Below are 111,220 nucleotides of genomic sequence, written 5' to 3' on the forward strand. Positions count from 1 at the left end.
CTGTCAATGGCCATTTATTTTGACCCACCTTTGGCCAATAAAATTGACCCACCTTTCATAGTCTATCTTGTGGCTTTTTGCTTCAGTCGATAGCTTTCTCCTCCCAACATAAAGATGTGCGAATGGTGGATGACCCGGTCAATGATCGGCACCGCCACGTTGTCGTCGTGGAAGAACTCGCCCCAACTGGTGAAGTCCTTGTTGGTGGTCAAGATGATCGACCGGTATTCGTACAGGCTGTTGATCAACTGGAACAGATTGTAGCGGGCCTGCCGGGTCATGGGCAGGTAACCCAGCTCATCAATGATCAGCAGGTCGTATTTGGCCAGGGCGCTGACCCGTTTTTTCAGCTCACCCTTCATCTCGGCCAGTTCCAGCTCTTCCACCAGATCCAGGGCATTGCGGAACAATACCCGGTAACCAGCTTCCACTGCCTTGTGGCCAATACCGATGGCCAGGTGGGTCTTGCCCACACCCGGCGGGCCAATGAACACCAGGTTGTTCCGTTCGTCGAGGAACTGGAAGTCCAGCAAGGCGTTCACCTGGCGTTTATTAATGGTGGTCTGGTGCCGGTAGTCGAAGCCCTCAAGGCGCTTCTCGGCGGGGAACGCGGCCATCTTCCGATTCCGGTGGATGCGCTTGTCCTGCCGTTGAACCAGTTCGTGTTCGGCAAGCCGATCCGCGAAGCTGAGATAGGACATCTCGTTGGCTTCTGCCTCGGCCAGCAGGTTGATTAGTTCATCGGCGGCTGCGCTCAGGCGCAGGCTGCGGTAACGGGCTACAGTCTGTTCAAGCTGGCTCATGGGTCACCCCCTGGCCACTGGAGCGGCCAAGACGCTGGTAGGCGCTCAGATCCAATGCCTGCTTGGGTTCCGGTAACGATTCCGGCTGTCGCTCCCGCAGAACGGCCGCCTGGGCTGCTTCCAGGTAGTTTTGCAGTCGTGTGGCCGTCATGCCGGGGCGTTCTGCCAGCGCTGTGATCAACTCTGGATCCACCGGCGCATGGCGCTTGAGCAGGTCACGGGCAGCCACCAACTGATCCTTGTAGATCTTGGGCTCGGAGCGCTTGAGCTGCTGACACAACCGGTGCCCGGTCTCGTCGCTGATCAGGGCGTTGATGCCAGCTTCCAGCTTGTTCACGCGCTGGGCATGATCCCGGTAGTGATGGGTGTTCTTGATCACCTTGCCCTTGTCGGCGCACAGCGCATGACTGGCAATGACTTCGCCCGTGTTCAGGTCGCTGATATGGAGTTGACTGCCGGACTCCAGAACGCCCACCCGGGCCTGCTGCCAGGCCATGGGCACGGAGTACTTGTTGGCCTTCCAGGCGATCAGGCCGGTCTTGTCCACCTGCCGTGTCTCGCGGGCCACAGGCTGTACGCAAGCCGGTGACAGGTAGGCCTCCAGATGTTCTCGCTCATCCCGTTCGAAGCGTTCCCGCGGTGGTTCGCCGGTGGTGCCGTGGATGCGGACATTGGCCACGCTCTCAACCCAGTCCTGCACGTGCTGACGCACGTGTTCCTGATCCCGGAAGACTTCACCGTAGAGGCAATCCTGCTTGACGTACTTAACACCGGCTTCCACCTTGCCCTTGCTCTCCGGGTCATAGCCTTCGCAGGCATGGATCCGGAATCCAGCCGTGGTGGCATACTCATGAAACCGTTGGTTGAGCGTCAGTTCGCGGTACTGTTCGTTGATCACCACCAGCTTGGTCTGATCGTAAACGCACTCATCCGGCAGGCCACCGAAGTACCGCAGGGCTTCGTCATGGAGCTGGATAAACGTCTGGGTATCCAGCGGGCGGAAGGCCAGGCCCACGTACATCAACCGCGAGTACGACAGCACGAACACCACAAAATGCAGCGTGCGTTCTTCGCCACCGATCAGCACGCCGCGCAACTCACCGGGGTCCACCTGACACTGAACACCGGGCACATCCTCCAGAATGGGCTCGTAATAGCGCATCTGGGCCGAGGCCACTTCCTCCTTGAGCACTCGCACATAACGGCGAATGGAACGGTCTGAGGCCGGTAAGTCGCCGACCTTTGCCTGAAGCTTACGGGCAATCTTGACGGCGCTGAGCTTGGGGAATTGCTTGAGCAAATGCACCAGATAATCCCGGTGATCATCGAGGCGCTTGGTGCGTGAGGGATCTTCAATCTGTTCTGAAATCGCGTTCTCATTCATCCGCAGATACTTGCGGACGGTATTGCGGGACAGCCCCAGTTCCTGACTGATGGCGCGGATCGACAACCCTTTGCCGTTATCGTGCAGTGCCTTGATTTTGTGTATCACAACCCACTCCTTCACTGACATGCCCCCGGCTATCGATAAAAGCGGGGGACAGTAGCTGGTTCTGTGGCCTGACGGCCACCCGGAGGTGGGTCAAAATAAATGGCCAGTAGTGGGTCATTTTAATTGGCCACTAACAATCCCGCTCAAAGCCTCGCTTCAGTTCGTCAACTTCTCGCTCATGAAGTTTTCTGTCGTTGTCCCTTGCCGACATCAGAAAATCGATGCGATCAGCGTTCTGCTGCGCCAGGTTAGATACCTCTAGCCGCTGTTGCCGGATCTCGTCGTTCTGAGCCTTTAACTGATCAACCTGCTCAATGCGTCCGTCAAGTTTGGTCTCCAGCTCTTTGGCATACCCTTGAAGATCCTCCATCCGACTGACGGCTTGGCGTGCTTCGGCAGCGGCCTTCTCAATCTCCTCGTTGGCTTTCTGGCGGTGTTCGGCCAGCTGGCGCTCAGCGATCGCCATGCAGGCGTTGAAGAAATCTTCAATAGGCGCAGCTAGTTCCTTCGGCATCTCCGCCGGCAGCACATCGAGATCCGAGTCGTTCAATGATTCGCGCCATGTCTTCAGGCCTTCGTGGATCGTAGACAGCGACCCTTTGTTTCCGAGCTCCACACGCACCTTCTGTGCGCTTGGGTGCTGACCTTTGCGTAACAAGCGTATGGCGGCGCGGGTGATGTCATTCTGTGTGATCGAGGCTTCCCGAGGCATTGGCGGTTTCTCCATAAAATACACGTTACATATTATGTATTGTTTATTATTTTATAGCTATACTTTGTCCGATAAATATCATTAGCAGACATTGTAGACGGAAGGTATACTTTGGGGAGTAGATGGCCGTGGAACATACGCCAAAAGCACTGCGATCAATGGATTAAGCCTATGAAATATCTAGAAAATAAAAGCCGTGAAACACAGGTAGATAAAACCGTGGAACATCTGCCGGCCGGCGAACTGATGACCGAGGATTTGCCCTGGGGATTACCTCAAGCCTTCGCTGATGGGATTCCTGTTTACCGGGGCAAACACCGGGGCAATTACACTACTTTGTCTGCCAATACCGATGGTGAAGCGATTGCTCAGTGGCTTGCCGAAAAAGCCGCAGATTCAGTGGCGACAGCCCGAGCGTATCGTCGGGAAGCTGAACGGTTTGTGCTGTGGGCAGCCAGGGTCAGGCAAAAATGCTTATCAGATCTCGATCGGTCTGATTTCGTTGCATATAGAGAGTTCTTGAAGAGTCCTGGCGCAGATTGGATTATGGCGCGGCAGCTGTCACGCAGGCATCCAGATTGGCGGCCATTCCTGGGGCCTCTGAACGATAAATCCGTGTATTACGCGCTAAGCGTAGTTTCCGGCCTCATTCAGTTCCTCGTTGATACAGGCTACCTGAGAGCTAACCCTATGCCCTCCCCTAAAAAGCCGCCTGGGCAATCGTTCTCGCCCATTGCCCGATCGTTGAGCAAGGCTCAGGTAGCGTTTCTGTTTTCGGCCGTAAACGAGCTTCCAGTGCAGGATGGTCGCTCCGAATTAATGAAGCTCCGGGCCCAGTGGATGCTGACTGTGTTTACCACCACCGCGATGCGGATCTCTGAGGCCTGCGGTCATGTGATGGGTGATATTCGCCGAGTGCCACTGAAAGCTGAATCTGTATGGGTTTTCATGGTTACCGGCAAAGGGGGCAAGCAAAGGGCGATTCCGTTGAATCAGCGATTCATTACAGGGATGGTTTCGTTCAGGCGAAGTCTTGGGCTGGGAATGTATCCGGATCCAGAAGAGACCACTCCCCTCTTCCCAAAGTTGAACCAGGTGTCGGATAGTGGTGATGTCGAAGGCCTGGTACTCGAAGGAATGGGATCTCGGCATGCCTATCGGATCGTTAAAGAGTTGATGTTGTCGGCTGCGGACATTGCATCAAAGGCTGGTGAGGAATACGAAGCCGGTAACCTGAGGGAAGCTGCCAGTACACATTGGCTCCGCCATACCGTACTGCGAGATATTGCTGATGAGACTGAAGATCTTCGATTAGTACAGCAGTTTGCGGGTCACTCTAATATCAATACCAGTGCGGCTTACTCTGCGAAGGATCTGGAGAGTTTGGTTGAAGGGTTAAGAGGTCTCTGAATACACCGCATAACCGGCTTTTGTATACCGAATGGTAAAGTTGGGGTCATCAGGTCTCGCATCAAGAGCTTGCTGGATCAGATCCAGTGTTTCTTCTAGCTCAAACCGGGCCTGGTATGAGCTGATGGGTAAGATCGACCAGCCTTGAGCAGTCACAGAGACGTATTTCTCCCGGTCTTTCTTGAAGTCTTCGAGGTGCTTCCCGTGAAACTCCCATCCGTCATGCTCAGCTCCAAGCTTTTTCTTAGGCCACGCAATGTCTAGCCGGAATTTACGTCCGGGAACGACTAGCACCTCCATCAGAACGTCACCACCGCTTTGGAAGCGACCCCATCGCTTAACACAGGCCCTGTAAAGTTTGATCGCAGGGTCTGTAGGCGGAAGCGCGGAATATGGCTGATCCTCTAGCTCAGGGCTTTTCCGGTGGCGGGATTCTAAGCGTTCCAGCTTTTTCTTTGACCGATCGATATCTTTGAGATGGGCTTCGAGCTGTGAGGCGACGGTTGAGCTCATGCCCTGCCCTTTCCAAGAAGCAAGTTCTTTCGCTGATGCAATGCGCAAAGACATCTGGGTGATCACTTATCCTGGTGGCTGTTTACGTTCGTGAACTCCATGTGTGAAGTTCCAGGAATTAAATTATCGCCCATGGTTGCTAGTGCCGGGATGGAAAACCCGTACGATTTTGAGCCGGTTTCTTGAGTTTGAGTTATCCACATGTTCGAGCCTTGTTAACAGTCTTTGAAATTCTTTAGTTAATTTTGTTTTTTTATACACTGAACACCGCTTCAGGCTCGACAAGCGAGCTGTGCTTCATACAGGTGAAAGCCTTTAGGAGCTGTCCATCGCTCTTCCCTCACGAGCTTTAAGGCTATGTTCAGGCCATGGTTGAAGCTCTTGTCTCTAAGCGTTCCAAGCGTCAAAGCAAAAGCAATCTCTTCAGCGATGCCAGGCCGGATGTCATGCATGCGTCCTTTGACGCTCCAATGCAGCTTCTTCTCGATCTCTTCAAAGAGCATAGCGCTATTGAGTCGCTCAACTGGATCAGGGGTTCTGAAGCCTTCTCTGGCTTTAGAGGCTGTTCCTCGTAGTGACGGATCGGGTGCTAGTTTCGTTGTTGAGGTGGCACCGTGTTTACGGTCGTAAATGGAAAGGATCTTATTGATAGAAGCTTCAGAATAAGCTTGTTTGGCTCTGAGCATTTGCTCGATGCTATACCGTCCACGCTTCAGGTCTATAGCAGCCCGAATGTCGGGCGGAAGGTCGGAGAGATTTGCAGTCTCAGGTGATGTTGCGACGGGAGTGCTTGCCGTCTTAACAGGTTCTGGTTTATGGGGCGCAAGCTCAGAAGAAGAATCGACGACTTGGTGCTGATGACCTTCTAAAGGTTGTGAAGCCTTACCTTTTTGTTGTTCATGAGCGTAAACATCTGTTGAGTTAGGGCTTGATCGCGTAGGTGCGTCTTTGAAAGATTGTTCCAGCTCAGGACTAAGCAGAATGGTAGTGGCGGCCGGGGCTTCACGATATTGATTGTATCGAACGCCTTTCTCTCTCTTGATGAGCCCGAGATCTGACAGCTTCCTGTGGGCCATGCTGACAGCACGCTCGGAGATTTTCAGACGGTCAGCAATCTTTCGGCAGGTTAGGGTGGAGATCCAGGTTTTCCAGCGATACCCCATATTGAAGTGGAGTACATAGACCATGGTTTCTGAGTAGGACAACTTGAGCCTGGCTGCAAGATCAAGAACAGGCTCAGGGATGACGAAGTAGAAAGCATTGTCGGTATACGACTGTAAATTATTTGTTGACATGGCTAATTCCATTTGACAAAGCCGCGCCATACCGACAAAATAACCATGTGACGTGGCTTTTGTCAGTGGACAGCTGATTAAAAGTACGGGAAGCAAAGGGTCAGCGCTAACTGGCCTGGTCTCATCGAGGCGGCAACCTACTGAGACACCCGCTTCCCAAGTATTCCGAAAAGACCTTCATTTGAAGGTCTTTTTTTTATCCGCTCATAAAGCTTCCTTTATTCGCATAAATTACCCGTGACTTTCCTTTTCCACCACTATGTTGTGGAATGTGGTTCGCCGAAACTTCCCGGCTTAAACGCTCTCCCAAAGCATCTCGCTATAGCTCGGCGAGGGCAGGGCTTAAACGATCTCCGCCCCACTTTGAACGTGATGCGCAAGAGAGTTAAGGCATCCTTGTTTACGGCGTAAACACCATATCATTCGTTTGCCCGATGTTTACGCCGTAAACACCGTGTAAACGGGGCGCTCCATGTTTACGCCGCAAACACCATATCATTCGTTTGCGCGATGTTTACGCCGTAAACACAGTGTAACCAGGGCACTTCATGTTTACGCCGTAAACACAAAATGCCAACTATGGCTTCAAAGAAATCTCCGAACAATGTTTACGCCGTAAACATCGCGATACCGATAATGAATGTGTTTACGCCGTAAACCCTTACAAAACAATAATATACGAGCAATTAGCTAGTGCTCACGCGAGAGGAAAGGAACTCCTCAAGCATTTTTACCGCCTCGGAACGCGTCTCTGCGTCGATTTTCGGGTCGAACTCTACAACTAACTGAGAGCGTTTTGTGGCGAAAAGGGGTACTCCTGAGCTCGTCTTAAATTCCTGCTTAGGTTTTGAGGGTTTTCTCGTAGACTTCTTTCCGGCGGAGAGCAGCCTTTCGACTCGGGCCATCGCTTCCGCTTTGTCGACCAAGGTAAAGCCATTGGCACCATCTGCAATCTCGGAAGCCAACTTCACGACCTCCTCGGGAGACTCAATGTAGGCGCTGTTAATTTTTCGCCACACTTCAAGAGATAGAAGGCGGGGATCGCCTACAGCTTGAGGAATCACTTCAGGCAGATCGAGAATGGTTGTACGCTGCGAAACAAAACCTTTCGATACACCCAGCTGTTCAGCCATTGCTGTATAGGTTGGCCAGATATGCTCTTCCGTCACCCAGCTCTTAAATCGAATGGCTTCTTCGTAGCAGCTGATCGGGAGATTTTTGTCATTCTCTCGAATCATCGATTCAATAGCCTGGGCATCATCCAGGTCGGATATGATGGCGTGGAAATCTAGCCCCAGCTGTTTGCACGCCTCCAGCCGGCGATGACCATAGATCACTTCAAAGCCCGGCTTTCCGTCGTCGAGAGTTATCCTTCGTACTTTGCCAGGGTGCTCGTTTCGACCTAATCGATAGATATCTTCTTTCAAGTCGAGGAAGTCTGGATCTTTGAATGCAAGCTCAAGTCGGTTGCGAAAGCGGCTGTGTCGTACGATTGCCGGATCAATTTTGCCTATGATCTCGTCGCCTTCAATGTAAACACCGACTTGAGACCCGATGCCCTGATCATCAAGTTGCGCTCGCAGCTTTTCCTGGCTCTTGGTTAGAGCTTCCAGGTCTTGCTGTAACCTTTGATTCTCCTCAATAAGTGCCTTCTCTCGCTCCTTTCGTTGCCGGGCTTTCGAAGACGCAGCAAGCGAAGTGGGAGAATTGGAGGAGGGCCTCGGCGCTGCTGCCTCGGCTTTCTTTGAGTTCTCCAGCGCCTTGTCGGCAAGGTTAAGCCTGTCGGTCAATTTAGACATCAGCGCTTACCCCCAGATCCTTTGCCAGCTTGGCTTTGTTGGCCTCAAGATCCTTGGCCCGTTTTGCCTGTGCCGCTTCTATGCTGTCAGAAATTTCTGCCATAACCGCATCAACGCCTTTTCGTGCTCGCTTGTATGTTCTGGGGTCGAGCCGGCGCGATTTGTCAGGGTTCCTCTGGTCAACTTCATAGAGCGTTGCTAGCTCGGTCGATGCGCCACGAATAGCTGTCGTTTCCGGGAACGGGTTGGTCAACACACGATTGCCGAACATACGATGTATCCATTCCCCGGCCACAACCTCGTTGTCGGTTCCGGAAAAACGAGTGATGACAAAACGGAACATCGCCCAGGACTGATCTTCACCGAATGTTTCGGCCGTTGAGCCAAGAAGTGATAGGAACTGCGCGACACTGGAAAAATCGAGCATCCCGGCTTGCAGCGGAACCAGCACACCGTCTGCGGCAAACAGCGCATTCGTGGTTAGATACGATAGGGCAGGGGGGGTATCGAGAATAATGATGTCGTACTGGTCTTTCAGTTCACTTAGCCCAATCTCCAGAATCTCAAAGAACTCATACTCTTCGTCGTCGTCCAGACGATTAGAGAGCGCGAACTCAGCGGCATACAACCCCAAGTTTGATGGTATAAGGTCAATGTTTGGCCAATACGTGCTTTTAACCGGCAGCGCATCTGAGTCGCCGGATAGCCAATCGCGAGCTGTTTCTGTGTCAGCAATGTCAGTATCTGGGGTGTACCCAAACTGGCTGGTAAGCGAGCCCTGGGGATCAAGGTCAACCACCAGAACCCTCTTGCCTTTCAGCGCTTCTCTTTGAGCGCAATGAATCGTGACGGTGCTCTTGGCGGAGCCACCTTTGAAATTGGTGACCGCCAGGATAAAGCACCCGTTTTTAGGCAGGCGGCCTTCAATATCCACAATCTGGATGATGTCGTCGAGAGTGAATTGGCGGTACCCGTTTGATGGATTAACGATGCCTGGGGGGTAACCTGTCGTCGCTGCGTCCTTACTCTTCTTCTTTATGGTGGGATGAGGAATCCCGGTGAATTCCGCGACTTCTGACGACGAAAAAGTTCGGAGCTCTCGTTCAATGCCGGTGTTAAAGGTGCTTTTAATCGTTTCGATCAGGCTATTGGCGTTATTGCGAAGCTCGTGAATCGATTCTGCGGTCGCTGAGAAGTTCGGTAATAGTGTCATGAGTAAGAGTTCCTCCTTTGGCTGTGTGAACTTTAGGCCAAAGGAAAGCGGCTCATCAAGTAAAAAAGCAAAAAATATCGAGATTCAGCGTTATAGAACTTCAATATCCGAAAAAAACCCGTAAACACGAAAAATCGGATATTAGATCAGGGGGGTGCGTATTTCGGTACACACGCCAAAAACTCGTGCATCTTCCCCGTTAATGCTTGGATATCGGTGGTTGTCCGGAACGAACAACGTCTCACCGAAACGGGGCTGTTCAAAGCGCCGTAAAAACAGCTGGTCGACACCCTTAATAGTAACGGCAACAACGCTCCCAACCTTTAAGGCGCTATCAGGATCACAACGCTGTATCAGGGCGTAGGCCCCCTTAGGTAATGCTGACCCCATAGATTCGTCAGTCACGTAGACGGAGAGAACTTCGTTGTCATTCGTTACCTGGAAGGCCTGGGGAATCAAGAATTCTGGATTAGGGGGCGAAACGAGACGGAGTGAACCATCATCACTAACCCTTATATCGCTCAAACGCATCGAGCTTAGTAAAACCAGGTTGCTATCAGCTCTCTCCAGCATTGATCCTTTGCCGGTCAGCATCCAGCGAAGGTCGATCCCATAGCTTTCACAGAACTCAACCAGATTTTCCCGGCCTACGCGGCCATCCCTAAGCCATTTCGTGACAGCAGGGGCACTGACTTCCAGTTCGCGAGCCATATCTGCGTTTGATAGATCAAGTCGCGCAGCCACCGCCTGGAATCGCGTGGCAAGCATTCCATCGCTTGTACCTAAGAAACTTTGTTCATTCACAGCTAAACCAAAGGTTAACGAAAGGGATTTATATGGTAGCCTTGGATTTGACGCGGATCAACATTGTGTCGCGTAGAAAACGGCTATAAACAAGGCCTGAACAGAGATTCAGGGCATTGAATTGTAAAAAGTTGAAAAATACATGTTAACCATACTTTCATATTTGGTAGGATTCGCGCTGCTCGTGGTAACCGCAGGTTTGCGAGCGGAAACAGGATTGACGGGCACGCTCTGGGATAAAGCTAACGTAAGCGGAGTGCCGCTGGAACTTCTCTATGCAGTAGCTCTCCAGGAGAGCCGAATGCTGGACAGTGGACTCGCTCGCCCGGATCCCTATGTGATCAGAGATGGCTCAACAATCTATAGGCCAGAAAGCTTTCTCGAAGCGTCAGAAATCCTTTCCGAACTGCTTGCAGATGGCAGGGATGACGACAAGCTGAAGCGGATTGATGTCGGTATGATGCAGGTAAATCTGTTTTGGCATGGACAGCGAGTAGAGGAACTAGATGAGCTACTCATTCCTGCGATCAACATTATGGTTGGATCCCAGATTCTTGCCAAAGCGCTGGCATCAAAAGCGAGAAGTTTGGAAGAGCGTGTAGGCAGGTACCATAGCTGGACGCCGAAATTGGCAAAGCCGTACGGCAGCAGCGTGATTCAGATCTCATGCGGAATAGGCTGGCAACACGAAGTTTGTGGAGGACAAGTGCAGTGAGCGAGATCGTAAGCCCGAATATCGAAAAATCTGAGAAAATTCTTCAGAATATCCAGACAATCAACTTTTTAACGCTGTCGCTGATGAGCGAAGTGGCCGAGTTCAACACGACGCAGGCGGAAGTACAGTTCGGAATCAGCACAGAAGTTGCAGAGCAGATTTCGGGAATGAATACCGCAGAGCTCGCGAAGCTTGCTCAGATGCCGGCCGCACTGTTTGTGCCGCGCTGCAATAATGAACTTTTGTCAGCCGCCATCGAGGCTGCAACATCAGCAGATGACAACAGCCCTCTGGATGCGTTGCACCAGCTGATGATTACGGTCTGAGGTGGCAAGTGGACACAGCAAAAAAGTACGAGCTCTGTGAGGAGTACATTCGGTACGGGGCCAGAGTAACAACGGCAAGACTGGTGAGCGCCATCACCAGCACCAAAGCAGTCATGATGTACCGAAACATTCATGGCACAGGATCAGAAACCGGCCGCGATCCGCAGAGATGGGCAAACTATCTCAATAAGGCCCAGATTAACGGGCCCATGCAAAAGTTCTTAATGTGTTACTGGAAAGTAGCGGGAGAATCACTTCTCGAAGAGCTAGATCATGAAGCGGTTTTGGAAGCTTACAAGGTCTACACCGGGGTATATCTACACGATACCCACAAGATCGGACTGACCGTGGCCTGGTCGGCAGCGCGAGCCATCGCGCAAAAAGAGCCGGGTGCGGAGGTCAAGTTTTGCCCTGATTGTGGCAGGGTGTTCATGCACGGAAAGCGTATACTAAAAGTGTGCCCGATATGTATTAGGGCGAAAGAAGTGCTGAAAGTGATAAAGCACTAATTACTGATCATCGTGGGGGCGTCGTGAATCAGGTAGAAGCAGTAAAGTTATATATTGAATATATCCGATACGGAGCGCGGCGCTCGACCGCTCAGAGAATATCCGGTATATCCAATATGCAATCCAAAGCAATCTACCTGGAAATTATCGGCGAGCCACCGAAAGGTGGCCGAAACACTACGTCCTGGAAGGCCATCGCGGATCCATTTAGCGAATACTCCATGCCTGCACAAAAATTTCTGAAGATTTATATGAAAGAGTGCGGCGAGCGAATCTACAACGCCAAACAGGCGTATGGTGTCCTTGAAGCCTATAAAGCATATCGCGCAATCCATGCTCGCGACCCTGTGATTCTATCCTTAGACAAGGCTTACTTTTTGGCGAGCTGCCTGTGGGATCAGGTTGAAGACGCCCATGTAAGTCAGTGCCTCCAGTGTGCTTCGCATTTCCCATCCCTGTACCCCATGGCTAATCAATGCCATATTTGTGCAAAATCTGAAGAAGTCGCCAATTTTGCTCTGAAGCGCCATCGCAGCAGAGCGGCGGTTGCACGCCTGACAGCTTGACACCCCTTCTCCGAATCACTCTCCCAGGAGCCGGAAACACCGCCATTTTTGATGGGGTTTCCGGCGCACATGCGCTTCTCGATCGGCAACAATATCTGTTGATTGGAGGAGTGTGTGGATGCGATACCTCGTAGTTTTATTGTCTGTTTTGGCAGCCTCGAAAGTTCATGCTGTCAGCCCGTTCTATGATCGAGCTGACGAAGGCTGGTTTTTCTATAACGAGCAGCGTTTGAAAGAGCGTTCGGCCGAGCCTGAGTTGCCGGCCGCACCGAAGCCCGAAGAAAGTTCCGTAGAAGTGACAGAGCTCCCGCCCGTGAGCTCAGGCCCAGCGCCGATGTCTGTTGAATGGTTCCGACAGAACTTTGATGAGATCCAAAACCGGGCAATAGATAACCCCACGCCTGAGAATGTCGCTGCATTCTACGCAGTGCATCAGCAGATGATCTCCAAATCAACGACTTTTGCCAGGGTGGCCGCTCAAGTTCTGGCGGACAACCCGGATCTTGATCCTCGCGTCAGATTTTCAAATTCCATCAGCGGTGAAAAAGAAAGGCAGCGTGTAGCTAAAGAAATGATGGCTACGGTGTTCGATCGACTGAAAGCAAACAACGGAGGCATTTGGTTCTGGTTTGATAACAGTAATGTCAGTCGGCAGATGGTTAACGGCATGATCAGTCTGGCCAAAGACTTCGATGTAGATATCTTGCCGATCGCGATTGATGGGGCGGAGCAGCAACTGATGGGCATGCGTGGCACGGATCTTCTACTCGATCCCATTGTAGATGATGGGCTCTCAAAACGCCTAAACATCGGCGCAACACCAGCTGTTGCGCTAGTCATTCCGCCACAACGTGTGGAGATTGTCGGCTATGGCACACTTGATCGCGGTCGGCTCGCCCAACGAATACCCGCTGCGGCAAAACTTATGGACATCCTATCTGAGGACGAATTTCTCCATGCTCGCGGGGAACTGCGAGGAGCGCCTAACGCGGCACGGCACACAGATTTCAATAACCTCAAAGACATTTCAACGGAAGAGATACTTCGGCAGTTACAAGAGGCCCGGAAATGACCCAGCTCAAAAACTTTCTGATCGCGTTCACCGCAACGGCAATGTTAGCGATGTCGGCCCCTTCGTGGGGGATGTCTAGTGCGTTGTCAGACATGGCAAAAGATCTTAAAGAATCAATCCGAACCACCTCACCTAAGGCTGTTTTCAATGAAGGTGCTGGCTTTGTAGATGGTGGCCGGGTGAGGGTTCGTTTTAAGGCCCCGCAATTCACTGGAGTAAAACTATGGGAGATAGATCCACCTTCGTTTTCTGCGTCCTGTTCAGGAGTGGACATTCATCTTGGATCATTATCCCTGATTACCAAAGATCAACTGGTTAATCTCATTGAACAAATTCCGGCAATGGCACCTTATTTGGTGATTTTGGCAATACAGAAGATGTGCGATGGATGTGCATCAGCGATCGCCGAACTGATGGACATGGCAAACGATTTCGGGCAGATGACCTTTGGCCGGTGCGAAGACAATCTCCAAGCACTCATCGATAACTCAGGTGATTGGGGTTACTCGGCGTCCGAGATTAAGACCAGCGTAATGTCGATGTTTTCGGGGGAAGATGATTCACCTGAGGATGGCGCAGCAACTCCATCAGAGGGAAATGCGGATAAAATCGAAAGCAAGAACCTCGTAACAGCGTACTTGGAGGAAGAAGGCTTTGACTCTAGGTTGGTTCCCGGAATGAGCAAAGAACAAGCTACAAACCTGGTGCTAACCCTGATTGGCTCAGTGATCTTGGAAGTTAAGACAGCTGGAGATGGACAAAAAGTACCAGAAGCGAACGTGCTGCAACCGGGAAGAACCGATAACCTTATTTATAGCTTAGTTGAAGGAAAGGAAATAGTTGGGAATAAGTGCAACAACGATCAGTGCATGTCACCTGAGGAAAACAAAGTGATTATAGGTGAATGGGAGGGGTTACATAAGCCGATCTTTGACATCGTAGATCCCTCCAATCCTGACTCCATTGTGAACCGTCTGCGAGTGTATTACGACATTGACACAGATCCAGCGAAGGCGAACCTAACGGATCCTGAGAAAGAGTTTCTGCCAAGACTTCCTGGTGTGTACGCATTTGCGAGAAACCTTGCAGAAATGAACCTTCCTATACCTGAGGACTTTGTTCGAGCAAGGACGAAACTATATGCCTTAGACGCCGCATATGAGTTTCTTATGCAAATGACGGTCGATCTCCGGAAAGAGCTTTCTTCTGTAGAGAAAACCGGGGGTAAGGAAGCGTACGAGAATATCATGAGAAACTTGGACACTGTGCAAAGGAACATCATTGGAGAATACGATGTTCTTGTGAAAGTCGTCCTAGATGAACAACAAAACGCTTTCAAAGAGATGAATACAATGCTCGATATCCACCAGGCTTTGAAGGGTAGGTAATATGGATTTTACTATTCGAGTTCTCGGTGATATCAGCTATTTGGCGGAGGTGATTCGGGCATCCTCCGCCATAATGTCGTTTGCAGACTTTAAGACATTACTTGCAATTGGTTTCTTACTAGGGATTCTTTGGATTGTAATCCAGGGGATAAGCTCCGGCGGTTCGGAAATAAAAGTAGGAAATATAGCAGTTGCCGGACTGATGTATGCCTTGTTCTTTGGGATTACCGTCGATGGGGTGAGGATTCAACAAGAGCGAACGGTTATAGGCGGTGGAGGTGCTGTGCTTGCACCGAGCAGAATCGAAATCGTCGATGATGTTCCGATAGGACTCGCGGCCTCCGGTGCAATCATATCCGGCATTGGCTCGAAACTCTCCGACTGGTTCAGGACAGAATTTACAAGGCCTGACGCCAACGGCATTGACCCGCTATTTGCGTTAGAAATGCTGATGAGAATGAAAGATGTGGGGTTCGACAACTCGATTGTTAACTGGGATCCCGAAGGATTGATTCAAGGTAACATCGATCGTTATTTCCAAGACTGCACCAAGGTCGGGTTGTCACTACAGGATACTGCTGGACAGCTTCCAATCAAAAAGAAAGACATCTTAGAGGCTGGCACTCCCGACGCGGAATACGAGACTGTTTGGGAAGCGATTAAGCTGAACAACAATCTTTATAGAACTCGCGTCATTTATAAAGATGATGCTGAGGATGAGGTTCTAGAAAATTTGGGGTGTGCAGAAGCGCATGATCGGATCAGCGTCAGACTGTTCGGTGATGAGGGATTAGAGAATATGAAATCCCGCATCGTCAGCGCAACCTGCGGCTCAAGCATTAGCGGCGGCATTTGCCCTAAAACAGATGTGGGATCTGTTGCTACGGATGCCTACAACACTGATGCCAAAGCACGTTTTGATGCTGTAGCAAAGGCCTATATACGCGCCGATATCGATGTAACCAAACAATTCATGAACCGCATCGGTCTGGGTGCTTTTGATCGTGCAGCAAAAGATGGGCGTGCCGTTACGGAAGGGGATGTATTTGTTCAAGCAATAGCCGGGCGAGCTTCGTCAACCCTTGTTCAAAACCAGGCGCTGCAATCATCCATTTTCATGAAGACAATGACACCTTTGATGGCTTTCTTTGAGGCCATGATGTATATCGCCGCTCCATTTGCTGCGTTTTTGGTGACGTTGGGCATAGGCGGTATCAGTCTCATTGGGAAATACCTGGTGTTCGCAACCTGGATACAGTTGTGGAAACCGGTAGCGGCGGCCATCGAGTTATACATTGAGATGGCGGCGTCAGGCGCTATGGCTTCTTTAAGCAAATACGGAGCATTAGATGGGGGGGCCTTGGGGTCAATATCCCGTGACGCGGAGCTTTATTCAACGGTCACGCACTGGCTCGGTACCGGATCGATGCTTCTGGCGGCTACACCTGCGATCACCTTGATGCTGATCTATGGGTCTGCGGTTACTGCCTCCAGCTTGGCCGGAAGGGTTGATGCCGCGTCCAACGCCGACGCAGGGGTTGATACCTTGGATGGAAAAGCTGAAGTGGGCGGTTTCAAGGGTCAGCTCACACCGAACGCTGAAACATCAATCGGCTACCAAGCTAATGCCAGTGATGCGCAAGGGACATTTGACCTTCAATCGATTTACAGCCAGGGGATGACCAATTCGGCGGCGAAAGAACAAAGCTTGATGGAACAGGCTACCGAAAGAGTTGGTCAGGGCTCTGAGGCCGCTATCGAAGGGGTCATGAGCTATGCGAATCAGGTTGGAAGCGCCACGGCGGCGGGAAGTAGCACTCAAACGCTTAGTTCCGTAGCAGAAAGCGCATCAGCAGACCTGGTATCGTCAAACCGTATTTCAAGCGGAGAACAAGATACGACTGCGATGGCCATTCAGCTGGGCATTGCCGCGCAAGCCGAAGGTGGCCAATCGACGCTCGATCAAGTGTCGGACACATTCAAGAAAAATGGAGTTGATACATCCAATTGGTCAACCGCCCAAAAAGCCACCGCCGCCGCAAAACTCTCGGCTCGTGGTGACATTAAAGGATCACAGACTTACCAAGAGATTGCTCAAGAAGTTAATGATCAAAGTAATCGTCAGGTTGCTGCGGTTGAAGAAAAGGTTCAGGAGAACAGCTCCAAGTTTGAAGAAGAGCGCTCTACATTCAATGAAGCCTATAGTAACAACGAAAGCTTTAAGGAATCTGAGAGAGCCTTTCAGCAGGCTGAGAAAGCGACATCCAGAGCGACGAGTCTCAGGGAAACCCGGCAGGCCACTCAAAGCACGGCTAACAGCCTGGGTGCCAGAGCCAAAATGTCTATGTCTGATTTCGTCGGATCATTGAACGATGATGGAACGAAAGCTGCGATCGGAGATTACATCAATCAGAGGATGGCGGATCCGAATAGAAATGAAGCTGTATGGGATGGTGTAGACACGTCGACCCCTGGAATTATCCGTGCGATGAAACAAGCTGCGGCAGAGGGCGACCTGGAAACGGTTAACGAGATCGGCGCAATGGCAGGGTTGATCGATCCTGTTGGCGTCGGCGCAGGAGAAGCCAACGTCGGCACCTCGGGCTTAGTGGATGAGGTGGAAGATGCAACCAGTGCTGACGTAGATGAGACCTACAATGACATGGCTGACGGCATTCCGAAGCCTAGCGAGTTAAAGCCGGATGAACGATCGGATTTCGCGGGCAGAGTTGCCGCCGGCCAAGAAGAAATTCTTAATAGAGAGTATGACACAGATGTAAATTCACCGGCAGAACAGTCAGTTGAAGCCCAGATCGAAAACAATAATATCGATAGAAACCTTCTGGGAGAGGACTTTGACAAGCTCTCTACAGAACAAAAGATGGCCCGAGTGCAGCAGGTCGGCGCACAACAGCAGGGAGCGAATGGAACCTATGCCAGAGATGCTTTTAAGGCCGTAGAGTATCTGACCTCTGAAGAAGGTCAGAAGGCTATGGATTCAATGGCGAACAATTCACTGGCTGCAACAGCTGGCGGAGCAGGGCTGGGCGCGATGATCGCAAAACGCGTAGGGTCTAATGTAGCCAAAGGCGCACTAAGAGGTGGCAAGGCCGGAATGGTGGCTGGACTGGCTGTAGGTGGTTACCAGGCATATAACGACTATAAAGATTATCAAACCGAACAGATGTTCAACGAAGATGGCTTCAACATCGCGACTGCTTCCGAGATGCAGCTTCAAGGTCTCAATGCGCTCGGGGATCGAGGCGATCAGATGCGGGACTATCTGAACACAACGATGACCAGCGTTGCCGGACAAGAGTTTAGTGCCAGGATGAACGCCGAAAGTCGTGGTGAAGAGTTTGATGCTGAAGCGTTCCGTGAAACTCTCAATCCGTTTGAACAGCAGGTTTACGATAATTTCGGAACGCTGTCTGAGTCATCCCAGACACAGGCTTTCCGGGATGATCTGGCAGATAGGACACAAACCTACAACCAGCTGAAAGCCCGGAGTGAAACAGGCCTCGGCGGCTTTGGATGGGGTGGTGCGACACAAGGCGTGGCGCAGATCGACTCTGCCTTGACAGGTGCTGGCGAAAAATACGATCAGTTCCTGAAAGATAACAACATTAATAGCATCGAAACCCCGGAACAGGAACAGGCGTTTTATGAGCAGCTCAATGTGCCAGAGCGTCGAGTGTACGCAGCCAGGGCAGAGCTGGGTGAAGCTGGGTATGGATCCCAGGTACAGAACGACTCGTTCTTTGAATGGCGAGATAATCCAGAGTTGGTGAATAATTATCGTGCCAATAATAAAAAGCTGTCTCAGAATTTTGGTGAACAAAGCCCTGATCAAGAGCGCATTGCAGGCGCATTCGTGGACGTGCCGGATCGTGAGGGCCGACCTTCAAACTACGTTCCAAGTATTGAGAGCGTTGGTAAAGCCGGTGAAGATTTCGAGTATCAGTCCGCAACAAGCGGTGGTGTGCAAAACAGAAGCTACAGTTTGGGCGATAATAATCGAAACGATCCTCCTCAAACCCCCGCACAGCCGGAGGCTCCGAATACGGTAGCCGAAACCCCGGCACAGCCGCAGGGTGCGCCCGCTGGTGCTGCGGTAGCCGGCGCTGAACTACAAGCTCCAAGTCAGCCAGGTGCAGCCAACTCGGGAGAAAAGCAAACCCGATTTGACGAGATGCGAAGCGCCTTGGAAGTATCAGCACCTAATCTGCTACCAAAAGGTTCTGAGGTTACTCCAGACTACGTTCAGAGCATTGATAGCACATTGCAAAACCTTGAATCGCTATACCTGAATTCAAGGCAGCAAAATGGTGACGGGTACAGTGCCGATCGGTTTGCAGCTGAAACTCCAATGAATGAATTTGAAGCAGAGGTTTGGAGCCAAAGAGATAATCTCATGGATAGTGGATTTGGAGGCGCGATGGTAGCCAATCGTTAATTCCAAACCTTTAACAATAAAGCCGTAGGAATGCCCTACGGCTTTTTTTATGCCTTATTAGGTTCAACGAGCCAGGCCAAAGATGACCCCGCTCTGAAACAACATCCTCGCCTGGTGCTCAGTCTGAACCTTAAACGGAAGCTCCACCGTGAAGCGAGTCCCGCAAGTGTATAAATACTTGTAGCCACCAGTGATGCTGCATGTCAGCGCAGAGTTCCGCTCTGATATGGGAGCAGCGTAAGGTCTATCAACCGACGTTGATTTCCGGACGACAGCCGTACCCACTCGTTCGTGATTAATGAACACGGAGTTCTTGTACAGAACGATCCTGGCAGGATGGTTGTGTACTCCATCCAAGCTTTGGGTGGGGCTCTTGAAGCTGATTGCAACCGGGATTGGTGAGGCAAGATAATCAACCAGCGCCTCGTCAACGGCCACTCCAGCGTTTCTGGCAACCCCTTTTGAGTCGTCCAGGGGCCCCTCCAGATCTGATCTTTCCGGGTTGATAGCGGGCATGGCTTGCAGAATGCTGTAGTAGGCATTCCAATAAGCGGTGTTCACGATCACATCCACAAGAACTCGTCCTTCGACGTAATCTGGGCCAACCATGTCCACGATGTACGTCCTCGGTGAGATGAAATACCCTGCTTGCAGCTGATCGTAAGGGCTCCCAAGAAAGCCTTCGAGCACACGCTGATACTCCCTCAATTTCCGTTGAGCTTCCGGTATTCCGGCTACCCTCGAAGCTTCGCCAACCCAAGGAACGATATCAGGGTTCTCTTGAGCATTGCCGTCGCTCGTCCTGGCCCGAGGAACAACTTCGGCATCCACCGTCACGCGGATACGTCCGTACTGACCGCTATCTTCAACCGAAACAACGTCATAGTTCCGAACAAACCCGTCCACTACGCCTACTGTTTTCGTGGTGCCACGGTGTCCTGTCATATCGAATGTGGAAACCGACCGCGAGACAATCAGAGCCCCTGTTGCCCGTTTTACGGCATCGGTTAGGGCCAGCTCTGTTGCGTCTTCAACACTCGAAGCGACACCGTAACCCTGTGACACAACGATCGCTTCATCGTCGGCAAACGACAATGACGATCCAAAAAGAGCCAGCAAAGCCCCACAAATCAACGAACGAAGCATAGTATTTTCTCCAAAAAGCGTCCTTACATCCCATTATCCATTAACCTGGGAGTCTGCAAGCTTAAACGAGGGGAGGGGAGGAGCTGAACTCCTTATGGAGTCGGAGTCCAGCCAAGAATGGTAGTTTCAGCTTTAACTTCTGATCCCAGAACCCATACGCGGGTTGAGATCTCCTCATGGAATACCCGGCCTTGCGAGCTTCCTGAAAGATACGTGACCGCTCCATGCCGCTCGGCTTGTAAGGTCTGGCCCAGAAGCGTCTCAACGATCTTCATGGTGGCTGCATTTTTGGCTTTGGCAACAGCCTGGCTTTCAGATTGAGCGGGCCGTGATGGGTTAAACGCAGAAACAGCCTCGCCAGTTACCATTGCGAACCGAAGGCCTTCGATGTCGGTATACCGAGATCTCTCAGCCAACTTTCGAGCTTCTGCGAGTCTTTCGATGCGCTGTTTATAGGAGCTGTTGGTCGCTTTCTGAGCTCTGCGAAATTGCTCTCTCGAAAGCTCATAACGAGCCCATACGATATAGGTGCCGTTGTTATTCCGTGTGAGATAAGAGTATGTGCCTCCAGATGAGTGGGCGTCACCTGAGAGGCCTACCGCGTTAAGGCTTGAGATTTGCTCCCGAGCAATGCCATCGGTGCCCGTTTGTGTTTCTGACAGCGAAAGCTCTGACACCCTCACATCAGCACCCAAGTAGCGAACCAGGTGACCTACAGCATGATTTTCAGCCTGGCTCCGGGCCTTTGCTTCTGAGGAGGCTTCTGCCTGACCTACAAACCAAACGCTTGTACCTGTTTCTCCGCTTGAAACCTGAGTCCATGCCGGCAAAGGCGCTGCTGAAGAGTAGGCATCGGAAGTCACATCTCCGGGTGATTGAGTGAGGGTGGAGCACCCCCACATCATCGTTGCACTGAGCAGCACGCTTGCCAGACGGGTAGTGTTCATAATTATTGACCTGTGGTATCGCCTTCAAATACAGCGGCCGGAACGGTGGTCATGACAAAAGCGGTAAAGAAGGTTTCACCTGTCGCTTTGTTCTTCCACTGCTCAAATCGCCATTTTTCGGGGCTCATCTTTTGGATAGCCAGGCTGGCAATTTCCTGGGTTACGACTTCGCGTGTAATGGTCGGATTCTGGATTCCATCCTGAAGGCCAGAGCTCCGCTCGGTTGTTGTAACCTGGTCATCAACCTGAGTTTCCGCATATTGAGTGATAAGTCGACGCACATCACTCATGGCTGCATCACGGGCCCCACGTTGCGTGCTATGGCGGTTGCTCATGCCAACAAAGGAAATCTCGTTCCTGTTAGCTTTTGACACAACCCCATTGGCAGTCCAGCCGGGACGCTTATCCTCACCATCTGAAGTCCAGATGAGATCGTCTGCAATCTGTGGGGGCTTATAGTTAGAGGAGCACCCGGAGACGATGAAAGCTGTTACGAGAACACAAAGAGCAAGTTTGAATTTGACCATGATTGTTACCTCTATTTAGAACTGGTTTGCCATGCCGCCCAGGATTGAATTCCGCACATCTTGGTACTGATCCTTTTCCTCAGGCTTTTCTTGGGTGGGTTGTTGGTCTTTTGCCGCTGCAACTTCCCTTGGGGTCTCTTTGGGAGAGTTATCCCCTGACTTGGCATCCGAAGATGCCGTTGCCTTGGAGTGTTTACGCGGCGCTTGAACTTGAACTCGACCCTCAAAATGAGAGCGCAGTTCAGAAGTAGCAAGTAGACGTAAGCGCTCGCCTCGTCGCCTCGGATCGACTTTCTCCAGATCGGCATACAGATCTGGGTGAGAGTCCTCGTTCACCTTTAGAATGACTCGAATTTGTCCGCCCATCACTGATTACCCCTTGCCAAGCTGGAAGAACCCGCGAGCGTTTGCCAGAACCGGTTCTTCGCCAGTAACCACTTTAGACCCTTCCATGATCTTGGCAGCAGCATCTTTGTAATGCTCAGCGCCACCTCCGGCAAGCAGGATGAAATCGGCACCCTGGATCTTCGACCGGCGCATTTTCTGCCGTACCGCTTTCATGACGTTCTCAGAGACATTGCCGGCGGCCAGATCGAGATACAGGTTCAAGTCCTTCATTTCGCCAAATACCGGCACCATGCGATCACCCCGAGCTGCATCTTCCAGTGTGGCCAGATCAAACGGTCGTCCGGTGTCTGCGGTCAGAAGGCGGCCTGCTTCTTCCAGTAGAACACTCATGGCGTCCTGGCTGGAGTCAGACGAGCTCTTATCGAAGTTACCCTTGTCGATGGCGCACCAGTCAACACTGAAGAAGCCCGGATCAATGACCAGCACTCGGGAGGCTTGAACAACGCGAGGGTCATCTACGGTCATCAGGTAATCGATAAAGGCACCTACCGGCTGAGGAATCACCTTGACCCGCTTCACTGTCACGAAACGGCCCTCGCTGATTTCATGCTGGCCCGTGAGATGGTTGACCAGTTTTGCCTTGAACTCTTCATTGATGGCTTGCTCGACGGGCAGGCCGGTGACGAGCATATCAATTTCAGATTTCTCGGTGACCATTAACGCTGCGTGCAAGAGGGCTTTGTAGTCATCGGAAAAGGGGTACTCTTTGGACAGCACCCGAGTCCAGCCATCGATGGAGCTTTGATCAATGCCGGCGATGTAATTCTCATTGCCGACCTTCACCTCGAAGCCGCCTTTCGAGTGGCTCGCCAGGATCGACTTTGAAACGTAGTCTTCAGGCGCAGCACCCGCAGGGAAAAGGATCGTCTCCGGCTTATGTCCAGCCTCACCGAAGGCCAGTTTCAGGTTGCTGTAGCCAATATCCATACCAAGAATAAACATGCACTTCTCCAAATAGGTTTCTGTTCGCTTATCTATAAGTCCAAAAACACTGATCAATGTTTAGCGAAAAGGTCTACTGAGCGTACCGCGAGAGTACCCGTGGAAACCCGGTATTCGCCGAGCTGCCACAAACCATCTGTTCGACCTGGAAGCTAAAGGTCTACAGAGCGTACTTTTAAGTGCGCCAGTGAGTACCTTTGAAAAATCGAGCAAACCACTGATGTTTCTGGCGGGTACACTGAGAGATACCTAAAAGTCTACTAAGCGTACCTTTGTGTAACCCATTAGGGTTGGCAGGAATCGGCAAGGTCTACAGATCGTACCTTTAAGTGTATCTCTGAGTACCTGCGGCTAATCCCGCCCAAGCAGGAAGGTCTACAGAGCGTACCGTTAAGTAATCCTCTGTGTACCTTTCCTGATTTAGCCCTGAATCAACAGGTCTACTGAGCGTACCTTTAAGTGCATCTTTGTAGACCTGTGAATGCCATTTTAGAGCCTCGCTATCCCCCCTGGTGACGGAAACCCTTGCTGAAAAGCGCCTCTTTCTGAAACAAACCAGGCCTTCGGAGTTGTTAACCTTTCCATTACTTCCAACCCTCATGCGCGGAGGGTAGGAGGCGGTTTGTTTTTCCAACCCTAGTTAGGAAAAGAGGTCTGGAACCTATGAGAAAACCACTTGCTAGGGTAGGAAATAACCCCATTTTCCGAACCTGTATCGGGGCAAGGCATCGTCGGCCTACCCTAACAAGAGAAAAAAGCGGCACTAGGGTAGGAAGCGCCACCAATTTCCGAACCTATTACGGATACAGGGGGTGCCAGCCTACCAGGAGGCAAAACAAGTGTCGCTAGGGTAGGAAACACATTGCATTTCCGACCCTACGGGTGATTTGCAAGGTAAGTGAGCCTACCCTCGCGCCCGCGTGCGCGAGGGTAGGAAAAAACACAAATTCCAAGCCAAGCAGAAAGGTGAGAAAAACCAATGTATTCCGAATTGGAAGAAACGCTGAAAAAGCGATTAGGGGATTTGGTGGAAGAGGCTAAACAGGTGGCCCAAAAGCACTGGGAGTATCACCTGTCAGAGAACGCGAACAGAGAGCCTTCAGAGAAAGGGCGTCTGAATGTGTACGTGCGGTGCAAGGGAGAGACGGTGGAAATCTATTGGGCGAAATACCGATTCATCAAACCCAATGATGGCGGTCGGTCAAGGATCCGGTCGACGTACCTGAAGCGCGGTCGGGGTAACTGGTACATGGAATCAACGCTGACCCGTGCAGGCAAGGCGTGGGAGATTGCCAAAGCGATCGAGGTTGAGAGGGAGTTGGGTGGAATCCGAGCGGAGGTTCAGAGCGTCAAGAAAGCCCTGAGGTATGTCCGCGAGGCAAACAAACAAATGAACGAGAGGCTGGTTACGGCTGGCAAGCAGGAGGCGGCATGAGTGTAGAGCAAATTGGTACTGGGAAAGATATTCGGCCGGCGCATAGGGCTTTCATTGGGTATTGGGTTTTGATGCTGGCGTTTCTGCCGCTGATCGTAGCGCCGGAATTCTTTGCGTCATGGGTCGTGAACTCGGCAGGCATGGAGCCGCCAGGAAAGGAAGGGTATGCCGGGATTTCGGGCCTGGTGCGTGCGTTGGCGTTCGTCGTGGTGGGCGGGATCTACTTGATGAAGATTTTGATTCCCCAGCTCTCCAATCGATATCAGGTCACTGAGGATCGCGTAGTCGAGATCAAGGGCATCATAAAGCGGGATCAGAACACGACAGAGTTGGCCCACATACGCAGAGTGAATGCGCGAGTTGGGTACGTGGGCCGAATCATGCAGATGCTGGGATTCAAAGGCTATGGGGATCTTGTTTGTTATACCGCCGGATCCGGAGACGAGGATATCACCCTGACGGGGCTGCTGGATCCAGTGAAGGTTGAAGGTCGGATTCGTGAGTTGATTGCGGAGCACCATAACAACAGGTCTTCGCATACTGGAGGCTCTGTATCGGCAGGCACCAAAGATCAGCCAGATGGGCAGGTTGGCGACAAGGATGCAGGTGTAGCGAATCGGTTGGCCATGCTTGAGCAGCGGATTGCGTATTTGGAGCACCATCTTCTACGGGGCGGTCAGGGGTCTTCTTCGCAGTTGTCGGCAGAGGACAAGTCAGATCAGCGTTCGCCCAAACAACCGGGGAGCATACTGGGGGCTAGTGTATCGGACGATCTTGGCAGTCCGTCCCAAAGTGATGCTGAGAGCGAAGGGCATGCTGCCGACTGGCACCTAAGCACGTTGCCGTCATACGAGGACAGCGAGAACCCTGAAGGAACGTCCGAGATGAAGTCAGAGACGCCGGAGGAAGATTGGTTGGAGCCGACGCCAAAGATGTTTGGTGATGATGGTGAGTTGTCGAAGCCGTCGTCAGAGAAGGATCGGAAAGGGCAGAAGAAAGATTTTGGTGGTGAGTCGGTCGGTATGTTGATGGACGAGGAGTAACGCGAGCTATGGGGCTGAGCGAGAAGCAACAGAAGGCAGCGTTAGCGAAGGGGCATGCGCGAGTGATTGCGGGCCCTGGTTCGGGGAAGACGACGTTATTGGTGGCCCGGACGGGGTATTTGCTGGAAGACCCGCAAGCGCGGGTTGGGTTGGTGACGTTTGCATCGGCGGCGGCGGGCGAGATGAGGGAGAGGTTGGCGAAGAAGGTTGACCTTTCCCGAGTGATGGTGAGCACGTTTGATGCGTTTGCTCGCCGTCAGGTTTTGGATCTGATTGATGGTCGTCGTCCGCCGAAGCCGTTTGAGCAGAAGATTGCGGTGAGCCGGGCAATCAGGGAGTCGCAAACGGACTACGAGGCAGACATTGCGGAAGAGGTGATTGCTCGGTTGTCAGCGAGGATGTATCCAGACGACGGCGACGAGAAGGAATATCGGCTGTTCAGCACATACCAGGATCTGCTGGAGCGTGATGGTCTGATCGAGTTTTCAGAGATAGCTCGGATGTCGGTTGAGGGGATGCGAGATGGCCGAGTGGAGCCGGTTCCGGCTACGCACCTACTGGTGGATGAGTTTCAGGACACGGCCCCGGTTCAGTTGGCCTGGCTGGAGGAGCATTGGAATCGCGGGATACTGGTAACGGTGGTTGGGGATGATGATCAGTCGATCTATGGATTCCGTCACGCGCTGGGTTACAAGGGGATGGAGCGGTTTGCCGTAGAGACGAAGGCCTCGGATTACTTTTTGAATGACTGCTATCGGTGTTCCCCGGAGGTTGTTCGTGCGGCCCAGAACGTCATAGGGAATAACAGGGCTCGAATAGACAAAGCGATAGAGTCCAAGGCTGACACTGTCGGCCGAGTCACGATCAAGCGATTTGAGAATTTCAAGCGAGACGAGATCCAGAGCCTTGATCGTTTTTTGCTGGTTCATGAGCGAGAGAGTTCGCCGGGAAGACCAGCGGTTCTTGGTAGGACAAACCGATCGCTGGATGAGCTTGAAGGTCACCTACAAGGTGTGGGTTGGAAAACAAACCGGATCGGAGGGAAGTCGATCTGGGAGCAAAGAGGTGCGGGGTTGGTGTTGGGTCTGGCCGAGCTGGCGCATAGCCGAGAGCGAGGGAAGATTGGCAACGGTTGTACGGCGTTGATGTGGGCGGGCTGTAATGCGGGTGACGTTGACGTATACCGACAACATGTTCTTGAACACGGTCTGTATGAGCCGGTGCCGGACAAGCTATCCCACGATCATCGTTTTGAAGAGTTTGTGGAGCAGCTGAGTCTTTGGTCGAGGTTGTCGATGGATGGCGACGGATTGACGACGATGGACATGATCTTTGCGTGGGTTCGGACATACGCCGCTGGCGAGCAGGACAAGCGGATTGCTGCGATCGCGGCGAGGATACTGAAGCCGGATCCTGACAACCCGAAGGATTCGTTGGGCCGTCGCCTGGCGTCGGCAACAAGGAAGAAGCCTGAGTCGGACAGCGAGGATGAAGAAAGCCTTCTTGAAGACGGCGAAAGAAAAGTGGTGGTCGACATCGCGACCCTGCACGGAGCGAAAGGTATGGAGTGGGACTCTGTATGGATCCATAAGGCAGACGAGCTGGAGATGCCATCGAAGCAGGCGGTAGAGCTTGAGGTGTTAGGCCAGCTTGAAGGGATCGAAGAAGAGCGTCGTTTGTTCTACGTGGGGATGACCAGGGCGAAGCGCCGGCTGGGCATCAGCTGCTCCTCTGGGGAGATGAGTCGCTTCATTGTGGAGTCGGCGGTACCGATTTCGGATGGTCTTGATGCTGCCTATAACGGGGCTGAGTTTTCCCTTGAGGGGAATGTGTGAATCAGGAGGTCGAGATGTTGAGAATGTGGAAGCACCCGAAGAATGGTTCGGTACGGCTTTACGTGGCCCCGGCGGCGGTCAAGTCGGCACTATCTGAAGTGGACAAGGATATGAATCCCAAGGCGGTGAAAGCCTGGCTGGAGGAAAAGGACGGCCAGGCGTTGCTGAAGATTTCGGTCAGGGACGAAGATCCCGTGTCGAGGGAAGTGGTATCCGAGGTGAAACGCTCGATTGCGGAGATGCTGGGATCTTCTCTTGGGGAGCCCTGGGGAGACTTGCTGGCAAAGTCTGAAGCGGACAATCGGCCTGATCGCCCGTCTCGAAAATCACGTTTGATGACGGATCCGGATAGTCGGATCAAGGAATCGCACCGCCTGGATATCGCGTCCATCAAGATGCCGGGAGATGTCACGATAGAGGTGGATCACAGAGAAACGAAGTTGATATCAGAGATTCTGTCACGTCACCCCAACATCACGGTAAAGCGGGTTGCGCTGGAGCTGGGTGACTTCCGGGTTGAGGATCGTGAGGGTAACGAGCTGCTCATCGAGCGCAAGCGTTGCGACCCTACAGAGTCCTCACCGGACGCACGAAATGACTTTGAATCGAGCGTTGTTGGAGACGGTCGACTGTTTGACCAGGCGGAGCGGCTCCACTTCCGGGCCTCGAACTCGGATCACCAGGTCATCCCGGTGATTTTGATTGAGGGTGATGTTCATCGTCATTCTCAGACAATGCTGATTCAACAGGTGGACGGGGCGATCTCCTGGTTAGCGGCGATCCAGCGGGTCAGCGTCTTTACCTCTCTGGGGGCTAATCATAGTGCGTATCAGATAGCGAAGCTGGCCAGCCATTTCGTGGACGGCTTGTTTACCCCCATAGCGAGACACAAGAAAAAGCCAAAGGCGCTGTTGAGTCAGAAACTTTACGTGCTTGAAAGCCTTCCTGGTGTCAGCTCGGGCATTGCCGAGGCCTTGCTTGCGACATTTGGCTCGATTCGGGCGATGGCTCAGGCGAGTGAGCAGGAGCTGGCGTCGGTGAAGGGTGTTGGGCCTAAGCGTTCACGGGAGATTGCGCGTGTCCTTGGAGAGCTGTGATCTTGAGCAAGAGATGGACGCCTATGTGATCGATGGGCCGGAGATCTATCGTGCTGGTTACCTCGCGGGCATCCAGGGCAGGGCTGTGAAAGAGTCGCCGCATCCTGTTGGTGATTGGCGTGATCAGGTCTGGTGTGACGGTTGGCGGAGCGGACGCCTTGACAGGCTGGCACGTTTCGTAGGATGTGAAGAAGGTGTGGGCTGACGAGTGGCTTGCAGAAGATCAAGACCATGAGATATTGAAATGAACGTAAGGCTGACCCAGAGGAAATATCATCCTGAAGCCTCCGATTTTTGTGTCGCGCTCCGTGCCTTGCCCGCCCCGTGCGGGCTTTTTTGTTTGCCTACCTCAGCTCGCCCTCTAAAATGTTGTCTTTCGACATTCTCAATCCCAAGAGTACCTGGTACACATCATGGAATTCCGTCGTCGCCATAACAGCTGCTTTGCCTCCCTTGGTGCCGCTGGAACCGGGGATCCGATTGGAGTGATTTCTGGCGAAGACATCGAAATAGAGAGATGGCTTGGGATTTGCGATCGGTCGGTGATTCGGGGTGTGCCGGGTATGGAGCCGGTGTTATTGGATATACAGGCCTGGCGAGTGACGCTGCTGGATCCGTACCACTGGCTGCCGGCGGGCTGTTACATGGCCGGGGCCAGGGTGCCCGGAGGGGTAGTGGGTGTCATGAGCGGATCAAAGCCGCTACTGAAAACAAAGTCCGAAGAGGACGACCGGCTTGGCCGAAAAAAGTCCCAGGAGCTCAAGTCGGAGGATCCCTGGTACATGCGAACCCTTTGATGCCGGGAGGGCTGATTGCAGAAAAGGGGAAAGCTGATACTTTGAGCATTAGCCAGCCGGGATACAGGAGTAGAGATATGTCGGAACAAATCCGGATCAAGTATTACGTTCGCACCGACATGGTGGGTTCAACCTGCGAAGACGTGTTGGAGATGCCCCGGTCAGAATGGGAGGCCATGTCGGAACAAGATCGCGAAGAGATGATGAGGGAGTTAGCCTTCAATTCAATGGACTGGGGATACAGAGAGATCCCAACTGGAGAGAGTGAAGCATGATGATGTCAGAGCTGCGAGGGTTAAAGAATCCCGAACTTTACCAGCCCTGGAGGCCGGGACTCCGAATGGCCGGATGCGCTTTGACCGCGCTCCTGGGTTTGGCCTTATGGGCGCATTCGCATTGGTACCCGGAGGCCGAGTGGTACACCTCAGGCATCACTGATCTCTCAGGGGTTTACGGGCTGGGTGGGATCGCTTTGCTTGTAGCAGCGGTTTCAGGCTTTGTCGTGACGGTTGTTTTCCCGTGGGTCACCCAAAAGGCCGCGAGATCGCCGATTGAGATAACGGTAGGGACGAATCAGCTCAGGTTCGGTGGTCGTGGACGCTATGAGCATCTGTCAGGCGCTCGATCAGTGCAAGGCGAGGATGCCTATAGCGACGACAAGGCTCTGATAGCCAATCCTCGGGCCTTTAAGCGGGCGGTTGAGTCGATCATCAACGGCCTTGATACGCGGGCTAAGCCCTTCGTTGTGATCACGGTTGAGTTGGATGGAGGTGCATCACCGTCGCTGGCCGACATTCACATAATCAAGAGCGCAATGCTGAGTTGCGAGAACGTACTCGATTTTTGTGTTCAGGGGAAGGCGTGATGGCCGTATTGCTAATGAACGCGATTGAGGCCTTGATTGCCCTACTGTGCATGACCGGCGTTGCTGTCCTGGCAGAAAGAATCACTTGGAAAGTATAGAGAGGCAGTGTGCTAGACAATATAACCCAAAAAGTAGAGACCAAAGATGTTGCAGCTGCGATAAGAGCCATCGCCGGCATGCTAATGACGGAAGACCAGTTGACCAAAAAGAAAGTGGTTGATGCTGCTGGAAAGATGCTGCTTGTGTGTCCCGGCATGATCACTCGTATAGCTCCGAAAACGCTTTACAACCCGCAGCGCGAGGGGGTCGAAGTTTTCTATGTGAACGGGGATAGGTTCAGCGTCGATCTGACGACTGAAGCACTGGCCGAGCAACTGGGTCTGGGTTAAAAGCGAGCTGTATCAACATGAAGATCATTCCAATGTTAACCAGGGCAATGACCGCAGCACTGTTGCTGGCGTTATCGTTATCGTCGTACGCGGACACCCCAAGCTCATTCCGGCAAGCGAAGGTCTGGGCCAAAGAGTATGTTTACTTGGATCGGAACACCAGTGATTACGGGACGTTGTACTGCGGCTGCCAATGGCGCTGGACGGGAGAATCCGGAGGCCGGATAGACCTGGAAGGTTGCGGGTATGAGATCCGGGCGCAGGAGAACCGGGCCAAGAGGATCGAATGGGAGCATATCATGCCGGCGCACTCACTGGGCCACCAGCGTCAATGCTGGCAGGAGGGTGGTCGTCGAAACTGCGTATCGAACGATGCGGTGTTCAACGTCATGTACGTGGATCTGTTCAATCTGACGCCGGTTGTAGGCGAGTTTAACGCTGACCGGAGCAATTATCGGTTTACCCAGTTTCCAGCTTCGGCACCGTACCAACATGGCGCGTGCCCCTCCCGCGTAGATTTCTCGCAGCGAGCGGCTGAGCCACGACCGGAAGCGCGTGGTTTGGTGGCTCGGACGTACATGTATATGCACGACCGCTACAACCTGCCGATGTCCAGGGCCCAGCAGCAGATCATGATGGCGTGGGATCGCCAGTACCCGGTGACCGATTGGGAGCGCGTGCGCCATGATCGGATTGCGGCCGTAATGGGTCATGAGAACCCCTTTGTCACGGGCGCGAAGACCTGGAGCTTGGGGCATACGAACAGCGGAGAGGGTCTCCGGCACGCGGGAAGTTCATTGTCCGCCAAAGACAGCCATTCTATTGACTTGCCGGGGCCGATTCACGGCAACCGGAACTCGAAGGTTTACCACCTCCCCACAGGCTGCCCCAGCTATAACGCCATGGCAGACCGGAACCGCGTTGAGTTTTCCAGCGAAGCCGAAGCGATAGCGGCTGGTTACCGTAAAGCGGGCAACTGCCGCTGAAAGCCGAGGTTCAGGCTGGGCCTTTACCGGCCTCCTCAGCTTTGCCGCCCTCTACCATTACCCTTGCTTGCCGATGAATACCCGGAGGCCCTGCGGTTGCAGATTAGGCACTTGGGATTAGCGTAATGGTGAAAGCAGATAACATCGTGTTCAACAAAGAGGTAACGCCGTGAAAAGTAATGTGAAGGGATGGCAGGCCAAGCGCCTGTTACTGGCGATGGGATGCTCGGTAGGGCTGGCCGGTTGTATCAGCGATAGCAGCGATGAGCCGGCCCAGAATCCTGGCGGCGAAGACATTGTAATCGTGGTGCCGCCGACAAGCGGTGGTGGTGATACCAGCGATCCAGGTCTGGAGGTTGGTGAGGCAGTAGAACAGCTGGTGATCTATGTTGACGATTCGAATGAGGTCGGGACAGACCGCATTTGTACTGCGTCTGGAGCAGACATTCTGGTTCACGACGCCAACGGTGCTCTCATCAAGACCTTGCGCAGCGATGCCAATGGGGTTGTAAATCTGGATGACGTAGTGAGCGGTCATTACCTGACGCTGACGGCATCAAGGCCGGTATCGGCAGGCGCATCAATCACGCAGGCGTTTTCGATTCAGCGCGACCTGATTGACGACAGCTACGAAGTGACTCTGTTGAGCTACAACGGCACCAAGACGAATTGCGCAGATGTTGAGGGCGACGATTCCGGTTGGGGGAGCTATTACACGCTGGCGGTTGATGGCGCAGAGGGCATTGACGCGGTGGTGGTGAAGCCCGACGACGCGGTATTCCAGACCTTGGGCGGCGGCTTCGGCGTAGTGGCTGATGGCCGGTCTCGGGATCTTCTGGTCATGGGATATAACTTCAACAGTTATGGCGACATGATTCTGGAGCGCTACAGCTACGAGAAAGGCGTTCAGGGCCAAGATGGGGATGAGGTTAGGGTATCCCTTGATTTGCTGCCAGAGAGCCTGATAAAGCCTGTGGAAAGCAATCTTGTGGACATGGAGAGCTTCTGGCTTCACCCGCAAACGTGGCGCAACCACTCCATTGAAGCGTTGTCGGCGGCAAGCGCGTCTGTGGCATCCAGCGTGAAAACGGTGAATGTTGGCGAAGGCGGGCTTCAGGTGCGCCGTAAATACGAGTCGGGCGAGTCAACGATGGTGTCCGTGGAGAACTACCCAAACTTTGGATTCCCGGTACCGGAGGTCACTGAGGAGGTCGGTGCGATCCTGTCACCAACCCTGACGGGTCAGGCAGTGTATTTTGACCTGGTGACACCGGGCTACGACATCTTCGAGATGAGTTATGAGCGCCGGAACCAGGGTAACCTTCTGCCGGATGGTAACGATCCGGTCAGTCATAAGGTTTACACCAAGGATGTCGACGGGGAATTCGTATTCCCGGATTTGGGAACCGAGCTGGAGTCCCAGTCATTTGATCGCCTGGATATGACGCTGGCGACGGGCCCAAACGAAGACGATGCATTGTGGGTGAAGAGCCGGTATACGGGGCTGATCATGATCCGTCCGTCGGATGATGCACTCACACGGTACCTTGGCGACGAGGTGAAGACGATTCAGGAGGCCCAGAGGAAGATTTTCGAAGGGTATAACGCGAACCGGGTGCTGCACACTTATACGAGTGAATCAGTACGCTGACGCTGAAGGCCCGCCCTACGGGGCGGGCAGTTACAGGTTAGGGGGAGGTGCGGTGAAAGCTGGCGTGATTATTGGGCTTGGTGTTGTGATTGGGCTGGCGGGCGTGACGGCCATGTTTTTTGGGGTGCTGGGACTATCTCTCCTCTATCCTCAGCAGGATGCGACCCTACTGGAAGTGCTTAGTGATAGCGCTGTCGCATCGCCTGTATTTTATCTGACGGCCGTGTGTTTTGCGCTGTACTGTCTTGCGTCATGGGTGTTCTACCGAGAGGCCAAAGGTGGTCACCCGTTGAATTCCCGAATGGCACGCAACTACCCATGGCTCCCGCTGCTGGCCGTACACACCTTCTTGTTGAGCATCATCCCCGCCGCTATTTTTGCATCGCTACTGGGCGTCACGATCTCGAACCTTTATGAGTATGCACAAGGGGCAGGGCTGGTTCGGGTCGTCGAAGCTGAGCCGTTATTGGATCTGACGCTTGAAGTGTCGATGATTGGTGTAGCGCTGTATGCGATTGGGTGCTTCTTGTTCTGGAAAGGCAGAGCGGAACCTATAGTGTTTTTTCGAGTTGGTTCAGGCGGTCTGGGCGTGACAATAACGCCTTTAGGGCGAGAGTGGCGGATTCATTACCAGCCAGATGGAAGTGAGAAGAGCGCAAAGGGGGAGAATTTCTTCAAAAGGGGGCTATCGGAGTTTTCAAAAGAATTTCAGCGTTGGAAGGGGGTGTGGCCCGAGAAGATTGTTATGTGCTCGCACCTGCTTGCGGATCTGAAATACGAGGCTGTGCAGCGAGAAGCGTTTCAGCAGCTCGCTGACCAGATCGGGTATGTTTTGGATTACCCGGATGATCGGGAGCAGGCAACTCGATGGCATAAAAGGCTGTTGAAAATGCGGTACAGCAAATTGTCGGATAAAGACAAAAAGGGCGAACTGGATCATGTCAGAACAGTGACCATATTGCGCGACAAGCCCCGTACTTTGAGTGCGGGGAAGGATAGCGCGGAATCCCCGGATTCCCGGTAAAACGCCTGAAACGACGCAACTAAAGACCATGACTGAATTGACCATCAAAACCCTCAAAGTTCGCGTTCGCGACAAGCACGGAAAGGCGCTGCGTCGTCAGGCGGCGGCTGTGAATTTCGTGTGGAATTTCATCAACGAGCTGAGTTCTCGCTCGATCCGTGAGCGGGGCATCTTCCTGTCGGCCTACGACATTCAGAGATACACCAACGGGGCAGGCAAGGAGCTGGGGCTTCACAGTCATACCGTGCAACGAATTGGTGCCGAATACGTCACCCGTCGTCAGCAGTTCAGAAAGCAGCGCCTGGCGTGGCGGAAGACGGCTGGGGTGCGCCGGTCACTGGGTTGGATTCCGGTGAATACCGGCCAGGCTAAGTGGAAAAACGGTCAGGTGTTCTTCCACGGCCAGCACTACAAGGTCTGGGACAGCCATGGACTCTCCCAGCACCGTTTTCGCAGTGCGACATTCAGCGAGGACGCCCGTGGCCGCTGGTATTTCAATGTCGTTGTCGAGGTTCCGGTTGAGCAATCGGCAGGAACCGGCGCTGTCGGTATTGACCTGGGCTGCAAAGACGCGGCTATTTGCTCTAATGGTGAAAAGCTCACTGGGCGCTGGTATCGGGCCATGGAAGACAAACTGGCCGTTGCCCAGCGGGCACGGAAAAAGCAACGGGTGAAGGCGATCCATGCGAAGGTCGCCAACCGCCGCAAGGATGCGATGCACCAATTTTCACGGCGGCTGGTGAACGAAAACGCCGCCATATTCGTTGGCAACATCAACACCCAGGCCATAACCAAAACCCGGATGGCGAAGTCGTCACTGGACGCGGGGTGGGGAATACTGAAAACCATGCTGGAGTACAAATGCGCAGGCGCAGGCGTGGTTTTTGGACTGGTCGATGAACGATACACCACCGTAACCTGTAGCGCGTGTAACAGCCGCACAGGCCCATCAGGCCTGGAAGGTCTACGAATAAGAGAATGGACGTGCCGTGTGTGTGGTGTCATTCACGGCAGCCGTGATGTTAACGCGGCCCGGAACATTCTCGCGCTCGGGCATGAGCGTCTCGCAGGAGGAATCACCGTCTCTTCAGGGCGGTGAGGATGTCAAATTAACGCGGTTTGATCGAAGCTGAGAGGGTGCCGTTTTGAGGTTGAAGCGTTTGTTTCAGTGGGTTTTTGGTATGTCCCTTCTGATATCCTCGCTGGCCCTGGTTGGCGGTATTGACGGGGGGTGGCGCACGCTGCTCTATGCCCTGGCGCTGGGTTCTGCCTTCGTGCTTCTGCGACTGACGGAGTATGACGGCTGGGTTGACCGTTCCGGGTTTGTCCGGGAAAGTCCCGAATACATCACGCAAGAGCTGGAGCGCATGCTGGATCGTGTGGAAGAGAGTTCGCAGGGGATTAAGCCGTTAAGCGCAGAGGCTCGGCAGCGGTTTGATGAAGGCATAAAGCGCTTGGGCGGCCTGTCTGTGCGTGCGAACCAAGCGGGGTTGCTGTCCGACAAGGACTTCCAAAAACTGAACGATAGGATTTTGGCGCTAGTGAACAATGATCGTCTTTGACCGCCCCCCGCAGCCTTTGTCCATCAACGGATTCCCAGTCACATTCCGGCCGGTTGATCTGGATGATGGGACGAAGCTGTGGGTGCCGAGGGGGATATCACGGAACAACGCGATGCGTTGCTGGCGGCTCCACCTGGTTAGCGAGGAAGCCGTCATCGGATCCAATGTCGCTGACAGCGATCATGAAGGAAATCCTGTCAGGTCTCTGGAGAAGTCATTTGAGATTCTGACAGAGTTCCTTGAGGGCAACACCTCGCGTTATGTCGTAGACCGGCGAGCTCGGGCAAACGGCATGGAGCGAGATCCACTGGTGGATTGTGGTGTGACAGGAGTGAGCATTAGCCGAGGGACGAGAAAGGACTATAAGGTGGTGTCGGTAACCGCGTTGGTCACGGTGAAGCCGCCGGGCGGCGCTTGCAGGACGACGCATTATTATGCTGGCGCAATCAGCGAGCACGATGTTACGGATGTGGCCGCCGCGAAGGCCAGGTTCGAGGAGATTGTAAGCCAGGCGATACAGGTTCGCCGGTACTATAACCGGTTGCGTTCAGAGGGAAAGTTCCCGGAAGCGATTCCGCGTTTCGAAGATGTCCCCCAGATATTCTGAGGCAGACAGTGACACTGCCGGATCACCTGGATCTGGCTGAGATCATGGACTCATATTCCGCAGCACCGTGGCAGCCGGTAGTGAGAACTACGGGAGGAGATCCAGAGAAACTGGCTGCGACCCTTCAAAGTTATGACTTGAGGACGCCCCACCGCAGGGTCTACCTGAATAACTTTCAAATTCATTTCATTGAAAAGGTGGTTGAAGGCGTTAAGCTCTACCTTCCGCTGGGGCTTTACCGGGCCAGGGGTGAATGGCGAATTCGCATATTTCACGCAGAAGGGATTGCGATTGACAGTGTAACCGACGCTGAAGCGGCTGGGGATTGGAATGAGTCGCTGAAGATGGCCTGGCAGTATTTTATATCTGAGTTGCGTCATCTGAAGGCACCGGGCCCTGAGAACCGGAGGCCGGCGAAGAACGCGATCCTTGAAACGGGTATCCGAGCTGTAAATGTGAATGGCTACGGGAAGATGAGCAAGCGTTATGGCTGCGCTCGCTGGCGTTTCACGTTGGGTATTAGCCAGGTAGAACCGAACGGCCAAGAACGAAGGTCTGTTGTGGGCACCTGGGCATTATCGAAGGTGACAGATGAGCAAATCCGCAATGATCTGCGTCGAGCGGCTGCGATGTCGAATTATCGCTATCACCTGCTGGATGCCGGCGCGACATTGGAGGAAGCCTATCTTGCGAAGGATTCCAGCATCCCTGCTGAGTATTGGCCAGAAGATCCGCCTTGTATCATTACCGCTGATGACCTGTGGTATTTTGCGGAGCAACGGCAGGGCGCACCGGTCGGCTGAGATTTTATGAGGTCAAGCTGTTGTCCGAAGAACCTACGGGTATTCGGATTATCTGCCCAACTCGGCTGTATCGCCTTCCTGATTGTACCGAACCCACATTTCCCGCGCCTTCTGCCTACTCCAAGCCGGAAGGTCCGGTGCTTTTGGCGTATCGAGCCCACGCGCCTTGCGCCAGGCCTTGAAGCCCTTCAGGCTCACCGGTAGACAGAAATGAAGCGGAAGCTTGTCCCACGGATTGCGCAGGGTGGCCAGAGGGTCGATGCGGTCCAGGATGCTGTTTCCGGTATAAACATCGATTCCTCGGGAATGCAGCTCCGGCGGAATCTGCTCCAGTGATAGGCCCGTCAACTTCATGATATCGGCCACGTTGGCAACACTGAGGTACAGAAAAACCTTGGCAGTCTCATCGTTATCGAGATAACACAGGTGGCGCTGCTCCTCGTAATCCACCAGCCCAAGATGGTGCTTGATTTGAGGTGTCGCTTCTTCGATGCTCCGATTGAAAACTCGCTGTTTTGCGAGTGGCTCGTAATCTACCAGAATTTCCCGTTGGCGGGTTCCGCTGCGAGTTTGGATGCCGCTGAAAGAAGGGCGTCCTTTGAGCGCGTCTACAATGCCCTCGAACGCCTCGCAGTCCACGAAGAAATACTCATGATTGAGCGCCAGAAGCTCGTCGACGAAGTTTGGAAGATGGTCGGCGACAGCCTTGTTGAACCACTCAATCACCTCGCGCTTACGGCTCTTATAGTCCGCTTTCACCAGCTTCTCAATCACCTTGCTCTGGTTATGGCGGGCCAGAAAATGAGCGTCGCGCACAATCCGTTCCTTGGTAGCCAGAGCGAACGGGTCAATGGGTTGGAGGTTGATGGTGCTGAGCCTTTCCTTGTCGAAGAAGGACATTTCACGGGTATCGATCGCTGAGATCTCTGGCTCTTCGCCATCCTTCGAGATCAGCACAACCTCGTCGTGTGAGCTCAGTGCGGAGGGGGGAATATACAGGCTGTCTTCGGGAACCTCCCCCGCAAACCTTTCTTCCATCCATCCGTTCGGGTTAGCCCGGTCCTGCCAGTCTGGCTCGATAGAGTGCATGAAGTCTGTGGACAGCTCGGTGCTCGTCCGCGTTTCAATCTCGAAACGCTGGCTGGCCGGCACTGGATACCGATCGTCGCCGGCCAATGAATGCGTCAGCTGGATCATCGAACCGGTAGCCATGACCGGCTCAATGACGCCCTCCACAAAATAGCGTTGCCGGCATTGCTCAATGAACAGGTGAAGCCACAACAGATCCCAGTCATCAAGGTCAGAAATCGCGCCAAGCACGCGAAAACCAGTGTCGCTCACCGTGATGTCCCGGCTTCCCGATCCCTGGGCGGCTCGCCGGCCATTATCTGACCACTGAATGTTGAGCAGGTCATACGGGAAACGGCTGTTTTCGATTCGATCCAGGTTGTACCTGTCGTTGCGATTGCGCATCCGGGCCTGCTGGAGCGGGTGGGTGTAGGTGCCCTTGTCGGTCACAATGATTACTCGTTCTCCGCTCCGGACAACCAGAACGAAGTAGCTGTCGCTGATGTGACTAGATGTAATGGCACAAAGCGAGAAGCCAGACGGGATGCTGGCACCATGATCGATCAGCTCCTCCAATGTCTCGAAAGCGAAAATCAGGCGGTTGATTTTTGGGGGTTCGTTCTCAGCGGCGTCGCCGTCGAACATCGTGAGCTTGGTGAGCTTCTCCAGGTCCTGGTGAGCGTCCAGACCTATCAAGCCGCTTTGGTGCTCCACGAATGCCCGTGTTTGCTCTGTAGTGCTCGAAACGGGTTGGTTGCGGTAATGGGCCAGGGCGTCCAGGCAATCGATGAAAAAAGCGTCATGAGCTCCCCGGATGTCGTCAGAATTGAGGAAGGTTTGCAGCTCCCGGGCTGGTTCAACCATGCGCTCGAAGTCATCTGGGACGCTTTCAAGCAGATCCGCGAGGGTAAACCGGAAGGAAACGCTCTGGGTATAGTCGGCCAGAAGCTGTCGGATGATCAGCGTTACTGCCGTATCATCGTTGAGCGCCTGAGCTTGCTGGATCTTCTGATTGGCCTGAAACAGTGAAAATGACTGTCCGATTGAGCCGGAAAACGATCGTGCGTTGACCTTGGTCCCGGTAAGCTTCTCCCATAGTTCGATAGCAGTGCCAGCAAAAGACATAGTGTTCTCCGCGATTTTTAGACGAATGCGCTTAGCTTCTCACGCTATGCTTCGTCTGCAATGCTATTAGATCAGAAGGAGCCCATGAGACGTTCGATGACTTCGTGTAGATGAAGAGGTTACTGAATTCAGACCCCAGAAACGCCACCCCAAAAAGTAATCGGTGATGCTGGACGGTTGATCCTGGCCACGCGGTTAACTTGGATCGGGATGTTGCGAAGATTCGCCAAGCGCACAGATTAAATCGTCCTACACAGACAATGGCAACCCTAATTCCCCGAGGCTCCGGGCGGCATCGAGATCCAAGCGTCCTTCTGGTTTAACGTGCAGGCCATTCCCTGATACGAGCGACGGCGAATCGGCCGACGGCAATCACAAGTCCGGTGGCGATGATGTTGGTTGCCATCATAGGCATGAAGCTGTAATCCGACAGGCTGTTCACCATGGCGTATGAGAGGTCGGCATAGATGTTGACGACAGGAATGGCCCACGCCCAGGAGGCGTTCTCGAACAAATATGCAGGCAGTACGACTGGGACAAAGAAAAGAGGGACGCTGAGCACCATTTGAAAAACGGAGATGACCATCCGATCCCGAAGGGTGATTTGAACAACAACGAGGATGGCGCAAATGGTTGAGATGGCGAAGATGATTGCGCCAGCGAAGAAGGCCAGGTCGAGATACGCTGAGGCGCTCAGGTTGGCGAATATGCGGAAGCTGTCGGACACAGACTCTCCGCTGCCGGCGAAGGATGCAACCAGCACCACGATGACGCCAAGCAGGATGATAGGAAGCACGACGGCCGCACAAGCGAGCATAACCGAGAACAGCTTGCTGATCATGATAGAGGTGTGCGTAGCCGGAGAGGCAATCAGCTCTTCAAGGTAGCCTTTGGAGCGCTCTTCCCAGACCAGAAATGAGCTGATCATGTTGGCCAGGATGATGAAGGTAACCAGGATGGCCCAAGCGGCTTTGGCCCCGGCGGACTGGTCATTGAGCCCGCTGATGGTTTTCACCGTGATAGACGTTTCATCGCCGGACAGTGATATCGGAATGCTTGCCTCATTCAGGATTATTCCGGCGTCCGCAGCGGATCGAGTGAGCATAACGACGTGCCCTGCGTCGTCCTGCGTGATGGCAAATCGAGCTTTGCGATCACGAATGTCTTGCTTAATGAGGGCGGCAGATTGTTCGAAGCGGACACTCAACGCGTCGTTACCTGCAAGGGCCTGTGCCAGGCCAGATGTCTGCAATGACTGGGAAATGACGACGGGGTACTTTGTGTTCCCGGTATCGGGTGCCGGAGTGTTCTCGCCCTGAACGGATCGATCGAGGATCAAGGCAATGGGGATGACAATCGCAATAGCGAGCAGCAGCAAAGGGATTGCCTTGGCCAGAGAGTACCGGATCTTCGCGAAGTCCTTGGCAATTTGGGCGGCGATCATTGGGTAAGCTCCTTGCTGATGTCATACATAGCGTGAGCGAGGGACTGGGACTCGTGATTTTCGATCATGCTGTCGATATCACCCTGATAATGGACAGAGCCCTGGTGCAGGAACGTCAGGTCATCGCACAGCCGCTCGATTTCCCCGGCGTTGTGGCTCACCAGAATGATCGGCACGTTGGTTTTGGAGACTTCCCGGAGGGTTTGCTCGAAATGCAGGGTGCCGATGACATCAACCCCGGATGACGGCTCATCGAGCAGCAGGGCTGACGGGGATGTGATGAGCAGTCGAGACAGTCGTACCCTTTGTCCCATGCCGAAACTCAGTTCTTCGGGCATGGCATCGACATAGGCGGTGCAGCCCATCATCTCCATAATCCGATCGGTTTCGGTCTCCAGCCGGGCTCCCCGAAGCCCGGCGAGCTTGCCATAGAAGCGCACATTGTCTTTCGCGGACAAGAATGGATAGAGAGCCCCGGAAGACGGAAGGTAGCCGATGTCGGGTTTTTGGCCATCCAGCAGCGTTTTCCCGTCGATCTTTACCTGGCCGCTGGTTTGTCGGGACAGGCCTGCGGCTATTCGCAGCAGGGTGGATTTACCACTTCCGTTGCTTCCAACCAGCCCATGAACTTCCCCCGGTCTAACTGAAAGCGACACGTTGCGCAGAGCGTGGAAGTGTTTGCCATCAATTTGAGGGTGTTGCTTTAGTTGCCGTTTTTTCTTGAGCTTGAAATCCTTTGATATTTGTATGAGTTCAATCATGTCGCACCGGGTTGCAGGTTCCCTGAGGATTATCGCGGTATATGCCGCAGGATCGTCGCTGAAAGACGAGGATTTTAGGGGGTGTTTTCGCCAGAAGTCATGCCGGGGTGCTCGTACAATGACAATTAATCACCCAAATCGCCGAAATGGCATGGATCAAGAATCTTGTCCCTATGGACAGATCGCTCGATGTTCGAGCGCACCTCTCCCCTGGAGAGAACGGTACCAGCCCGCCGCTGGCCGCCCCGTCCTTGAATGGCCGGAGCCCTGAATAGCTCAGGATCAACTCTTCGATGCCGCCGGCATCACCTTAACCATTTCAACCCAGCAGGGGCTCTCTCCCTGGTGGGACGGTGCTTCTGCTCATTTTGAGGAGAAGCATGATGTCCAAGTACGACGACCCCGTTCTGTACTACCAGGATCAAATCGATCTTTGGGAATCCGAGTTGCAGCAGGAAACAGATGACGCCAAGCGTGACGTTTGTATCCAGCTCCGCGACGAGGCGGCTGCCATGAATGCCCGTTATCAGCGAATCCAATACAAATTTCTGGAGCAAGGCGTAGGCCTGACCCTGAAATCCCGCAGTGCTTACTGCGTGGTATTGGAGGATGCCGCTGAGCCGGGACGATACCGGTACCAGGTGTTCAATGAATCTGGATTCATTGGTCATCTGACCAGGGATACGGCAGAGGAAGTTCTACTGGAAGCGTTCCGCGACGGATTTCGTGACATTGCCTCAGGCGATGTGCTGGCGGAGTTCTGTGGAACCGCTGAATGGGAGAGAGGCACTTTGGTCAATGATCTGGTTCGCCGGGTTAACCAGGGTGAACTCTCGCATAAGGATGCAGGTGAACTCTATGAGAGGGAAGCCTTGTCCGCGTGAGACTCCCACTCTCAGGAGGGCTTCGTTAAGAAGTCTTCCTGAGTTTGATGAAGAATTTGTCCGTCAGGACAGATCGCTCGAAGTTCGAGCGCAACTCTCCTTTCGGGGAGAACGGTGCCAGCCCGTTGCTGGTCGCGCCGGTCTTGATTGGTCGGTGCCCTAAATAACTAAAATTATAAGAGGTAAGATGATGAATGACTTAATGAACAAGTCCACTGCATCTGTGGTGGCCAAGCTGTCCAAGCTTGATAAGGATGGTTTGATCGTTGCGAAAGCGGGATTAAACAAAAGGGTGTTCCTGATGGGAATCGCCTTGAAAGTGCTTCTGGCCGTTCTGTTAGCCATGCTCACCGGTATTGGTGGTATGGGTTTCCAGTTGGTCACTGGGGCGCTGATGATGAACTTGGCGTTGTCTGCCTGGATGATTGTCGGCCTTTTGGCTGCAATCGTGATGGCAGTGATCTGTGTTATGCTGACTTTGGCCCTGTCCAAAGATAAAGCTGCGCTAGGTGTAACCGAAGATCTTCTTGATTTTAAGAAGAACAACTCCAAGTGAAACGGCTAACAGGCCAAAGGAAGAGGTAAATCCAAATGTGGACTGACGTGTTTGTAGTAATTCTGGCAGCTTCAGTGATTCTTTCTGTACCAGCTATCGCCATGGGCATAATGGTACTGAGATCGAATCGGAAGTTTTGGAATGAAATTCAGGTGATGGCGGCAAAGCAACCTTCATCAGAACCAAACAGTAAGTAAGGCCTCAAAGCAGTGAGTCGCGCAAGCGACTCACTTTAATCCCTTCTGACATCTCCGATTCAAGAGCTCTCGGCTCCCTTCAGATTTTCCAGCAGTCGCTTCAAGGCGTGAACCTGAGTGAGCAGCGTCATGCGCCGGGCTTTTTGCTCGGGAGAGGCCTGGGCACCTCGGGATTCGGCAGCTTCCAGTTCCAGGCCAATGCCCTGTGCGATGTCTTCTGCTTCACCGATCTGGTGTTCGAGCAGCTCGCGATTGACCGCCCGAGCTAGAAACTGACTGTCTAGTACGGACAATAACCGCTCCTGTTGTTCAGCGATCGTTCTCAGGGCATCCATCTCCTGCGCATCAGTACCCGCCCATGAATCGCTGGCTTGATCCACCGGGCCGGCAACGTCAGGCTTCAGCCATGTGACCCGCCCTGAGTCATGGATAGAAGCCAGTTTGCCGGGTTCCTTTTGGACAATGACGCCTACGACATTGCCCCCCAGTTGCTTCACCTTCTTTTTGGCAATGTAGTTCACGGACAAGCTCCCAATTAAGCAGGCTCGGTATCTTTGGTTTGTTCTACCAGAAACGCCCTGTTATTGCGGAACTCAGCCACATCAACAGTCGCCCCGTTCACTTTTTCGCTGTCTCGCAGCGCTTCAGGGTTGCCGATTTGCCAGTATGTCCCATTGGCGAAGACAAAGAGGCCGGATTCCTCGGTTAGATGAAGCGTTCCTTTGGTTGCCCGAAAGGTACCGAGATCCTCCTGGGTCGCGTTACGCTCTGCCACGTAGCGATCCCGGAAAAAGTACATCAGGACAACGCCGATCAGACTCGCAAGCAGGAGTTGCAGACCAAGATTTATGTCAGGAATGAAAAACGACAAGGCCCCAGCAACGACCGCTCCGATACCAAACCAGAGCACGATAAACGCGCCGATAAATAACTCTGCAATGATCAGGGCCACCCCAAGGGAAAGAAGTGCCCACCAGGATAGTGTTAATGCCATAACTGTACTGCCCCCGGAATACCGGGGGCCTCCATGGTTGTCTTACTGGGATTTTGTAGTAGTTGCCGATTTGCCGAGCATGTCTTTGGCCATGGTTAGCGCACCGATCAGGTTGCTGGCCTCGTAGGGCACGACGATCTTGTTCTGGCTGTCGCTGGCGGCAATGCCGTTCCAGGCTTCGATACGCTCCTGAGTCAGGATAAACTCACCGGCCTCAGGGTTGTCTCGCAGGCCTTCAGCAACCAGCTCAATTGCCCGCTTTTGGCCGTCTGCTTTGAGGATTTCAGCTTCCTTGGCAGCTTCGGCCAGCAGAACCTGCTCTTTCTTTTTGGCTTCGGCGGTACGCTCCAGAGCTTCGGCTTCCCGGAAGGCCTTTTCTTTGTCGCCTTCGGCCTGGGCGATGGTGGCGTTCTTATCGGCAGCCGCCTTGGTCTCGATCGCACGACGCTCACGGGTAGCTTGCAGTTGCAGTTCCATCGCTCGCTGCACGTTTGCCGGCACAGAGATGTCGCTGATTTCAACGCGAGTAACTTTGGCACCCCAACCGCCGGAGGCGTTATCCAAAGCCTGCAACAAGGCAGCGTTCATTTCTTCCCGGCTGGATAGCGTATTATCCAGTTCCATTTTGCCGATTTCGGAGCGCAGGGTAGTTTGTGCCAGTTGCGACACGGCTGTTTTGAGGTTTGAGATCTCGTAAGTTGCCAGCTTTGCGTCACTCACCCGAAGGAATACAACGCCATCAATCGTGATTTGGACGTTATCGGCAGTAATCACCCCTTGACTGGGGATATCAACCACCTGCTCAGCGGTGGTAAATTTCGAGCGCACAGTGTCGATGAATGGAATGACCAGGTTCAGGCCGCCATGCAAGACTTTGTGGAATCGTCCCAGTCGTTCTACGACTTGCACCTCCGCTTGCGGGACAATCCGAACGGCTTTTGCCAGGGTGACAATAATCAGGGCGGCGATAACGCCAGCTACAATTAATACGATGTCCATGTTTTTCCTTACTTAACGTATGATCGATGTGTTTTCAGGTGCGTGATGTTACGGTGATTTTGGTTGGATTAATTCCTGATACCCCTCCGTTTTCGACGTTCTTTTCGTTCGGTTAGTGCGCTTGCGCGTCTGGCTCGGGAGCCACAATCGCCTGGAAGGCATAGGCATAGGGTTTCCCTGAGCCAGCCAGATCTCGGATTTCCTGCTCGGACAATGGGTTTGGGTTCATGCGCCCATGGCTATCGGGCATTTTGCCGGCCATCCACAAGGCCTGCTGCAAGGTATCGTTCACGTTACGATGGGACTGTTGATAAAGCTGGTGCTGAGTTGGCTTGGTCATAGTCAATCTCCATAAGGCGGCGGGAGCTACCCCGCCGTGTTAGCGTCAGTGCCGGACAATCACTTCAAAGTCGTATTCGAAAGTTTGTCCCGCGTGCCGGGCGGTGACTCGCCACACGTTCGGCCGGATTTCTTCAGCCCGCCCGAGCTCTTCGTAAGAGAAGAACAGCTCGCAGTTTGTGAAACCTTTGCTGAAATCCGGGCTCCAGACTAGCTTTCGCTCGAACACATCACGCCAAGGCTCGCCGGAGTCAATGTCACACCGGATGGCATCCATGTGGTCACCGTCGAGCGATTCGACCTGAGCGACGCCGCCGTAAATGACAGTCACCGGGGTGCCTGAGAGCAGGTGAACAAAAGGCTTTTTGTACCGGAAGTACCCGAGCTTTCCCGCAAGTTCCAAAATATCGTCTATTTCCCATTCGTCACCGAGCAGCTCAGGAAGTTCGACCTGGGAAGCGGTGCAGCCGTGCTGGCTGGCGAGGCTGGCGGCTTGGGCGCTGAGTGCCGAGAGTGGAATTTCCATGTCGCTGCCAGGACTCTGAGAGCAGACGTACTCGCCATTGAGCGTCAGCACAGTCTCACTGCCATAGGACAGCAAAAGGACGGGAGAAGCCGCATTGACCCCCGAATCGAGCTCAGCGCCGTGCTGGCCGGAAAACAGGGCAGCCCTCAATTCTCCGTAAGGTTTCCCGTAAAGGCCCTGACACAGACTCTCCAGCAGCCATGCATGAGTGACAGGCTTGCCGGCCCGTCCAGGCATATTGAGCTCGCGCTTCAGGTACTTTGCAGCTTTCTTCAGTTGCTTTTCGGTTATCGTGGCTTGCAACGCCATAGTTACATCTCCTTTTTGGACTGGGGCCTGATCTGCGGGTGCAGGTTGAGGCCAGTTCGGTAGTTGGAGTCATTACTGCCGATCAGCCCTTTGGGGATGGCAGTTAACGGTAGAGTTCAAAGCAAGGATTTGGCATACCAGCAATGCTGGCGACTCCGCCGTGTTCCTTTGGACACCTTCAAGATCTCATGGGCTTCGGCATCTGCAACCACCCAAACATTGCGGCGACATCCCACTGAAGTATGATGAGAACAAACCAATGCAGATTGTCGTGAGCAGACAAGGGACAATATGAGCAAGACAAACGAGACGCCTAGCCCGCTGCCAAAAGAGATCGACGGGATACCCATAGACCCAAAACTCCCCGAAGGCTTCGACATCACACCGAACTACGTTCGCCCTCCCAGTCACAACGTATGGTGGCGGCGGCCGTACATCACGACGGATCGGCATGAGCCGGAGTCTTACCAAGACTACCTGGCACGACTGTCCCGGATGGGGTATGAACCTGACTATTCGCAAGCCGACTGGGAAGCGAGACAACAGGAAAACGCGAAACGGTGGCAGGAGGCTTGGCCCGAGGGGGTTCGTTACAATCTGAGATGTCTGGATGGCGGGGCTTGGGACAGATCCACAAATTACGGATTCTTCCCAAGCCTCGAAGCGGCCGTTGCTGCCGCGAAAGGATTGTCTATACCGGACTACGATGCCTACTAGGCGGCAACGCCCGGAACCGGATCTTCGTGCTCGAACGGGGCACCACACCAAGGGCCATAATGCCCGGCATCCAGCAGGTGTCGGCGGGCTTGCTCCGGCGTAAAGCGAACGCACTCGCTTGGGGATATTTCACCGATCAGGTAGTACAGATCGGACGGAAGGGCGACTTCTCGCCCGTTTGAGGCGTCGACAACGTACTTCACCCCGTTGTCGTCGAGACCCTCAACCCAAGCGTGTGTAAAGCGCAGCCCCGAGAGCTTTCCCTGGCCGCTCACAATGCCGTGAACGAGCTTAATGTCGGTGAGCCCATCCAGATGCCGGCTTTGTCGACCAAGGACGGGTAGCGCAAGCTCAGCGGCCACCTTGAAGCAGTCTCCGAGTTGCTGTGCAGTGTGACGGCGCTGTATAGACATAATACCTCCGGCGTAGGATGAATCGTTAGTGGATCGACAGATTCAGAATCTCACGGAAGCAGGGATCTGCAAGGGCGGGAGGGGAGCTCCGACCAACGGCCGGAGCACAAGATTCAAATCAAACGCAAATCAGTCGGCACCGCGTCCAGACCGTACTCAAAGGTGTAGCCGCGAATCTCCATCTCAAAGAGGAACTCACGGCAGACCTCATAGCCATTGTCGCCACCAGACTCCAGCGCATCGGTGTACCGGGAAATGATCGCCTGCACATCTTCTGGCAGAGTTTCCTGACACTCAAATAGATCCATGTCCTACCTCACTTAATTCATCGATGTGATCTTGATTGTGATAACACCAAGATCTCACGGAGATCAGAATCTGCAAGGGCATCAGAGTGGCAGATCATCTACCAATTCAAGTAGAGATCGCCGCCTCCTGAACCATCAGCTTTTGGAGCTCACGCAAGGTAGGCTCAGCGATAGTGTCGTCACACACCAGAATATCGATGGTTTCGCTTTTCTCCGGCTCGTAATCAACTTCAAGAAACGCGATTAAAGCCATAAGCTCCGGGTAATCGGTGCCATCACTCTCGGAGCTCCCGAAGAATGAGCCATAGGGCACCTCAAAGCCCGCTGGCGGCACAAACAGGTACCGGGTGGTGCCGTATTCGTGGGTGTGCGCCAGAACGTGAGTTTTTGCCTGATTACGCATTGGGATTACCCTCCATCATTTCATTGCAGCAGCGGTCGAGATCGAACTCTTCCTCGCGCTCGAAGTCATCCTCCATCCATACAGCGTCTTCAAGCCCGGTCTCCCACGGCTTCTCAGTCATAATGAAGCCCAGCACATTAACGTGATGGAAGCCGGGTGCGGCGTACAACGTATCGTCGTCATCGCCGCACACAATTGCCCAGACATGATGCTTATTCATCCCGCGAGCTTCGGCCGCTTCAACGGCGTCATCCCAAGTGCTGAGCATGTACTCACCTTCGCACTCCAGTCGCACCGGGATGTAGGTTTCCATGAACTGATCTTCCGAGAGCATGATCGTCTCCGTTGCCGATGTCTTTGGTGCTTTTAATGTCTCATGGAACCGAACATCTGCAACCGGGACAGAAGGTTAGCTCACGGGAATTTTCGCCCGACGAAGATCCCGCCAATACTTGAGTTCAGCCGTAAGCTCGGCGGCTTCCAGCTTCAGGCGCAGAATTTCCTCGTCCCGAACAGACGACCTGGGCTCCAGTAACCGTAAACGCTGCATTTTCAGCTTTAGAAGTTCGACGGCGACCACCAATTCAAGGATCTTTTCCTGAGTCGCGCTCAACACATGCGCTCTAACAGCCGACACCGCGACTGCCTCAGAGCTGAACTCTTGGCAGCCACTGAGATGATCCGGCAACGGTACCCAAGGATCGTCACCGGTACCGATCGGGCCTGGCCGGCAATCAACCATCTCGACCCGGCACTTAGCAGGGTCATTGTCCAGCACGGAATACCATTTACTTCCCCAGCTTGCACCCATCCCTCACCCCTTTTCCATCAACTGTATCGAGCGGACAATCTTTTCTTTGGCACGGGCAACCACCTCGTCCGGGATAAAGATGTCATCTCTTTTTGTGAAAGTTCCGTTGTCGCCTATGTGCGACCATCTCTTAACCTTCATGCCATCAATCTTATGCTCCCAATCAGTGAGCCAAAGACGAATGCCGTCAGGATCACTCAACACATTGAACCGGTACCGCGTATAGCCAGCCTCAAATTCCAAGGTTTCTTCGATCTTCATCACCATTGTTCTCACACTCCCGCTGAATCAGAACCAATCTGTTTCACAAGTGCCCGTGGCGGCCAGCTCACGGCGCGACAACCCGCTGTAGGGGCCGACAGGGGCGTGCAGGCGCTCGTCACGACGATCGCGCAAGTATCGAGCCTTCAGGTAGTGCAAAACACGACTGGCCTGCGCCTCCCGGTGCTCGGGATAACTGAAGATTTTGTGTCGAATACGGCGCAAGGCTCGCTGACTATTCTGATACATCGGCGCAAATGACATTGGCCTGTCCTCCTGGTGGCTAATGGAAGTCAGGATCCCACGGACACCAGAATCTGCAACCGGGCCAGAAAGGCGCTAGAACAGCGAAAGTTGGTCTTCAGCGGGCGCTTGGTCTTCGCCAACAAGCCAAAGCAGGCCATTAGAGATGGTCACAGGGCCGGAGCCCAGAGCGTCAGAGAAGGACATCAGAAGGGCTTCAGAGCAGGGCATAGCGGCCAGGGGTGGAGGCTCTTCAACAGCGGAATCAAGTACAACAAGATCAGCGGGAACAGAGCCAGAATAGAAACAACCAGCCGCAAACTCCAACGCTTCAGCCAGCGAGGAGCCTACAGCCAGAACGAACTGTCCGTCCCGGACTACCGCAAAAGGCGTCAGGCTCGCCATTGGGCCTCGAAGAATGTCCCGCCCATCTGGCCTTCGATGTCGCGCCGGAGGTGTCGGAAGGGGGTATCAAGCGTGACAATGTTCAGTCTGTGATCGAGCTGCGCGGCCAGCCTCCAATCCTGCTGGTACCGGTAATCAATGTCTCTTGGCGACTGACCCGGACGCATCAGGTAAGGGATGGCATATACCCGGCAACCGGAGTTGCCAGGTGCAATGTAAATGGTACCGCTGACGGTCTTGCCGGGACAATCAGGCATCACCAACTCCCCCCATCAGCCGCCGGAGACAAGTCAGCCAGAGTCTGGCAAAGGGATCGCTCCACCTTCTTGGTGCCGTCAAGAACGGATAGCCAAGCCTCTTTCCGGAATATCGTAGCGCCCCCAAGGGCGTCGGCCAGGTAGGCAACATGAACCAAAGCGCGGCCTCGGGAAGCTCCGAAGAGAGCCTCAAGCCGGGGGCCGAACCCATCAGAGCCGGGCGGGTTTTGTAGACGGCCTTCCGTCACTTTATCGAGCAGGTCGTCCATCAGGGAGTTAATGCCCCCCTCGCAAATCAGATCCTCATCAGCGGCCATCTGAAGTACCCGAATCCAGCCCTCCCGGAGAGCGGAAGGCAAAGGATAGATAGGTTCAAGCGTGAAAAGCTCGACCCTCACCAACTCGCCGTCGAGATCCTTTACAAGGTACCCGTTGCCTTGCTGTTGGGCACCCGCAATACCGAAGCGATCAACTACCGTGGTGAAGGAGTCTTCGCCATCCGTCCAACTGAACGTAACCGTCTCATCAAATTCATCATGCTCGAAGCTGCTCAACAGCGGGCCACCATCAACAGTTATGGCGTCAGCCGCATTCAACGCATAGAGAAAGTCGCTCACAAAGTCACCCCCGGACAATTACTTTAGATCTCAAAAAACTCTACATCAGGCGATCACCCGAAAATCCCGGAAAGAAGGGACGTTGACCGCCTGTTTCGGATTACTTCAGGTCAAAGCCAAGCTCATCTGCAATCTCCTCGTCGCTGAAGCCGGCTTGATCGAGCAGAATGAGCTGTTCAGCCAGACCCTCATTGTTTACCCGGCTGGCGATCCGGCTGGCGGCGTCGTGAACAAGGCTGTCGAGTTGCTCGCTGGTGATTCCTGCGGCTTCAATTTGCTGTCGAAGTGTCATGGTCGTCATCCTTTCAGAAAGTCGAAGTATCGGTTCTGTGCTTTCGCAGACCTGTACCGATGCTCTCAAGCGGTTTTGGCACTGCTTTCCACGTCATAGTCGGCATCGAACTCCGAAAAGATGTGGTCACCAGCCATATCCAGAGCGGCGCGTTCAGCAGCTCGCTGACTTTCAGCCCCGGTCACAGAGAGCGTTTTTTTGCTGTAAGCGGTACGCACCAGCTCAACGGTATAGTTTCCTGGGCCTTGATCCGACTCAATTTCGGGCACGGGAGCAGCCGGGTTATGGCAAGCGATCTGGCGAAGCGCCTTCTGCATGTGCTGGATAATTTCCTGCTCTTCCACCCCGGCGTAAGGCTGACCATCCTCAACGTCCATCTCATAGCCTTCCCAGCCCTGACAGTCGTACAGCGACCAGACATTGCGATTCAACGAGGGCAGGCTGTCGCTGGGATCAATAGAGACAGTGGATCCCATTTCGCTGACCCGACCTTCCTCGTCCAGAGGAGAGCAGGGCACATCGCAGCCATTAACACCATTGACCAGGCCGCCGCAGTAATCAGCGACCACCTCAGCAATGCTGGCAGCAAACCGCTCATGCAGAGAAGCATCATCCAGCTCGCCCAACAGGTCAGGACGAACAAGCAGGGTGGACACGATCTGCGCCAATTCAGGGAAGTAGATTTGTTTCGCCATGGACTGCTCTCCGTATTTATGTCTCGTTTCGATGGGAAGAGCATCTCACGGAGCCGACTATCTGCAACCGCGCAACTGCTTTGCGACGGATTTCCGTAACAACCACCGAAGCCGATCGCGCCCGGCGTTACCTGGCGGCCATACACCATCACGAATCTGATCGTCAGCCCCGGACACTGCACGCTCGATTGCGCACTCAACCTCGATACCGGAAGGCTGATCCATCTGGATGCTGCGAATCCAGTCCCAACAAAGCTCTCGGTACCAGCGCAGGCGTGCGCGGCGCTCGGCGGTACCAGGTTCTACCTGGGGGCTTTGGAGATGCTGAATCAAACGAGAGTAGAGGTCTGTAGGAGACAACAGATAGGTATCTGAATTGGCCAGCAGCTGCGCTTCAGTGAGGGCCGATTCGATCAGGTCAGCATACCGATCACCAGCGGAGTCCGGGGCAAAATCGGTAACAACGTCACGGCAGAACAGCAGAACGTCTGGGTTGAAGGTGAGCATAAAGCCTCCGTAAGAGTAGGGTTAGTCACTCTTACGGCAGGCAGAAAATTAGGAAGACTCAGTGGATTTGCTTGGAGTTAAGGGGTTCGCACTCGGTATTGCATTCCGGGCACCGGTCGTTGCACATGCAATCCCACTCGTCGATCCACTCTTCGCCGCAACTGCACTGATAGTGATTTTCGTACCAGGATGATTCTTTATTTGGCTCCATAAGAAATTCCTCAGTCGACTTCGATGTTGGTTAACCGGACGGCGATATGACGGCTACTAGCAAAGGCAGGAAGCTGTTCTCCGTTGTCGCCGAAGGACTGCCGCAAAACACCAAGAATGGTATTCCAGATGTCGTCCGGCAAATCGGATTCGGTGCCTTCGCCATTCAGGCTCGGTTCAACCAGCACCACGACATCAGCATATTCGCCAGGAAGCTTGCCCGGCCGGTGCCAGGTGAATACTGGCTCCCGTTCAATGTAGTCGACGAAATCTTTGCGCTCGAAGAACTCCGGCGCATTGAGAACGACATGAAAGCCGATTTCAGGCTCAATGCCGCGAGACAAAACCTTCTGTAAGCGATCCATATTCAATGACTCCTGTTCTCAATCAAGCTGGCTGGCAATACTTGAAACGGCGGTTTGCAGGGCGTTAGTCACAGCCTCCGATTGAACATCCACACCTTCGGATGCCAAGGCAAGAAGGAATGACTCGATAGCGTCGGCGTAAGCCATTTCCTGATCACCAGGAGACTGTCCATCCTCGACAAACTGACAGACTAGGGAAGAAGAGATTGAGCTGTAGCCAGCGCCAACCTGGAGAGTAATACCAAACGGAAGATGCACAGTTTTGGGCACTGGCGACGATAGAGCTACTGACACGAGGAAGTCCTCTTGAGAAAGTTCACCCCCAGTTTACAAGCGTTTTCAAATCTGCAACCTGAGATCAGACTCCTATAATTACCTCTGATTCACCATCAAGTTTCTCTTTCACCGACCGCCACTCCGGCATGAACCGATCCAGAAGGCCGCAGAAGCGTGGGCTGTGGTTATGCTCCACCAGATGACACAGTTCGTGCAGCAGCACGTAGTCGATGGCCCGTGTAGGGGCTTTGATCAGATGCGGGTTCAGGAGGACGGCTCCTTCTGGTGAGCAGCTCCCCCACTGGGTCTGCATCTCCATCATGCGCCAGGCCGGTGCCGTCGTTGTCCAAGACAGACAATCAACCACCAAGTCGAGCCGCCGTTGGAACACCTCCACGGCCCGATCCCGGTACCACTGGCGCACGCTTTTTTTGTATCCGTTCCGCAGTCAGCTCTTTGCCCTGAACGCGGAGCTGGCCGCCAATCAGTTTGCAGGTGACCTTGCGCTGCTCCGGGGCCGGGATGACTTTCAGCACATACCGCCGGCCCAGGTACAGGACACTCTCCCGCTCACCCACTGTCTCTGCCGGACATCCCGGTGGCGCTCCGCGATGTCGTCCAGATGTTTCAGTATCCAGCGTGCCCGGCGCTCAGTCACATAACCGGCCGTCGGGAAGCGACCAGGCTGCTCCGTTCAACGCCGCATTAAACGCCTGGTAGTGATGCCGGCGTTCTGGGGTGTTGAACGTGAGCCTCTCCAGGTCGAGGGAGACTTTTCCGGGGCGATCGCCGCTCCCCTGGCCCAGGAAAACCTCATACAGGCAGGCGGTTGCCCGGCCAATGTCGAGATTGGCGCGGCGCACTGCGTCCGGGTTAGGCGAGCGAATCCCAAGCACTGATTGATATGCCCTGGCGGCCTGCTTTGCGGCATTGCTTTGGTGGACATCAGCGAGGTATCGGGTTAGGTAGATATCAACGTCGTCACGGATTCCGTTGCGATCTGCGTCCTTGCCCGTGAGCCCGTGATTACCCGAGCATCCGGTCACGATCAGGGCTACCAGCGAAACAATGAGCATAAGGAGAGGACGCTTGGCCGTACTGACTGGGTGCACGTTCAGATTCCGAGCGTGGCGAACGTCGCCTTCATGTAAGTCTGCGTAATGCGCCGCAAGGCTGTATGCACTGAGTCCGGTTAGGACACGGGAGAATGCCATCATCTCACCTAGAATATGAGAGCAGGTTTTCGATACTCTCCTTCACGCTGACCACATCTTCAATCTCAAAGCGTCCTGACTCGTGGTACACCCGGCGCACATAGGGAGCTACCAGCGCATCAATCTCCGCTTCCGTTGGATGAGAGCCATGCCGAGCAACAATATGAACCGTTTCGCTCTCTCGCTCATTGAAGGAGATGGTCACCGCAAAGACGCATCCTAAATCCATACCACAATCCTTTCACGAATGAATGAAGCCAAACCACATAAGGTAGCGAAGCGGCGACTCAACCCACCACCTCGTCCCACTGGGACAAGAACTGTTCCAGCCACCGACGATCAGCCTTGCCCAAGACGAGGGATTCATCGGCCAGCAATTCATCAGCACTGTTTTGCGGAAGCCCTTTCTCTCGGCAGAAGTCGTTAAGAGCCTTCGCTAGAGATTCCGCGCTGCGAGCATCCCGCAAAGAAAGGTTAAACCAAGCCCGATCTTGCCCGAGCGACTGCGGCAGGCCGTAGGAGCCTACGTGATCGCCGTTAAACACGGTTGCCTCTTCGAGACACACCCAACCATCGCGATAGTTCCAGTATCCCGCGCCGTCCATGGTGGCAGCCTCGTTTGCGGAATAGATCACCCATCCACCGAGTTCAGGGAACGGAATCTCTACATCCATCTCGGCACCATCTTCAGCAGAGTCCACGGCGAGAGCCGCTTTCAGGATAGCAACAGCCCCTTCCGCAAGATCTGAGGTCTCTTTGTTCAGCCGGATATCCTCAGCGGTGTAATCGCCTTCAAACTTATCCTGGCGATCGCCGCGACTATCAATACCTTCTTCAACCAGTTCCGCCAGAGCGTCAATATGCTTCTGGGTAAGCTGCACGGTGATGGTTTGCAGTGCTGACATAGTGTTCTCCCGCTGTCTTTTGAATAACTCCACTATCTCACGCACACCTGAATCTGCAACGGCCACCGGGGAAGTGGCCGGAGAAGTACCGGAGAAGTACCGGAGAAGTACCGGGGAAGTTACCGGGGAAGCGCCAGCAGATTGTCACCACCCGACAACTTGAGATTTGAGCTGAACGCTTGAGCACACTCGGCGATGTCCGCATCCAACTCTTCGGCGGCCTCACTCGCATTCTTGAGCCAACCCTTTAGCCTTCCGAACTCCACGTTGATCCGGCATGCCAGTCGCTGATTCATCTTGATATGGAGGTTGCCGTTCTTAAACGCCTTGACCTCGAACAGTGTGTTCACCTGGCCGGTGGTATGGTCGCGATAAAGGAAAGCCTGCTTCTTTCCTGACTCCCACTTGAAGTCGTGCGCCTGGGGTTGCCCGACGTTATCGAACCCCAGATTGTTTGCGACCGTTGCCAGATCGTCCAACATGGAGGCTGCCGCATTGCTCAGACCGCTGGCGGTGTGCTCGAAGGAATACTCAGAAACGCAGATGGCCTGATACATAGGCAATACGATGCGCAGTTCCAGCCCATAGCGATCAATCTCCGGCTGGCGGCCATATCGCCATTCATTGCTGTCGAACACTCTCTGATTCGACTTGTACTGCCGGATGTTGTCCTGCTTCGACAACCTCTCAACCAACCGAATCAACTGCGAGTCGTAATACTGGTTGGCATTCTTCACCACCCATGAGAGCAGGGCGTAGGCATTCGAGGCACTGAAATCGATGTTCGTACTCGAATGAAGCTTTTCGAGCATGTCCTTGCGGCTTTGCATGGTAAGCCGGTCGGTCACCGAATTAATATGATGGAAGAGTTCATCCCAGTACGCGGCCTTCAATCCTACAATCTTGAGCTTCAGGCCTTTTGCGATGGATTCGGTATTAACGCCCAACTCGTACAGCAGCACAGAATCAAGCTCGCAGATCCGCCGATAGTCATCCAGAAGGCTGTTCAAATCCTCCCGATAGAACGTCTCCAGAGCCTGCACAAGCCCGCTGGCGGTGATCAGTCCCTTACCCTCACTGACACGCTTCTTAACCTTGTTTTTGATGGCGTCGGCCGGATTCAGGCCGTCGTAACTGGCCTTGCCAGCATTGGGAGCAAAGTTGGTCTCGAACCAGAGATCGAAAGGTGATTTTATCTGAGATTCATCCCGGCCACCCAGTCCAAATGACCGCTCATAAGCCAGTCGCACACGGACAACGTGAACCTTGGCCCGAGCTTTGCGGTCAGCACCAGGCTCCATGAAGTCAAACTCACCGAGAATCGTGGCTTCGCCCTGGCGGGCCTCGATGGCGGCAGCGATCTCCGGGCACTTTTCCCAACGGGTCGGCAGAACCATATAGACCTGTTTGGCGTTGCCCTCGGTAATGATCTTCTTGGCCCAAGCCTTAAACTCGGAATAGGGCGGGTTGCACCAGATCACGTCAACGGGCTTGTCAATCAGCACCTGCTCATGGAAGTCGCACCCGATGGTAATGATGGAAGGATCCTGCGCCTCAATGAGCGGTTGGGATTTCTCGATGGCGTACCGGTCGCCTTTGGTCAGGGCTTCGAGGGCCCGACCATCACCGGCCCCACAGTCCAGAATGGACAACCGATCCGCAGCATCGTGGTTGGCGTGCAGATTAAAGCATTCGCGCATATCCGCTTTTGCCGCATCAAGCATTGCCTGAGTGGTTGGGTACCACTCGTAGTCCTGGTCGGTGAACTTCAGTGATTGGATCAGCTGGCTGGTGCTCAGGTTGCCCATGGGATCTCCCGGTGTTGATTCGTGATGAACTCACGATCACATGGAGATTGGCATCTGCAACCAGTGCCTCGGGTGATTATTTCCCTGGGCTGAACATTCGTGCGGAATAGATTGGCGAAAAGGTATCTTGCAACACGATGCGCTGTACCGCGTCCGATTCTGGGTTGAGCACGACGTTGGCGTAAACGCAGTCTCTGATCTCATTGTACGGAGACTGAGCGAGATCGATGTTAATGGTGCATGACGGAACGATAAAGCCATCGTACCGATCATCGCCCAGGTATCTATCTCCCAGCTCTTGGGCGGCCAGCGGGGGGTAGGGCGTGCTCCATCCATCCGGAAGCTCATCAGGGGTAACCTGGTGCAGCCGCAGGGCTGGAGCCTCAAAGACACCCATCACGTTTATCGCATTGGCGATAACCGGATCCGGCTGGTAGTTGGCCAGCTCAAGCATGGCGTTCTGAATGTTACTGCTGAAATAGATCACAGGCGTACCAGCGCTGTTCCATCGAGCCCCATCACGAAAACTACCTGTTTTGTGGTAATCCTTGAATTGGCCGATGTATTTCGCATTTGCGGCTTTGAACAGAATCAAGAGTAGTCTCCGTACTTGAGCTTCTGGACATGCCTCTCCAGGACTTTCCGGCCGGTGATTGTCCCCATCAGACTTTTTGGCGTCTCGCCATCCAATGCCGGTACCGGAGTATCGAGCCAGCGCTTCATCATCTCCTTATCCCCACTGAATAGGTCTTGCTCGACCTCTTTCCAGAGGTTCGTGAGATCCTCAAGCTCTTCGGTCTGGGTTCGCGACAAGGCCTTGCGCTGGTAGAGCTTTGCGAGATTGGTAATGCTGACATCAAGGGAGTCAGCAATCAAATCTCTTGGAATAACCGTGGCGATAAACCTCAATCCAGAACCCGAAGCGAGGCTGCTCGTTATGAGCCGGCGAGTTTTAATCAATGACACACGCGGGCCCGGTTTCTCGGAAAGGCGGAACTTAAACAGATCATCTACGCTGCGAATCTGAACCTCTTTAACCTGACCGCTGTCCACATACTCAATATGCAGGCCGCCATCAGCATCGCGCACTTCCTCGGTAGTAGCCATTCTCGATCCTCGTCAATCGTACCTTTAACGATAGTATGCGCGTATTCAGTACGATTTCAAACCTGAAGATAGGATGCCTTCAAGGATTCCACCAGAGAAATAGATTCCGGATCGGAGCCTTCGGCTTTCATTCTACGGACAAGAGCCGAACGAGCCTCGGAAAAACGAGTCGATAAGAGATCCCAGCCAAACTTGGCCTGCATCTCTTCCGGGAAATGCATGTCGATGGCATCCACTTCTTCGACCTGTAGCTCCCCACGGACAACATCTGTGCTGTCGAAACCATATACCTTCATGTTGTGCCCTCAAGACGTTGGTTCAACTAGACGTTGCCACAGGCCCTGCAATCTGCAACAGGGCTCAAGCGTTACTTCGAGCAGCCTCAAACCACGCGGCCATTTCCCCGGCCAGCCGTTCAGAAACCTCGGGTGAGGATGAAATCGGACTTGCAGGCTGAATGTTCGACTTAGAAGCAAGAATGGCTTCCCGCTGCTCCCTGAACACAGCCCCAAGAGCTTCGACCGGGATATCTTCGCCAGCCTCGTTGAGATGGCGGCGAAGCTCTTTGAATCGCTCAGCTGGCGGAGGGTTAAGCAGAACTCTACGGCGATCTTCATCGAGCACATCATTGAGTTCCGCCCAAAGGTTAACGCAATACTCCCAGGTTTCAGAGTAGCGCCGTGTTCGGAAGGTGTAGAAACGAACGCTTCGGCCATTGTCGGCATCGGACGCTCGATCAGGAATGTTTACTGCAAAGCCGGCCTGCCACTTTCCCCTTCGATCCCTCCTGAAATCGCAGGTCAACCCATGGACGCCGGTTTGCCTGAGAGGGTGAGTGGTAGGGTGATTTTCGGACACAAATCGCCGGTACTGACTCAGCGCACTTTCCGCAAGCCACTCAGCTTCCTTTATTTCGGCGCGAAGCCGCTGCATTTTGAACTGAGGGCAACGGTCATCTTGATACCGGATGTGGTCACCGGAAGTCTTAAAGTACGCCTGATGGTATTTCTGGGCGACCATCACGGTCACACGGAAGCCAATCCATCCGGTCGGGTGCTCCCCTTTTGCGTAGTAACGAATAGCCATAGGTATATGAAAGAACTTGTTAGCTGGAACAATTAACGACGCTTATACCTGCAAAAGAGCCCAAGTGCTGCCTTCCATCTTCAACCAGATAATTGACGGCCAGGACTCTCTCCATATTCGGTGTGAATAGGGGGTAAAACGCGTATTCTACAATATCCGTTCCGTTGACCCTGGAAGGGTAATCGACAACGATATTAACCTTAACCCCGGCGTTATGATCAACAACCCTTGTCACCTTGCCCTGGTAGCGATAACCTGAACGCATAGTTACAACGGCAGATCTGTCGCTCAGATTCCATTCCATTTGGCTCGCAGAAGTATGCACCGTCGTTGCCTCAATTTCACATTTGACAGTGCTGGCCACGGCCTGACTGGACGCCAGAAGCAACGGCAACAACAGTTTTTTCATGAAGTGAACGCCTTATGTGTCGATGACCAGTTGGGCGATTAAGGCGGCATAGCACCGAAGCCCGAATACCCAAAAAAAAGCCCGAGAGTGTCTCGGGCTTGTGGGGCAGTTTAAGTTAGAAGTTGTAGTGAAGGCCAACATTGAGAATGTCGGCATCATCAACGGAGGTGTAGTCACCCACAATGCCAAACTGGTCGTTCAGGTTGTAACGAATGCCGGCACCGAAGCCAATCTTGATGCTGGAGTCATCTTCGGTTGCAGAGACGGAGCCATTGGAAGCCTTGGCTTCAACATCCAGATAGACCAGGCCCAGTCGAACAAAGGGTACCAGGGTGTCGGACAGCTGAGTGAAGTTGTAAACGCCATAACCACCCAGAGTGGTTACAGAACCTTCAACTTTAACGTCACCCGCCCACGGGTTTGACCAGGTTTCTTCGGCGTCTTTCAGCGTCACCATCAGCTCCGCTTCCATGGCGAAGTTTTCATGCCCGGCAACTCTTTTACCAACGACCACAGAGCTGACAACAGCGTTATCAGAAAGAGTCAGGTCAGCGGAGCCGAGTTTCACCTGGCCATACAAGTCGGCGTGAGCGGCAGCAGAACCGAGGAGGCCGGCAGCAACAACAGAGGCGATCAGAGTTTTTTTCAAAGCAAATTCCTTGTGTAAATTCAGATGGTTGGTGCGTCAACTTATGCACACAACCAATCTATCGTGACCCAAAGAATCTGCAACATAGAAACCCTGTCAAAAAAGCGGTGCTTTCTGCGACATTCAGGGAGCCGATTAAGGCAGGATGAGAAGTAAGACAGGCGCGGATTAGACTGAGGGAATGTTTGAGCATTGAGCTGATTATTTATCTGTGGTTTCAGGAGTTCCTGACACTACTCACTATTGTGGCTGCACCGGCTCTGACGCTCTACGCGGCCAATGAGCTGTGGTATCGGGCTTGCGGCCTCTACGGCTATAAAACGGAATTGATCACCGGATGTGTCGGCACCCCCATTCATGAGATATCACACGCTGTCGCCGTAAAACTATTCGGAATGTCCATCCACGACATTGCGCTTTACCAGCCGGATCCCCAGTCACGAACCCTGGGTTACGTGGTCTATGCCTACCAGCCAGGTTCGGTGTGGCACGGACTTGGCCGTTTTGTTGTGGGTATTGCGCCGCTGATCGGTGGGGCCCTGGTGGTGACCGGGCTTCTTTGGCTTGGCGATTTGCCCCTGTTTGGGGATTACCGGCAAGCGTCGGATCCGGTGGTCGGGCCCTTTTGGCAGTGGGCGAGAGATCTGTTGTCCTCAGCAGACAACTTCTGGACTTGGGTATTCCTGGCGCTGGCGGTCATGGTCGCCACGCATGCGACACCAAGCGGGGCAGACCTGAAAGGATGCGCCTCCGGGTTGTTTGGGACGATTGTTATGTTTATGACGCTGAAACTGGTGCTGGTGTTGCTGCCGGAGGACGCCTACCAGGCCATCCGTCCCTATATCGACTTGGAGGCCTTCTTTACCGAAGTGGGTGCTCAGGTGATGCAGCTGGCAGCGCTGGGCATAGTCGCGGCGTTGCTGCTGTCTCTGGCAGCGCTAATGGTGAAGCTGGGAGGAAAGGTGCTGGCCCGGAGCGGGGCATAAAAAAGCCCGATCGGATATCGGGCTAAGAAAGGATTGCACGTTTCGCATCAAGGCTTGAGATGCTGAATAAAGATACGGCGTAGCCTGGTACAGGGATCACTCATTGAGGCACAAAAGATCCGCGTCGTAAGCGCAAACTTTTGGGTATCCAGTAACCGGTATTTCAGGGGCTGAACGCTTGAAGAAAAAGGGTCGGACAAACGGTTGGTAGGTGATGCGATCCCCCGCAAGCGACTGACCAGGCGGAGGGGTATCACAGGATCCCGCATAGTGACCGATGGCGACAGCATGGACATTCCGTACACCCTGGCTCACGCAGCGCTGATACCCGCCCTGATTCACCTTGAACACCACATCGTCCAGAATGACCGCTTTGGCCCGGCCAAGCACTCGACCTTTCTCCGGGCCCTCGTCAGCCTGAACGCTGAAATATCCGGGCGCATTCAGGTTGCGGTACACCCGGCACCGCATGCCTATCTCGGGTTCTGAGCGGCCTCGGAACGGGACAAAAGCCGAGGTCATAGAATCACGCCACTCCCATCAGATCTTCTGCCACGGACAACCCAAACTCAGACTCGAACCAGTGCCAGACCGCTTCCTTGTCCTCGCCTTTCTCAAAATGCAGAAAGGGGGCGTCCAGCTGATCATCCTCGTCCACCGGAATGTCGGCAAGCTCTTGCCAGAGCGTGTTAGCCACGACAATCTTTTTCTGTTCGTCGGGCGAACCCGCAAGCCGAGAAGGAGCAATGTGCCGGCATACCATCTGCTCGTTTCGGCAGATCACAGGTTCACCAGGCCCAGCCGGTAGTCGCTCTACGACAACCATCTCAAGAGGATTAACACAAAGATAGCGTCCGCCGGAGACGATGGCCTGGCCGTCACGGCCGAGTACGGGATGGGTTTTCTGTGTGGAATGCATGACGTTCTCCCAGTCGGTGAAGTTCATTGTGTTTGCACGAACAACATCTCACCGATCTGGGAGTCTGCAAGTGGTATCAGGAAAGATGATCAGGCCAGCCCGCAACGAAGGGTCGCAAATCATCGAGACTAAGCTTCTGGTGGAATCGCTTGTCCCGGTAACTCTCAGCAGGCCAGGATTCATGCTCAAGCATCTGAGGTGCCGGCTTGAGCCAGCGGTACAGCTGCTCGGCGGTGTGGAAGCGAATCCCGCCCAGATAGCCCAATGAAGGATGCAGCTGAATGCCCCGGATAGCCTGACGGTCGCGTGGCGACAATGATTCCAGCAGCGAGATCAGAGGGCTACTGGGAACCACCATGCGAGGAAGCCGGCCGGTGGCCCGAAACTCCATCATGGCCTTCGGGTTCGTGGCGAGATGATGCACCTGGCGTGAGTTCATGCTACCCCCTCTTCAACGCTTGCACCGGCTGTCAGGCCTCTGGCTACGACTTCGTGACCGATGGTGGCGTAATCATCGCCTTCGGCCCAAAGTTCCCGAGCAACGGCCTGAGCGACAAACAGGGGTTCGCCGAAGCCGTGGGAGAGAATGTATTCCTCGCACCGTTCCCAGTCGAAGGCTTCGACTCGAACATGTTTCATCCCCTCATCGCCCAACTGTTCCTGGACTTGATCAAGGGTGTAAACCACACCGTCAAATTCAAACTCCATGGGCAGGCAGTCAAAGCGTTTTAAGTGGTCGATCAGAAAATCTTTGGCATCGTCCTGAAAGTTCATGGCGATCTCCGGTCACTGGGAGTGAAGAAGGTGCCCCGAAGGGCACCAAGGTAGATATCAGGCGCTTTTGGCTTCCATAGCCTGCAAGGCGTGACTGACGAGAGTGTGGGGAGCGACTCGCTGCGTCCCGCTCCCATCACAGGTGTCGAGAAGCACGTTGTTTTTTCGGGCCCTCATGCGCAGACCGGCGATTTTCAGTCGCTCGCCATGAATGACTACTTCCCGCCCAAAACCACCCTCAGGGAGACCAAACAGGGTGCAGTAGCGGTCATAATCCTGCCGCTCTCTGCTGATCACTTCACCGGTTTCGGTAAGCATTGCCAGATCGAGCTTAAAGGTGCCGGTCTTGCCCTCCGGATCATAGGTGGCTCGACCAGCAGTGACCTGAATACCCAATTCTTTTGAAAGCTCTTCCAGCTTGGCATCGAGGGCAGGGCGGATCACTTTGGTGAGGGTCTGCTTGTCGATTGCTTTAAGGGTTGGTGTAGCCATAACACGCTCTCCTGAGTTGCGTTGTCGGTGTTGATACTTAAAGCTTCTCACTGGTTTCCGCATCTGCAAGCCGACACGCAGACACAAAAAAGCCCGGACAGTGCCGGGCAAAAGTCGGAAAGCCTTCCTAGCTTTCCTCGCAGGTGGGGGTCAGCCCATCTTCTTCACGGAAACCTCAAGATAAGTGGTTCAGCACCCCCTTGAGCCGTTCCTTCAAAGCAATACCGCGATCATTAAGGAAGAACAACGTCACCCTGTAATCGGCGCTGTCAGGCCTGGTATTCGCCACATTGATACCAGCCTTCCCCGGCCGAGCATGAGCGGTCAGATTCCGCATATTGCGGGACGCTCGGGACTTGCCCAGATTAAAACGGGCCTCAACCTCGCTAACCGTTGCGTACTGGTTCTCGCACAAATGCAAAAAACACAAAATCGTGCCAACAGGAATATCCTCTTCATACTCCCGGAATAGATCGATCGCTTTAGACAAGATGCTGGTGTTCAAAGACAAACCCTCTCACCAAACAAACCCAACACTGCCAATCCCCTAACCGGACAACGCCGGAGCAATTATCTGGATTGGCAGCACGAAAACAACTCGTATACCCCCTTAAATTCTCACGGGTTTTCTCACCTGCAACCCAGGCAGGACTCATCCGGCAGAGTCTTTAGCGGACAACCACAAAGCCCGCGGCTAATAAGCGACCTCCGGTTGCAGATCTTCAAATCGATGAGAGCTTGGTACCCAGACACGGATGAGGTGATGTGATGACTGGTATCGAGAAATCCCCCGCAACGACCGACGACCTTTTTGCCCCTCAGGGGAATCGGCTTACCGTACTGTCATTCGGTGCCGGCCAGGACAGCAGCGCTTTGCTGGAGCTCTATCTGGACGATCCGGATTTTCGCCGCCGTTATGCCCCGAATGACTTCGTAGTGGTCATGTCCGATACCGGTGACGAATTCGATCAAACCTACGATCATATCCGTGACGTACAGCGGCGATGCAAAGAAGCCGGCGTTGAGTTTGTCTTGATCAATCCAGACATGGGCTTTCACTCGGAAAGCTGGCGGTCTCTGCGTCATTTCTATCGAACAAAGGGCACGATTGGCTCCAAGGCTTTCCCCAAGACCTGTACTGACCGGCTAAAAATCCAGCCTATTTACCGCTGGCTGGAGCACTGGCTGTCGCAGCGGTACGGAGTGAAATGCAACCGCAAGGCGGGCATCAGAGAGTTTGCCGCCCGGTACGGCCGCATCAAGATGATGATCGGTATCGCCAAAGGCGAGGAATCCCGGATGGCGGATCCTGCGAAAAACCCCAACCGCTGGTACCGGGAGTCCATTGAGCCAATTTACCCCCTGGTGGATATGGGGATGGATCGAGCCGCCTGCCAGGAGCTCCTGCACGCAAAAGGTCTGTACGTCATTCCATCGAACTGCAAAGCATGCCCATTCCTCAGCGAGCCCGAGCTGGAATACCTTCGTCGGTTTAACCCGGAGTCGCTGGCGGATTGGGTTGAGTTGGAGGCTGCAAAACTGAAAAAGCATGCAGATAAGAACGAAGTGATCGTGACCGATAAGGACGGCCAGCCGAAACGGGATCGTCACGGCAATGTGAAGGTGGAGAACCGGAACTACGGCGTATTCGGTGTAACCCCGTTACCGGTGAAGATTGAGCAGGCGAAAGAGGACTATGCCTCATGGTCTGACGAAGACATTGCTGCCTATCGGTACTCCCACGGGCACTGCGTTGCCACCGCCTTTTAAAGGAAAGCCGATCGTGGAAGATAAACGAAAACCTGTGACGGAAGACGACCTGCGGGCCATCAGAGAGTTCATGGAGCGAAATCCGAGGGTTTCTGAAATCCTGCCGGCAACACTCCCCTGTGGGTTCAAGGTGACGGACTATCACCCGATCTGTTCGTCCTGTGAACAAGAGATTCCCGGAAACTGGGCTTGGGTATCCAGGCAGCGCCAGCAATTTGGAGGGCGGGTTGTTGAGGTCTGGGAGGCGAAGGGTGTCTGCACAGATTGTCGATACCTGACAAACACACTCATACGCTTTCGGTCTGATGGCACCTTCGATTCCCTCATTGGCCACCAGTGGAAAACGGGAACGATCCGAAATCGAAAAAGCGGGAAGAAGGCCTGGGCCCGGCGCTTACTGTCTCGTTTGTTTGGTATCTAGGAGAATCGCATGCATTTCATTGAATACGGGCAGTTGCCAGAGGCGTTGCAGCACAAGATCCAGGATGTCGCAAAAGCACGCTCACACAGAGTTCGGAGAGTCACGCAGGAGGAAGCGGATCTGATCCAATCGATGATTGGCTGGCGCGATGGCTGGTTTTTAGCGCCCGACAAGGCTCAGATCGTTTTGGAAACGCGGCCCTGCGGTCAGAATATCGTATTCCGAATTTGAGCGAGGGCCGATCAGAAGGGATTACCCCCAAGGATCATCTTCATCCCGCAAAAAATAAGACTGGGTGCCGGGCTGAAGGCCGGTATGGTCGTCTTCTACCGACTCTACGCGAACCCAATCCCCGTCTCGGCTAACCGGAGCAAAGAAGCTGCCAAGGAATAGACCAGCGATAAGTGCAATGATGGTGATAAGTAGAGACTCAGAAAAGAACGCAACAGTAAGTCCGGCGGCCAATCCACCCAACCGATACAAGTACGCCTTGTTCGCTTCTTTTTTCAGCTTGCTCATACATCACCTCATCTCACTAAAATAGAAAATCCTCCAAATCGCAACTCCATAAAGAGGGTTATGAATACAATATATCACTACATATTGATTCTGCAATCTACGTATTGAGAACATGTTGTGGTTCAAGAAGCCTTCGCCACTGGAGGCTCAATTTCAGGGACTTCTCCCGCAAGCGCTTTACAAGCTGAGGCAATACCAATAATTCCCCCATTGAGCATGAGTTGAAGAGGGGTTTTGCCGACAAAAGGCTGCGCTCTCCGAGGTGCTCGCATTTCCCGATTTGCCTTGGCGACGCTTCCATGCTCAGCAACCATCGCCTTATATGTCAGAACAAAACAGCGAATTCTCACAAGCTTGTCGCGATCCAGAGGTTCTGGCGGCAGCTTACGAAGCCTTTCCAGCTCAATAAGGCCTACCTTCAGCAAGCGGCATTGCTCATCAACAGTAGTGTTCCAATCCTTACAGATCCGAAAGAATGCTCGCAACGCGACGTAACCAAGTTTGGACTTAAAGTTGAACTTTGAAATTTCTGGGGGGAGATACATCGTCTACTCGCCTGGTCGTGTTAGGACAATCAGAGAAGAACGATACAGCATTGGCAGGCAGAGAAGGTTGAAGAAAGATGGAAACAAACGGGGGTGTTTCATCACCACCCACAGGGCCGCCCCTTCCCTAGAGAGCCTTGCAGAACTCAACTTTCATGGGACATTAAAAGAAAGTCAGTACAGAAGTAAACCCGTGAAGTCAGTACAGGAGTAAACCCGTGAAACAGAACACTAAAATCACCATCCAGTACGCAGATGCAGCTAACTGGAAACAGCACGCCACCGTGATTCTTGGCGGCGTTCCCACGGCAAAAGACATTCGCGCTGCGATTGCAAATCTGGAAGACGGGGAGTTTCTGGTCGCGCATCAGGTGGGCCTGCCAACCCCGCAGGAAGGCTCCGACGGCGAGGATGACCACGTATTTTGCACGCTGGACATTTTTGAGGGGGCTCACCCAGAAGATGATATCGAGTGCTTCCTAACCGACGAGCCGCCGACAATGAATATGAGTGTTGCCGACCTGCTGGATAAGATTGCCACGCAAGATTGGGATGTCGCGTCGGAGATGGCTCGGCTCGGTCTGAGTTAAGAGGCACCTCGTCACAGCCGCCTGAAACACCGTCAGGCGGCTTTTTCTTTTTTTAAACCGAACATCTATAGCGCCAAAAACACCGACAAACCACTGCGAGAGCCGGCGGGCCAGCAGACTCTCGCTCCAGCCTTAACTGGCCAAATCAAGGTTATCAGGGAGAATGGGAAGGGAGCCGGCGCGATCATAAATCCAGCGCTGAACCTGCTCTTTGGTGAAATCTGTCCGTACAGGTTCGGCACTCACCGGCTCCCAGTCGGGGCCCGGCTGATCTGAGTTGATGGTGAAAATACCGGGCCGATCACTGCCTGCGGGCTTGTAAAACATGTACATCGGCGTACCAGGGTCATAGCACTGCTTCACGAACCAGTCTTCTACAGCGGGCTTAATCAGGCTATGAACGAAGCCGGCGACTGTACGGGGCATACCGGGAATAAACGACATGGCGGGCGTCCTCTGTGTTGAATGTCGTTTTATAGTCACACGGTACCGGCCATCTGCAAGGACGAAACAGGCCCGACATCCAGACACCCTGTTTCTGCCCGTTTATAGGTTCAGGCCTGAGATCTGGGCACCCTGTCTTTGTCCGTTTATTGGTTCAGGCGGCGAGTGTCGCGCCACTGGGCCAAGAAATCAGGGCCGACAGTTGCCGGGCGAGGGCATACCCGACAGCTTCAAAGGCCGGGAAGATAACCGATTGGCCAAGAATCTCATGCTTGGTGCCAGTGGCAATGGCTGGATCTTCAATGATCTTCAGAGGAATACCCATGCAGCGGCTGTGCTCTTCTGGCGTTAGCAATCGGGACAACTCCGGTTTCTCGGGGTGGCGGATCATTGGATCCGTGCTACGGCGCCTATGGTACTGGCGAGTGATGGTCGAGATACGACTTTCTTCTCCAGTGAAGAGCTGCCTGCGGAAGCCCTTGGCATCGGCAATGTCACGCTTCTCCTTTTTCGCCAGATACGCCATTTCGCGCCACATGGGAGAATCAGCCGGAATGTCGTCAAGAACTTCACCCAAGGTGTCCGGCTTGGACACCAGCGGCTCCACATCGGTCAGGTCGACAACATCCTCAAGCCCCTGCGTGACGGCAACGACACACAGGCGTTCGCGATTTTCAAGCGCCCCAAATTCGTTACCACCTAAAACGCGCTCTGAGACCACGTAGCCTGCAGAGGACAGCACGCTGCGAATCACGGCCATGGAAGCTGAGGAGCTATAGGCTTTGACGTTTTCGAGAATGACCAGCCACGGCTGGGAGGCGATGATGTGGTTGAGAGTGTAGAAGAACAGAGATCCGGCTGTGTCATGCTCTTCCGGGAGATAGGTTCGGCTCTCGCCCTTGATGTGACGCATTTTTGACCGACCGGCGACAGATGCGCCTAAACACGGCAAACCGGCCAAAAGTATGTCGCAAGGAATCCGGCTGTCCGGGGTAACGTCTTCAATGCCACCCTCTATCAGGATGGAGTCTTCTAAAAAGAGCTCCGGGTTCTGGGAGAGCGATACATCCAAGTATTCCCGCTCTTTTTCAATGGCGACTTGCACAAAGCTATTCACTCCGGCCTTGGCAAGCCCAGAGTGAATGGCAAGGTCGAGCACGCCAGCCCCGTGATAATGGGAGTGGACTGCCAGCTTACGGCGTTCTGCGATGGCTTTGCGGGCCTTCTCCAAACGGGCAGCCACATGACCAGTCAGGATATGCTTGGTGATAATGATCCTGCCACGACGAATGGCAATACGCAGCTTCTGGCTGACCTCAAACCACTTTGCCAGCGACTTATTGTTGATATCGATGATCGGGACTCGCTTGCCGTTGCGCTTGCGAGAGGAGACCACACGGGCATCAGAGTCATCATTTACTCGAACCAGAATCAGCCGATCTCTCTGACTGTCATCCATTCGATAGTGCTCTCCGGCACGAAACCCTTCCCGGCGCAGCTTTTCCCCTTCAAACCAAATCCGTGGGGTGTCTTTGCGCTCGCCAACAGTCGAAATAATGATAGATGCCATGTCAGAATCTCCAATTGCCTGAAACAAATAAAGATTCGCATGGGTTAATCAATCTGCAACGCCCCCCTGAAAAGCCCAGATCGTCCGAAACAGACCACAAAAAAAGCCGCGGTTAGCGGCTTGATTGGCTACCACACCCACATGGGGGCGGTAGGGCGCTTCATCACAATTTTGGGCTTTTCCGGAGCTGGAGCGCTCGATGCTTCTGGAGCTTTGGCCTCAACAGAAGCGTTTGCCTTCCGATTACCAGCCCAAAAGGCTTTTCCGGTGCTGAAATCCACCTCATAACGACCGACAAGGCGATACCCTTTGTTAATCTTCTCGATCTGAACATCGAACACCGGCTTCTTGGTGTTCCGAGAGACATTGCTAAATTCCAAGACGCCACGCGCATTCCCTTGGGCAAGGCCGTCAACATCGGTTGCACCCCAAGCAACATAGCGCTGCCCATTCATCTCAAGCCCGCACCAGATTTTGTCGCCCCGCTTGCCTGGGGCCGCGTAAACCTCAGCAATACCAACAGCCATCAAGAAATCCTCCTCAACTCACCTGGTATTACTCTCTCACGGCCCCGACACTCTGCAACCGATCAACTCACGGAAACAAACCCCGCCTTTCGCTCAATAACACCATCCACCTTCCGGAACATGACCATCAACAACAAACCCTGCGGAAGCCAAGCCATGGGGCTTTGTCGACGCTCAACGCTTGCCATCTCTGGTCATCGTCCAAGTCTTGATCGGACTCTAACCTTTCGATTTGCTCCTAAAGGCCAACATGGATGGCGCTGGACACCGACTCCAACCTCCAGTCATCAGACAGGCTCAACTGATCGCGAGCGTTAAATTCATAGCGACCCCAAGGGTCATCAAACATCGGCTGTGTGGGCATACCAAAACTCCTAATATCGCGTATTGATCAAATCAAGATCGAGTTCGTCCGGCTCAATCGTCAAGGGTAAAGCATCGTCGTAATGGTCGAGACCAATCATTCGCAGCCGCTTGGCAATCTGAACCAGCGTCATATCGCGACCACCAACTTTCTGAGTCATAGCTGCTGCACCAGGGCAGTGACACACATCCACCGGACGATAGTTTCCTTCCTCATCGTGATTCCGACTATCGGAACGATACACAGTACGGTGGCAGTGAAATGTCCCGGCAGCACCTGTAAGCAAATCCTGGATGATCTGCTCCCGACGGCCCGGCATCAACTCAATCGCCTGATCGTCGTTCCGGAACGGGCAATTCGCGCAAGGCCTCCGTAAAGCAAACTGCTTCTCGCACATAGAAAGATCTCCAGAAGGTTTTAACCGATAGTGACACCCCAGTAGCGATCTGCAAGACCATGATTTGGCAAATTACCGCTGTCGCAGTCGGACAACCAGAAGAAAACACCCCCTACAACACGAACCTTTCCAGACCTTTTCCGTTAAAGCAGGCCATAGAATTCCGATAGCTACACGACAGGGTTGCAGATTTCAGATCCCCGGTATTCTGGAATCAGGAAACGCAAAAACGTGACCCACAAAAACTGTCACACTGACTGAGGAAACAGACATGAAAAAGAACATCATTGCAGTATTCGCGATCTCCACCATGATCCTGGCATCAGGTTGCAGCTCTAACGGGGGCTCAATCATTGAGAACCCGGTAGCCGGTTATCTGACAGGTGGTAATAACGCCATCCTGGGACTGGGCGACGAGATGGAGCCGGAACAGGTGACCTTGGCCAAACGCATCATCCACCTGTCCTCTGAACCTGGAGCCATCGACGACAACGGTAATCTCCGCGTAGCAGCAACAGTTACCGGGGTGCGCGTTGAAGAGATGAAAACCAATAGCCGCGCCTACCAGAATCTGACCGAGAACTACGGTGGCGCTGTTGTTGCATCAAACCCGCTGAACCCGAACAACGGGCGCATTGATGCTGCCATGCAGATCGGTTCCCGGCTCGCGGACTCCGTGTTTGGCAGCAAAACCGTAGAAGTGACCAAGTATGAGCTGACCACGGAATCAGGCTATCGCTTTGAGGTTGTGCAACCGGAGAACTTCCCCTCTGACTTCCAGGAAGGTGACGCCGTTATCTATCGAAGCGCCAAATCTGTTGAGAGCAGCGCCGAGAATGCCTTCTTCATGGTGAAACGCTAACCAAACCATCCCCCGGCCGGCCTTCCTCTGCGAGGGCCGCCGCACCCTAGCAAAGAAACATGCGCTCAAATGAACAGGTATTCAGCGCTCAAACTTTGCTCAGATCCATACACTAAAGACACATTCAACGCCGTCCAGCGAGGTAAGCATGGTCGATACAACCGTTCCCTTTCAGGAGCCGTCCAAAGAGATTTGGGCGAGCAAGTATCAACTTAAAGACAAGGCCGGGAACCCGGTGGATCAAACCATCGAGGATACTTACAAGCGAGTTGCACAAGCCCTGGCTGACGTAGAAAACACCGATCAACAGGGGGGCCAGTATGAGAATTTCCTGTGGGCGCTAAAGAATGGCGCAATCCCGGCAGGTCGTATCATGTCCAATGCCGGTGCTCAGGCCTACAAACCCGCGACCAGCCTGATTAACTGCACCGTGTCGCAGACTGTCCATGATTCGATGACAGATATCCTGGATAGCGTTCACCAGGCGGGCCTGACGCTTAAAGCCGGCTGCGGTATTGGTTACGAGTTCTCAACGCTGCGCCCGAAAGGCTCTTGGGTGTCCGGGGCCGGAGCAAGCACCAGCGGCCCACTGTCTTTCATGGACATTTTCGACCGCATGTGTGCCACCGTTTCTTCTGCTGGCGGCCGTCGTGGTGCCCAGATGGCAACCTTCGACATACATCATCCTGACGTAATGGAATTCATTCAGGCCAAGCGCGAGGATGGTCGGCTGCGTCAATTTAACTGCTCTTTGCTGATCACAGATTTGTTCATGGATGCTGTGATTAACGGTAAGGACTGGGTTCTGTCTTTCCCTGTGACCGGCAAAGAAGTGGAAGAGGATGGCTTGGATCTGACGAATCCCGAGCAAGTGGTATACCGAGATTTCCCGGTGACTGAAGGGTACATCACAAACAATGCCGGCCAGGTTGCCTGCAAGGTGTATGACAAACTACCGGCCCAGCAGATCTGGGACACCATCATGAAGTCCACCTACGACTATGCAGAGCCAGGCTTTATCCTGATCGACCAGGTAAACGAGATGAACAATAACTGGTTCTGCGAAGAGATCCGGGCAACCAACCCCTGCGGCGAGCAACCGCTGCCCCCGGAAGGCGCGTGCCTGTTGGGCTCTATCAATCTGACCAAGTTTGTGGAAGCTCCGTTCACGGATAAGGCCAGCTTCAACTTTGAGAAGTTCGCCAAGGTAGTGCGGATCTTCACCCGGATGCTGGACAACGTGGTTGAGATTCATGGCTTGCCGCTTGAGGGCCAGGCCAAAGAAATCGCGGCCAAGCGTCGTCACGGTATGGGCTTCCTCGGCTTGGGTTCGGCTTTATCCATGTTGGGTGTTGCGTATGGCTCCGACGAGGCCTGCAACATGACCAGTGAAATCGCCCGAACGCTGGCGGTTGAGGGCTGGAAGGAAGCTCTGAACCTGGCTAAAGAGAAAGGCCCGGCCCCGATCATGGAGCAGGAATTTGAGATCACACCAAAGATGCTGGCTCGCCGACCGGAGATGGCCAAAGACGGCATTCAAGTCGGTGACAAAGTTCCCGGTCGAGTGCTTCATGCCCGGTATTCCCGATACATGCAGAAGATTGCCAAGGTAGATCCGCAGCTGGTGGCTGAACTGGAACAGGTGGGTGCTCGTTTCACGCATCACTCCTCCATTGCTCCGACCGGCACGATCTCCTTGTCCCTGGGGAACAACGCCAGCAACGGTATCGAGCCCAGCTTCTCGCACAGCTATCTACGCAATGTCATTCGGGAAGGGAAGAAGACCAAGGAGCAGGTAGAAGTGGCGTCCTTTGAGCTGCTTACCTATCGTCATTTCATCAACCCGGAGGCGACGGACAAGGATCTGCCAGCATCTTGTGTAACGGCAGACACCATCTCTCCGGTAGAACACATTGCGATGCAGGCGGCAGCTCAGGAGTGGATTGACTCATCCATCTCAAAGACCGCCAACGTGCCGACTGAGATGCCGTTTGAGAATTTCAAAGACCTTTACCTGACGGCATACAAGGCCCGGTTGAAAGGCTGCACCACGTTCAGGTTTAACCCCGAAGCGTTCCAGGGTGTGCTGGTGCGTAAAGAAGACCTGGAGAACACCACCTATGTATTCACGTTGGAGGATGGTTCTCAGGTGGAATTAAAGGGGAATGAAAGCGTGATGTACGAGGGCGAAGAGCATACCGCTGCTAACTTGTACGATGCCTTGAAAGAGGGCACTTATGGGGCTGCGGCCTGAGGAGACTGACAATGAAAGAGATTGAACAGAAGATCGTAGGCTTTAAGGTAGCCGCCAAGAACAATGTCACGCCATTCCCTCAGGCAGATGACGACCCAACGATCAAGCGAATTGAAGAGCGCCCGGAAGGCTCTCTCGAAGCGGTGAGTGAGAAAATCGTATACAGCACCGCCGAGGGTAAGCAGAAGGTATACGTTCTGGTCAGCTTTATGAAAGTTGAAGGTGTCCTTGACGGAAAGCCTGTCACTGTTGAGCGCCCGATTGAGTTCTTTTTCCCGATTGGACAAGGAACTTCTGAGCACCAGTGGATCAGTGCGACCATGCGTTCGCTGTCGCTGGCGGCCCGAGGTGGCTATGCCGCTCAGAATCTACAGGATCTGAGGAAGGTCGCGTGGGATAAAGGCCCGGTTCGCTGTGGCGTCAATGCTCATGGCAAGCCGATCTACCACAACTCTGAGGTGGCCGCGATTGCCTGGTCACTGCAACAGATCCTCTATCGCCGTGGGTTCCTGGATGCGGACTTCAATCAGGTACCGGCCCGCTATCTGGCCAAAATGATGAGTCGATCAGAAGAGTCTCAGCCGGAGATCGAGCACGCAGAGCCGGAAAAGAGCCCCAAGGGGGCAGGGATGGCCGTAGTGGGGGAGTGTCCTGAATGTTCTGGTGACCTGATTCTGCGGGACGGTTGCCCGACATGTTCATGTGGATACTCAAAGTGCTGACAGAAAAGGCGGGGCTTCCCCGCCTTAATCTTTTCTAGCCTTTGCGTTGTCGAGCTCGCTGCGCTTAGCGATCAAATCCCGGATGGTTGGACGGTGCGCAATATCCATGTTCAAGAGATCGTCCAACAAGGAATCTGAAAACACAGAATCCTGATTCTTAATTGACCCTTCAAACACGTCGGCGATCTCGTTATCGTCACAGTACCTGGTGGCCTGAAGATGGTCACGTTCAGTCTGTATAGCCCGGATGTCGATCCCAAATCGTGAAAACCAGGCACCGAAATGCCGCCGGCCCGAATCGGTGTAACGGATCCGGCCGGTAGAGTAGACGGTGAAATACCGAGTACGCTTTGTTTGGTGACCGAGTGCTTTTTCGATCGGTATGACGTTGCTCAAAAGAAGTTCGCTATCAGGCTGTCGATGTTTGCACCATATTACATGGAATTCTGATTATCCAACAACGACAACGACAAACTCACTTGGGCAATTGTATTCGCAGGGTTTCTATCCGTTCAGCGTATTCAGAAGCTCGTTGAGAGTTTGACCAGGAACGATAACGGCCGGCAGCGTCAACAAGTGAACCACCAAACTTCCGGTGAGCATGCGCGATGATGGATGCGGCATAGTCAACAGAGGCAGCAACGTCCAGCAATTCAGCGAGCTTGTCGAAGCGATCACCATGCCAGTGTCGGTTAATCTGGAGTGGGCCAATGTCGTAGTTTCTGTAACCTGAACTCTCCCAGTCCTCGATAGTGGCTATTGCTTCAGATTTAGTTGTGAAGGTGAGCTTTTGGCCATTTCGGTGCAAAGTGAAAGGCCAGGGCCTCAGGATCATGCTTTCAGTGTCAATGCGTCCAGATTCCTCAAGCGTTACCGCAAAGAGCAGCCAAGGGTCATCAATCCCGTGCTTCCGAGCAGCGACATCCCACGCAGTACCGGCAAGAAGGCTCGCGGGAACGGGCTTTAACCAGTGATCCCAATGGTCTTCAGAAGCCGACGAAGGCTGAGCAAACGCAAGCAGGAAAGAAAGAATCATTGCCACGTAGTAAGGCATAAGCAATACCTATCGATCGAGAATCTGCCGGTCAGTGATGAGCTGGGGCTGGTCGATCATCGCAAGATAGTGGCTTGGAAGCTGGTCATCATCAATTAACACCACTCGATGCCCCATCATTTTGAGCAATTCAAAGTACCCTCGAACAAACCTGTCCGCGTTCAGAAAACCATGGGTGACCAGCGATAGGTTCCTCACAAGAATGGTTGAACTTTCAGGTATTGAACTTTTCTCCAAATACAGGCTCACAGCATCCTTTAGGGCGATGAGCCCAGACACAAGGTAATCAATGGAGGTTTTCGTCGTCGGGAGGTCTGTTCTCGATAGGCGGCTAACCAGGGTTTCGTGGCTTCTGGGGTTGATATAACCCTGAATCTGATCGAGCACCAGGGAGAAAGACGCTTCGGCTCCTGCCGAGCGCCACGAATCCATAACAACGGATTCTGCATAATCTTGAAGCCCCTGAATGACTTTGGCTCGCGAAACAACAAGAGCGCCGAGAAAAGCAGAACACTGGAGAAAGCGATCCTGGATAGAATCGTCCGCGATCTGTGATGCCCACGCAAAGGGTAGAGAAACCTTATCCTGAAGGATCCTCAAGAAGTCTGGGATCTCAGAGGAATTTTCAACCACAGACGGGGAGAATGTCGTGACACGAAGCAGGCCTCCCTGTCCGAGGGCTTCTGTAGCGATCGATCGAGAAAAGCTTAGTCGCGACTCACCGCTCGAATGAAGGAAAACAAGATTCGCGGTCGCAAGACTGTCAGCCGAAACTGCTGAAACTTTCTGAAAATCCATCAAAACCTCCCATGATTTCTAATGATTATGAATGAGAAGGTTTGCGAATATGGGCCTAAAGATGGCCAAAAAACGGCCTGTTTCTGACCACTTCCCCGACGGATTGCAGTTGTGTGCATTTTTGATACAAAATGAAACAACATAGCAGGACTGATAGAAAGGGTGCATTGATACAGTGAACGAGCTCCGAGAATTTTTCCCTAAAAACATAGTGGCATCCCTGCTTGCCAAATATCATTTGCCACGCTATCAATTGCTCGTGCGCAATGACGACCCTGATCAATCCCGCATTTTCCTGTACCGAAAACTTGAAGACAGCCTGTTAATGATGGCTCAAGAGCTGTTGGGAGACGCTGACATTAGCGAGGCGTGTCTGGCTGAGATCATAAAAGACATAGAGCCAGATCTGTTCAGCTTCGGCTCCTTAACGGTCAAGGAGTCAATTTCACAGTATAATTTCCTGCCAAAGGGGTTCGCTGAAGCCAAAGTGAGTGATGAGGCTGGCAATCCGATTGGCCGCACTTTGGTCAGCTATTACGATGGCGTGTTGTGTCGCTTTCTGGCAAGGAGCAGTCGTGAGTTTAGTTTGCTGGTCAATGCGGTTGTCAGTGGCGGCTCCATTGATGACCTGATAAAGCAAAGGCAACAGGGAGCCCCGAGAGAGTCGGCGAATATCATTTCTGTCCAAATGCCGTCAGGGCAACAGGTCATTGCCAAACATGCGGGCTCAGAACTCATCAGGCCTATGTCCATGGCAGGTACCGACGGACTCGTGAAGGCCATCTGTCACCCCGAGAGTCATGCGCCAGTAACGTCGAACTGGGCCCAAGAGAACTTTCTTCAGCTCGGGCTTCTTCGCAACTGGGATGAAGAGCCCCCTGGGTTCATCTTCTGTTTGTTAGGCAGTGAATTCTCAGTGTCAGGAGCTTCCGTTGGCGCTTTTGCTCATGATCTGTACTTGCAAAAACCTTCGTTGCCAAAGGTGTTGAAGTTTTGGACAGATTTCAGTGTTGAGGTTTCGGAAAAGAAAGAAGGGCACCCTGCGATCGCGGCCGCTGTCGGCCAGCTGCTGTTAAATCCAGATTATGATCCTTTGCTGATTTCCGGCTACAGCATCCCGGAGTGGTTTGCCAAAAAAGTGGAGCTTCTATCACGACGCTACAGCGATAGGAATGAAAAAGCCATTCATCACGCCGTTCATGCGACAGAAAATCATTACCCCGAATTGAAGGTCATGCGAGCGTCGTCGGTTGCCTGGGTGTGGGATCAGTACATAAGGGGCACCGAGAATCTGGAAGCCGATACTAGCAATGACCCGAAGTACCGAATCGACATTCGCCAAAGAGATCCTGCCTTCCTTTGTTATACCGTGTTCAGGCCTGCGATAGCGAACAGAATCTTTACGGACTTTTGGAGTGGGTCGTCCTACCTGACAATACCAACGGTAGAAGGGGAAATAGAAGTCTCGACGAAGGCGTTCTATTTGATGGTTGGATCAGTGGTGAAGGATATCATTGAGAGCAGTACAGGCGAAAAAGCAGTGTTGATAGAGGAGGCCTGCTTTCACATTCAGCAAGTGTTACGAGCAGTACGGGCTTCCTGGTCATTGACTGAAGCAGCATTGAATCCAGAGCTCGGGCCTCAGCTGATGACATCGAAAGATATCGAGTATTGTCACCACAATAATATCTCTTTAACGCGTCGGATCCCGGTCAAATAGGATGCCAGACCGGCTCTCCATCATTAACAGATAACGTATAGCGCGTAACCCGAATGTCCTCAACGGACAAGGTTTCTGGATTGAATATGGCAAGCCATTGATGAGACTCGTCAAACGAGTCATCGTCAGAAAAGAGAATGCCGCCAAACGATGAATCGGCCCTTACTGTACGGCCAAAGTTCTGCCAATCGCCCATTGGGTCAAGCAGCGCAGCATCTTCGTTCCTGGACACGTCCAGAAAGCGCCCGGATACCTTAGACTCCACGACGAGCAAGGCAGAAGAGTCAATGTCTGCACCTGCATATACGGGGAGCATATCAACAATCCGTTGAGCCAGGGCGTCAATTGCGCCCTGAACTGAATCGCAATAATACGAAACCGGGAATGAGCCATCGCTAAAAAGGCTTGGCTGTCGTAGCTCGAAGGGTGAATAAATCTCAGAATAGCTCTTTGATGGCTCGTTATCTGAGGTAAGGATATTGGCTCTAACGTAATTGATCAGGTCAGATGTAATCGACTGGTCAAGGGCGGATAGCGGGCAGAGAGTCGCTCGATACACGGGCATCGATGAAATGGCGACGGAATTGAGTTCGTACTGGCTCATAAAAGCTCAATCCGGCTTTTTAGCCAGGACTCTACATCGTAAAGATCTCTAACCCTGCCAGAAAGCAACTTTTCCAGCACGGTTGCACCGCCAAAGTTAGTTGTCGTATCTCGACTTCGTAGCCAAGCCCGCTTTTGATCTTCAGTGAAAATTCCAGACAGAATACTGTCGATCGACATCAGGTAACCGGCCCTTTCAAGGCGATCCAAATCGAACTTGAACGGTTTGTTATAGCAATCTGTAAGCTCACTTGCTTTCAATCTGAACAGGGTGCAGATATCACTATCCGAGAGACCCCACTGCGTCTTAATTGTTGATACGAAAGCTAATGACGTTTCTGCTGTTGCAGTGCTGTCTAAATTACTTGATTTCACGAATGTTCTCGCTTCAATAGCTGAACAAATTGCCTGATGTTTTTGATCTATTCAGGGCTGATGAGGTTGTGGAAAGCTGTTCCTGGATAGCTGCGCGGACGTTGTAATCAACAACGCCTTCAAGCCGATCAATTACGTCCTGGAAACTCTCAGGAATCGCCGCATTCTTACGAACATCTTGAGGTAGCTCCATGGCGATCGCTTCTATGTAATCGGTCATTTCCGGTATTTGAAACAAGATGTGTTCAAGTATAGCTACACGCTCAGCTGTGATTTGGTACTTTGCAAACACTTTTTTATTTCTATCAACCATTTCTTCGACCAACGCAACACGATCTTCCTTGCCAACCGCCATTCGTGCAGTGATCTCTGAAAGTACATTTCTGTGTTCAAACAGTGCCCCGACGAAGCGAGTCAGCTCGTCCAGATCCAGGTCGATCTCAGAGGGCACTGTGATCTGTTCGCGCCCAAGCTCTATGAGCTTATTGTCCGCATCCGACAACGTATATGCAATCGAGATCGGGGGGAAAATCAAAAAAACGGTCAGAGCAGTTCTAAGAAGCGCTTTTGATATAAGTTTTTGCACCAGAAACATCCTTTCCTTGCTGAGTATCTCTCAATGATTCCAGATTCTGGCGGAAGAGTGTTCCAGAAAGATGGGTGATTTCCCGGCTGTTACTGAATCACGGGAAGCTCCCTGCATCGGAGAGCTGACGCACCCGGTTGCAGGCGGCGATCTCGGTGAGAGTATAGAAACACGGGGCATGCAGGCATCCTTTTGGAGCCAAATCCCACGATCTTTACGTTTCAATGGTGTGGAAATCTGCTTTCAGGAGAAATAGGTGATGTTCAGATTCATTCTCGGCGTGCTGGTTGGCTTGTATATCGCTAATCATGACGACTTTTACCGGTACATGTTCACCCAGGCCTCAGATGACGCCAAAAATGCGGCCTATGAGGCCGTGTACGAAGCCAACAAGAAAGCAGAAGAGCTGCAAGAGTCTAGGCGCTAAACTCTGGCCAATTTTCCAGGACTTAGCAGCAAACCAGGTGACATAAAGGCAAACTTGATGACCCCTTCAATGACAGAGCATAGACAGCCAAAATCATACAGCTACATTCAAAACCCGGTATTCCAGCCTTCTAACGTATCGGTGATGTCCAAAATGCTTCAGTTTGCAATGGAGGCGTTTTTGGCTGCCGGCTCATCCACGGGCAAGTACAATAGCCAGGAGGCAATGATTCTTCTTGATGTGGAAGAAAAGCTAAAGCAGCACTTTCTCATTGGAAGCGCCCAAACCCTTTCCGTCTCCTCCTTGAACGTCTTCTTTAAGAGGTTGAACTCATACCTGGAAGAAATGGAGAAGCCTGAGGGGATCCCTCCAAGCATTGAGGTTCACTCATCCTACAGAAACGTGATGATGCTTTCCGTTGACTGGGGGCTGGTCACCGGGATGATGGACATACCTGAAACGATAACCCGGCACTAGGATCGAACGATGAGTGAAAACACCGAGCTGGCGATAGCCATTAAAAGCATTGCTGGAGACTACCTGGCAGAAAAAAAGCGCGAACGGCGCTGGAAAATGGTTCGCAATATCCTTGTGGCGGTCGTCATTATCGTCCTTTACAACGCCAGCTTCATGTCCATCTCAGCGGCACGGGACGGCAAACCCGACACCACCGCAATGGGAGAGCCCTTTGTGTCGATGGTGGTGCTTGAGGGCCAAATCGGTAAAGGCAGAGATTATCTGTCAGATGCCAACACTCGCGGGCTGCTTGAAAAAGCGTTTGAGGCGGAATCTGAAGGCGTGATCATTTACCTGTCTTCGCCTGGAGGCTCACCGGTTCAGTCCGAACTGATCCGGGATCGGATTAAGCGGCTCAAGGAAGAAACCGGAAAGCCGACCCTGGTGGTTGCGGAAGAAATCCTTGCATCGGGTGGTTACATGATTGCGACTGCCGGCGACGAAATCTACGTTCAACCGTCAACGGTCGTAGGATCCATCGGTGTGATCATGGCAAGCTTTGGCGCAACCGAACTGATGGAGAAGGTGGGTGTTGAGCGCCGACTGTATACGGCTGGCGAGAACAAGGGGTTCACCGACCCTTTCAGCCCCCAGAGCGAAGCCGTCAAAGACCATATTGAAACGATGCTACAGGATATCCATTCCCGCTTCGTGGCCATGGTCAAAGACAGCCGCAACGATAAAATTTCAGGTGAAGAGAACCTGTTTGATGGTCGCGTGTGGACAGGCTCTCAATCCGTGGAACTGGGCCTGGCCGATGGCATTGGTTCAGTCGAGCAGGTAGCAATGGAAGTGTTCGGCACGGACAATTTGAAGAAGTTTGCCAAGGAACCGAGCATTCTTGATCGGCTGGGTCTGTCTGTTCAAGCGTTTGCAGAAGCCTTTGCCAGCACAAACCAGAACCGCGTCCAAGCTATCTGGTAAGTTGCAGATCGGAAGTTCGGTATTAACGTGAGTGTCAGGAGGAACTTATGGCACTCACAGAAGAACAGATCGAATTCATTTACGCCCGAGAACCAAAAATCTTGGTGCGGGCGTTCGCCGGCTCGGGCAAAACCTTTTCTGCGTCTGCCTTCTCCAAGGCCAGGCCGGCAAGCCGGATTTTATACCTGGTCTTCAACAACGCAGCTCAACGAGATGCGAAGCATCGATTCCCCAGTAATGTCCAACCGCGAACCATCAACTCGCTGGCGTACAGCGCATTTGGGCGCATTTACAGGGACAAGCATGCCGACAACCTGACAGCTCAGGATGTACGGGCAGCGGTAGACCCAGTAGGGGAGATGAACTATCGATCGCTGATGGTGATTGCTGAAACCGTCCGGCAGTTCATGATCTCCCGAGACGAAGGAATCCGCCCCGTACACGCAGAGGCGGCTATCCCGGAAGACTCCGATGTAGACCCTGACCATCTGGCAAAGATCGCCACCCGGCTATGGGATGCGATGATTGATCCAGCCCAAACCCGCGTCAGGGCGACCCACGATACCTATCTAAAGCTGTTCCAGTTGCAGAGGCCCGACTTCAGCCGGCAGTTTGACATCCTGATTGTCGACGAAGCTCAGGACGTAAACCCGGTTACGCAGGCGATCATCGATGATCAGCAGCTACCGGTGGTGCTGATCGGGGATCCTCATCAGTCCATTTACGGCTTTCGTGGAGCCGTCAACGCGATTGAGGGCTTTGCGTATGAAGCGGAGTACCCGCTGACGTACTCCTTTCGGTTCGGTTTCGAGTGCGCGACCCTGGCCAACATGCTGCTCCAGAAGCACACCACCGAGGAAGAAATGCTGATTGGGGCCGGGCCAGACACCAAAATCCTATACGACACCCCGCTAACCGGGCCTCACATGAGGATTCATCGGACAGTCGCTGAAACGCTAAAATCCGCCGCAGATGCGGTCAGAAAAGGACAGAAGATTGCCTGGGCCGGAAACATTCATGGATATGGGCTGGATAAAGCTATGGATTTGTTTCACCTGTATTCCGGTGACCGTCGCTCCATCCGGGACTTCCGGCTGATAAAAGAATTTCCGAGCTACGACCGGTACAAGGAAGCTGCATCAGACTCGAAGAACGCAGAAATGATGCGCCTGACCCGGATTGTTGAAGAGTATGGGGCAGACATGCCATCTCTGGTGGATGCGATGCGGACAAACACAACCCATGCAAACCAGGCCGATCTGATACTGACAACGGCTCACAAATCAAAAGGGTTGCAGGCTCCCAATGTAGAGTTGGCCAATGATTTTCCGGATCTCGATGACAAGAGGTTGGAGGGAGACAAAAAGCGGGAAGAGGTCAATTTGCTGTATGTCGCCATGACCAGGGCTCAAACCACGCTGTCGTTACCGGACAATATCCGCAAACACATTTTCGCCTGACCATTGGCGAAGTCACGCCCTGTGGTACAATCTGCGCCATTGATCGTTGTTACGATCGGATTAGCGCTCCTTACGCGCCTGACTCCCGATGTGGAGTCAGTGGAGATCTCTCCAGCAGAGGCCTCCAGCGTTTATCGCTCATTGAGCAGCTTGTAGGGCCGCACCTCCGGTTGGGCTCCCTCAAAGCATCTGTTTCGGGTGTTTTGAGGGATCCCAACCAACGCAGAGAGGTGCATTATGGAAACCCTACAAGCTATCCGAGAAGCACAGTTAAGCGCCCGCCAGGATCAGACGGCTTACACGCTGTTTGTAGAGGGCGGAGCACCCAAGCGAAAGCCCGTTGCAAACCTGTCGCACGCTGCGATGGGCATCGATTTTTCGCTTAGCAGCGAACAAGCCTTGATTGGCTTTGTTTTCCCAAGTGGACGATTTGAAGGCCGGTACTGACATCAAGTTTGTACCAGGTACCACAATGACTGGGCATGATTGCTCCCCAAACCCAAGGGTTACTGGGTTTCCCCCCTGAAACATGCAATAAAAAGCACATCTTTCCCGCCTTGCTGATTCCACTTTATGGGGTCTAATACTCTCAAGCCCACTGAGAGTAACAGTCATGTTTTCAACCGCCATCGCTTTGGTAGCCCTTACAATCGTCGGCTGTCTTGTTTTCACCCTGCATAACTCGATCGTCCGCACGAAAAAAGCTCGACTGGCCAGCCAGATTCAGGCCGACATCCAAAAGCCCGAAATGGATGTTGACCAGTTGATGTCAAACCTGGAGGAAGTCAGGAGAGTGGTTTCGCGTATCGCCGAAGTATCCCCAGACACCATCGAACAGAATCCCGACATTTTCCATCGTCTCGACAACGTAGAAGCATTCTTGTCCGAGCAGATTGCGAAACGCATGAGCGATCCCAACCGATCTCTGGCCGATTTGTACGTCAGAGGTGACCAATACTCCCGCGCCAGGCGTCTTGCCAACGGCGAGCCCGGCGACAGCATCCTGACTTTTGACGAAGCCAAAAAAAGGCGGGCCTGGCAATGATGGCCATGTCCCATGTCGCTACCAGCGTCGTCGTCTGGTCTCTGGCATCTGAATTCACCGCCCTTGAACCAACGCCTGGGGGGCTCATCGCAGTGGTTTTGGGTTCGCTACTTCCAGACATCGATCACCCAAAAAGCTGGCTCGGCCGCCGGCTGATTTTCATATCCGGCCCGCTAAGCCTGCTTATTGGTCACCGGGGAATCACTCATTCGCTGATAGCCACTATTGCCCTGGTTGTGGCGCTGCTTTGGTGGGGCCAGCTTGGGGGCTACCTCGTCGCCTCACTATGTATTGGTTACCTCGGGCACCTTGCCGGCGATTTCCTGACAAAAGGTGGAATCCCGGTGTTCTGGCCGATAAAGCGCCGATTTGCAATGCCCATCTTCAGCACGGGCGGCGTGATCGAGTTTCTGTTTGTTGTGGCAGTTGTGGCATCAACCGTCGCATTCCAAAAAGAGTATTGGGCCACGGAAGTTTCAATGTGGCTGGCATCAGGAGCAATGTTTTGAGCAAGTTGTCACACACAGACATCGCACTGAAGATGATCCGTTCATTTGTTCGCCAACACGGCCTCCTGAACCTGGGGCCAATCAAGCGCATCAAAGAAACTGAAATAGAGGACAGGGCAACCGAGATCCTGATTGAGGTGAAGACCCACTGGGACATTGAGGGCAGCAAGGAAATCGAAGTCATTCAGATGATTCGCCAAGAGCTACTCCATGCCGTGTTTTCCAGAGGGCTTGAAGTTGAGTTGGAAAACGCCGGCACATCCGGACGTTTTGATGGGCCTATCCCCATCAACTTCTAGGCAGGCAAGGGCTTGCAGATTCCAGATCGCCAGTATTCTGGTGTTAGACCTGAAATACTGGAGACAGCAATGCTGAACGAAGAAACAAAGGTAGCGATCCGGGACGCCTACAGAAACCTCTCAAAGAACATTGAGGGGTTCAAGCCGCGCCGAGGCCAGGCCGAAATGATATCCCACATCGCCAGAACCCTTGATCCAGACGACACATTGAACACCCACATCTGCGTGATCGAGGGGCAGACCGGTACCGGGAAGTCGATCGGTTACATGATTGGCGCAATCCCGGTTGCCCAAAAGCTGGAAAAGCACCTCGTCATATCCACGGCCACGGTTGCCCTGCAAGAGCAGCTCGCTAATAAAGATTTACCGATGGTCGCCGAAAAGGCCAACCTCGACTTCACGTACCAGATTGCCAAAGGCAGAAAGCGCTATGTGTGCAGCCGGAATCTAGCTCAGCTGACCGGCTCCAACGCCAATCAAGACGCACTGGACTTCGGTGAAGAACACCAAGGCTCAGCGCATTGGCATCGGCCACCAAAGGATGGCGAAGTTGAACAGGTCGTCCGCATGGAACAATCCCTAACAGCTGGTGTATGGAATGGTGACCTGGACGAACTCAAGGAAGGGATCGACGACGACCTGAAAGGCATGGTCACCACATCGAATGCGGGCTGTTCCGGCCGGGCCTGTTCCCATTATCAGGACTGCCCGTTCTATCTTGCGCGCCAAGACCTGAAACAAGCTGATGTGATTGTGACAAATCACGATTTTGTCCTGTCCGATCTTGAACTTGGCGGCGGCGTCCTTCTTCCTGAGCCCGAAGATACGATTTATGTGTTTGATGAAGCCCATCATCTACCGGACAAAGCTATTGGACACTTCGCCTACCTCACCCGGATAAAGGGCAGTATCAAGACCTTGGAGAGCTTGTCGAAAAGCTGCAACTCCGGGGCCGTCATCATGAGCGATGAGAAGCTCAAGCAAAAGGCTCGCGAGGTCAAAGAAATTGCTCAGATTGCCAAAAACGATCTGATCGCTATGAGGTCAACGCTGGAAACAAGCTTCCCAAGCGAGCAAAAAGGGAAATTCCAGACCCAGACCAAAGAGAAATACTGGCGATTCGAAGACGGGAAAACGCCGCTAGAATTCTGCGATCCTGGGAAATCCATTGCCGTCAGCACTGCCAAGATGCTTCAGCATGGGCAGGAGATACTTGAAAAACTGAGGAAGGCCATTCGAGAAAAGTCCGTCGCCAATGAAGCCGGAGACCGCATTCTTCAGGATCTCGGCAACGACATTGAACGGGCCACCGAGATAGTGGACACATGGCAGTATTGGTCGACCCCGGAAACCGATGGCAAAGTGCCGATGGCTCGATGGGTTCACATGGACGATAACGGAGAGATTGGTGTGGCAGTGTCAGCGATCTCAGCCGCAAACATGCTCCGAACAATGCTGTGGGATAAGGCGTATGGTGCGGTATTGACCTCGGCCACGATCACAGCGCTGAACAGCTTTGACCGGTTCCGACGCTCCTCGGGGTTGAGAACCAACGACGGTACCAGCTATCTCCGGATTCCGAGCCCGTTTGATTATCAGAACAACGGTGAACTTGAGATACCCAGCATTCAGGCTGAACCGTCAGACAATGAACGCCATACCCGTGAAGTTGTCGACTACATTGAAAGAAATCTGAACCTGAAGACCGGCTCACTGGTACTGTTCGCAAGCGCCTATCAAATGAGGCAAGTACATAAGGCGTTGCCAGAGGCTATCGCCAAAAAATGTCTGGTTCAGGGTGATTTGCCGAAAGGGGAGATATTAAAACGCCACTATGAGGCGGTAAACGGTGGATACGGAAGTTGCATCTTTGGTTTGGCGTCCTTTGCCGAAGGCATCGATCTGCCGGGCGACCTATGCCGGCATGTGGTCATTGCAAAGCTACCCTTTGCGGTACCGGGAACGCCGATTGAAGAAGCTCGAAGCGAATGGCTTCAGAAGAATGGGCGAAACCCTTTTATTGAGATATCGGTACCGGATGCCAGTCTGAAATTAATTCAAGCGGTAGGCCGGTTAATCAGAACCGAAACGGATACCGGACGGGTAACCATCCTCGATAAGAGGCTCATAACCAAACGCTACGGCAAGCAGCTCCTTGACGCTCTGCCACCTCTTAAACGGGTCACAGGGCCCTGTCAGCAGCAGAAAACCGCGTAGTTGCAGATCCTCAACCCCGTGAGATTGTGAAGTAAAGCAATCTTTACGGGGTTCTACCATGTCATTGCAACAACACCCTCAAACTCCACCAGAACAGAAAGTGTGGTTGAAGGCTGGCGGCTTCCAGGCCGCCATCGATGAGGAGGCCACCAGGCCCATTGCGCAAAACCAGGAATTGGAACTGGGGAAGGTCATTGCCGTCACTCAAAAGCGGCTTGCAAAAACACTGATATCAGATCCGGGCCTTTGGCGAGAGGAATACTCCCGACTTGGAGATGAGGCTCCCTTGAGAGTGAAACGATTCCTGATCGACTGTAGCTCGCTGTCAAAATCCGCGGTTGATCATCTGGATCGAACAATGCTGTCCCTGAGCCACAATAGCCCAGGGTCGGAATACGCGCTCACCTGGATGATAGAGTCACATCGTTTATGCCCAGAGTTCCTGACTCGGATCTATTACCAGGTAGGGACGGCCTCCGCTTCAGCCAAAAGCGCGTTTATGCAGTGGCGGCACGCGATTAACTCGCTGACCGAACAGTTTTATCATGCAGCCATCAAAATATACTGGAGTGCAGTAAGATCCGGCGACCAGGATCCGGATGAAGTAACATCCGATGCCATGAGCTTGCTCATCCGGTGCGCAGAGCGGTACAACCCAGAGCGAGGAAGCTTTGCGGCTTATTTTATGACGTTCGCCAAGTACGCCCAGATGAAGCGTTTACACTCAAAGCTTGATGAAGCTGCTATGCGAACAGACATGCCGGACGAGCACCAAGAGGCCTTGGTGTTAATGTCCAGTCCGGACAATCACGCCGCCAACAGGCCGGAGTTGGACGTTTCTCAGAAGCAAATGACGGCAATTGTTCAAAGGCTGATTGGAGAGCTGAGTGAAGAAGAGAGACTGATTGTAGCCCATCATTTCGACATGGGTCGGCAGAACGAAACGCAGGCAAGCCTGGCTAAACGGATGAACCTAACAAAAGGCCGGATCAGCCAAATCAAAAGCGCTGCTCTGAAGAAGTTAAAGCGGAGACTGGAAGAATGCGGATATTAACCAAGATGCGAATCAGCCTTTTCGTGGCGCTGGCCATGACATCTCTTGGGCTCATGGCCAGTCCGGAGCTGCGCGAGCGTATCTATTACCAGGCAGTGTCAGCCTTGTACGAACGGGAGCACCCGACCGCCCGGCTGATCATTGCGCTTTATGCGGGTGACGTATCACCACGGCGAGAAGAAGATGTCCTGACTCTGCTCAATGCAGGGCCTAGATTCATCCCCGAGCCGGATCTTGAGAGGATCATGTCGTCTTCTGGCGGATTAACTGACTGGGTGTTCATGCGTGACATCAGAAATCGTGAGATGGGAGACCGTATCCAGTATCCCGAGATCTACACGTACACACGCCTTGTAGATTATCACTACCGGCAACTTCACGAGAATGCCAATACTCGCCACGGACAGAGTACAGAGTCGATGGAAGACATCGTTAATTTCTGGAGCGAGCACGCGGCAGGGGGTGAGTGGGATTACCGCCACCAGACGAAGAATAGGCTATCGAACTCGATTCATCACGATGCGATCGCAGACCTGGAGAGGCATCGGATCCGATCCAGAGTCATGACAGAATCGTTCCGGCGATTTGGGGGTGATTCGGAAGTACGAGAGCACTGGGAGAAGGAGGAGCTTGAGCGCCGGTATCGGGAGATAGAGCACCGTTACTCTGCCCAGGAAACTGTTGAGCCGGAGTTGAACAGGATGACCGACGCCATGAAGGCCTGGATTGGGGCCATGTGGGATCTTGAAAGTAATTTGATTGTGATGAATGCCTACGATTACAAGCGTTGCGATAGGCGATACGCCTGCATGGCCTTCCTGAAGCTTCCGTTGCCACCCCTGGTACTGAACTGATGAGCGCCGCCTTCCAGGCGGCTTTTTGTTGAAACACGGGAAAAATGAAGGGGGTATTCCCCGCAAATAAAACGTCCATTTCGCTATTCTGTCATCACATTAACCGGTTTGTGAGAGTTCAATGATCCGAGGGATAGTTCTGGCCTTCTCCGCTTCCTGCGCCATCGTCTTTGCGCCCATCAATGTCTATGCAGACAGCACGGTGCAAGCACAAGTTGAAACTAGGCAGACTGAGAACTTTGTGCATCGTTTCCTCGAAATGAGCGAGACAGGAGATCAGGAAGGTGCCAATAAGGTCATGGAGAGTGTTGCGCTCATATTGTCATGGCACATACAGGAAAAGGGCATCAGCCAGGATGAATTCAATGTTTTAAGTGCCTCAGAAATTGACGAATTGATAGAAGAGGCACTGACCGGTGCGGAAACCTGGACGCTGAACGACCTCCACGACAAAGCACGCCCGATGAGAGAGCTGGCGGAACAGGAAATTGAGCGTCAGGCACTGGAAAGCAAAGACACACTTTTGCGCCGGAAAGCGGAAATAGAGCAGTTCAATGGCCTTGAACAAGCGATTTCAATTGGTCAGATGCAGCGAGGCTCTGATATTGATGAGTTCGGTTATCCAAGGTGGTTCATCCAGTCAGAAGTGCAGAACGACTCAGATAGTGTTTTAACACACATTGAACTGAGCCTTATCGTAAACAGCGACACCGTTGGCACCGGGACTGTGTATTTGAAAGCGGAAGAGGGCATTGCCCCTGGCGGCCGGGCCACCATGAAAGCCTACGTTGACCCCACTACGCTGTTGGGTGAGGCCTATTCCAAGGCTCGGGCGCATGAAATAGGGCACAAAGTCAGTGCATTTTACCTCAAGGATAAAGGTCGAGTCTTCAAGGGGAAGTGGACAGAAGACATGGAAGACACGCTCAATCTTGCGCTGGATATTGAGCAAAGACGGAATTCGAAAAGCCAGGCTGAACAGTAGCTTTTCGAAATCAAAATGAGATTTTGCTGTGAAATAATGAGATATGACTGAACAAGATGTGAGTAACCCAATGCAAGATCACGCCATGATCGAATGTTTGACCAAGGATGCACAGCACCACAAGAAATTTTCAGTGGCCCGCTGGCTTAGCTTTCGGTCTGATGTGGAACTCGATTATTTGTCCCGGCTGGCCCAAAAGAAACGAATTTCTGAGGTAGAAAATCTTCTTGTGCTTCAGGTGATGCAGCATTGCGGATTTTCCCGGCTCAAAGTGTCGCGAATGATGATTCTGAGATGTGCCCAACGCCTGGGGCTTGCTGCTTCAGCCGAATACTGTTTCAGACGCGACCTGGCTCAGATAACCGCAGAAATGACGCTCCGGAAAGATCCGAGAATGAATGTTCGGGTGTTGCCGATGGGGAAAGTCATGAGACAGGTGATGAGGGGATCGCCCCTGATTTCAGCTATTGACGATTGATCGCAAAATAACCAATCGTGAGATGGCTCGTAGAAACATAGTGTTAACTCGCTTTTCCACAATGATATTCCACGATTTCAGTGGATAACTTCTCCTGATCTACCCGTTGCAGATGCAAGCTTCCGTGAGAGCCTGAAAACATAAAGTTTTCACGGAAGCTCCGCCAATGAGCACCAAGCCAACCAGAAAGACCAACCCATTAGGGAAAATTCAGCAGCTAGGCCCGAAAGAGCTTTGGCAAGCACCTTTGCTCCTGCCGAAAAGCTGGGATGATCTACGGTTCCCAGTAGAGCACTTTGGGCTCCTGAGACCTGGCACACCTGATCCCGTTGTTGTCATTGGGGTTGTGGCATTTGATCCGGATGTCCGGTTTGGGAAAGTCCCTAGAACGGTTATAACCCTGTGGGATGTGGACAAAAACCCTATCCGCATGTCGTTCTTTGGCGACACTCGAAACCTGGGCCTGGCCAGAGGCCAGCGGCTGGGAGTCACTGGCGTGCTTACTGAGTGGTCTGGACAGCTGTGGCTGAACAACCCCTCGGTAGTGGAAGAGTTTTGGCTTGGAAGAATGCGACCAAACTACCCTGGCAAGCCAAAGGTGATCAAGGCGGAAACCGTCCGGTCAAAGATGCTTGAACTGCTGCCGGCCGCAATCCCTGAGGCAGCGGAAAAGCTACGTGAATCGGTTGAAGCGTTCCAACCTGTGGGCACGATCATTTCTGCCCTTGGTTATCAGAATGTCGATCTGGAAAAGGTGATCCGGGTTGCTCATGTACCGAAGTCGAAGGAAGCTGGTGAAAAGGCTCAACATCTTCTCGAATGCATTGCCGCCTTTCATCGAGTCTCAGAAGCCTCCCGATATACCCCCCCAAAGCGGCATCAGAGACTGTCAGTGTCGGTAAACGACGCTCGGGAGCTCGCCGCAAGACTGCCTTTCACACTGGACAAAGAGCAGATGGCAGCGGTTCTGGATATGGTCGGGCGACTGGGTGGTAACACACCTATGCGTCACATGATCTCAGGAGACGTTGGCAGCGGTAAAACAGCGGTATTTGCCTGCGTGGCGGCCGCAGCCGCTAAAGCGGGAGCCCGAGTTGCGATCATGGCTCCTATGGGAGTGTTGGCCGCACAGACATTGGAACGGGTCGCTCAATGGTGGCCAGAGCTCTCAACCGCCCTGATAACAGGGGCGGCACCGGACAACGAGCAAACCAAGTCAAAGATCCTGTCGGCATCGATCCTGGCGGGCTCAACCGCACTGTTGCACAGAGATGTCGGCGAACTTGATTTGGTGATCGTGGATGAGCAGCAGCGATTTTCCAGATCCCAAAGGGAGGGGTTGTGCCGGCGAGGTGATGAGCACCTGATCGAGGCCACGGCCACCTGCATCCCGCGCAGTATGGCTTTGATGAAGTTCGGGCAGTGGTCGTTCTCCCGGCTTCAGGGGGCGCACGTCAAAAAGAACATCACCACGGAGATTGTCGCAACAAAACAATCTCCAGCACTCGCACAGAAAAAGATCATGCAAAAAATTCAGTCCACGCTCGCGGCTGGGCGTGAAGTGTTGGTGATCTACCCATTGAAAGAAGAATCGGAGCCGGATTCCAGGACACGCTCGGTTGAAGAAGCGGCAAAGAAGTTTGAAAAGCTCTATCCGGGGATGGTTGCCTCCATAAGCGGCGGCATGACTGAAGCGGAAAAGAATGAAGCAATCGAAGAGCTCAAGAGCCGGCGCAAAAGAATACTGGTCGCCACCAGCGTCATTGAGGTCGGTGTGGACATTCCCGGCCTGCAACGGGTAGTCGTCGTCAGTCCAGAGCGAATGGGGCTTGCCGCTCTTCACCAAATCCGGGGCCGGGTAGCCAGGGCCGGAGGCCAGGGCTACATGGATTTGTATTTGCCGGATCCGATTGCCGATCACAGCAAGAAACGGCTTGAGGCACTGGTGGCCACGCAAGATGGGTTCGAGCTGACTGAGATCGACATGGAGCAGCGAGGCATAGGGGATATCTCCCAAGAATCAAACCAGCAAAGCGGCTCTGATGAAACTTTGCTGTTTGGTCGGGTTGTTACTTATGAGGCGATCAAAAAAGTCGAAGGCATGATTAGAAAGGCGGGCTAAAACCTACAGCTTTCAACGACACTCCGTTCTGGCGAAAGGGCACCATTAACCAGGCACTCTATTATGCCCCCCCGCCGACAAAGAGTTTGAGGTCGTTGCCCAATGAGAACCAGAAAGTCACGAATCAGACCTTGGTTGGTGGTTGTCCTCGCCGCAGCTCTATCAGGCTGTGCTGAAGACGACACCCCCACAACGTATGTATCGTCAGCTCAAGAGCCTGGTGCCTGGCAGTTCAGAATCACTGGCAACAGTCGCCACGCTTGGGCCGAAGCGAAATTTGGAAGGGACTTCTATCGCTTTGAAGGTGTCTTAATCGAGACTAATAAAAAGCATGAAGCGCATCGCTTTATTGGAACGCTGAAAAATTACCCAAGCAGGAACAAAGTCAGCTTTCCGATATACAGAGCATCCTCCAAGGATGTGAATCAATTCGTCTGCGATAGCTGCGGAATTTGGGTACGGCCTGGGCCAACATCCATCAAAATGAAGCGCTGGGATCCGGCCGACCAATCTTAAATCTGGTAGACCGGAAACAACCAGGTGACCGGTTTCTCGCACGCCTTCCTGTCGGCTCTTGGTTTGCGTTGTTTTCTCAGTCGCTCATCATACGTCCCGATGGGCTTGATTCTGATCGCGTCTCCTGGGCGCTGGAAAGTGAAGATGGGGGTGTGAGCCTCTCGGAGTAGGGTAGGGGGGCGTTGGCCTTCGGTGCCCTGCGTGTCCTGCCTGAATCTGATGTTCGCTAACGGTCGGACAATCAGCTTACGACGAAAACGCAACTCTGTAGACCTGGACAGAGACGCGACGTGACTCAACTCTGTATTTACCGCGTCATTCCATTGAGATAGAGACACATCTGGCGGTGGATCATTAAGGTAACGCTTCATCTTCGCCAGTAGCTCGTCCACTGTGACCTTCTTGATTTCGGTTTTAATCCCCCAAGTAAATGTGACGCTCTGAATTCGGGGCTGGGGTGGTAAAAGCGTCCAGTTCCGGATTAATTGAAGCGTGATCAGCATCCGATGGTGATCATGCAGGAGCCGGAAACGCTCATCCTGGCTTCCAAGCCGAGGGATCAGATCCCGGATTGTTTGCTTGATGTGGTTGGCCTGCTCGAACAGCCCGCCGATCGTCTCAACACGACAATCTCCCTCGTCCAGCACAACCACTCCCGGCGTTCTGGCGACAGCTTTGGTCGAGTGCTCCCCGTCGCCATACCAATCCGTAAGCGCTTTGAGAGCCAGAGTCAAAGCCTCTTCTCCAGTCAGGTGCTCAACCGGCTCGATGTGTGAGGGCAGATCGGTTTCCGCATCTTTCTTTGGTCTTGGCAGCTGGGAGGCCTGGGCGGCAATCATGGTGCATGCGCGAATCTGATCGCAAAGCTCATTGGCAAGGGCTTCAAGGGCTTCCATGTTTCGCCCGATTTCCTCGATGGCAGCCAGTTGATCCGGCGAATAGCGCATGTCAGCGTCCTACAACGACAATAAATATACCAACATCCTAATAGGTCTTTAACAATAGCGCCAGCCTGAAACCCCGTGCCATAGCAAAGAATAGGGGTATCGCTTCCTCAGCCGCCTATTCAAGAAAATTCAAAAAAACGCGAGAAAAACAAAGACAGTAAAAGGGAAAGCCCAAGCTGTGTGCGACACCTGGGCCGCGCCGAACTCGGAGTTGGGCTCGCCAATCAGGAACAGGGGATAAGTGGATGTTGGTATATTTTAGAGGTGAGCGACACAGTTTCTGTGCCGCTGCGATGATCAGTTAAATAGACTCAAGGGCTAGTATGGCAACGGTTTCCTTGCAATTGGTGCAAGGGCAGGGGGTTGCCGAAGCGATCGCCAAGGCCGCTTCGGTCACATTACGGAAAGGCTCAACGTCAACGTGTTCCGCAGAGGAGAATGACCAGCCGTTCTGCAAGCAGACAATGATGTGCCCACTTTCCTTACGCTCGTCATCCCAAAAGAGAATTCGCCGAGCCAAATGATCTGGGATGTACCGGGGAATCCCGGTACCGTCACACATTACCGCTTCAGGAAGCTGTAAAGACGACATGGCAAGCTCTCATTTAAGCTGACTGAAGGCTTCTCTTCGATTACACCAGTCTTCGAACATCGAAGGCATCTCAGTGGTCATAACCAGGAAATAGTCACCATCGGTCATGCTCTCAAGGTCGCCCCTGCACAGCCTGTCCCATGCAGACTCTTTGCGCGTCAGCGGCCGGTCAAGCGAAGCTGGCTCCTCATCCGGTTCTGCTGCGCTTTCGGCCTGTGGTTCGACGGCAGGCGGTGCTGGCTGCTCGATAGGCGCTGTCACGGGCGCTTGATTATCGTCGAGCTGGCCGGCAATCGTGATCAGATCAGCGTCGTCCCAGGAGGGCTTGAACGTCACGGTACGCCCATCAGGCAGCACCACATGCTCATAACCGGACTCATAGACGACAAACGACTTGCGATCCTCGAAATAGGACACACCGTAGTCGACATCTGGTAATGCGGTATAACGGACAGGCTCCACCGTTACGGCGGTAGGCGACTTGCTGGACACCCCAGAACACCCGGACATCACAGCTACAACCAGGCATGCAGCCCCAAAAGAAGTCGTGTTTTTCATCGAAAATCCCTATTGCTTACTTACTGCACAGGCTACCAGCTTCAAATCTCCGATAAGTTCTGAAAGACCCCCATTTTCGGTGCTGTTTCCGAAACCTTTTGCTCATCAGCGGCGGTATCTTATCGGCCATGATCAAATGGCTAACTTCTCTGTTTTCAAAAAATGGCCAGCTTCGCGGCAGCGGAGCTGATGCCAAGCTTAAATTCGAGCCCGGCGGCCTGGCTGCCATGGGTGATATTCCGCGCTACCCGCCGTTTCATGAGGGGTTGCCGAACGCAACGCCCAAGCAGCTCCTGGCGACACAGGAGCGCTTGATCAAACAGATCAAGCATGAGCTGGCCCTGCCGGAGTCTGATTATCAAACGCTGATACCGCCGCTTCTCGAAGCGTTTGCGGCCTACGTCCATCTGCTGCCCGCGTCCAAGAACCACCATCATCGCGGTGCTGGCGGGATGCTCCGTCACGGTCTGGAAGTCGGCTTGATTGCTACCCGGCGCTTCCACTCCAAAATCATTGATGGGCATGAAACCGGCCAGCGCCGGAAGGTGCTCGAACCGCGCTGGCGGCTCGCGGTGTTCATTGCAGGGATAACGCACGATATTGGAAAGTCGGCTTATGACGTGTCCGTGACGGACATCTCTGGCCGCCTGAAGTGGGATGTCTACACCCAGACGCTCCACGAGTTTCTGACCACCAACAAGCTCGATCGCTATTTCGTTGGCTGGCGGAAGAACCGCGAACACAAGATTCACGAAAAATTCAGTCATCTGCTGACCATGAAGGTTGTTCCGCCACACGTATTCTCCTGGCTGAACGATGGTGACCCGAGGATCATCTCTGCCATCCACGAAACGATCTCCGGGCATCAACCCAAAGGATCGGCCCGCGTCATGTATGAGCTGGTCATGCAGGCTGACCAGACCAGTGTGGCGGAGGATGTCAAAGGGCAGAAAATCTCCGAAGGCGAAGATTCAGTCGCGGTACCGGTACCCAAGTATCTGCTGGATGCGATGAAGCGACTGATCGAAAGCGATCAATGGCGAGCGAACAAAGAAGGGCAGCCGCTTTGGGTAACCAAGCAAGGCATTTTCCTGGAATGGGACAAGGCGGTTAAAGATATCGTCAACCTGCTGGAAAAGGATGGCACTCGCGGCATCCCCAAAAGCCGCTCAACCATAGCGGAGTCGCTCGCGGACTTCGACTTGATAAAGCTGCATGAGGATGGCGAGGGAAACCAGACCTATTATCGCCACATCGCGCCCGAACCCCTTGAGAAGCATGGTATCGATCTCACTGTCCTCACCGTGGTTGAAATCAACGGTGAAGGCGTCCTGTTTGACGATATTGCCCCAGCCAAGGTCGCTGTAGCCGTTGGTGAGGCTGGAATTCAGGCGAGAAAGGAAGAGCTCGAACAAGCGAAGCTGGAGGAGAAAGAAGCTCGCAAGAACAAACCCAGCCCACTGAAGGAAAAGCTACTGAAGCAGGGCGTGTCTGTACCCGTCCTGGAGTCGACTGAAAACCAGGATAAAGCGGCTAGTACAGACGAACCTGCCCCTGCTAAGCCTTCAACGGAACAAGAGGAACGCAGCGACAGCCAAACGCCAGAGTCGGAGGTAGACAGCCAGAAACGCCATGGCGACAACGATGGCAGCCAGACCGGCAAAGAATCTGAAGCCATTGACCAGGGCCCGTCCAGCGAGTGGCTAAACGCTTACGGCGATAAAGGCGACGTTCTCAAGGCGTGTTTTGTGCCAGGGCCAAATTCGCAGGCCATGTTTGTTGACGATGAAATACTGCTGCCTTACCCCGCCGGCATGGAGATCTACGGTGACGCTAAAAGCGAAAAGCTCGCGCTGATCACTGATCTCCTGAAGAAAGACTCCATGCTGTCAGCAAAGGCCGTCCAAAAACGTAAGGTCGGCAAGAAAACGCTGTCGGTATTGGTTATCGGCGGCGAGCTTGCGAAAAAGCTGGCAGAGCTCGGTACCGCTCAGGAGCGTGAGGATACACCTCCAAGCGCCCCTGAACCGAAGCCGACTTCTTCCAAGCAGACAGCCAAGCCTGATCCAAAGCCGGCACCTCATCGCCCTCAGCCAGAACCAGAGGCTCCAGTTGCCGAAAATGAGAGCGCACCTACGGGGGATGATTCACCGGAGAAATCCAAGCCAAAAGCCAACCCTCCAGCAAAGGAAAAGCCGGCGGCAAAACCAAAGGGTGGCCAGAAGGCAGCGCCAAAAGCACGTAAAAGGGCAGCCAAAAAAGACACGCCGCCACCTATGCCAAAGTCTTTGGCGGACAAGAAGCCCGCCCGGTCGCCCGTTATCGATACCATGATGGCCAGTTTCCGAGACGTTAAGCCTGAAATTAAGAAGGTCGATGGGGAAGGCGGTATCTGGATCCATCAAAACGATGGACTTGCCTGGTACCAAAGCGAAGTGGACTCATCTTCGTCTTATTTGTCGTTGATTTCAGCTCTGCGTCGAACCGATGTTCAAACGAAAACAATCGATAAAGAAACCTATTTATTTGTTCCGGATAGTGAGGTGTAACCGTGTCTAACCCTGACTACGAAATGCCGTGGCGGCCTCCATTTGAGGCCTACTCCATGCTGGCCTGGATCGCCAGCACGGGGGTCTGCTTTGCGATCGCCCATTACGGCTCCCTGCCATCAGGGCCATTCTACTACGTGAGCGCATTTGCTTTGTGCATGGCGGTCTTTCAGGGAGTGCAGGCGTACAAGCACATGAAGGTGAAGCGAAATCTGTGCGGTAAAGAACTCACCTTCATGGACATTGAAGATCTCTACAAAAAAGTGACCAAGCCCGGAGCCAAGTTCAACGAGAACCTATGGATCGGAAAGGGTTTCGAATGGGGGCAGAAGCACGCCCAGCGAGTGTATGAGATCACAAAGCGCTCGATGGAAGAGGACATTGATAAGCAGGTTGTCAAAAAGTTCGGCGCTGAGAAGGCGAAAAAAATGATGGGCAAGCCCTGGATTCACGGTGTCGAGCCCAACGAACAGGATCTTGTTATTCCAACAGACCATCTGAGTCTGCATACCGTTGTATTTGGAACCACTGGGGCCGGTAAAACTCGCCTGCTCGACTTGATCGTTTCACAAGCAATTTTCAGAAACGAAGCAGTAATTATAATCGACCCCAAAGGCGATAAGGAATTGATGTTAAACGCTTTTCGGGCTTGCAAGATAGCCGGGAAGCCCGAAGCATTCATGACTTTTAACCCTGCCTACCCGGAACAATCCGTCCGGATTGATCCCATGAAAAACTGGAACCGGTCGACCGAACTGGCATCACGGGTGAAAGATCTCATCGTGTCCGACGCGGACAATGATCCGTTCGCACAGTTCAGTTGGATGGCGATCAACAACATCGTGCAAGGTCTGATCGAAACAGGTACCAGACCAAACTTCCGCCGCCTACGGCAATACATTGAGGGCGGCCCGGCCAAGCTGCTGGCCAGGGCCCTGGCAAACCATTTTGATGACTGCGTGCCCAACTGGCGTACAGCGCTGGCATCCAAGCTTCAGAAGGCAAAAGATGGAGAGGCTGAGACTCGCATTCTGGTGAGTTTTTATGTCAACCATGTTCAGGAGAAGCATCGCAAACAGTCGCTCGACGGCTTGTGCAAAATGTTCCAGCACGAGAAATCGCACTTCAGCAAGATGGTTGCCTCTCTTGAGCCGATCCTGAACCAGCTCACTTCCGGTGAGCTCGGAGATCTATTGTCTCCAGACGAAGAAGACATCCACGATATTCGCCCGATCACGGACTCATCCAGGATTATCAACAGCGGCCAAGTTGTCGTAGTCGGACTCGACAGCTTGAGTGATTCGACCGTTGGATCGGCGATCGGCTCGATATTTCTTGCTGACCTGACGGCCGTGGCGGGTGACCGATATAACTACCCGGTGAGCAATCGCCCAATTAATGTGATCGTGGATGAGGCGAGCGAGGTCATCAATAAGCCATTGATTCAATTGATGAATAAAGGTCGGGGGGCAGGTTTTCGGGTAACAATTTGCAGTCAGGCATACCCCGATTTTATTGCTCGAATGGGTGATGAATCCAAAGCTCGACAGGTCATTGCGAACGCCAACAACCTGATTGGTCTGCGCACAAAAGACGATCAAACCCAGGAGTTCATCTCTGCACCCATGGGTGACACGATTATCCGCCAGATCATGCATACCCAGAACACCAACGCCATCGACAACGCAAACCCGACCAGCTTCTCCGGTGGGTACGGTGAGCGATTGATTGAGACGGAAATGCCGCTGTTCCCGCCCGCCCTGTTGGGCAACTTGCCAAACCTCGAATACATAGCCTCGTTCTCAGGGGGGCGGATCAGAAAAGGAAGGCTTCCCATCATCCAAAGCAACATTGAAGTGTCCCTGGATGATCAGGTCTGGATGACAGAGCGAGAAATCTGATGCACAAAATTATCAACCAGGAATACAACGCCAAGCTGTTTTCTAAAGCCGTCAAAGAATCCCAGACAAGCAGCTTCCGAGCCGAGTGCAAGATGGCATTCCCAACCATCGATGGGATTTTAATGCGGGCAGCGGCCCTATTGTGCGTGCAAGAGAGGGAAGGGGAGCCATACCTGCATTATGTCCTCAGAGAGATGCGTGCCTCCTACCGCTCGGGGAACGACTTGTGGTTTGAAAGGAAGATCACTATGCGGGTGTTCTACGAGCTGCTCTTGAAAGAAATCAAGAGGCACACCCTCCTTGGTGCATGTTATGAAATCGCGCTTGGCAATGGTCAGATATGGTCGTATCCCGCTCATGGCCCCCTTCTCAACTGGGTCGATGATATCCGATCGGTCTCAAGCGGCCCGATAGTGAAATGGGTGTCTGACGAGGACGCTCAGCAAATTATGGGTTTTTTGCTCGAAGAGGATGATCTCAGAATGCTCGATGTCCCGGTAAAACAGAAGCTCAAAGGGGTTGAAGCATGACGAAAACACGCATATTGGTCTGGGTTATCGCCTGGATATTGCAGATCATTTTGGTCGGCGTGATGCTGCCAAGCGACTTCCTTCAAAAGCAGATCGAAAATGAACGACGAATGATGGCGGATTGGATGGGGCTCCCGGCCGTAAACAAGTTGGTGACGCTATCCAACGAGTCGTTCGACAATAATTTTGTCAACACTGGGATTGTGGCAGCCAGCTATCGAATAGTGCCCTCAAAGGATGAGATTGCCAGGTCAGGAGGCATCGAGGATCTGGGCGGGCAAACATGGTCATATGTCGAAGGCCGGCTTGAGCTGTTTTGGCTCACGGTATATCAGGCCATACAGAGAATCAAAACCCTGGCTTTATGGTTCCCATACTTGCTTCCCCTGATGATTCCTGCGGTCATTCACGGCATGTGTGTCAGGGCGATCAAGAAGGTCTCGTATGGATACGCAAGCCCAGTTCTATACCACTCCGCAGGCCATGCCCTTGCATTGGTTCTCATGCTGCCTCTGTTCTACGTAACCTCCCCGATCAGCATTCATCCGATTGCGATCTTCTTTTGGGGCGTAGCGGTATCTATCACCATCGTCGTGATGACATCCAACGTACAGAAGCAGATTTGAAAGAAACACCCCCGCAAAGCTGAACCTTTCGCGAACAAAACCTCCTGGATTCTAAGTATCTTTTGGGTTCAGGAGGTTAGATATGAGTGAACCGATAAAAGTCCCGAAATATGTCGACGAGCCTCGAATCGTTCTGAAATGGACGATCGATGAGGTGATGACGTTTTTCACTTTGTTTTTGGCCGGCTTCATGGCCGATATCCCTTGGTTGGGTGTGCTCCTTGGCATCGTTGTCTCGTCTGCCGTGCGCAGAATGAAGAACACGCAACCCAAGGCTTTTATGCTCCACGCCGGTTATTGGTTCGGCTTCCCTCTCAAGGAAACTCGAACCATCCCCAACCGCTTCGATCAGCACTTTACAAAGTAATCAGTGAGTCAGTGAATGGAACTTAAAAAGCTGAAGCAAACCTGGTCTGAACTGCGACTTGAGAACCTGATACACAGGTTCTCGCTGCCAGTCCTCGCGATTGCCCTGGTGGTGTCGATCAGCATGGCCGCGAACAAAGATCCGGTTGTTGTTTTTTCCCCGCCCGAAGTCTTCGAAAAAATGGAAGTGGGCTATAGCCATGCCAGCGAAAGCTACAAGCTGGCCATGGGGCTGACGTTCTCAGCGATGCTGGGGAATGTTCACGCGGGAACCGCCAACTTTTATCTCGACACTCTGAGCCAGGTCATTCATCCGTCAACATTCCGGGAAGTGAAATCTCAACTGGAGTCGGAAATTCAGCGGATCAAGAACAACGACCTGTCCATCAGCTTTATTCCCAGATCAACCGCCTATTGGCCTGACACAAACCGCGTTGTCATTTATGGACAGCGAGAAACCCAAGGCCGAGGCGACAGGGGGTTCCGGGAAGAAATCACCTACGAAATGGAAATAGAGGTGCAGAACTATCGACCACAAATTACTGCTTTCCGGACTTATGAAGGAAAGCCTGAGCGTGATGTGAGGTAAGGATTTTTATGAAGCGGTCAATTCTAGCAAGCCTTGTTGCAGCATCGTTGATGAATGCAACGCCAGCCAACGCGGAGCCTCTCATCGCAGCTGCGGATCTCCCTGGGATCCCGCTGTCTGTAACCGACCCTGTCCGTAAAACGGCACCTCCGAAAGCGAGCAATGCAGGGAGCTCAAGTACACCTTCGTCTCAAGCAGAAAGCTCCAAGCCAGTAGAAGCGCGAGTTAATTCCAGTCGCTTAAACAGCGAGCTTCGCAAGCTTCAGGGGGAATTGCTCTCAGCGTCAGGTAACGGCAAAGCCACTGAGTCCGAGCAGGCCGGTAACACCGCAACCCCGCAGGGCAGCGGCAATATCGTGATGGAACCCGGCGTCAATGAGATCTTACAGATCAGCCGGGGCCATCCAAACCGGATACTTCTTCCTTTTGAAAATCCGAAAATTCAAACCACCGCAGCAGACGCCCAGATCAAAACGGATGGGTCGGTGGTATTCGTCGCGACGAACTCGACCCGCCCAGTAACCTTGTTTGTGTCTCCGCATGAGAATCCACGCATGGCGTTGTCGCTCACGTTGGTGCCCAGCGCTATGCCTCCCAGTCAATACGAAATTAGCCTCAGTGAAGATGCTATCGGGATTCCGGCTGGGGGGTATTTCATGGGGAATTCGACGGCCGAAAAGTGGGAGAAAAGAGGCAATTACACCCGCGCTTTGGTGGATTTGTTTGAAGAGCTCGCCAAGGAAAATCTGCCGCAGGGCTACAAGCTGAGATCACCTGCGATACAAGACGTTCACACCTGCTTCAGTGGCCCACAAGTCCAGTATGAGGTGGCTCAAGTCGCCGAAGGCCACCATTTGGTGGTTCAGATTCTTGTGGCAACCAATACCGGTAATGAGCCTGTGGAAGTCATTGGAAGCCACTGTGCCGCCGAAGGTGTAGTGGCCGCTGCTGAGTGGCCAAACTCGATCCTCGAACCGAGCCAGCAAACAGAAATGTACGTTGCGTTTGAGCGTAAACCCGCTGCTCAGAAGAAGAGTCGTCGACCCAGCGCACTAGGAGGTCGTTAATGGAGCGCGTCAAGAACTATTGGATTGGTTTGGATCCGAAGAAAAAGAAATTCATTGTGACGGGGATTGGCTTGGCTCTCGGGGTCGCGCTTCTTTCAAACTTCCTGTTCAAGGAACCGCCGTCCCGTGCGGATCGCATTACCGCAAGCACCGTCAGCCTGACCGGGGTTAACGAAGATCGGTTCGGTATGGAGGCGCTGGAACGCCGTATTCGCCAGGCAGAACAGCGCAACGAGGAGCTGGAAAAGGAGGTGGCCAAAGCATCGGAAGCCGAAGAGCTGCGGAAAGAATTCAACCGCATGATGCAGGCGCAGCAGAAAACCATTGAGCGGCTAGAGCGGCAGCTTCAAACAGCGAAAGACAATCCATCTACCGTAGAACCGGGCATGTCTGAGACAGAAATCGCCGCCATGCTGGAAGATGCCAAAAAGGAATGGCAGCGAACTGCGGCGGCCGAAGGCAAGACTGCCGGTTCGGGCAGCAAGGAAATCTGGGATGACGAAAAGGCATTCCAGGTGCCTGTACGGCCAGCGTCTGGTGTTGACGCAGCACGGAATCCTCAAGCCTCGGAGCAGGCAGAGCCTCCGTTCAAACTGATCACGATCGAGCCAGAGGTCAAAGAGAGCAAGACCGCTGATCGAGATTCTCGGCGAACCCCTCAGTATCTGCCAGCCGGCTCCATTATTAGTGGGGTTTTGGTCACCGGTCTGGATGCGCCGACGAATCAGGAAACCAGGGCAGAGCCTCACCCTGCGCTAATCAGAATCAAGCATGACACCATCATGCCGAACTTCTACACCAGTGACTTTTCCGAGTGCTTTGCCCTGGTGAGCGGCTACGGAGAGATGAGCAGTGAGCGGGCCTATCTGCGATCAGAGGTATTGTCCTGCATCGACAACGACGGCGTAGCTGTAGAAGTCCCTCTGAAGTCATTCGCTGTGGGTGAGGACGGGTCTGCCGGTGTTCGAGGCAAGTTGGTTAACCGTGAAGGCAAGCTCATTGCCCAATCCCTATTAGCCGGAACCCTTTCCGCAATGTCTCGGGCCTTTGGCTCTACACCCATTCCGCAAATCGTGACCAACGATACCGGCGGTGTGCAGCCGTTCCAGCAGAATCTGTCGTCTGACGCCCTTCAATCGGCAGGTGCGAGAGGTGTAGGCGAAGCGCTTGATCGAATCGCTGACTACTACATCGACCTCGCTGACCAGATTTTCCCGGTACTTGAGATCAAAGCCGGACGCGAAATTGACCTGGTACTGACTTCCGGGATTGAAATCGATTTTCAGCAATAAAACAGCCCCGAAATTGGCCACCTTTCGCGAACTAAATGGTGGAAAGTCTCTTTAGGATAGAGCTCATGAAAACATTACATCTCAGAAACATAGCACTGATTGCAACGATGGCCACCGCCCTAGGGGTCTCTCATGCTGCGATCGCAAACTCCAAAGAGTCGGTCGAGCTGCCGGTTAAAGGTGGCATCTTCCTTCACAAGCTCGAAGACGGCCAGACCGTTCTGATGAGTGGTGACGGTCGCTTCGTAATACCGGGCCGCTTTGTCGATCGAGAACAGGGTATGGAGGTAATCGCATCCATCGACAAAGCGAAAGAGCTTTATTCTGAGGGTGCCTCCGTAACCGGTACAAATCGTTTGGAACAAGTAGCTTCACTCATCGATCGAGTGGTTAGTACAGACATGCTCAAGTACCAGGTTGGCGAGCAAGATGGCAATAAGGAAGAAGTCGTGGTCTTTATCGACCCACTTTGCCCCTACTGCCACCAAATACTGAAAATGCAGCCGGAGCTGACAGACGAGTACGTGTTTGTGAACGTCGTAATCCCGCTGCTCGGCCCCCGCAGTGACAACTATGTAAGTCAGCTTTCCTGTGTAGAGCCTGACACGCTGGGCGAGGTCATTCTCTCCCGCAACATGAGCCCGGACGTTACCGACGCTTGCCGCGACGAAGAAGAGGCTGTCGCTCGCAGAACCGCGAACACAGTAGGCATTGAATCCGTGCCGTACACACTCTCGAAAAAAGGCGGCGTGCAACTGGGTGCATTCCGGACGGTTGAACAGTTCAAAGCATTCCTGGAGGGGCGGGGATGAAGCGACTAAGCATTCTTGCACTGTGCGCAGCAATGACCGGTTGTGCCACGACCATCGGAGACCCGGAGTTCAGCTGTAAGGGCTACTCAGAGGCCGGTTATTCCTGCAAGAGCGCACGGGAAGTCTATGAGCTGACCAATGATGCGGCCGGCCCCGTCACCGATCTCGGATATCAGGCAGCCCCTGGGCATCAGCCGGTGCAGACAAGCACTCAAACCAGCACCGTGAGTCCTGGCCACCCGAGGAGCGATGTAGGTGTTCATAGAACCACTGCAAGCAGCGGTCAGCCAGACGCCCCAAAGGTCGTGGTTGTTCCTCATAACGTCAGAGTTCAGTCACCAAAGGTGTTAACCGGCCCCACGCCCATCCGAACACAGGCGCAAGTGATGCGCGTTTGGATTAACACCTACGAAGACAATGCCGGAGCGCTGCATTCCCCGCAGCTCGTTTACAACGAGATTGTTGAGCGGAAATGGCGATTCGGTAACCAGGCAAAAGATCGGTCATCAGAAACCCCTGTTGTTCGATCTTCGCGCACGGCCCGCTCAGCGGGATCACAACCCACGCCAGTTGGCGAATAAATCAATCCAGAAGTAGAAGAGGAAGTGTCTATGTCAGTCATGACAAATACGTTTGAAGGAATGAGCGCCCAGACCAAGCGCACGCTGGCGTACGTTGCAGCAGCCGTAATGGTGCTCTTGTTTATGGTGATGCCGGACATCGCTTGGGCAGGTGATGAGGGCGCTGAATTCGACGAGATCTGGGAGCTGCTGGAAGGCTGGGTGCAGGGTACCCTCGGCCGGATTATTTCCCTGATCATGATTATCGTGGGTGTCGTTTACGGTATCCGGCAACAGAACATCATGGCCTTCGTAATGGGCCCGGCTGCCGGTATTGGTCTCTACTACTCGCCCTCTATCATTCAAGGCCTGGTAGGCGCTGGCATCGCCCTGTAAGCATCAAGTGTATAAGGGCGGCTTATGTCGCCCTTGTTTTTTTCTGGAGATAACGAAAGTATGACCTCGATCCTGTCTCGTCGCTCAAGCCTTATGGCACACAGCAAAATCACTAAGCTGTTGCCGGAAATCGGCTACTCATCGGAAGATCAGTTGTTTTATCTGGAGGACGGATATTTAGGGTTCGCACTGAAAATGACCCCGCTTTCCGGTGCCGACGAGTCAACGCTTGATCAGCTTTCAGGCGTGCTGAGCCAGGATTGGCCAAAAGGTTCGTTCCTGCAAATGAACCTCTTTTCCTCGCCCGACATCTATCATGTGCTGAACCAAATGATGGCAGGTCGAGATGAGAAAAACCCGACCATTTACCGCTTCTCAGAAGAGCGGGCAAAGTTCTGTGTGGAAGGTACCAAAAAACCGTTGGCATACGAAAACAACGCGTTGGTCAGGGATCATGTGATTGTACTGACGGGCAAGATCCCTTGTGGCAACCCGCCAACCGAGAAAGACATGAAGCGGACGATCAAGCTGGCGTCTGCCATCAAGAGCGCCCTGGAGTCCATCAGCTTTCGGCCAGAGATGATGACCGGCGCAACCTATGTGCGCTTCATGCAAACCATCTTTAACTGGGGCGACAACGCGGAGTGGCGAAGAACATCACTCGACAAGACGTATGACCCTCGAATTTTTGTCCGGGATCAGTACATCGATTCGACCACGGACATCGAAGTGTCTGCCGACCATCTGCGTTTCGGTGAAAAATACGTTAAGACGCTCAGCGTAAAAAACTGGCCGGATTACGCGTCACTGGGCATTCCCGCCAACTACATTGCCGATGTCAAAACCGGACAACGTGGTTTGAAGGGCACCTTCATGATCACCGCGACGATTCACTTCCCGGATCCGGAAAGTTTGCGTCAGAAAATGACTGGGCGGCGGCAGTGGGTGATCAACCAGGCCAGCGGCCCAATGCTCAAATTCATTCCCCGCCTGAAGTCCCATTACGACTCCTACAATGCGCTGTTTGAGGCGCTTGACGATGATGATCGAGGCGTAGAATTCAATCTGACGCTGACCCTGTTCGAAGACAGCGAAGATGAGCTGGTCAGTGCAACGTCCAACGCCAAGACGTACCTCCGGTCGATTAAAATGGCGATGATGGAAGATCGTTTCTTCAATATGCCCATTTTCTTGAACGCGTTGCCGTTTGGGGCCGATCCGGAAGCCATGATTTCCCTTGGGCGCTACTCTACGATGGCGACCCGGCATGCGATTCGATTCCTCCCTTTTATTGGTGACTGGAAGGGGCACGGGTCACCGCTGATGCTGATGATGTCCCGCAGCGGGCAGCTTATGACGATCGATAACTTCGCCTCGTCAACCAACTACAACGTCGTGGTAGCCGCCGAATCCGGCGCGGGTAAATCGGTACTTTCAAACGAGCTTATCTGCAACATTCTCGGTGTTGGTGGCCGGGTATGGATGATCGACGTTGGCCGTTCCTACGAGAAACTGTGCGCAGAGTTGGGTGGGAAATTTGTGGTCTTCGACGAAGACTCGCAAATCTGTCTCAACCCATTTGATCTAATTAAAGATTATGACGATGAAGCGGATATGCTCGTCGGCTTGATCGAAGCTATGGCCGCACCAACCGAAGGTCTGGACGATTTCCAGATGGCCCAGCTCCGCCGAATTATGCAGGAGCTCTGGAGGGAGCATGGGAACGACCTGACCATCGACAAACTTGCTGCACGGCTTATTCACGAAGGTCGTGCCAACCTCGACAAGGAAACCAGTGAAGAAAAGCGGATTTCCGATATCGGGTACCAGCTGTTCGCGTTCACCAGTCGAGGCGAATACGGCAAGTGGTTTAACGGTAAAAACAACCTGGACATCGACAATCGGTTTGTTGTCTTAGAACTGGAAGAATTGAAATCGAAGGAACATCTACAGCAGGTCGTTTTGCTGTTGCTAATTTATAAGGTACAGCAGGAAATGTACCTGGGCGACATGAATACGCGCAAACAGCTCATGATTGACGAGGCCTGGTCGCTGCTCTCATCCGGGGCTGTCGCCAAGTTTATCGAAGGCGGTTACCGCCGATTCCGTAAGTACAATGGCGCTGCCATGGTCATCACGCAGGGTATCAATGACCTCTACACGAATGAGGCTGGCCGGGCGATCGCTGAGAACAGCGCCAACAAGTGGCTCCTGTCTCAGGAAACACAGGCGATTGACAGTGTTGCCAAAGAGAAACGACTCCCCCTCAAAGAAGCTGGGTATGAGCTCCTGAAAACCGTCCACACGCAGAAAGGCCTCTATTCCGAAATTTTCTTCCTGTCGAAAGCCGGTGCAGGCATTGGACGGTTGATCATCAGCCGGTTCCAGCAGCTGCTCTATACCACCATGGCAACCGAGAAGATGGCCATCAAACGCTACCAGGATCAGGGCTATAGCCTTGTGGATGCGATTGAAAGGGTCATCGCCGATGAGCGAGCTCAAAAAGTGGATGCCCGAAAGGCCAGCTAAACCCTGGTCTATCGGGTGGTACTTAATCTCAGATAATCAACACTCAGGATACGGTAAGTATGGATGATCAAGCCCAAGGTATTCCACGCTGGGGGCAAGCGGTGATTGCAGCAATGCTGGTTGTAATCGGTTTGTTGGCGTATGCGTACATCGACTTGAAAAACAAGATTGACCGGAATGATTCCCTGGTCATCGTTAACACCTCAGAAATTGCAGAATCAATTCGCACCGGGCGCTCAGATATGACGGCCAAAGAGGTTGCGGACAAAGTTCGCATCGTAGTGAACAATCTGGCCAGCGAAGGGAAAGTAGTCATTCGGGGGGAGGCTGTTTGGGCCGCGCCAGACCACCTCAAACTGGATATTGTGGAGTAAGCGGTGAAAGCATTCCTGATAAAAGGCGTTCTGGCATTAGTGATCGTTCTGGGGTCTGGATATCTGTTTTTCGATCGCTTCAAGATCGGGATTGATCCGCAGGTTGTGAGATGTTTCCCCTACACCTTCTACCTGTACGACACGGCACACCAGAACATAGAGCAAGGCGACTACTTCGTGTTTGTTGCCGAAGGTATGGAGCCGGTGATACCTGACGGTCAGTTGGTGGTCAAGAAAGCGGTCGGTGTCGCTGGAGATGTCGTGTCAGTATCCTTAGAAGAAACAACTATTAATGGCGATGCCTGGGAGAACGGGGCGTTAAGGAACCCGAAAGATTTTGATATAGATACAGAAAGTCTTGTTCGGACAACCACAATTCAAGAGGGAGAGTTCTTTGCCATGGGTTCTCTGGCTACATCTTGGGACTCCCGGTATGTTGGAACCATTCGACAAGATCAGATTGTCGCGAAAGCCTTCCCAATCTGGTGATTCACGGAATCTTTTAGGTTAGAAAACCCGCCTGAAATCACGCACCTTTTCACGACAAGGCGCTTCAAAATACCGATAGAGTAGAGCAAATTCCTTTATTCCCGGTATCTCATGAAGCGTCTTTTTCTTAGTCTTTGCCTCTGCTTGCCACTCACAGGATACGCGGACACTGCCGTTCAGAACGCTATCAATGCTGCAAAGCAGGCCCAGGAAATCCAGAAGAACCCCGAAGCCTTTCTCGATCCCTCGACGATCAACGCCTTCAAAAACGTGGAGATACCAGAGTCGGCCATAAAAATGGCCCAATCCATTCAGGCGAAAACACACGATGACCTGAATGAGAAGCTCAAAACCTTCAACTTCATGGGGGCTCAGGTTAATGAGGAAGACGCTGCGGGATCCGGCCCCTTCGGTAGCAACCAGGACAACAATGCCATCCTCAAATCGGATACGGTCACAAGCATCGCATATGTGAGCCTGGGGATGCCTGATGATGTCCTGAAGCAAGTCTTAATGGCTTTGCACGGCCGGGAAAACGCGATAGCCGTTATCCGGGGCCTCGCAGACGAGGATCACAACATCGCTCAAACCATGTTCGCGATCAACGATCGTCTGGACGCGCTCGACCTGAACCATACCCCCAACCTTTATCTCGATTTCACGCTGTTCGACAAGCTCGACATTCAAAGGGTGCCGGTGTTTGCCATCTTCGACGGGGAAGAACCATTGGCCTATGTGGAGGGGTTGCCCAATTTTGAGTGGATTGAAGAGCAGATTGAGGAAGGCAAGAACGGAGGGCTCGGGCAGTTCGGTGCGATGTTTGAGATCGCAGAAGAACACTTCATGGACACCATTGAGCGTCGGTTGAAGACCATAGACTTCGAGGCGCAAAAAGAGCAGGCGATTGCGAACTACTGGATCAACCGGGGCCGAGAATATCGACATCTTCCAAAGGCCCTAGAAACACAGAGCTATTACCTGGATATGAGCATCACGGTCACCGAAGACATTGTGGGCCTGGAAAACCATGTCGTTGCCAGAAAGGGGGATACATTTAACCCGCTGGAGGTTGTGCCATTCAATCGCTACGGGATCATTTTTGATGGTACGGACGAAGACCAGGTGGAATGGGCTATCGAGCAAGAGCGGTTCGCGATCAGCCAAAACCTGGTGCCGGTGCTGATCTTCACGGATTTCGATGTGAAAGGCGATCCGTGGAAGAACCTTGAAGCTCTTCAGAAGCGATTCCAAACCAACCTTGGCCAGATGATCCAGCCGATCAAAGACCGGTTCCAGATCGAAGCGGTTCCCGCCACATTCCAAGCAGAGGAAAAAATGATGAAGATCACGGAGGTTGCACTTGATTAAGAGATTCCTGGTTTGTGCCGGTACTTCGCTGATGCTTTTGGGGGCCATGAATGCAAGTGCCGACGAGGCAGCCGTGAGCGGCTCAACATGCCGAAGCGCCTCCGTGTTCGAGAGAATGTTCACTCAAATCTGTTGGTCGTGTATGACCCCAATACGGCTGACCGGTGTTGATTTTTTTGGCGGCGATGTCCCTTCAAGGGCATCGAAAGACTACTTCTGCCACTGCAACAACAAGCCGGGGTTGCCTTTCAGTACCTGGATGCCAAGAGAGCTCATTGAGGTCGTGAAAGAGCCCGGCTGTTCCCCAACTCTTGGCGGCACCAAGTTGCCGTTTGCCGGAAACGACTGGGGTAACGATAACGGTGCAGCCGGGATGACCGGAAATGACCGAGAGTACCGCAATGTCCATAAGTTCGCGTTCCCCATTGGTGAAATGCTGAACATGGTTGGCGGTTGTCCGATACAAGCAAACGAGCTGGATCTTCTCAACATGACGGAGTGGTATCCGACCTGGCGTGACGACCTGATGGCGGCGATCGTGTTCCCAGAAACGATTATTTTCGCCAACCCGGCCGCCCTGGCGGCATGTGCCGCAGATTCGGCAATGACGGGGTTCGCTGGCAACGAGCCAAGCCGAAACATGTACTTTTGCGCAGGTGCCTGGGGAACGGTTTACCCGA

135 protein-coding genes (1 of these 135 cut by a window edge) are annotated in these 111,220 nt (G+C 53.2%); 67 read left to right on the forward strand and 68 right to left on the reverse strand.

Annotated elements, in window-relative coordinates:
* Positions 1-62 precede the first annotated feature (62 nt).
* The 3 genes from istB to AQ621_RS00015 all read right to left on the reverse strand — a co-directional run bounded on the left by istB (position 63) and on the right by AQ621_RS00015 (position 3,007).
* Positions 63-803: an IS21-like element helper ATPase IstB gene (gene istB, locus AQ621_RS00005; RefSeq protein ID WP_053112996.1), complete on the reverse strand. Its 741-nt coding sequence runs from the start codon at positions 801-803 to the stop codon at positions 63-65.
* Positions 790-2,295 carry an IS21 family transposase gene (istA, locus tag AQ621_RS00010; RefSeq protein WP_082640780.1) on the reverse strand — a complete coding sequence of 502 codons (1,506 nt, stop codon included), beginning with the start codon at positions 2,293-2,295 and terminating at the stop codon, positions 790-792. Before istA ends, istB begins: the two co-directional genes overlap by 14 nt.
* 130 nt (positions 2,296-2,425) lie before the next feature.
* Positions 2,426-3,007, reverse strand: coding sequence for a DNA-binding protein (locus AQ621_RS00015; protein WP_058339720.1), 582 nt, complete (start codon positions 3,005-3,007; stop codon positions 2,426-2,428).
* A 171-nt stretch (positions 3,008-3,178) separates the two neighbouring features.
* Between AQ621_RS00015 and AQ621_RS00020 the strand changes: the two genes are divergently transcribed.
* On the forward strand, positions 3,179-4,417 hold the full coding sequence (locus AQ621_RS00020; RefSeq protein ID WP_058339721.1) for a tyrosine-type recombinase/integrase: 1,239 nt from the start codon (positions 3,179-3,181) through the stop codon (positions 4,415-4,417).
* On the opposite strand, the gene AQ621_RS00025 is transcribed toward AQ621_RS00020, so the two are convergent.
* From AQ621_RS00025 to AQ621_RS00045, 5 genes are all read right to left on the reverse strand, one after another.
* Complete coding sequence (locus tag AQ621_RS00025) at positions 4,403-4,984, reverse strand: hypothetical protein (RefSeq protein WP_058339722.1); 582 nt, start codon at positions 4,982-4,984, stop codon at positions 4,403-4,405. The genes AQ621_RS00020 and AQ621_RS00025 overlap by 15 nt on opposite strands.
* A gap of 218 nt (positions 4,985-5,202) precedes the next feature.
* The gene (locus AQ621_RS00030) at positions 5,203-6,225 is read right to left on the reverse strand and encodes a hypothetical protein (RefSeq protein ID WP_058339723.1); all 1,023 of its coding nucleotides are present in this window, start codon (positions 6,223-6,225) and stop codon (positions 5,203-5,205) included.
* Between the two features lie 686 nt (positions 6,226-6,911).
* Complete coding sequence (locus AQ621_RS00035; RefSeq protein WP_058339724.1) at positions 6,912-8,024, reverse strand: ParB/RepB/Spo0J family partition protein; 1,113 nt, start codon at positions 8,022-8,024, stop codon at positions 6,912-6,914.
* A complete protein-coding gene (locus AQ621_RS00040) occupies positions 8,017-9,237 on the reverse strand; it encodes an AAA family ATPase (RefSeq protein ID WP_058339725.1) in 1,221 nt (406 codons plus the stop codon). The genes AQ621_RS00035 and AQ621_RS00040 overlap by 8 nt, the downstream gene beginning before the upstream one ends.
* A 141-nt stretch (positions 9,238-9,378) precedes the next feature.
* A complete protein-coding gene (locus tag AQ621_RS00045; RefSeq protein ID WP_145840199.1) occupies positions 9,379-10,041 on the reverse strand; it encodes a S24 family peptidase in 663 nt (220 codons plus the stop codon).
* A 142-nt stretch (positions 10,042-10,183) separates the two neighbouring features.
* On the opposite strand from AQ621_RS00045, the gene AQ621_RS00050 reads away from it, so the two are divergent.
* The 7 genes from AQ621_RS00050 (at position 10,184) to AQ621_RS00080 (ending at position 19,073) form a co-directional block, all read left to right on the forward strand.
* Complete coding sequence (locus AQ621_RS00050; protein WP_082640784.1) at positions 10,184-10,756, forward strand: lytic transglycosylase domain-containing protein; 573 nt, start codon at positions 10,184-10,186, stop codon at positions 10,754-10,756.
* Entirely contained in the window at positions 10,753-11,082 is a 330-nt protein-coding gene (locus tag AQ621_RS00055) for a flagellar transcriptional regulator FlhD (RefSeq protein ID WP_058339728.1), read from the forward strand. Before AQ621_RS00050 ends, AQ621_RS00055 begins: the two co-directional genes overlap by 4 nt.
* A gap of 83 nt (positions 11,083-11,165) precedes the next feature.
* Positions 11,166-11,591: a hypothetical protein gene (locus AQ621_RS00060; protein ID WP_413772288.1), complete on the forward strand. Its 426-nt coding sequence runs from the start codon at positions 11,166-11,168 to the stop codon at positions 11,589-11,591.
* A 23-nt stretch (positions 11,592-11,614) separates the two neighbouring features.
* Positions 11,615-12,157: a FlhC family transcriptional regulator gene (locus AQ621_RS00065; protein ID WP_158499509.1), complete on the forward strand. Its 543-nt coding sequence runs from the start codon at positions 11,615-11,617 to the stop codon at positions 12,155-12,157.
* Between the two features lie 118 nt (positions 12,158-12,275).
* Positions 12,276-13,229: a conjugal transfer protein TraF gene (gene traF, locus AQ621_RS00070; protein ID WP_058339731.1), complete on the forward strand. Its 954-nt coding sequence runs from the start codon at positions 12,276-12,278 to the stop codon at positions 13,227-13,229.
* Positions 13,226-14,617 carry a conjugal transfer protein TraH gene (locus tag AQ621_RS00075; protein WP_058339732.1) on the forward strand — a complete coding sequence of 464 codons (1,392 nt, stop codon included), beginning with the start codon at positions 13,226-13,228 and terminating at the stop codon, positions 14,615-14,617. Before traF ends, AQ621_RS00075 begins: the two co-directional genes overlap by 4 nt.
* Position 14,618: 1 nt before the next feature.
* Complete coding sequence (locus AQ621_RS00080) at positions 14,619-19,073, forward strand: conjugal transfer protein TraG N-terminal domain-containing protein (RefSeq protein ID WP_058339733.1); 4,455 nt, start codon at positions 14,619-14,621, stop codon at positions 19,071-19,073.
* A 63-nt stretch (positions 19,074-19,136) separates the two neighbouring features.
* On the opposite strand, the gene AQ621_RS00085 is transcribed toward AQ621_RS00080, so the two are convergent.
* The 5 genes from AQ621_RS00085 to AQ621_RS00105 all read right to left on the reverse strand — a co-directional run bounded on the left by AQ621_RS00085 (position 19,137) and on the right by AQ621_RS00105 (position 23,043).
* Positions 19,137-20,219: a hypothetical protein gene (locus AQ621_RS00085; protein ID WP_058339734.1), complete on the reverse strand. Its 1,083-nt coding sequence runs from the start codon at positions 20,217-20,219 to the stop codon at positions 19,137-19,139.
* 92 nt (positions 20,220-20,311) lie between these two features.
* The gene (locus AQ621_RS00090) at positions 20,312-21,166 is read right to left on the reverse strand and encodes a hypothetical protein (protein ID WP_058339735.1); all 855 of its coding nucleotides are present in this window, start codon (positions 21,164-21,166) and stop codon (positions 20,312-20,314) included.
* A 2-nt stretch (positions 21,167-21,168) separates the two neighbouring features.
* Positions 21,169-21,693: a hypothetical protein gene (locus AQ621_RS00095; protein WP_058339736.1), complete on the reverse strand. Its 525-nt coding sequence runs from the start codon at positions 21,691-21,693 to the stop codon at positions 21,169-21,171.
* Between the two features lie 15 nt (positions 21,694-21,708).
* Positions 21,709-22,059: a hypothetical protein gene (locus AQ621_RS00100; RefSeq protein WP_058339737.1), complete on the reverse strand. Its 351-nt coding sequence runs from the start codon at positions 22,057-22,059 to the stop codon at positions 21,709-21,711.
* Between the two features lie 6 nt (positions 22,060-22,065).
* Positions 22,066-23,043 (reverse strand): ParM/StbA family protein, encoded by a 978-nt coding sequence (locus tag AQ621_RS00105; protein WP_058339738.1) that lies wholly within the window; start codon positions 23,041-23,043, stop codon positions 22,066-22,068.
* Positions 23,044-24,022: 979 nt separating this feature from the next.
* Here AQ621_RS00105 and mobI point away from each other — a divergent pair.
* From mobI to AQ621_RS00180, 16 genes are all read left to right on the forward strand, one after another.
* Positions 24,023-24,478, forward strand: coding sequence for a conjugative transfer protein MobI(A/C) (gene mobI / locus AQ621_RS00110; protein ID WP_058339739.1), 456 nt, complete (start codon positions 24,023-24,025; stop codon positions 24,476-24,478).
* Positions 24,475-25,521: a PH domain-containing protein gene (locus tag AQ621_RS00115; protein WP_058339740.1), complete on the forward strand. Its 1,047-nt coding sequence runs from the start codon at positions 24,475-24,477 to the stop codon at positions 25,519-25,521. Before mobI ends, AQ621_RS00115 begins: the two co-directional genes overlap by 4 nt.
* Positions 25,522-25,529: 8 nt before the next feature.
* Positions 25,530-27,356 carry a UvrD-helicase domain-containing protein gene (locus AQ621_RS00120; protein WP_058339741.1) on the forward strand — a complete coding sequence of 609 codons (1,827 nt, stop codon included), beginning with the start codon at positions 25,530-25,532 and terminating at the stop codon, positions 27,354-27,356.
* A gap of 14 nt (positions 27,357-27,370) precedes the next feature.
* Positions 27,371-28,453 (forward strand): ERCC4 domain-containing protein, encoded by a 1,083-nt coding sequence (locus tag AQ621_RS00125; protein ID WP_058339742.1) that lies wholly within the window; start codon positions 27,371-27,373, stop codon positions 28,451-28,453.
* A gap of 13 nt (positions 28,454-28,466) precedes the next feature.
* The gene (locus AQ621_RS17970) at positions 28,467-28,658 is read left to right on the forward strand and encodes a ribosome modulation factor (protein WP_227508190.1); all 192 of its coding nucleotides are present in this window, start codon (positions 28,467-28,469) and stop codon (positions 28,656-28,658) included.
* A 208-nt stretch (positions 28,659-28,866) separates the two neighbouring features.
* Complete coding sequence (locus tag AQ621_RS00130) at positions 28,867-29,250, forward strand: hypothetical protein (protein WP_058339743.1); 384 nt, start codon at positions 28,867-28,869, stop codon at positions 29,248-29,250.
* A gap of 77 nt (positions 29,251-29,327) precedes the next feature.
* Positions 29,328-29,525, forward strand: a complete 198-nt coding sequence (locus tag AQ621_RS00135) for a DUF7167 family protein (RefSeq protein ID WP_058339744.1) — start codon at positions 29,328-29,330, stop codon at positions 29,523-29,525.
* 80 nt (positions 29,526-29,605) lie between these two features.
* Positions 29,606-30,115, forward strand: a complete 510-nt coding sequence (locus AQ621_RS00140) for a hypothetical protein (RefSeq protein WP_145840201.1) — start codon at positions 29,606-29,608, stop codon at positions 30,113-30,115.
* 107 nt (positions 30,116-30,222) lie between these two features.
* Positions 30,223-30,504 carry a hypothetical protein gene (locus AQ621_RS00145; protein ID WP_058339746.1) on the forward strand — a complete coding sequence of 94 codons (282 nt, stop codon included), beginning with the start codon at positions 30,223-30,225 and terminating at the stop codon, positions 30,502-30,504.
* Positions 30,505-30,536: 32 nt separating this feature from the next.
* Complete coding sequence (locus AQ621_RS00150; RefSeq protein ID WP_145840202.1) at positions 30,537-31,490, forward strand: endonuclease; 954 nt, start codon at positions 30,537-30,539, stop codon at positions 31,488-31,490.
* Positions 31,491-31,659: 169 nt separating this feature from the next.
* Complete coding sequence (locus AQ621_RS00155; protein WP_058339748.1) at positions 31,660-33,141, forward strand: hypothetical protein; 1,482 nt, start codon at positions 31,660-31,662, stop codon at positions 33,139-33,141.
* A 52-nt stretch (positions 33,142-33,193) separates the two neighbouring features.
* Positions 33,194-34,165, forward strand: a complete 972-nt coding sequence (locus AQ621_RS00160; RefSeq protein WP_145840203.1) for a hypothetical protein — start codon at positions 33,194-33,196, stop codon at positions 34,163-34,165.
* A 28-nt stretch (positions 34,166-34,193) separates the two neighbouring features.
* A complete protein-coding gene (locus tag AQ621_RS00165) occupies positions 34,194-35,264 on the forward strand; it encodes an RNA-guided endonuclease InsQ/TnpB family protein (RefSeq protein WP_058339750.1) in 1,071 nt (356 codons plus the stop codon).
* A gap of 82 nt (positions 35,265-35,346) precedes the next feature.
* Complete coding sequence (locus AQ621_RS00170) at positions 35,347-35,727, forward strand: hypothetical protein (RefSeq protein WP_145840204.1); 381 nt, start codon at positions 35,347-35,349, stop codon at positions 35,725-35,727.
* Complete coding sequence (locus AQ621_RS00175) at positions 35,714-36,334, forward strand: hypothetical protein (RefSeq protein WP_145840205.1); 621 nt, start codon at positions 35,714-35,716, stop codon at positions 36,332-36,334. The genes AQ621_RS00170 and AQ621_RS00175 overlap by 14 nt, the downstream gene beginning before the upstream one ends.
* Before the next feature lie 8 nt (positions 36,335-36,342).
* Entirely contained in the window at positions 36,343-37,137 is a 795-nt protein-coding gene (locus AQ621_RS00180) for a hypothetical protein (protein WP_058339753.1), read from the forward strand.
* A 48-nt stretch (positions 37,138-37,185) separates the two neighbouring features.
* Here AQ621_RS00180 and AQ621_RS00185 read toward each other — a convergent pair whose 3' ends face one another.
* The 3 genes from AQ621_RS00185 to AQ621_RS00195 form a co-directional block, all read right to left on the reverse strand.
* Positions 37,186-39,330, reverse strand: coding sequence for a hypothetical protein (locus AQ621_RS00185; protein WP_058339754.1), 2,145 nt, complete (start codon positions 39,328-39,330; stop codon positions 37,186-37,188).
* Between the two features lie 319 nt (positions 39,331-39,649).
* Entirely contained in the window at positions 39,650-40,774 is a 1,125-nt protein-coding gene (locus AQ621_RS00190; RefSeq protein ID WP_058339755.1) for an ABC transporter permease subunit, read from the reverse strand.
* Entirely contained in the window at positions 40,771-41,535 is a 765-nt protein-coding gene (locus AQ621_RS00195) for an ABC transporter ATP-binding protein (RefSeq protein ID WP_058339756.1), read from the reverse strand. Before AQ621_RS00195 ends, AQ621_RS00190 begins: the two co-directional genes overlap by 4 nt.
* A 380-nt stretch (positions 41,536-41,915) precedes the next feature.
* Here AQ621_RS00195 and AQ621_RS00200 point away from each other — a divergent pair, with 380 nt between their 5' ends.
* Both AQ621_RS00200 and AQ621_RS00205 read left to right on the forward strand, forming a co-directional pair.
* The gene (locus AQ621_RS00200; protein WP_145840206.1) at positions 41,916-42,419 is read left to right on the forward strand and encodes a hypothetical protein; all 504 of its coding nucleotides are present in this window, start codon (positions 41,916-41,918) and stop codon (positions 42,417-42,419) included.
* 187 nt (positions 42,420-42,606) lie between these two features.
* Positions 42,607-42,975: a hypothetical protein gene (locus AQ621_RS00205; protein ID WP_158499510.1), complete on the forward strand. Its 369-nt coding sequence runs from the start codon at positions 42,607-42,609 to the stop codon at positions 42,973-42,975.
* Positions 42,976-43,231: 256 nt separating this feature from the next.
* Here AQ621_RS00205 and AQ621_RS00210 read toward each other — a convergent pair whose 3' ends face one another.
* From AQ621_RS00210 to AQ621_RS00230, 5 genes are all read right to left on the reverse strand, one after another.
* Positions 43,232-43,693 carry a hypothetical protein gene (locus AQ621_RS00210; RefSeq protein WP_058339759.1) on the reverse strand — a complete coding sequence of 154 codons (462 nt, stop codon included), beginning with the start codon at positions 43,691-43,693 and terminating at the stop codon, positions 43,232-43,234.
* Between the two features lie 14 nt (positions 43,694-43,707).
* The gene (locus tag AQ621_RS00215; protein WP_058339760.1) at positions 43,708-44,166 is read right to left on the reverse strand and encodes an NfeD family protein; all 459 of its coding nucleotides are present in this window, start codon (positions 44,164-44,166) and stop codon (positions 43,708-43,710) included.
* Positions 44,167-44,208: 42 nt separating this feature from the next.
* Complete coding sequence (locus AQ621_RS00220) at positions 44,209-45,165, reverse strand: SPFH domain-containing protein (protein ID WP_058339761.1); 957 nt, start codon at positions 45,163-45,165, stop codon at positions 44,209-44,211.
* A gap of 112 nt (positions 45,166-45,277) precedes the next feature.
* Entirely contained in the window at positions 45,278-45,505 is a 228-nt protein-coding gene (locus tag AQ621_RS00225) for a hypothetical protein (RefSeq protein WP_058339762.1), read from the reverse strand.
* Between the two features lie 45 nt (positions 45,506-45,550).
* Positions 45,551-46,339 carry a hypothetical protein gene (locus AQ621_RS00230; protein ID WP_058339763.1) on the reverse strand — a complete coding sequence of 263 codons (789 nt, stop codon included), beginning with the start codon at positions 46,337-46,339 and terminating at the stop codon, positions 45,551-45,553.
* A 291-nt stretch (positions 46,340-46,630) separates the two neighbouring features.
* Here AQ621_RS00230 and AQ621_RS00235 point away from each other — a divergent pair, with 291 nt between their 5' ends.
* On the forward strand, positions 46,631-47,056 hold the full coding sequence (locus AQ621_RS00235; RefSeq protein WP_058339764.1) for a hypothetical protein: 426 nt from the start codon (positions 46,631-46,633) through the stop codon (positions 47,054-47,056).
* On the opposite strand, the gene AQ621_RS00240 is transcribed toward AQ621_RS00235, so the two are convergent.
* From AQ621_RS00240 to AQ621_RS00355, 27 genes are all read right to left on the reverse strand, one after another.
* Positions 47,053-47,469 (reverse strand): hypothetical protein, encoded by a 417-nt coding sequence (locus tag AQ621_RS00240; protein ID WP_058339765.1) that lies wholly within the window; start codon positions 47,467-47,469, stop codon positions 47,053-47,055. The genes AQ621_RS00235 and AQ621_RS00240 overlap by 4 nt on opposite strands.
* Positions 47,470-47,582: 113 nt before the next feature.
* Positions 47,583-47,777 carry a hypothetical protein gene (locus AQ621_RS17480; RefSeq protein WP_145840208.1) on the reverse strand — a complete coding sequence of 65 codons (195 nt, stop codon included), beginning with the start codon at positions 47,775-47,777 and terminating at the stop codon, positions 47,583-47,585.
* Between the two features lie 106 nt (positions 47,778-47,883).
* The gene (locus AQ621_RS00245) at positions 47,884-48,180 is read right to left on the reverse strand and encodes a hypothetical protein (protein WP_058339766.1); all 297 of its coding nucleotides are present in this window, start codon (positions 48,178-48,180) and stop codon (positions 47,884-47,886) included.
* On the reverse strand, positions 48,173-48,514 hold the full coding sequence (locus AQ621_RS00250; protein WP_058339767.1) for a hypothetical protein: 342 nt from the start codon (positions 48,512-48,514) through the stop codon (positions 48,173-48,175). Before AQ621_RS00250 ends, AQ621_RS00245 begins: the two co-directional genes overlap by 8 nt.
* A 75-nt stretch (positions 48,515-48,589) precedes the next feature.
* Positions 48,590-48,991 carry a hypothetical protein gene (locus AQ621_RS00255; RefSeq protein ID WP_058339768.1) on the reverse strand — a complete coding sequence of 134 codons (402 nt, stop codon included), beginning with the start codon at positions 48,989-48,991 and terminating at the stop codon, positions 48,590-48,592.
* A 3-nt stretch (positions 48,992-48,994) separates the two neighbouring features.
* Complete coding sequence (locus AQ621_RS00260) at positions 48,995-49,258, reverse strand: hypothetical protein (RefSeq protein ID WP_058339769.1); 264 nt, start codon at positions 49,256-49,258, stop codon at positions 48,995-48,997.
* A gap of 21 nt (positions 49,259-49,279) precedes the next feature.
* Positions 49,280-49,516: a hypothetical protein gene (locus tag AQ621_RS00265; protein WP_058339770.1), complete on the reverse strand. Its 237-nt coding sequence runs from the start codon at positions 49,514-49,516 to the stop codon at positions 49,280-49,282.
* 371 nt (positions 49,517-49,887) lie between these two features.
* Complete coding sequence (locus tag AQ621_RS00275; protein WP_058339772.1) at positions 49,888-50,157, reverse strand: hypothetical protein; 270 nt, start codon at positions 50,155-50,157, stop codon at positions 49,888-49,890.
* Positions 50,157-50,774, reverse strand: a complete 618-nt coding sequence (locus AQ621_RS00280) for a hypothetical protein (RefSeq protein WP_058339773.1) — start codon at positions 50,772-50,774, stop codon at positions 50,157-50,159. Before AQ621_RS00280 ends, AQ621_RS00275 begins: the two co-directional genes overlap by 1 nt.
* 100 nt (positions 50,775-50,874) lie before the next feature.
* Complete coding sequence (locus AQ621_RS00285; protein WP_058339774.1) at positions 50,875-51,066, reverse strand: hypothetical protein; 192 nt, start codon at positions 51,064-51,066, stop codon at positions 50,875-50,877.
* 65 nt (positions 51,067-51,131) lie between these two features.
* The gene (locus AQ621_RS00290; protein ID WP_058339775.1) at positions 51,132-51,761 is read right to left on the reverse strand and encodes a hypothetical protein; all 630 of its coding nucleotides are present in this window, start codon (positions 51,759-51,761) and stop codon (positions 51,132-51,134) included.
* A gap of 57 nt (positions 51,762-51,818) precedes the next feature.
* Positions 51,819-52,268 (reverse strand): hypothetical protein, encoded by a 450-nt coding sequence (locus AQ621_RS00295; RefSeq protein WP_058339776.1) that lies wholly within the window; start codon positions 52,266-52,268, stop codon positions 51,819-51,821.
* 58 nt (positions 52,269-52,326) lie between these two features.
* Entirely contained in the window at positions 52,327-52,479 is a 153-nt protein-coding gene (locus AQ621_RS17570) for a hypothetical protein (protein WP_158499511.1), read from the reverse strand.
* Positions 52,480-52,489: 10 nt separating this feature from the next.
* Positions 52,490-52,843, reverse strand: a complete 354-nt coding sequence (locus AQ621_RS00300; RefSeq protein WP_058339777.1) for a hypothetical protein — start codon at positions 52,841-52,843, stop codon at positions 52,490-52,492.
* Positions 52,844-52,861: 18 nt separating this feature from the next.
* Complete coding sequence (locus AQ621_RS17875) at positions 52,862-52,990, reverse strand: hypothetical protein (RefSeq protein WP_264753790.1); 129 nt, start codon at positions 52,988-52,990, stop codon at positions 52,862-52,864.
* A gap of 211 nt (positions 52,991-53,201) precedes the next feature.
* Entirely contained in the window at positions 53,202-53,543 is a 342-nt protein-coding gene (locus tag AQ621_RS00305) for a SprT-like domain-containing protein (protein WP_227508189.1), read from the reverse strand.
* A complete protein-coding gene (locus tag AQ621_RS17485; protein ID WP_145840209.1) occupies positions 53,479-53,697 on the reverse strand; it encodes a hypothetical protein in 219 nt (72 codons plus the stop codon). Before AQ621_RS17485 ends, AQ621_RS00305 begins: the two co-directional genes overlap by 65 nt.
* A 72-nt stretch (positions 53,698-53,769) precedes the next feature.
* Positions 53,770-54,195 carry a hypothetical protein gene (locus AQ621_RS00310; RefSeq protein ID WP_145840210.1) on the reverse strand — a complete coding sequence of 142 codons (426 nt, stop codon included), beginning with the start codon at positions 54,193-54,195 and terminating at the stop codon, positions 53,770-53,772.
* A 142-nt stretch (positions 54,196-54,337) separates the two neighbouring features.
* Positions 54,338-54,562 (reverse strand): hypothetical protein, encoded by a 225-nt coding sequence (locus AQ621_RS00315; protein ID WP_058339780.1) that lies wholly within the window; start codon positions 54,560-54,562, stop codon positions 54,338-54,340.
* Positions 54,563-54,620: 58 nt separating this feature from the next.
* Complete coding sequence (locus tag AQ621_RS17700; RefSeq protein ID WP_058339781.1) at positions 54,621-55,238, reverse strand: hypothetical protein; 618 nt, start codon at positions 55,236-55,238, stop codon at positions 54,621-54,623.
* A 119-nt stretch (positions 55,239-55,357) separates the two neighbouring features.
* Positions 55,358-57,046, reverse strand: coding sequence for a class I SAM-dependent methyltransferase (locus AQ621_RS00325; RefSeq protein WP_058339782.1), 1,689 nt, complete (start codon positions 57,044-57,046; stop codon positions 55,358-55,360).
* Positions 57,047-57,122: 76 nt separating this feature from the next.
* Positions 57,123-57,641: an RES family NAD+ phosphorylase gene (locus AQ621_RS00330; RefSeq protein ID WP_058339783.1), complete on the reverse strand. Its 519-nt coding sequence runs from the start codon at positions 57,639-57,641 to the stop codon at positions 57,123-57,125.
* Positions 57,638-58,153 carry an MbcA/ParS/Xre antitoxin family protein gene (locus tag AQ621_RS00335; RefSeq protein ID WP_058339784.1) on the reverse strand — a complete coding sequence of 172 codons (516 nt, stop codon included), beginning with the start codon at positions 58,151-58,153 and terminating at the stop codon, positions 57,638-57,640. The genes AQ621_RS00330 and AQ621_RS00335 overlap by 4 nt, the downstream gene beginning before the upstream one ends.
* A gap of 56 nt (positions 58,154-58,209) precedes the next feature.
* Positions 58,210-58,449, reverse strand: coding sequence for a hypothetical protein (locus tag AQ621_RS00340; RefSeq protein ID WP_058339785.1), 240 nt, complete (start codon positions 58,447-58,449; stop codon positions 58,210-58,212).
* 64 nt (positions 58,450-58,513) lie between these two features.
* Entirely contained in the window at positions 58,514-59,239 is a 726-nt protein-coding gene (locus AQ621_RS00345; RefSeq protein WP_145840211.1) for a hypothetical protein, read from the reverse strand.
* 19 nt (positions 59,240-59,258) lie between these two features.
* On the reverse strand, positions 59,259-59,648 hold the full coding sequence (locus AQ621_RS00350; protein WP_058339787.1) for a hypothetical protein: 390 nt from the start codon (positions 59,646-59,648) through the stop codon (positions 59,259-59,261).
* A 115-nt stretch (positions 59,649-59,763) separates the two neighbouring features.
* Positions 59,764-60,297, reverse strand: coding sequence for an outer membrane beta-barrel protein (locus AQ621_RS00355; protein ID WP_058339788.1), 534 nt, complete (start codon positions 60,295-60,297; stop codon positions 59,764-59,766).
* 185 nt (positions 60,298-60,482) lie between these two features.
* Between AQ621_RS00355 and AQ621_RS00360 the strand changes: the two genes are divergently transcribed.
* Both AQ621_RS00360 and AQ621_RS00365 read left to right on the forward strand, forming a co-directional pair.
* Complete coding sequence (locus AQ621_RS00360) at positions 60,483-61,283, forward strand: hypothetical protein (protein ID WP_058339789.1); 801 nt, start codon at positions 60,483-60,485, stop codon at positions 61,281-61,283.
* Between the two features lie 270 nt (positions 61,284-61,553).
* Positions 61,554-61,772: a hypothetical protein gene (locus AQ621_RS00365; protein ID WP_058339790.1), complete on the forward strand. Its 219-nt coding sequence runs from the start codon at positions 61,554-61,556 to the stop codon at positions 61,770-61,772.
* A 37-nt stretch (positions 61,773-61,809) separates the two neighbouring features.
* Here the strand turns inward: AQ621_RS00365 and AQ621_RS00370 are convergent, their stop codons facing one another.
* The 5 genes from AQ621_RS00370 to AQ621_RS00390 form a co-directional block, all read right to left on the reverse strand.
* Complete coding sequence (locus AQ621_RS00370; RefSeq protein ID WP_145840212.1) at positions 61,810-62,202, reverse strand: hypothetical protein; 393 nt, start codon at positions 62,200-62,202, stop codon at positions 61,810-61,812.
* Positions 62,203-62,278: 76 nt separating this feature from the next.
* On the reverse strand, positions 62,279-62,641 hold the full coding sequence (locus AQ621_RS00375) for a hypothetical protein (protein WP_058339792.1): 363 nt from the start codon (positions 62,639-62,641) through the stop codon (positions 62,279-62,281).
* Positions 62,638-62,976: a hypothetical protein gene (locus tag AQ621_RS17730; RefSeq protein ID WP_058339793.1), complete on the reverse strand. Its 339-nt coding sequence runs from the start codon at positions 62,974-62,976 to the stop codon at positions 62,638-62,640. Before AQ621_RS17730 ends, AQ621_RS00375 begins: the two co-directional genes overlap by 4 nt.
* 57 nt (positions 62,977-63,033) lie before the next feature.
* The gene (locus AQ621_RS00385; RefSeq protein WP_058339794.1) at positions 63,034-63,468 is read right to left on the reverse strand and encodes a hypothetical protein; all 435 of its coding nucleotides are present in this window, start codon (positions 63,466-63,468) and stop codon (positions 63,034-63,036) included.
* Positions 63,469-63,643: 175 nt separating this feature from the next.
* Positions 63,644-63,973, reverse strand: a complete 330-nt coding sequence (locus AQ621_RS00390; protein WP_058339795.1) for a hypothetical protein — start codon at positions 63,971-63,973, stop codon at positions 63,644-63,646.
* A gap of 263 nt (positions 63,974-64,236) precedes the next feature.
* Between AQ621_RS00390 and AQ621_RS00395 the strand changes: the two genes are divergently transcribed.
* Genes AQ621_RS00395 through AQ621_RS00405 form a run of 3 tightly spaced genes read left to right on the forward strand, consistent with a single transcriptional unit; the run spans position 64,237 to position 65,890 of the window.
* Positions 64,237-65,238 (forward strand): adenine nucleotide alpha hydrolase family protein, encoded by a 1,002-nt coding sequence (locus tag AQ621_RS00395; RefSeq protein ID WP_058339796.1) that lies wholly within the window; start codon positions 64,237-64,239, stop codon positions 65,236-65,238.
* 13 nt (positions 65,239-65,251) lie between these two features.
* Positions 65,252-65,659, forward strand: a complete 408-nt coding sequence (locus AQ621_RS00400) for a hypothetical protein (RefSeq protein WP_058339797.1) — start codon at positions 65,252-65,254, stop codon at positions 65,657-65,659.
* A 9-nt stretch (positions 65,660-65,668) separates the two neighbouring features.
* Positions 65,669-65,890, forward strand: a complete 222-nt coding sequence (locus AQ621_RS00405; protein ID WP_058339798.1) for a hypothetical protein — start codon at positions 65,669-65,671, stop codon at positions 65,888-65,890.
* Positions 65,891-65,911: 21 nt separating this feature from the next.
* On the opposite strand, the gene AQ621_RS00410 is transcribed toward AQ621_RS00405, so the two are convergent.
* Together AQ621_RS00410 and AQ621_RS00415 are read right to left on the reverse strand one after the other, a co-directional pair.
* Positions 65,912-66,178, reverse strand: a complete 267-nt coding sequence (locus tag AQ621_RS00410; protein WP_058339799.1) for a hypothetical protein — start codon at positions 66,176-66,178, stop codon at positions 65,912-65,914.
* A 122-nt stretch (positions 66,179-66,300) separates the two neighbouring features.
* Positions 66,301-66,723, reverse strand: a complete 423-nt coding sequence (locus AQ621_RS00415) for a hypothetical protein (RefSeq protein ID WP_058339800.1) — start codon at positions 66,721-66,723, stop codon at positions 66,301-66,303.
* Positions 66,724-66,941: 218 nt separating this feature from the next.
* On the opposite strand from AQ621_RS00415, the gene AQ621_RS00420 reads away from it, so the two are divergent.
* The gene (locus AQ621_RS00420) at positions 66,942-67,313 is read left to right on the forward strand and encodes a hypothetical protein (protein ID WP_058339801.1); all 372 of its coding nucleotides are present in this window, start codon (positions 66,942-66,944) and stop codon (positions 67,311-67,313) included.
* Between the two features lie 132 nt (positions 67,314-67,445).
* Here AQ621_RS00420 and AQ621_RS00425 read toward each other — a convergent pair whose 3' ends face one another.
* From AQ621_RS00425 to AQ621_RS00440, 5 genes are all read right to left on the reverse strand, one after another.
* The gene (locus AQ621_RS00425) at positions 67,446-67,757 is read right to left on the reverse strand and encodes a hypothetical protein (protein WP_058339802.1); all 312 of its coding nucleotides are present in this window, start codon (positions 67,755-67,757) and stop codon (positions 67,446-67,448) included.
* A 154-nt stretch (positions 67,758-67,911) separates the two neighbouring features.
* On the reverse strand, positions 67,912-69,327 hold the full coding sequence (locus AQ621_RS00430) for a DNA cytosine methyltransferase (protein ID WP_058339803.1): 1,416 nt from the start codon (positions 69,325-69,327) through the stop codon (positions 67,912-67,914).
* Between the two features lie 128 nt (positions 69,328-69,455).
* Positions 69,456-69,857 carry a hypothetical protein gene (locus tag AQ621_RS00435; protein ID WP_145840214.1) on the reverse strand — a complete coding sequence of 134 codons (402 nt, stop codon included), beginning with the start codon at positions 69,855-69,857 and terminating at the stop codon, positions 69,456-69,458.
* A 235-nt stretch (positions 69,858-70,092) separates the two neighbouring features.
* Complete coding sequence (locus tag AQ621_RS17880; protein ID WP_264753791.1) at positions 70,093-70,218, reverse strand: hypothetical protein; 126 nt, start codon at positions 70,216-70,218, stop codon at positions 70,093-70,095.
* A gap of 10 nt (positions 70,219-70,228) precedes the next feature.
* Positions 70,229-70,615: a hypothetical protein gene (locus AQ621_RS00440; RefSeq protein ID WP_058339805.1), complete on the reverse strand. Its 387-nt coding sequence runs from the start codon at positions 70,613-70,615 to the stop codon at positions 70,229-70,231.
* 271 nt (positions 70,616-70,886) lie between these two features.
* Here AQ621_RS00440 and AQ621_RS00445 point away from each other — a divergent pair, with 271 nt between their 5' ends.
* From AQ621_RS00445 to AQ621_RS00455, 3 genes are all read left to right on the forward strand, one after another.
* A complete protein-coding gene (locus tag AQ621_RS00445) occupies positions 70,887-71,477 on the forward strand; it encodes a hypothetical protein (protein ID WP_058339806.1) in 591 nt (196 codons plus the stop codon).
* Positions 71,478-71,625: 148 nt separating this feature from the next.
* Positions 71,626-73,731: an adenosylcobalamin-dependent ribonucleoside-diphosphate reductase gene (locus AQ621_RS00450; protein ID WP_058339807.1), complete on the forward strand. Its 2,106-nt coding sequence runs from the start codon at positions 71,626-71,628 to the stop codon at positions 73,729-73,731.
* A gap of 11 nt (positions 73,732-73,742) precedes the next feature.
* Positions 73,743-74,453 carry a hypothetical protein gene (locus AQ621_RS00455; RefSeq protein WP_058339808.1) on the forward strand — a complete coding sequence of 237 codons (711 nt, stop codon included), beginning with the start codon at positions 73,743-73,745 and terminating at the stop codon, positions 74,451-74,453.
* 24 nt (positions 74,454-74,477) lie between these two features.
* On the opposite strand, the gene AQ621_RS00460 is transcribed toward AQ621_RS00455, so the two are convergent.
* From AQ621_RS00460 to AQ621_RS00470, 3 genes are all read right to left on the reverse strand, one after another.
* The gene (locus AQ621_RS00460; protein WP_058339809.1) at positions 74,478-74,849 is read right to left on the reverse strand and encodes a hypothetical protein; all 372 of its coding nucleotides are present in this window, start codon (positions 74,847-74,849) and stop codon (positions 74,478-74,480) included.
* Positions 74,850-74,928: 79 nt separating this feature from the next.
* Complete coding sequence (locus tag AQ621_RS00465) at positions 74,929-75,507, reverse strand: lysozyme family protein (protein ID WP_058339810.1); 579 nt, start codon at positions 75,505-75,507, stop codon at positions 74,929-74,931.
* Positions 75,508-75,516: 9 nt separating this feature from the next.
* Positions 75,517-76,305, reverse strand: coding sequence for a hypothetical protein (locus AQ621_RS00470; protein WP_058339811.1), 789 nt, complete (start codon positions 76,303-76,305; stop codon positions 75,517-75,519).
* Between the two features lie 175 nt (positions 76,306-76,480).
* Between AQ621_RS00470 and AQ621_RS00475 the strand changes: the two genes are divergently transcribed.
* On the forward strand, positions 76,481-78,025 hold the full coding sequence (locus AQ621_RS00475) for a hypothetical protein (protein WP_058339812.1): 1,545 nt from the start codon (positions 76,481-76,483) through the stop codon (positions 78,023-78,025).
* Here AQ621_RS00475 and AQ621_RS00480 read toward each other — a convergent pair.
* Genes AQ621_RS00480 through AQ621_RS00485 form a run of 3 tightly spaced genes read right to left on the reverse strand, consistent with a single transcriptional unit; the run spans position 78,018 to position 79,589 of the window.
* A complete protein-coding gene (locus AQ621_RS00480) occupies positions 78,018-78,629 on the reverse strand; it encodes a hypothetical protein (RefSeq protein WP_058339813.1) in 612 nt (203 codons plus the stop codon). The two genes, AQ621_RS00475 and AQ621_RS00480, sit on opposite strands and share 8 nt — an antisense overlap.
* Positions 78,626-79,003 (reverse strand): hypothetical protein, encoded by a 378-nt coding sequence (locus tag AQ621_RS17500; RefSeq protein ID WP_145840215.1) that lies wholly within the window; start codon positions 79,001-79,003, stop codon positions 78,626-78,628. The genes AQ621_RS00480 and AQ621_RS17500 overlap by 4 nt, the downstream gene beginning before the upstream one ends.
* Before the next feature lie 13 nt (positions 79,004-79,016).
* Complete coding sequence (locus AQ621_RS00485; RefSeq protein WP_145840216.1) at positions 79,017-79,589, reverse strand: hypothetical protein; 573 nt, start codon at positions 79,587-79,589, stop codon at positions 79,017-79,019.
* Between the two features lie 256 nt (positions 79,590-79,845).
* On the opposite strand from AQ621_RS00485, the gene AQ621_RS17575 reads away from it, so the two are divergent.
* From AQ621_RS17575 to AQ621_RS00550, 14 genes are all read left to right on the forward strand, one after another.
* Complete coding sequence (locus AQ621_RS17575) at positions 79,846-80,016, forward strand: hypothetical protein (protein ID WP_158499513.1); 171 nt, start codon at positions 79,846-79,848, stop codon at positions 80,014-80,016.
* A 57-nt stretch (positions 80,017-80,073) separates the two neighbouring features.
* Positions 80,074-80,493, forward strand: a complete 420-nt coding sequence (locus AQ621_RS00490; RefSeq protein ID WP_058339815.1) for a hypothetical protein — start codon at positions 80,074-80,076, stop codon at positions 80,491-80,493.
* Between the two features lie 9 nt (positions 80,494-80,502).
* Positions 80,503-81,456: a S49 family peptidase gene (locus tag AQ621_RS00495; protein ID WP_058339816.1), complete on the forward strand. Its 954-nt coding sequence runs from the start codon at positions 80,503-80,505 to the stop codon at positions 81,454-81,456.
* 47 nt (positions 81,457-81,503) lie between these two features.
* Entirely contained in the window at positions 81,504-82,916 is a 1,413-nt protein-coding gene (locus tag AQ621_RS00500; protein WP_058339817.1) for a UvrD-helicase domain-containing protein, read from the forward strand.
* A gap of 237 nt (positions 82,917-83,153) precedes the next feature.
* Complete coding sequence (locus tag AQ621_RS00505) at positions 83,154-83,363, forward strand: hypothetical protein (RefSeq protein WP_058339818.1); 210 nt, start codon at positions 83,154-83,156, stop codon at positions 83,361-83,363.
* A gap of 166 nt (positions 83,364-83,529) precedes the next feature.
* On the forward strand, positions 83,530-83,961 hold the full coding sequence (locus AQ621_RS00510; RefSeq protein WP_058339819.1) for a hypothetical protein: 432 nt from the start codon (positions 83,530-83,532) through the stop codon (positions 83,959-83,961).
* On the forward strand, positions 83,958-84,470 hold the full coding sequence (locus AQ621_RS00515) for a metal-dependent hydrolase (RefSeq protein WP_058339820.1): 513 nt from the start codon (positions 83,958-83,960) through the stop codon (positions 84,468-84,470). The genes AQ621_RS00510 and AQ621_RS00515 overlap by 4 nt, the downstream gene beginning before the upstream one ends.
* The gene (locus tag AQ621_RS00520) at positions 84,467-84,769 is read left to right on the forward strand and encodes a hypothetical protein (protein ID WP_058339821.1); all 303 of its coding nucleotides are present in this window, start codon (positions 84,467-84,469) and stop codon (positions 84,767-84,769) included. Before AQ621_RS00515 ends, AQ621_RS00520 begins: the two co-directional genes overlap by 4 nt.
* Before the next feature lie 69 nt (positions 84,770-84,838).
* Entirely contained in the window at positions 84,839-86,986 is a 2,148-nt protein-coding gene (gene dinG / locus AQ621_RS00525; RefSeq protein WP_058339822.1) for an ATP-dependent DNA helicase DinG, read from the forward strand.
* 58 nt (positions 86,987-87,044) lie between these two features.
* Positions 87,045-88,040, forward strand: a complete 996-nt coding sequence (locus tag AQ621_RS00530; RefSeq protein WP_082640794.1) for a sigma-70 family RNA polymerase sigma factor — start codon at positions 87,045-87,047, stop codon at positions 88,038-88,040.
* Between the two features lie 5 nt (positions 88,041-88,045).
* Positions 88,046-88,894, forward strand: a complete 849-nt coding sequence (locus tag AQ621_RS00535) for a hypothetical protein (RefSeq protein ID WP_145840217.1) — start codon at positions 88,046-88,048, stop codon at positions 88,892-88,894.
* Between the two features lie 121 nt (positions 88,895-89,015).
* On the forward strand, positions 89,016-89,879 hold the full coding sequence (locus AQ621_RS00540; protein ID WP_058339825.1) for a hypothetical protein: 864 nt from the start codon (positions 89,016-89,018) through the stop codon (positions 89,877-89,879).
* Positions 89,880-89,922: 43 nt separating this feature from the next.
* The gene (locus AQ621_RS00545) at positions 89,923-90,357 is read left to right on the forward strand and encodes a hypothetical protein (protein ID WP_058339826.1); all 435 of its coding nucleotides are present in this window, start codon (positions 89,923-89,925) and stop codon (positions 90,355-90,357) included.
* 166 nt (positions 90,358-90,523) lie between these two features.
* On the forward strand, positions 90,524-92,479 hold the full coding sequence (locus tag AQ621_RS00550) for a helicase-related protein (protein WP_058339827.1): 1,956 nt from the start codon (positions 90,524-90,526) through the stop codon (positions 92,477-92,479).
* Positions 92,480-92,991: 512 nt separating this feature from the next.
* Here the strand turns inward: AQ621_RS00550 and AQ621_RS00555 are convergent.
* Positions 92,992-93,942, reverse strand: coding sequence for a DNA replication terminus site-binding protein (locus AQ621_RS00555; RefSeq protein WP_058339828.1), 951 nt, complete (start codon positions 93,940-93,942; stop codon positions 92,992-92,994).
* Positions 93,943-94,543: 601 nt separating this feature from the next.
* The gene (locus AQ621_RS00565; RefSeq protein WP_058339830.1) at positions 94,544-95,092 is read right to left on the reverse strand and encodes a hypothetical protein; all 549 of its coding nucleotides are present in this window, start codon (positions 95,090-95,092) and stop codon (positions 94,544-94,546) included.
* A 128-nt stretch (positions 95,093-95,220) separates the two neighbouring features.
* Here AQ621_RS00565 and mobH point away from each other — a divergent pair, with 128 nt between their 5' ends.
* From mobH to AQ621_RS00640, 16 genes are all read left to right on the forward strand, one after another.
* A complete protein-coding gene (gene mobH, locus AQ621_RS00570) occupies positions 95,221-97,641 on the forward strand; it encodes a MobH family relaxase (RefSeq protein ID WP_145840218.1) in 2,421 nt (806 codons plus the stop codon).
* Positions 97,642-97,643: 2 nt separating this feature from the next.
* Entirely contained in the window at positions 97,644-99,542 is a 1,899-nt protein-coding gene (gene traD / locus AQ621_RS00575) for a conjugative transfer system coupling protein TraD (RefSeq protein ID WP_227508187.1), read from the forward strand.
* Positions 99,542-100,072, forward strand: coding sequence for a hypothetical protein (locus AQ621_RS00580; protein WP_058339832.1), 531 nt, complete (start codon positions 99,542-99,544; stop codon positions 100,070-100,072). Before traD ends, AQ621_RS00580 begins: the two co-directional genes overlap by 1 nt.
* Positions 100,069-100,698 (forward strand): IncC plasmid conjugative DNA transfer DtrJ family protein, encoded by a 630-nt coding sequence (locus AQ621_RS00585; RefSeq protein WP_058339833.1) that lies wholly within the window; start codon positions 100,069-100,071, stop codon positions 100,696-100,698. The genes AQ621_RS00580 and AQ621_RS00585 overlap by 4 nt, the downstream gene beginning before the upstream one ends.
* Positions 100,699-100,780: 82 nt before the next feature.
* Positions 100,781-101,065 carry a type IV conjugative transfer system protein TraL gene (traL, locus tag AQ621_RS00590; RefSeq protein ID WP_058339834.1) on the forward strand — a complete coding sequence of 95 codons (285 nt, stop codon included), beginning with the start codon at positions 100,781-100,783 and terminating at the stop codon, positions 101,063-101,065.
* A 15-nt stretch (positions 101,066-101,080) separates the two neighbouring features.
* Positions 101,081-101,653, forward strand: coding sequence for a TraE/TraK family type IV conjugative transfer system protein (locus tag AQ621_RS00595; protein WP_058339835.1), 573 nt, complete (start codon positions 101,081-101,083; stop codon positions 101,651-101,653).
* An 8-nt stretch (positions 101,654-101,661) separates the two neighbouring features.
* A complete protein-coding gene (locus AQ621_RS00600) occupies positions 101,662-102,720 on the forward strand; it encodes a TraK domain-containing protein (protein ID WP_058339836.1) in 1,059 nt (352 codons plus the stop codon).
* Entirely contained in the window at positions 102,720-104,012 is a 1,293-nt protein-coding gene (locus AQ621_RS00605; RefSeq protein WP_058339837.1) for a TraB/TrbI/VirB10 family type IV secretion system protein, read from the forward strand. The genes AQ621_RS00600 and AQ621_RS00605 overlap by 1 nt, the downstream gene beginning before the upstream one ends.
* A 65-nt stretch (positions 104,013-104,077) precedes the next feature.
* On the forward strand, positions 104,078-104,824 hold the full coding sequence (locus AQ621_RS00610; RefSeq protein WP_145840219.1) for a thioredoxin domain-containing protein: 747 nt from the start codon (positions 104,078-104,080) through the stop codon (positions 104,822-104,824).
* A complete protein-coding gene (traV, locus tag AQ621_RS17200) occupies positions 104,821-105,405 on the forward strand; it encodes a type IV conjugative transfer system lipoprotein TraV (protein WP_082640796.1) in 585 nt (194 codons plus the stop codon). Before AQ621_RS00610 ends, traV begins: the two co-directional genes overlap by 4 nt.
* Before the next feature lie 30 nt (positions 105,406-105,435).
* Complete coding sequence (gene traA, locus AQ621_RS00615) at positions 105,436-105,780, forward strand: TraA family conjugative transfer protein (protein ID WP_145840220.1); 345 nt, start codon at positions 105,436-105,438, stop codon at positions 105,778-105,780.
* A 60-nt stretch (positions 105,781-105,840) separates the two neighbouring features.
* Positions 105,841-108,309: a type IV secretion system protein TraC gene (gene traC, locus AQ621_RS00620; protein WP_058339840.1), complete on the forward strand. Its 2,469-nt coding sequence runs from the start codon at positions 105,841-105,843 to the stop codon at positions 108,307-108,309.
* A 59-nt stretch (positions 108,310-108,368) separates the two neighbouring features.
* On the forward strand, positions 108,369-108,683 hold the full coding sequence (locus AQ621_RS00625; RefSeq protein WP_058339841.1) for a hypothetical protein: 315 nt from the start codon (positions 108,369-108,371) through the stop codon (positions 108,681-108,683).
* A 3-nt stretch (positions 108,684-108,686) separates the two neighbouring features.
* On the forward strand, positions 108,687-109,172 hold the full coding sequence (gene lepB / locus AQ621_RS00630) for a signal peptidase I (RefSeq protein WP_058339842.1): 486 nt from the start codon (positions 108,687-108,689) through the stop codon (positions 109,170-109,172).
* A gap of 111 nt (positions 109,173-109,283) precedes the next feature.
* A complete protein-coding gene (locus AQ621_RS00635; protein WP_058339843.1) occupies positions 109,284-110,540 on the forward strand; it encodes a TrbC family F-type conjugative pilus assembly protein in 1,257 nt (418 codons plus the stop codon).
* Positions 110,533-111,220: the 5' portion of a TraU family protein gene (locus AQ621_RS00640; RefSeq protein WP_058339844.1), read on the forward strand. Its footprint extends 314 nt past the window's final position; the window shows 688 of its 1,002 coding nt (coding positions 1-688); it begins with the start codon at positions 110,533-110,535; its stop codon lies off the right edge, out of view. The genes AQ621_RS00635 and AQ621_RS00640 overlap by 8 nt, the downstream gene beginning before the upstream one ends.

It is taken from the genome of Marinobacter sp. P4B1, assembly GCF_001447135.1.
In the GTDB taxonomy this organism is placed as follows: domain Bacteria; phylum Pseudomonadota; class Gammaproteobacteria; order Pseudomonadales; family Oleiphilaceae; genus Marinobacter; species Marinobacter vinifirmus.

Excerpts from the sequence above, each read along its gene's own strand:
- istB (WP_053112996.1), bottom strand. The coding sequence starts at position 803 with ATGAGCCAGCTTGAACAGACTGTAGCCCGTTACCGCAGCCTGCGCCTG.
- AQ621_RS00015 (WP_058339720.1), bottom strand. The coding sequence starts at position 3,007 with ATGCCTCGGGAAGCCTCGATCACACAGAATGACATCACCCGCGCCGCC.
- AQ621_RS00020 (WP_058339721.1), top strand. The coding sequence starts at position 3,179 with ATGAAATATCTAGAAAATAAAAGCCGTGAAACACAGGTAGATAAAACC.
- AQ621_RS00025 (WP_058339722.1), bottom strand. The coding sequence starts at position 4,984 with ATGTCTTTGCGCATTGCATCAGCGAAAGAACTTGCTTCTTGGAAAGGG.
- AQ621_RS00030 (WP_058339723.1), bottom strand. The coding sequence starts at position 6,225 with ATGTCAACAAATAATTTACAGTCGTATACCGACAATGCTTTCTACTTC.
- AQ621_RS00035 (WP_058339724.1), bottom strand. The coding sequence starts at position 8,024 with ATGTCTAAATTGACCGACAGGCTTAACCTTGCCGACAAGGCGCTGGAG.
- AQ621_RS00040 (WP_058339725.1), bottom strand. The coding sequence starts at position 9,237 with ATGACACTATTACCGAACTTCTCAGCGACCGCAGAATCGATTCACGAG.
- AQ621_RS00050 (WP_082640784.1), top strand. The coding sequence starts at position 10,184 with ATGTTAACCATACTTTCATATTTGGTAGGATTCGCGCTGCTCGTGGTA.
- traF (WP_058339731.1), top strand. The coding sequence starts at position 12,276 with ATGCGATACCTCGTAGTTTTATTGTCTGTTTTGGCAGCCTCGAAAGTT.
- AQ621_RS00075 (WP_058339732.1), top strand. The coding sequence starts at position 13,226 with ATGACCCAGCTCAAAAACTTTCTGATCGCGTTCACCGCAACGGCAATG.
- AQ621_RS00080 (WP_058339733.1), top strand. The coding sequence starts at position 14,619 with ATGGATTTTACTATTCGAGTTCTCGGTGATATCAGCTATTTGGCGGAG.
- AQ621_RS00085 (WP_058339734.1), bottom strand. The coding sequence starts at position 20,219 with ATGCTTCGTTCGTTGATTTGTGGGGCTTTGCTGGCTCTTTTTGGATCG.
- AQ621_RS00090 (WP_058339735.1), bottom strand. The coding sequence starts at position 21,166 with ATGAACACTACCCGTCTGGCAAGCGTGCTGCTCAGTGCAACGATGATG.
- AQ621_RS00095 (WP_058339736.1), bottom strand. The coding sequence starts at position 21,693 with ATGGTCAAATTCAAACTTGCTCTTTGTGTTCTCGTAACAGCTTTCATC.
- AQ621_RS00100 (WP_058339737.1), bottom strand. The coding sequence starts at position 22,059 with ATGGGCGGACAAATTCGAGTCATTCTAAAGGTGAACGAGGACTCTCAC.
- AQ621_RS00105 (WP_058339738.1), bottom strand. The coding sequence starts at position 23,043 with ATGTTTATTCTTGGTATGGATATTGGCTACAGCAACCTGAAACTGGCC.
- mobI (WP_058339739.1), top strand. The coding sequence starts at position 24,023 with ATGTATTCCGAATTGGAAGAAACGCTGAAAAAGCGATTAGGGGATTTG.
- AQ621_RS00115 (WP_058339740.1), top strand. The coding sequence starts at position 24,475 with ATGAGTGTAGAGCAAATTGGTACTGGGAAAGATATTCGGCCGGCGCAT.
- AQ621_RS00120 (WP_058339741.1), top strand. The coding sequence starts at position 25,530 with ATGGGGCTGAGCGAGAAGCAACAGAAGGCAGCGTTAGCGAAGGGGCAT.
- AQ621_RS00125 (WP_058339742.1), top strand. The coding sequence starts at position 27,371 with ATGTTGAGAATGTGGAAGCACCCGAAGAATGGTTCGGTACGGCTTTAC.
- AQ621_RS17970 (WP_227508190.1), top strand. The coding sequence starts at position 28,467 with ATGGACGCCTATGTGATCGATGGGCCGGAGATCTATCGTGCTGGTTAC.
- AQ621_RS00130 (WP_058339743.1), top strand. The coding sequence starts at position 28,867 with ATGGAATTCCGTCGTCGCCATAACAGCTGCTTTGCCTCCCTTGGTGCC.
- AQ621_RS00135 (WP_058339744.1), top strand. The coding sequence starts at position 29,328 with ATGTCGGAACAAATCCGGATCAAGTATTACGTTCGCACCGACATGGTG.
- AQ621_RS00150 (WP_145840202.1), top strand. The coding sequence starts at position 30,537 with ATGTTAACCAGGGCAATGACCGCAGCACTGTTGCTGGCGTTATCGTTA.
- AQ621_RS00165 (WP_058339750.1), top strand. The coding sequence starts at position 34,194 with ATGACTGAATTGACCATCAAAACCCTCAAAGTTCGCGTTCGCGACAAG.
- AQ621_RS00170 (WP_145840204.1), top strand. The coding sequence starts at position 35,347 with ATGTCCCTTCTGATATCCTCGCTGGCCCTGGTTGGCGGTATTGACGGG.
- AQ621_RS00175 (WP_145840205.1), top strand. The coding sequence starts at position 35,714 with ATGATCGTCTTTGACCGCCCCCCGCAGCCTTTGTCCATCAACGGATTC.
- AQ621_RS00185 (WP_058339754.1), bottom strand. The coding sequence starts at position 39,330 with ATGTCTTTTGCTGGCACTGCTATCGAACTATGGGAGAAGCTTACCGGG.
- AQ621_RS00190 (WP_058339755.1), bottom strand. The coding sequence starts at position 40,774 with ATGATCGCCGCCCAAATTGCCAAGGACTTCGCGAAGATCCGGTACTCT.
- AQ621_RS00195 (WP_058339756.1), bottom strand. The coding sequence starts at position 41,535 with ATGATTGAACTCATACAAATATCAAAGGATTTCAAGCTCAAGAAAAAA.
- AQ621_RS00200 (WP_145840206.1), top strand. The coding sequence starts at position 41,916 with ATGATGTCCAAGTACGACGACCCCGTTCTGTACTACCAGGATCAAATC.
- AQ621_RS00205 (WP_158499510.1), top strand. The coding sequence starts at position 42,607 with ATGATGAATGACTTAATGAACAAGTCCACTGCATCTGTGGTGGCCAAG.
- AQ621_RS00215 (WP_058339760.1), bottom strand. The coding sequence starts at position 44,166 with ATGGCATTAACACTATCCTGGTGGGCACTTCTTTCCCTTGGGGTGGCC.
- AQ621_RS00220 (WP_058339761.1), bottom strand. The coding sequence starts at position 45,165 with ATGGACATCGTATTAATTGTAGCTGGCGTTATCGCCGCCCTGATTATT.
- AQ621_RS00225 (WP_058339762.1), bottom strand. The coding sequence starts at position 45,505 with ATGACCAAGCCAACTCAGCACCAGCTTTATCAACAGTCCCATCGTAAC.
- AQ621_RS00230 (WP_058339763.1), bottom strand. The coding sequence starts at position 46,339 with ATGGCGTTGCAAGCCACGATAACCGAAAAGCAACTGAAGAAAGCTGCA.
- AQ621_RS00235 (WP_058339764.1), top strand. The coding sequence starts at position 46,631 with ATGAGCAAGACAAACGAGACGCCTAGCCCGCTGCCAAAAGAGATCGAC.
- AQ621_RS00240 (WP_058339765.1), bottom strand. The coding sequence starts at position 47,469 with ATGTCTATACAGCGCCGTCACACTGCACAGCAACTCGGAGACTGCTTC.
- AQ621_RS17480 (WP_145840208.1), bottom strand. The coding sequence starts at position 47,777 with ATGGATCTATTTGAGTGTCAGGAAACTCTGCCAGAAGATGTGCAGGCG.
- AQ621_RS00245 (WP_058339766.1), bottom strand. The coding sequence starts at position 48,180 with ATGCGTAATCAGGCAAAAACTCACGTTCTGGCGCACACCCACGAATAC.
- AQ621_RS00250 (WP_058339767.1), bottom strand. The coding sequence starts at position 48,514 with ATGCTCTCGGAAGATCAGTTCATGGAAACCTACATCCCGGTGCGACTG.
- AQ621_RS00255 (WP_058339768.1), bottom strand. The coding sequence starts at position 48,991 with ATGGGTGCAAGCTGGGGAAGTAAATGGTATTCCGTGCTGGACAATGAC.
- AQ621_RS00260 (WP_058339769.1), bottom strand. The coding sequence starts at position 49,258 with ATGGTGATGAAGATCGAAGAAACCTTGGAATTTGAGGCTGGCTATACG.
- AQ621_RS00265 (WP_058339770.1), bottom strand. The coding sequence starts at position 49,516 with ATGTCATTTGCGCCGATGTATCAGAATAGTCAGCGAGCCTTGCGCCGT.
- AQ621_RS00275 (WP_058339772.1), bottom strand. The coding sequence starts at position 50,157 with ATGCCTGATTGTCCCGGCAAGACCGTCAGCGGTACCATTTACATTGCA.
- AQ621_RS00285 (WP_058339774.1), bottom strand. The coding sequence starts at position 51,066 with ATGACACTTCGACAGCAAATTGAAGCCGCAGGAATCACCAGCGAGCAA.
- AQ621_RS00290 (WP_058339775.1), bottom strand. The coding sequence starts at position 51,761 with ATGGCGAAACAAATCTACTTCCCTGAATTGGCGCAGATCGTGTCCACC.
- AQ621_RS00295 (WP_058339776.1), bottom strand. The coding sequence starts at position 52,268 with ATGCTCACCTTCAACCCAGACGTTCTGCTGTTCTGCCGTGACGTTGTT.
- AQ621_RS17570 (WP_158499511.1), bottom strand. The coding sequence starts at position 52,479 with ATGGAGCCAAATAAAGAATCATCCTGGTACGAAAATCACTATCAGTGC.
- AQ621_RS00300 (WP_058339777.1), bottom strand. The coding sequence starts at position 52,843 with ATGGATCGCTTACAGAAGGTTTTGTCTCGCGGCATTGAGCCTGAAATC.
- AQ621_RS17875 (WP_264753790.1), bottom strand. The coding sequence starts at position 52,990 with ATGGCTTACGCCGACGCTATCGAGTCATTCCTTCTTGCCTTGGCATCC.
- AQ621_RS00310 (WP_145840210.1), bottom strand. The coding sequence starts at position 54,195 with ATGCTCATTGTTTCGCTGGTAGCCCTGATCGTGACCGGATGCTCGGGT.
- AQ621_RS00315 (WP_058339780.1), bottom strand. The coding sequence starts at position 54,562 with ATGGATTTAGGATGCGTCTTTGCGGTGACCATCTCCTTCAATGAGCGA.
- AQ621_RS17700 (WP_058339781.1), bottom strand. The coding sequence starts at position 55,238 with ATGTCAGCACTGCAAACCATCACCGTGCAGCTTACCCAGAAGCATATT.
- AQ621_RS00325 (WP_058339782.1), bottom strand. The coding sequence starts at position 57,046 with ATGGGCAACCTGAGCACCAGCCAGCTGATCCAATCACTGAAGTTCACC.
- AQ621_RS00335 (WP_058339784.1), bottom strand. The coding sequence starts at position 58,153 with ATGGCTACTACCGAGGAAGTGCGCGATGCTGATGGCGGCCTGCATATT.
- AQ621_RS00340 (WP_058339785.1), bottom strand. The coding sequence starts at position 58,449 with ATGAAGGTATATGGTTTCGACAGCACAGATGTTGTCCGTGGGGAGCTA.
- AQ621_RS00345 (WP_145840211.1), bottom strand. The coding sequence starts at position 59,239 with ATGGCTATTCGTTACTACGCAAAAGGGGAGCACCCGACCGGATGGATT.
- AQ621_RS00350 (WP_058339787.1), bottom strand. The coding sequence starts at position 59,648 with ATGAAAAAACTGTTGTTGCCGTTGCTTCTGGCGTCCAGTCAGGCCGTG.
- AQ621_RS00370 (WP_145840212.1), bottom strand. The coding sequence starts at position 62,202 with ATGCATTCCACACAGAAAACCCATCCCGTACTCGGCCGTGACGGCCAG.
- AQ621_RS00375 (WP_058339792.1), bottom strand. The coding sequence starts at position 62,641 with ATGAACTCACGCCAGGTGCATCATCTCGCCACGAACCCGAAGGCCATG.
- AQ621_RS17730 (WP_058339793.1), bottom strand. The coding sequence starts at position 62,976 with ATGAACTTTCAGGACGATGCCAAAGATTTTCTGATCGACCACTTAAAA.
- AQ621_RS00385 (WP_058339794.1), bottom strand. The coding sequence starts at position 63,468 with ATGGCTACACCAACCCTTAAAGCAATCGACAAGCAGACCCTCACCAAA.
- AQ621_RS00395 (WP_058339796.1), top strand. The coding sequence starts at position 64,237 with ATGACTGGTATCGAGAAATCCCCCGCAACGACCGACGACCTTTTTGCC.
- AQ621_RS00405 (WP_058339798.1), top strand. The coding sequence starts at position 65,669 with ATGCATTTCATTGAATACGGGCAGTTGCCAGAGGCGTTGCAGCACAAG.
- AQ621_RS00410 (WP_058339799.1), bottom strand. The coding sequence starts at position 66,178 with ATGAGCAAGCTGAAAAAAGAAGCGAACAAGGCGTACTTGTATCGGTTG.
- AQ621_RS00415 (WP_058339800.1), bottom strand. The coding sequence starts at position 66,723 with ATGTATCTCCCCCCAGAAATTTCAAAGTTCAACTTTAAGTCCAAACTT.
- AQ621_RS00425 (WP_058339802.1), bottom strand. The coding sequence starts at position 67,757 with ATGTCGTTTATTCCCGGTATGCCCCGTACAGTCGCCGGCTTCGTTCAT.
- AQ621_RS00430 (WP_058339803.1), bottom strand. The coding sequence starts at position 69,327 with ATGGCATCTATCATTATTTCGACTGTTGGCGAGCGCAAAGACACCCCA.
- AQ621_RS17880 (WP_264753791.1), bottom strand. The coding sequence starts at position 70,218 with ATGCCCACACAGCCGATGTTTGATGACCCTTGGGGTCGCTATGAATTT.
- AQ621_RS00440 (WP_058339805.1), bottom strand. The coding sequence starts at position 70,615 with ATGTGCGAGAAGCAGTTTGCTTTACGGAGGCCTTGCGCGAATTGCCCG.
- AQ621_RS00445 (WP_058339806.1), top strand. The coding sequence starts at position 70,887 with ATGAAAAAGAACATCATTGCAGTATTCGCGATCTCCACCATGATCCTG.
- AQ621_RS00450 (WP_058339807.1), top strand. The coding sequence starts at position 71,626 with ATGGTCGATACAACCGTTCCCTTTCAGGAGCCGTCCAAAGAGATTTGG.
- AQ621_RS00455 (WP_058339808.1), top strand. The coding sequence starts at position 73,743 with ATGAAAGAGATTGAACAGAAGATCGTAGGCTTTAAGGTAGCCGCCAAG.
- AQ621_RS00465 (WP_058339810.1), bottom strand. The coding sequence starts at position 75,507 with ATGCCTTACTACGTGGCAATGATTCTTTCTTTCCTGCTTGCGTTTGCT.
- AQ621_RS00470 (WP_058339811.1), bottom strand. The coding sequence starts at position 76,305 with ATGGATTTTCAGAAAGTTTCAGCAGTTTCGGCTGACAGTCTTGCGACC.
- AQ621_RS00480 (WP_058339813.1), bottom strand. The coding sequence starts at position 78,629 with ATGAGCCAGTACGAACTCAATTCCGTCGCCATTTCATCGATGCCCGTG.
- AQ621_RS00490 (WP_058339815.1), top strand. The coding sequence starts at position 80,074 with ATGACCCCTTCAATGACAGAGCATAGACAGCCAAAATCATACAGCTAC.
- AQ621_RS00495 (WP_058339816.1), top strand. The coding sequence starts at position 80,503 with ATGAGTGAAAACACCGAGCTGGCGATAGCCATTAAAAGCATTGCTGGA.
- AQ621_RS00500 (WP_058339817.1), top strand. The coding sequence starts at position 81,504 with ATGGCACTCACAGAAGAACAGATCGAATTCATTTACGCCCGAGAACCA.
- AQ621_RS00505 (WP_058339818.1), top strand. The coding sequence starts at position 83,154 with ATGGAAACCCTACAAGCTATCCGAGAAGCACAGTTAAGCGCCCGCCAG.
- AQ621_RS00510 (WP_058339819.1), top strand. The coding sequence starts at position 83,530 with ATGTTTTCAACCGCCATCGCTTTGGTAGCCCTTACAATCGTCGGCTGT.
- AQ621_RS00515 (WP_058339820.1), top strand. The coding sequence starts at position 83,958 with ATGATGGCCATGTCCCATGTCGCTACCAGCGTCGTCGTCTGGTCTCTG.
- dinG (WP_058339822.1), top strand. The coding sequence starts at position 84,839 with ATGCTGAACGAAGAAACAAAGGTAGCGATCCGGGACGCCTACAGAAAC.
- AQ621_RS00530 (WP_082640794.1), top strand. The coding sequence starts at position 87,045 with ATGTCATTGCAACAACACCCTCAAACTCCACCAGAACAGAAAGTGTGG.
- AQ621_RS00535 (WP_145840217.1), top strand. The coding sequence starts at position 88,046 with ATGCGAATCAGCCTTTTCGTGGCGCTGGCCATGACATCTCTTGGGCTC.
- AQ621_RS00540 (WP_058339825.1), top strand. The coding sequence starts at position 89,016 with ATGATCCGAGGGATAGTTCTGGCCTTCTCCGCTTCCTGCGCCATCGTC.
- AQ621_RS00545 (WP_058339826.1), top strand. The coding sequence starts at position 89,923 with ATGACTGAACAAGATGTGAGTAACCCAATGCAAGATCACGCCATGATC.
- AQ621_RS00550 (WP_058339827.1), top strand. The coding sequence starts at position 90,524 with ATGAGCACCAAGCCAACCAGAAAGACCAACCCATTAGGGAAAATTCAG.
- AQ621_RS00555 (WP_058339828.1), bottom strand. The coding sequence starts at position 93,942 with ATGCGCTATTCGCCGGATCAACTGGCTGCCATCGAGGAAATCGGGCGA.
- AQ621_RS00565 (WP_058339830.1), bottom strand. The coding sequence starts at position 95,092 with ATGAAAAACACGACTTCTTTTGGGGCTGCATGCCTGGTTGTAGCTGTG.
- mobH (WP_145840218.1), top strand. The coding sequence starts at position 95,221 with ATGATCAAATGGCTAACTTCTCTGTTTTCAAAAAATGGCCAGCTTCGC.
- AQ621_RS00580 (WP_058339832.1), top strand. The coding sequence starts at position 99,542 with ATGCACAAAATTATCAACCAGGAATACAACGCCAAGCTGTTTTCTAAA.
- AQ621_RS00585 (WP_058339833.1), top strand. The coding sequence starts at position 100,069 with ATGACGAAAACACGCATATTGGTCTGGGTTATCGCCTGGATATTGCAG.
- traL (WP_058339834.1), top strand. The coding sequence starts at position 100,781 with ATGAGTGAACCGATAAAAGTCCCGAAATATGTCGACGAGCCTCGAATC.
- AQ621_RS00595 (WP_058339835.1), top strand. The coding sequence starts at position 101,081 with ATGGAACTTAAAAAGCTGAAGCAAACCTGGTCTGAACTGCGACTTGAG.
- AQ621_RS00600 (WP_058339836.1), top strand. The coding sequence starts at position 101,662 with ATGAAGCGGTCAATTCTAGCAAGCCTTGTTGCAGCATCGTTGATGAAT.
- AQ621_RS00605 (WP_058339837.1), top strand. The coding sequence starts at position 102,720 with ATGGAGCGCGTCAAGAACTATTGGATTGGTTTGGATCCGAAGAAAAAG.
- AQ621_RS00610 (WP_145840219.1), top strand. The coding sequence starts at position 104,078 with ATGAAAACATTACATCTCAGAAACATAGCACTGATTGCAACGATGGCC.
- traV (WP_082640796.1), top strand. The coding sequence starts at position 104,821 with ATGAAGCGACTAAGCATTCTTGCACTGTGCGCAGCAATGACCGGTTGT.
- traA (WP_145840220.1), top strand. The coding sequence starts at position 105,436 with ATGTCAGTCATGACAAATACGTTTGAAGGAATGAGCGCCCAGACCAAG.
- traC (WP_058339840.1), top strand. The coding sequence starts at position 105,841 with ATGACCTCGATCCTGTCTCGTCGCTCAAGCCTTATGGCACACAGCAAA.
- AQ621_RS00625 (WP_058339841.1), top strand. The coding sequence starts at position 108,369 with ATGGATGATCAAGCCCAAGGTATTCCACGCTGGGGGCAAGCGGTGATT.
- AQ621_RS00635 (WP_058339843.1), top strand. The coding sequence starts at position 109,284 with ATGAAGCGTCTTTTTCTTAGTCTTTGCCTCTGCTTGCCACTCACAGGA.